Origin of the sequence: Kribbella sp. NPDC056951 (assembly GCF_042674205.1) — a bacterium.
Taxonomy (GTDB): Bacteria; Actinomycetota; Actinomycetes; order Propionibacteriales; family Kribbellaceae; genus Kribbella; species Kribbella yunnanensis.
The window spans coordinates 1-113,504 of the sequence record NZ_JBHUQZ010000003.1 but is presented as its reverse complement, the minus strand read 5'-3'; the positions used below and the strand labels follow the sequence as shown (position 1 = coordinate 113,504).

At 67.9% G+C, this 113,504-nt stretch carries 102 protein-coding genes (1 of these 102 running past the window's edge); 41 read left to right on the top strand and 61 right to left on the bottom strand.

Annotated features, from left to right (window positions below; all coding sequences use genetic code 11):
* Positions 1–145 carry the 3' portion of an ABC transporter permease gene (locus ACFTSF_RS13260; RefSeq protein WP_380154065.1) on the top strand. Its footprint begins 1,076 nt before the window's first position, so only the last 145 of its 1,221 coding nucleotides appear in the window; its start codon lies off the left edge, out of view; its stop codon occupies positions 143–145.
* Between the two features lie 118 nt (positions 146–263).
* Here ACFTSF_RS13260 and ACFTSF_RS13255 read toward each other — a convergent pair whose 3' ends face one another.
* Positions 264–1,211 carry a complex I subunit 1 family protein gene (locus ACFTSF_RS13255; protein WP_344144311.1) on the bottom strand — a complete coding sequence of 316 codons (948 nt, stop codon included), beginning with the start codon at positions 1,209–1,211 and terminating at the stop codon, positions 264–266.
* 62 nt (positions 1,212–1,273) lie between these two features.
* On the opposite strand from ACFTSF_RS13255, the gene ACFTSF_RS13250 reads away from it, so the two are divergent.
* On the top strand, positions 1,274–2,083 hold the full coding sequence (locus ACFTSF_RS13250; RefSeq protein ID WP_380154064.1) for an SDR family oxidoreductase: 810 nt from the start codon (positions 1,274–1,276) through the stop codon (positions 2,081–2,083).
* A gap of 567 nt (positions 2,084–2,650) precedes the next feature.
* On the opposite strand, the gene ACFTSF_RS13245 is transcribed toward ACFTSF_RS13250, so the two are convergent.
* The 3 genes from ACFTSF_RS13245 to ACFTSF_RS13235 are packed head-to-tail and all read right to left on the bottom strand — an operon-like array spanning position 2,651 to position 5,035.
* Positions 2,651–3,595 (bottom strand): NADH-quinone oxidoreductase subunit C, encoded by a 945-nt coding sequence (locus tag ACFTSF_RS13245; protein ID WP_380154063.1) that lies wholly within the window; start codon positions 3,593–3,595, stop codon positions 2,651–2,653.
* Entirely contained in the window at positions 3,592–4,152 is a 561-nt protein-coding gene (locus ACFTSF_RS13240; RefSeq protein WP_344144299.1) for an NADH-quinone oxidoreductase subunit B family protein, read from the bottom strand. The genes ACFTSF_RS13245 and ACFTSF_RS13240 overlap by 4 nt, the downstream gene beginning before the upstream one ends.
* Positions 4,153–4,156: 4 nt before the next feature.
* Entirely contained in the window at positions 4,157–5,035 is an 879-nt protein-coding gene (locus ACFTSF_RS13235) for an alpha/beta fold hydrolase (RefSeq protein WP_380154062.1), read from the bottom strand.
* A gap of 64 nt (positions 5,036–5,099) precedes the next feature.
* Between ACFTSF_RS13235 and ACFTSF_RS13230 the strand changes: the two genes are divergently transcribed.
* The 6 genes from ACFTSF_RS13230 to ACFTSF_RS13205 all read left to right on the top strand — a co-directional run bounded on the left by ACFTSF_RS13230 (position 5,100) and on the right by ACFTSF_RS13205 (position 10,941).
* Positions 5,100–6,548 carry a purine-cytosine permease family protein gene (locus ACFTSF_RS13230; RefSeq protein WP_380154061.1) on the top strand — a complete coding sequence of 483 codons (1,449 nt, stop codon included), beginning with the start codon at positions 5,100–5,102 and terminating at the stop codon, positions 6,546–6,548.
* Positions 6,548–7,240, top strand: a complete 693-nt coding sequence (locus ACFTSF_RS13225; protein ID WP_380154060.1) for a GntR family transcriptional regulator — start codon at positions 6,548–6,550, stop codon at positions 7,238–7,240. The genes ACFTSF_RS13230 and ACFTSF_RS13225 overlap by 1 nt, the downstream gene beginning before the upstream one ends.
* A gap of 59 nt (positions 7,241–7,299) precedes the next feature.
* Positions 7,300–7,458: a hypothetical protein gene (locus ACFTSF_RS13220; protein WP_344144287.1), complete on the top strand. Its 159-nt coding sequence runs from the start codon at positions 7,300–7,302 to the stop codon at positions 7,456–7,458.
* A 153-nt stretch (positions 7,459–7,611) separates the two neighbouring features.
* Positions 7,612–7,740, top strand: coding sequence for a hypothetical protein (locus tag ACFTSF_RS13215; RefSeq protein ID WP_380154059.1), 129 nt, complete (start codon positions 7,612–7,614; stop codon positions 7,738–7,740).
* 13 nt (positions 7,741–7,753) lie between these two features.
* Entirely contained in the window at positions 7,754–7,909 is a 156-nt protein-coding gene (locus ACFTSF_RS13210) for a hypothetical protein (RefSeq protein WP_344144284.1), read from the top strand.
* A 113-nt stretch (positions 7,910–8,022) separates the two neighbouring features.
* Positions 8,023–10,941 (top strand): AAA family ATPase, encoded by a 2,919-nt coding sequence (locus ACFTSF_RS13205; protein ID WP_380154058.1) that lies wholly within the window; start codon positions 8,023–8,025, stop codon positions 10,939–10,941.
* Positions 10,942–11,135: 194 nt separating this feature from the next.
* Here ACFTSF_RS13205 and ACFTSF_RS13200 read toward each other — a convergent pair whose 3' ends face one another.
* The 3 genes from ACFTSF_RS13200 to ACFTSF_RS13190 form a co-directional block, all read right to left on the bottom strand.
* Positions 11,136–11,342, bottom strand: a complete 207-nt coding sequence (locus ACFTSF_RS13200) for a hypothetical protein (RefSeq protein WP_380154057.1) — start codon at positions 11,340–11,342, stop codon at positions 11,136–11,138.
* 243 nt (positions 11,343–11,585) lie between these two features.
* Positions 11,586–11,942, bottom strand: coding sequence for an NADH-quinone oxidoreductase subunit A (locus tag ACFTSF_RS13195; RefSeq protein WP_344144278.1), 357 nt, complete (start codon positions 11,940–11,942; stop codon positions 11,586–11,588).
* Between the two features lie 10 nt (positions 11,943–11,952).
* Positions 11,953–12,792 carry a hypothetical protein gene (locus ACFTSF_RS13190; protein WP_380154056.1) on the bottom strand — a complete coding sequence of 280 codons (840 nt, stop codon included), beginning with the start codon at positions 12,790–12,792 and terminating at the stop codon, positions 11,953–11,955.
* Between the two features lie 239 nt (positions 12,793–13,031).
* On the opposite strand from ACFTSF_RS13190, the gene ACFTSF_RS13185 reads away from it, so the two are divergent.
* Positions 13,032–15,026 (top strand): 2-oxoacid:acceptor oxidoreductase subunit alpha, encoded by a 1,995-nt coding sequence (locus tag ACFTSF_RS13185; RefSeq protein WP_380154055.1) that lies wholly within the window; start codon positions 13,032–13,034, stop codon positions 15,024–15,026.
* Positions 15,023–16,102, top strand: coding sequence for a 2-oxoacid:ferredoxin oxidoreductase subunit beta (locus tag ACFTSF_RS13180; RefSeq protein ID WP_380154054.1), 1,080 nt, complete (start codon positions 15,023–15,025; stop codon positions 16,100–16,102). The genes ACFTSF_RS13185 and ACFTSF_RS13180 overlap by 4 nt, the downstream gene beginning before the upstream one ends.
* Positions 16,103–16,223: 121 nt before the next feature.
* Here ACFTSF_RS13180 and ACFTSF_RS13175 read toward each other — a convergent pair whose 3' ends face one another.
* Both ACFTSF_RS13175 and ACFTSF_RS13170 read right to left on the bottom strand, forming a co-directional pair.
* Complete coding sequence (locus ACFTSF_RS13175) at positions 16,224–16,898, bottom strand: HAD family hydrolase (RefSeq protein ID WP_380154053.1); 675 nt, start codon at positions 16,896–16,898, stop codon at positions 16,224–16,226.
* Positions 16,895–18,046 carry an alpha-hydroxy-acid oxidizing protein gene (locus tag ACFTSF_RS13170; RefSeq protein WP_380154052.1) on the bottom strand — a complete coding sequence of 384 codons (1,152 nt, stop codon included), beginning with the start codon at positions 18,044–18,046 and terminating at the stop codon, positions 16,895–16,897. Before ACFTSF_RS13170 ends, ACFTSF_RS13175 begins: the two co-directional genes overlap by 4 nt.
* 113 nt (positions 18,047–18,159) lie before the next feature.
* On the opposite strand from ACFTSF_RS13170, the gene ACFTSF_RS13165 reads away from it, so the two are divergent.
* The 3 genes from ACFTSF_RS13165 (at position 18,160) to ACFTSF_RS13155 (ending at position 21,979) form a co-directional block, all read left to right on the top strand.
* Entirely contained in the window at positions 18,160–19,209 is a 1,050-nt protein-coding gene (locus tag ACFTSF_RS13165) for a hypothetical protein (RefSeq protein ID WP_380154051.1), read from the top strand.
* A gap of 266 nt (positions 19,210–19,475) precedes the next feature.
* Positions 19,476–20,696 carry an MFS transporter gene (locus ACFTSF_RS13160; RefSeq protein ID WP_380154050.1) on the top strand — a complete coding sequence of 407 codons (1,221 nt, stop codon included), beginning with the start codon at positions 19,476–19,478 and terminating at the stop codon, positions 20,694–20,696.
* 35 nt (positions 20,697–20,731) lie between these two features.
* The gene (locus ACFTSF_RS13155) at positions 20,732–21,979 is read left to right on the top strand and encodes a DUF445 domain-containing protein (protein ID WP_344144260.1); all 1,248 of its coding nucleotides are present in this window, start codon (positions 20,732–20,734) and stop codon (positions 21,977–21,979) included.
* Between the two features lies 1 nt (position 21,980).
* On the opposite strand, the gene ACFTSF_RS13150 is transcribed toward ACFTSF_RS13155, so the two are convergent.
* On the bottom strand, positions 21,981–22,742 hold the full coding sequence (locus ACFTSF_RS13150; protein WP_380154049.1) for a D-Ala-D-Ala carboxypeptidase family metallohydrolase: 762 nt from the start codon (positions 22,740–22,742) through the stop codon (positions 21,981–21,983).
* Between the two features lie 188 nt (positions 22,743–22,930).
* Here ACFTSF_RS13150 and ACFTSF_RS13145 point away from each other — a divergent pair, with 188 nt between their 5' ends.
* Positions 22,931–23,434 carry a SigE family RNA polymerase sigma factor gene (locus ACFTSF_RS13145; RefSeq protein ID WP_344144256.1) on the top strand — a complete coding sequence of 168 codons (504 nt, stop codon included), beginning with the start codon at positions 22,931–22,933 and terminating at the stop codon, positions 23,432–23,434.
* Complete coding sequence (locus tag ACFTSF_RS13140; RefSeq protein WP_380154048.1) at positions 23,431–24,855, top strand: hypothetical protein; 1,425 nt, start codon at positions 23,431–23,433, stop codon at positions 24,853–24,855. Before ACFTSF_RS13145 ends, ACFTSF_RS13140 begins: the two co-directional genes overlap by 4 nt.
* On the opposite strand, the gene ACFTSF_RS13135 is transcribed toward ACFTSF_RS13140, so the two are convergent.
* Positions 24,852–25,604, bottom strand: coding sequence for a sugar phosphate isomerase/epimerase family protein (locus ACFTSF_RS13135; protein WP_380154047.1), 753 nt, complete (start codon positions 25,602–25,604; stop codon positions 24,852–24,854). The genes ACFTSF_RS13140 and ACFTSF_RS13135 overlap by 4 nt on opposite strands.
* Before the next feature lie 98 nt (positions 25,605–25,702).
* Between ACFTSF_RS13135 and rarD the strand changes: the two genes are divergently transcribed.
* The 5 genes from rarD (at position 25,703) to ACFTSF_RS13110 (ending at position 31,209) form a co-directional block, all read left to right on the top strand.
* The gene (gene rarD / locus ACFTSF_RS13130) at positions 25,703–26,620 is read left to right on the top strand and encodes an EamA family transporter RarD (RefSeq protein WP_380154046.1); all 918 of its coding nucleotides are present in this window, start codon (positions 25,703–25,705) and stop codon (positions 26,618–26,620) included.
* Between the two features lie 97 nt (positions 26,621–26,717).
* On the top strand, positions 26,718–28,784 hold the full coding sequence (locus tag ACFTSF_RS13125) for a PhoX family protein (protein WP_380154045.1): 2,067 nt from the start codon (positions 26,718–26,720) through the stop codon (positions 28,782–28,784).
* 38 nt (positions 28,785–28,822) lie between these two features.
* On the top strand, positions 28,823–29,305 hold the full coding sequence (locus ACFTSF_RS13120) for an RrF2 family transcriptional regulator (protein WP_380154044.1): 483 nt from the start codon (positions 28,823–28,825) through the stop codon (positions 29,303–29,305).
* Between the two features lie 45 nt (positions 29,306–29,350).
* On the top strand, positions 29,351–30,745 hold the full coding sequence (locus tag ACFTSF_RS13115) for an MFS transporter (RefSeq protein WP_380154043.1): 1,395 nt from the start codon (positions 29,351–29,353) through the stop codon (positions 30,743–30,745).
* 11 nt (positions 30,746–30,756) lie between these two features.
* The gene (locus ACFTSF_RS13110; RefSeq protein ID WP_380154042.1) at positions 30,757–31,209 is read left to right on the top strand and encodes a cupin domain-containing protein; all 453 of its coding nucleotides are present in this window, start codon (positions 30,757–30,759) and stop codon (positions 31,207–31,209) included.
* A gap of 3 nt (positions 31,210–31,212) precedes the next feature.
* Here the strand turns inward: ACFTSF_RS13110 and ACFTSF_RS13105 are convergent, their stop codons facing one another.
* The 17 genes from ACFTSF_RS13105 to ACFTSF_RS13025 form a co-directional block, all read right to left on the bottom strand.
* A complete protein-coding gene (locus ACFTSF_RS13105; RefSeq protein WP_380154041.1) occupies positions 31,213–32,235 on the bottom strand; it encodes a polyprenyl synthetase family protein in 1,023 nt (340 codons plus the stop codon).
* On the bottom strand, positions 32,232–33,752 hold the full coding sequence (nuoN, locus tag ACFTSF_RS13100; RefSeq protein WP_344145571.1) for an NADH-quinone oxidoreductase subunit NuoN: 1,521 nt from the start codon (positions 33,750–33,752) through the stop codon (positions 32,232–32,234). Before nuoN ends, ACFTSF_RS13105 begins: the two co-directional genes overlap by 4 nt.
* 65 nt (positions 33,753–33,817) lie before the next feature.
* Entirely contained in the window at positions 33,818–35,341 is a 1,524-nt protein-coding gene (locus tag ACFTSF_RS13095; RefSeq protein ID WP_380154040.1) for an NADH-quinone oxidoreductase subunit M, read from the bottom strand.
* On the bottom strand, positions 35,338–37,209 hold the full coding sequence (gene nuoL, locus ACFTSF_RS13090; RefSeq protein WP_380154039.1) for an NADH-quinone oxidoreductase subunit L: 1,872 nt from the start codon (positions 37,207–37,209) through the stop codon (positions 35,338–35,340). Before nuoL ends, ACFTSF_RS13095 begins: the two co-directional genes overlap by 4 nt.
* A gap of 12 nt (positions 37,210–37,221) precedes the next feature.
* On the bottom strand, positions 37,222–37,521 hold the full coding sequence (nuoK, locus tag ACFTSF_RS13085) for an NADH-quinone oxidoreductase subunit NuoK (RefSeq protein ID WP_132171174.1): 300 nt from the start codon (positions 37,519–37,521) through the stop codon (positions 37,222–37,224).
* Complete coding sequence (locus ACFTSF_RS13080; RefSeq protein ID WP_380154820.1) at positions 37,511–38,308, bottom strand: NADH-quinone oxidoreductase subunit J; 798 nt, start codon at positions 38,306–38,308, stop codon at positions 37,511–37,513. Before ACFTSF_RS13080 ends, nuoK begins: the two co-directional genes overlap by 11 nt.
* Positions 38,309–38,313: 5 nt before the next feature.
* Positions 38,314–38,868, bottom strand: coding sequence for an NADH-quinone oxidoreductase subunit NuoI (gene nuoI, locus ACFTSF_RS13075; RefSeq protein ID WP_380154038.1), 555 nt, complete (start codon positions 38,866–38,868; stop codon positions 38,314–38,316).
* Entirely contained in the window at positions 38,861–40,183 is a 1,323-nt protein-coding gene (nuoH, locus tag ACFTSF_RS13070; protein WP_380154037.1) for an NADH-quinone oxidoreductase subunit NuoH, read from the bottom strand. The genes nuoI and nuoH overlap by 8 nt, the downstream gene beginning before the upstream one ends.
* Positions 40,180–42,570, bottom strand: coding sequence for an NADH-quinone oxidoreductase subunit G (locus tag ACFTSF_RS13065; protein ID WP_380154036.1), 2,391 nt, complete (start codon positions 42,568–42,570; stop codon positions 40,180–40,182). The genes nuoH and ACFTSF_RS13065 overlap by 4 nt, the downstream gene beginning before the upstream one ends.
* Entirely contained in the window at positions 42,567–43,868 is a 1,302-nt protein-coding gene (gene nuoF, locus ACFTSF_RS13060; RefSeq protein WP_380154035.1) for an NADH-quinone oxidoreductase subunit NuoF, read from the bottom strand. Before nuoF ends, ACFTSF_RS13065 begins: the two co-directional genes overlap by 4 nt.
* 2 nt (positions 43,869–43,870) lie before the next feature.
* Positions 43,871–44,686, bottom strand: coding sequence for an NADH-quinone oxidoreductase subunit NuoE (gene nuoE, locus ACFTSF_RS13055; protein WP_380154034.1), 816 nt, complete (start codon positions 44,684–44,686; stop codon positions 43,871–43,873).
* Positions 44,687–46,030, bottom strand: a complete 1,344-nt coding sequence (locus ACFTSF_RS13050; RefSeq protein WP_344144217.1) for an NADH-quinone oxidoreductase subunit D — start codon at positions 46,028–46,030, stop codon at positions 44,687–44,689. It lies immediately after the preceding gene.
* Positions 46,030–46,737 carry an NADH-quinone oxidoreductase subunit C gene (locus ACFTSF_RS13045; RefSeq protein ID WP_380154033.1) on the bottom strand — a complete coding sequence of 236 codons (708 nt, stop codon included), beginning with the start codon at positions 46,735–46,737 and terminating at the stop codon, positions 46,030–46,032. Before ACFTSF_RS13045 ends, ACFTSF_RS13050 begins: the two co-directional genes overlap by 1 nt.
* Entirely contained in the window at positions 46,734–47,288 is a 555-nt protein-coding gene (locus ACFTSF_RS13040) for an NADH-quinone oxidoreductase subunit B family protein (RefSeq protein ID WP_344144213.1), read from the bottom strand. Before ACFTSF_RS13040 ends, ACFTSF_RS13045 begins: the two co-directional genes overlap by 4 nt.
* A 1-nt stretch (position 47,289) precedes the next feature.
* Positions 47,290–47,649, bottom strand: coding sequence for an NADH-quinone oxidoreductase subunit A (locus ACFTSF_RS13035; RefSeq protein WP_380154032.1), 360 nt, complete (start codon positions 47,647–47,649; stop codon positions 47,290–47,292).
* A gap of 107 nt (positions 47,650–47,756) precedes the next feature.
* Positions 47,757–49,070, bottom strand: a complete 1,314-nt coding sequence (locus tag ACFTSF_RS13030; RefSeq protein WP_344144210.1) for a geranylgeranyl reductase family protein — start codon at positions 49,068–49,070, stop codon at positions 47,757–47,759.
* A 164-nt stretch (positions 49,071–49,234) separates the two neighbouring features.
* Positions 49,235–49,933 carry a demethylmenaquinone methyltransferase gene (locus ACFTSF_RS13025; protein ID WP_380154031.1) on the bottom strand — a complete coding sequence of 233 codons (699 nt, stop codon included), beginning with the start codon at positions 49,931–49,933 and terminating at the stop codon, positions 49,235–49,237.
* A gap of 130 nt (positions 49,934–50,063) precedes the next feature.
* On the opposite strand from ACFTSF_RS13025, the gene ACFTSF_RS13020 reads away from it, so the two are divergent.
* Positions 50,064–51,335, top strand: coding sequence for an isochorismate synthase (locus ACFTSF_RS13020; protein ID WP_344144206.1), 1,272 nt, complete (start codon positions 50,064–50,066; stop codon positions 51,333–51,335).
* 392 nt (positions 51,336–51,727) lie between these two features.
* A complete protein-coding gene (locus ACFTSF_RS13015) occupies positions 51,728–52,345 on the top strand; it encodes an MBL fold metallo-hydrolase (protein ID WP_380154030.1) in 618 nt (205 codons plus the stop codon).
* A 102-nt stretch (positions 52,346–52,447) separates the two neighbouring features.
* On the opposite strand, the gene ACFTSF_RS13010 is transcribed toward ACFTSF_RS13015, so the two are convergent.
* The 3 genes from ACFTSF_RS13010 to ACFTSF_RS13000 are packed head-to-tail and all read right to left on the bottom strand — an operon-like array spanning position 52,448 to position 54,889.
* Positions 52,448–53,212: a GNAT family N-acetyltransferase gene (locus tag ACFTSF_RS13010; RefSeq protein ID WP_380154029.1), complete on the bottom strand. Its 765-nt coding sequence runs from the start codon at positions 53,210–53,212 to the stop codon at positions 52,448–52,450.
* Positions 53,199–54,035, bottom strand: a complete 837-nt coding sequence (locus ACFTSF_RS13005; RefSeq protein ID WP_380154028.1) for a GNAT family N-acetyltransferase — start codon at positions 54,033–54,035, stop codon at positions 53,199–53,201. Before ACFTSF_RS13005 ends, ACFTSF_RS13010 begins: the two co-directional genes overlap by 14 nt.
* A complete protein-coding gene (locus tag ACFTSF_RS13000) occupies positions 54,032–54,889 on the bottom strand; it encodes a GNAT family N-acetyltransferase (RefSeq protein WP_380154027.1) in 858 nt (285 codons plus the stop codon). Before ACFTSF_RS13000 ends, ACFTSF_RS13005 begins: the two co-directional genes overlap by 4 nt.
* 147 nt (positions 54,890–55,036) lie before the next feature.
* Between ACFTSF_RS13000 and ACFTSF_RS12995 the strand changes: the two genes are divergently transcribed.
* The 5 genes from ACFTSF_RS12995 (at position 55,037) to mptB (ending at position 60,751) form a co-directional block, all read left to right on the top strand.
* Positions 55,037–56,641, top strand: a complete 1,605-nt coding sequence (locus tag ACFTSF_RS12995) for a carboxylesterase/lipase family protein (protein WP_380154026.1) — start codon at positions 55,037–55,039, stop codon at positions 56,639–56,641.
* Between the two features lie 22 nt (positions 56,642–56,663).
* Positions 56,664–57,284 (top strand): PadR family transcriptional regulator, encoded by a 621-nt coding sequence (locus tag ACFTSF_RS12990; protein ID WP_344164664.1) that lies wholly within the window; start codon positions 56,664–56,666, stop codon positions 57,282–57,284.
* A 163-nt stretch (positions 57,285–57,447) separates the two neighbouring features.
* A complete protein-coding gene (locus ACFTSF_RS12985; RefSeq protein ID WP_380154025.1) occupies positions 57,448–58,464 on the top strand; it encodes an ATP-binding cassette domain-containing protein in 1,017 nt (338 codons plus the stop codon).
* Positions 58,461–59,258 carry an ABC transporter permease gene (locus ACFTSF_RS12980; protein ID WP_380154024.1) on the top strand — a complete coding sequence of 266 codons (798 nt, stop codon included), beginning with the start codon at positions 58,461–58,463 and terminating at the stop codon, positions 59,256–59,258. The genes ACFTSF_RS12985 and ACFTSF_RS12980 overlap by 4 nt, the downstream gene beginning before the upstream one ends.
* A gap of 44 nt (positions 59,259–59,302) precedes the next feature.
* The gene (mptB, locus tag ACFTSF_RS12975; RefSeq protein ID WP_380154023.1) at positions 59,303–60,751 is read left to right on the top strand and encodes a polyprenol phosphomannose-dependent alpha 1,6 mannosyltransferase MptB; all 1,449 of its coding nucleotides are present in this window, start codon (positions 59,303–59,305) and stop codon (positions 60,749–60,751) included.
* Here the strand turns inward: mptB and menD are convergent.
* From menD to menE, 3 genes are read right to left on the bottom strand one after another with little or no spacing between them, the layout of a single operon-like run.
* Positions 60,699–62,339 carry a 2-succinyl-5-enolpyruvyl-6-hydroxy-3-cyclohexene-1-carboxylic-acid synthase gene (gene menD, locus ACFTSF_RS12970; RefSeq protein ID WP_380154022.1) on the bottom strand — a complete coding sequence of 547 codons (1,641 nt, stop codon included), beginning with the start codon at positions 62,337–62,339 and terminating at the stop codon, positions 60,699–60,701. The two genes, mptB and menD, sit on opposite strands and share 53 nt — an antisense overlap.
* Complete coding sequence (locus ACFTSF_RS12965) at positions 62,336–63,262, bottom strand: o-succinylbenzoate synthase (protein ID WP_380154021.1); 927 nt, start codon at positions 63,260–63,262, stop codon at positions 62,336–62,338. Before ACFTSF_RS12965 ends, menD begins: the two co-directional genes overlap by 4 nt.
* Positions 63,259–64,338: an o-succinylbenzoate--CoA ligase gene (menE, locus tag ACFTSF_RS12960; RefSeq protein WP_380154020.1), complete on the bottom strand. Its 1,080-nt coding sequence runs from the start codon at positions 64,336–64,338 to the stop codon at positions 63,259–63,261. The genes ACFTSF_RS12965 and menE overlap by 4 nt, the downstream gene beginning before the upstream one ends.
* Before the next feature lie 36 nt (positions 64,339–64,374).
* On the opposite strand from menE, the gene ACFTSF_RS12955 reads away from it, so the two are divergent.
* Positions 64,375–65,247, top strand: a complete 873-nt coding sequence (locus ACFTSF_RS12955; RefSeq protein ID WP_380154019.1) for a 1,4-dihydroxy-2-naphthoate polyprenyltransferase — start codon at positions 64,375–64,377, stop codon at positions 65,245–65,247.
* A gap of 130 nt (positions 65,248–65,377) precedes the next feature.
* Here the strand turns inward: ACFTSF_RS12955 and ACFTSF_RS12950 are convergent, their stop codons facing one another.
* A complete protein-coding gene (locus ACFTSF_RS12950; protein ID WP_344164688.1) occupies positions 65,378–66,493 on the bottom strand; it encodes a PLP-dependent cysteine synthase family protein in 1,116 nt (371 codons plus the stop codon).
* Between the two features lie 70 nt (positions 66,494–66,563).
* On the bottom strand, positions 66,564–67,193 hold the full coding sequence (locus ACFTSF_RS12945; protein WP_380154018.1) for a M23 family metallopeptidase: 630 nt from the start codon (positions 67,191–67,193) through the stop codon (positions 66,564–66,566).
* Positions 67,194–67,334: 141 nt separating this feature from the next.
* On the opposite strand from ACFTSF_RS12945, the gene ACFTSF_RS12940 reads away from it, so the two are divergent.
* A complete protein-coding gene (locus ACFTSF_RS12940; RefSeq protein WP_344164697.1) occupies positions 67,335–68,354 on the top strand; it encodes a M48 family metallopeptidase in 1,020 nt (339 codons plus the stop codon).
* A 315-nt stretch (positions 68,355–68,669) separates the two neighbouring features.
* On the top strand, positions 68,670–69,152 hold the full coding sequence (locus tag ACFTSF_RS12935) for a GNAT family N-acetyltransferase (RefSeq protein WP_380154017.1): 483 nt from the start codon (positions 68,670–68,672) through the stop codon (positions 69,150–69,152).
* Positions 69,153–69,211: 59 nt separating this feature from the next.
* Here ACFTSF_RS12935 and ACFTSF_RS12930 read toward each other — a convergent pair whose 3' ends face one another.
* The 9 genes from ACFTSF_RS12930 to hemL form a co-directional block, all read right to left on the bottom strand.
* Positions 69,212–70,753 carry an MFS transporter gene (locus ACFTSF_RS12930; RefSeq protein WP_344164703.1) on the bottom strand — a complete coding sequence of 514 codons (1,542 nt, stop codon included), beginning with the start codon at positions 70,751–70,753 and terminating at the stop codon, positions 69,212–69,214.
* A 57-nt stretch (positions 70,754–70,810) separates the two neighbouring features.
* Complete coding sequence (locus ACFTSF_RS12925; RefSeq protein ID WP_380154016.1) at positions 70,811–71,413, bottom strand: TetR/AcrR family transcriptional regulator; 603 nt, start codon at positions 71,411–71,413, stop codon at positions 70,811–70,813.
* Positions 71,414–71,583: 170 nt separating this feature from the next.
* On the bottom strand, positions 71,584–71,835 hold the full coding sequence (locus ACFTSF_RS12920) for a DUF4229 domain-containing protein (protein ID WP_344164709.1): 252 nt from the start codon (positions 71,833–71,835) through the stop codon (positions 71,584–71,586).
* Between the two features lies 1 nt (position 71,836).
* Positions 71,837–72,823, bottom strand: coding sequence for a c-type cytochrome biogenesis protein CcsB (ccsB, locus tag ACFTSF_RS12915; protein ID WP_380154015.1), 987 nt, complete (start codon positions 72,821–72,823; stop codon positions 71,837–71,839).
* On the bottom strand, positions 72,820–74,403 hold the full coding sequence (locus ACFTSF_RS12910; RefSeq protein ID WP_380154014.1) for a cytochrome c biogenesis protein ResB: 1,584 nt from the start codon (positions 74,401–74,403) through the stop codon (positions 72,820–72,822). Before ACFTSF_RS12910 ends, ccsB begins: the two co-directional genes overlap by 4 nt.
* Before the next feature lies 1 nt (position 74,404).
* Positions 74,405–75,148, bottom strand: a complete 744-nt coding sequence (locus tag ACFTSF_RS12905; protein WP_380154013.1) for a cytochrome c biogenesis CcdA family protein — start codon at positions 75,146–75,148, stop codon at positions 74,405–74,407.
* A gap of 4 nt (positions 75,149–75,152) precedes the next feature.
* On the bottom strand, positions 75,153–75,719 hold the full coding sequence (locus ACFTSF_RS12900; RefSeq protein ID WP_380154819.1) for a redoxin domain-containing protein: 567 nt from the start codon (positions 75,717–75,719) through the stop codon (positions 75,153–75,155).
* Positions 75,719–76,342: a histidine phosphatase family protein gene (locus ACFTSF_RS12895; RefSeq protein ID WP_344164852.1), complete on the bottom strand. Its 624-nt coding sequence runs from the start codon at positions 76,340–76,342 to the stop codon at positions 75,719–75,721. The genes ACFTSF_RS12900 and ACFTSF_RS12895 overlap by 1 nt, the downstream gene beginning before the upstream one ends.
* A 37-nt stretch (positions 76,343–76,379) precedes the next feature.
* Positions 76,380–77,699 (bottom strand): glutamate-1-semialdehyde 2,1-aminomutase, encoded by a 1,320-nt coding sequence (hemL, locus tag ACFTSF_RS12890; RefSeq protein WP_380154012.1) that lies wholly within the window; start codon positions 77,697–77,699, stop codon positions 76,380–76,382.
* 245 nt (positions 77,700–77,944) lie between these two features.
* On the opposite strand from hemL, the gene ACFTSF_RS12885 reads away from it, so the two are divergent.
* The gene (locus tag ACFTSF_RS12885; protein ID WP_380154011.1) at positions 77,945–79,300 is read left to right on the top strand and encodes a lytic transglycosylase domain-containing protein; all 1,356 of its coding nucleotides are present in this window, start codon (positions 77,945–77,947) and stop codon (positions 79,298–79,300) included.
* A gap of 729 nt (positions 79,301–80,029) precedes the next feature.
* Here ACFTSF_RS12885 and ACFTSF_RS12880 read toward each other — a convergent pair.
* A complete protein-coding gene (locus tag ACFTSF_RS12880; RefSeq protein ID WP_380154010.1) occupies positions 80,030–80,992 on the bottom strand; it encodes an LLM class F420-dependent oxidoreductase in 963 nt (320 codons plus the stop codon).
* A 237-nt stretch (positions 80,993–81,229) separates the two neighbouring features.
* On the opposite strand from ACFTSF_RS12880, the gene ACFTSF_RS12875 reads away from it, so the two are divergent.
* The 5 genes from ACFTSF_RS12875 (at position 81,230) to ACFTSF_RS12855 (ending at position 86,727) form a co-directional block, all read left to right on the top strand.
* Positions 81,230–81,769, top strand: a complete 540-nt coding sequence (locus tag ACFTSF_RS12875; protein ID WP_380154009.1) for a hypothetical protein — start codon at positions 81,230–81,232, stop codon at positions 81,767–81,769.
* Positions 81,770–81,865: 96 nt separating this feature from the next.
* Positions 81,866–82,117 (top strand): hypothetical protein, encoded by a 252-nt coding sequence (locus ACFTSF_RS12870; RefSeq protein ID WP_344164733.1) that lies wholly within the window; start codon positions 81,866–81,868, stop codon positions 82,115–82,117.
* Positions 82,118–82,207: 90 nt separating this feature from the next.
* Complete coding sequence (locus ACFTSF_RS12865; RefSeq protein WP_380154008.1) at positions 82,208–85,213, top strand: BTAD domain-containing putative transcriptional regulator; 3,006 nt, start codon at positions 82,208–82,210, stop codon at positions 85,211–85,213.
* 18 nt (positions 85,214–85,231) lie between these two features.
* Positions 85,232–85,993 (top strand): SDR family NAD(P)-dependent oxidoreductase, encoded by a 762-nt coding sequence (locus ACFTSF_RS12860; protein ID WP_380154007.1) that lies wholly within the window; start codon positions 85,232–85,234, stop codon positions 85,991–85,993.
* Positions 85,994–85,995: 2 nt separating this feature from the next.
* The gene (locus tag ACFTSF_RS12855; protein ID WP_380154006.1) at positions 85,996–86,727 is read left to right on the top strand and encodes a PIG-L deacetylase family protein; all 732 of its coding nucleotides are present in this window, start codon (positions 85,996–85,998) and stop codon (positions 86,725–86,727) included.
* Between the two features lie 10 nt (positions 86,728–86,737).
* Here the strand turns inward: ACFTSF_RS12855 and ACFTSF_RS12850 are convergent, their stop codons facing one another.
* The 3 genes from ACFTSF_RS12850 to ACFTSF_RS12840 are packed head-to-tail and all read right to left on the bottom strand — an operon-like array spanning position 86,738 to position 93,402.
* Positions 86,738–87,880: a mandelate racemase/muconate lactonizing enzyme family protein gene (locus ACFTSF_RS12850; protein ID WP_380154005.1), complete on the bottom strand. Its 1,143-nt coding sequence runs from the start codon at positions 87,878–87,880 to the stop codon at positions 86,738–86,740.
* A complete protein-coding gene (locus ACFTSF_RS12845; RefSeq protein ID WP_380154004.1) occupies positions 87,877–90,660 on the bottom strand; it encodes a DUF4082 domain-containing protein in 2,784 nt (927 codons plus the stop codon). The genes ACFTSF_RS12850 and ACFTSF_RS12845 overlap by 4 nt, the downstream gene beginning before the upstream one ends.
* A 6-nt stretch (positions 90,661–90,666) precedes the next feature.
* The gene (locus tag ACFTSF_RS12840; protein WP_380154003.1) at positions 90,667–93,402 is read right to left on the bottom strand and encodes a DUF4082 domain-containing protein; all 2,736 of its coding nucleotides are present in this window, start codon (positions 93,400–93,402) and stop codon (positions 90,667–90,669) included.
* Positions 93,403–93,647: 245 nt separating this feature from the next.
* Here ACFTSF_RS12840 and ACFTSF_RS12835 point away from each other — a divergent pair, with 245 nt between their 5' ends.
* Entirely contained in the window at positions 93,648–96,821 is a 3,174-nt protein-coding gene (locus ACFTSF_RS12835; RefSeq protein ID WP_380154002.1) for a glycoside hydrolase family 3 N-terminal domain-containing protein, read from the top strand.
* Between the two features lie 1,377 nt (positions 96,822–98,198).
* On the opposite strand, the gene ACFTSF_RS12830 is transcribed toward ACFTSF_RS12835, so the two are convergent.
* A complete protein-coding gene (locus tag ACFTSF_RS12830; RefSeq protein WP_344164757.1) occupies positions 98,199–99,110 on the bottom strand; it encodes a DJ-1/PfpI family protein in 912 nt (303 codons plus the stop codon).
* Positions 99,111–99,114: 4 nt separating this feature from the next.
* Positions 99,115–99,714, bottom strand: a complete 600-nt coding sequence (locus ACFTSF_RS12825; protein ID WP_380154001.1) for an isochorismatase family protein — start codon at positions 99,712–99,714, stop codon at positions 99,115–99,117.
* 221 nt (positions 99,715–99,935) lie between these two features.
* Here ACFTSF_RS12825 and ACFTSF_RS12820 point away from each other — a divergent pair, with 221 nt between their 5' ends.
* On the top strand, positions 99,936–101,150 hold the full coding sequence (locus tag ACFTSF_RS12820; protein ID WP_380154000.1) for an aldose epimerase family protein: 1,215 nt from the start codon (positions 99,936–99,938) through the stop codon (positions 101,148–101,150).
* A gap of 4 nt (positions 101,151–101,154) precedes the next feature.
* Here ACFTSF_RS12820 and ACFTSF_RS12815 read toward each other — a convergent pair whose 3' ends face one another.
* The gene (locus ACFTSF_RS12815) at positions 101,155–101,937 is read right to left on the bottom strand and encodes an SDR family NAD(P)-dependent oxidoreductase (RefSeq protein WP_344164766.1); all 783 of its coding nucleotides are present in this window, start codon (positions 101,935–101,937) and stop codon (positions 101,155–101,157) included.
* A 105-nt stretch (positions 101,938–102,042) separates the two neighbouring features.
* Between ACFTSF_RS12815 and ACFTSF_RS12810 the strand changes: the two genes are divergently transcribed.
* The gene (locus ACFTSF_RS12810; RefSeq protein WP_380153999.1) at positions 102,043–102,630 is read left to right on the top strand and encodes a TetR/AcrR family transcriptional regulator; all 588 of its coding nucleotides are present in this window, start codon (positions 102,043–102,045) and stop codon (positions 102,628–102,630) included.
* On the opposite strand, the gene ACFTSF_RS12805 is transcribed toward ACFTSF_RS12810, so the two are convergent.
* The gene (locus ACFTSF_RS12805) at positions 102,627–103,214 is read right to left on the bottom strand and encodes a DJ-1/PfpI family protein (protein WP_380153998.1); all 588 of its coding nucleotides are present in this window, start codon (positions 103,212–103,214) and stop codon (positions 102,627–102,629) included. The genes ACFTSF_RS12810 and ACFTSF_RS12805 overlap by 4 nt on opposite strands.
* Before the next feature lie 71 nt (positions 103,215–103,285).
* Here ACFTSF_RS12805 and ACFTSF_RS12800 point away from each other — a divergent pair, with 71 nt between their 5' ends.
* Positions 103,286–104,305 (top strand): GlxA family transcriptional regulator, encoded by a 1,020-nt coding sequence (locus ACFTSF_RS12800; RefSeq protein ID WP_380153997.1) that lies wholly within the window; start codon positions 103,286–103,288, stop codon positions 104,303–104,305.
* On the opposite strand, the gene ACFTSF_RS12795 is transcribed toward ACFTSF_RS12800, so the two are convergent.
* From ACFTSF_RS12795 to ACFTSF_RS12765, 7 genes are all read right to left on the bottom strand, one after another.
* Positions 104,225–105,733 (bottom strand): DnaJ C-terminal domain-containing protein, encoded by a 1,509-nt coding sequence (locus ACFTSF_RS12795; RefSeq protein ID WP_380153996.1) that lies wholly within the window; start codon positions 105,731–105,733, stop codon positions 104,225–104,227. The two genes, ACFTSF_RS12800 and ACFTSF_RS12795, sit on opposite strands and share 81 nt — an antisense overlap.
* On the bottom strand, positions 105,717–106,115 hold the full coding sequence (locus ACFTSF_RS12790; RefSeq protein WP_380153995.1) for a hypothetical protein: 399 nt from the start codon (positions 106,113–106,115) through the stop codon (positions 105,717–105,719). The genes ACFTSF_RS12795 and ACFTSF_RS12790 overlap by 17 nt, the downstream gene beginning before the upstream one ends.
* 77 nt (positions 106,116–106,192) lie before the next feature.
* Positions 106,193–107,602: a hypothetical protein gene (locus tag ACFTSF_RS12785; RefSeq protein ID WP_344164783.1), complete on the bottom strand. Its 1,410-nt coding sequence runs from the start codon at positions 107,600–107,602 to the stop codon at positions 106,193–106,195.
* A 214-nt stretch (positions 107,603–107,816) separates the two neighbouring features.
* Positions 107,817–108,899, bottom strand: a complete 1,083-nt coding sequence (locus ACFTSF_RS12780) for a Gfo/Idh/MocA family protein (protein WP_380153994.1) — start codon at positions 108,897–108,899, stop codon at positions 107,817–107,819.
* Entirely contained in the window at positions 108,899–110,191 is a 1,293-nt protein-coding gene (locus ACFTSF_RS12775; protein ID WP_380153993.1) for an ABC transporter substrate-binding protein, read from the bottom strand. Before ACFTSF_RS12775 ends, ACFTSF_RS12780 begins: the two co-directional genes overlap by 1 nt.
* Before the next feature lie 34 nt (positions 110,192–110,225).
* Positions 110,226–111,062, bottom strand: coding sequence for a carbohydrate ABC transporter permease (locus ACFTSF_RS12770; protein WP_380153992.1), 837 nt, complete (start codon positions 111,060–111,062; stop codon positions 110,226–110,228).
* Positions 111,052–111,948: a carbohydrate ABC transporter permease gene (locus tag ACFTSF_RS12765; protein ID WP_380153991.1), complete on the bottom strand. Its 897-nt coding sequence runs from the start codon at positions 111,946–111,948 to the stop codon at positions 111,052–111,054. Before ACFTSF_RS12765 ends, ACFTSF_RS12770 begins: the two co-directional genes overlap by 11 nt.
* A 111-nt stretch (positions 111,949–112,059) precedes the next feature.
* Between ACFTSF_RS12765 and ACFTSF_RS12760 the strand changes: the two genes are divergently transcribed.
* A complete protein-coding gene (locus tag ACFTSF_RS12760) occupies positions 112,060–112,584 on the top strand; it encodes a dihydrofolate reductase family protein (RefSeq protein WP_344164797.1) in 525 nt (174 codons plus the stop codon).
* Here the strand turns inward: ACFTSF_RS12760 and ACFTSF_RS12755 are convergent.
* Positions 112,566–113,324 (bottom strand): methyltransferase domain-containing protein, encoded by a 759-nt coding sequence (locus ACFTSF_RS12755; protein WP_380153990.1) that lies wholly within the window; start codon positions 113,322–113,324, stop codon positions 112,566–112,568. The two genes, ACFTSF_RS12760 and ACFTSF_RS12755, sit on opposite strands and share 19 nt — an antisense overlap.
* Between the last annotated feature and the right edge of the window lie 180 nt (positions 113,325–113,504).

The following is a 113,504-nucleotide window of genomic DNA, read 5'->3' as shown; positions in this document are numbered from 1 at the left end:
GTACCAGAACTGGCTGACAGTCATCCCACCCTGGGCCCTAGCCGGCGGAGTAGCCGCCACCCTGGTCATCGGCGGCCTGGCCGGTCTCTACCCGGCGATCCGCGCAGCCCGCCTCTCCCCCACCGAAGCCCTCGCCACTCCCTGAGTGACGCTAAGAACAGGAGGTAGTCGTATACGTAGACAGCGGCGCCCGCGAGGCCGAGCCGCGCGAGCGCCGCCGCATACCCATACGTCCTGTCGCTAGCGCCACAGATGGTCGGGCGCTAGGTCAGGACTACGCCGATGCCGGTGATCGCGAGCTGGGCCAGCGCCACCGGTACCAGGACCTGCCAGGCGAGCTTCTGGAGTTGGTCGGCGCGCATGCGGGGGAACGAGACGCGGACCCAGATCACCACGAAGGCGACCACGGCGGTCTTCAGAATGGTCCAGATCCAGCCGATCGAATCGGGGCCGGGGCCGGACCAGCCGCCCAGGAACAGTACGGCGGTGAGGGCCGAGAGGATGACGATGCCGGCGTACTCGGCAAGCAGGAAGAGGGCGAACCGGAGGCCGGTGTACTCGGTGTACGGACCGAAGATGACCTCGGAGTCGGCGACCGGCATGTCGAAGGGCGGGCGCTGGAGCTCGGCCAGGCCGGCGATGAAGAAGACGACCATGCCGGGAAGCTGCCAGAGCAACCACCACGGGTTCCAGGCGTCGGCGATCCCGGTCAGACTCAGCGAACCGGCGGCGACGGCGACACTCGCCGCGGACAGCACGAACGGAAGCTCGTAGCTCATCAGCTGGGCCGCGACCCGCAGACCGCCGAGCAGGCTGTACTTGTTCCCGCTCGCCCACCCCGCCATCAGCGAACCGAGCACTCCGACACTCATCACCGCAAGCACGAAGAACAGCCCGGACTCCAGATCCGCGCCGACAATGCCCGGCGCGATCGGGATCGCCGCGAGCGCGGCCATGTACGGCAGGATCGCGACAAACGGCGCCCACTCGAACACCCGCCGATCCGCGGCCGCCGGAACCACGCTCTCCTTCTGGACGAACTTCACCCCGTCCGCCACCAACTGCGCCCAGCCGTGGAAAGCCCCGGCGTACATCGGCCCGAGCCGTGACTGCATGTGCGCCATCACCTTGTGCTCGGCCTGACCGACCACCAGCGGCGCCACCAGGAAGGCGACGATCACGCCGACCACCCGCACCACGAACTCCAGCATGCCCGCCACCCTATCGACTCCCGCTTGACCTGAACCACCGTTGAGGTCCGAAGGTGGGCGTCATGAGCACAGTTCTGGTCATCGGAGCCACCGGCCGTACCGGCCGCCACATCGTCACCGGCCTCCGCGCCGCAGGCGTCACAGTCCGCGCCTTGGTCCGTACGCCGGACCTCGCGGATCTACCCGCGGACGTCGAACTGGTGGCCGGTGATCTGCAAGACCCAGCCGCCGTACGACGGGCCGCAGTCGGGGCGGATGCCGCCTTCCTGCTGTGGCCGTGGTTCTCGTCGGAAGGTGCTGCGGCCGTTGTTGCGGAGCTGCCGCGGCGGGTCGTGTACCTGTCCACGCTGGGTGGGGGTGGGTTCTGGGGCGAAATCGAGGAGCTGCTGAAGGATCGGGACTGGACCTTCGTGCGGCCGAGCGGGTTCGCCGTGAACACGCTCGCGTGGGCCGAGCAGATCCGGGCCGGCGCCGTACAACTCCCGTATCCGAAGGCTGCGCGGTCGCTGATCCACGAGCGCGATATCGCGGCGGTCGCCGTACTGGCTTTGTTGGGTGAGCACCACATCGGGGAGATCTATGAGCTGACCGGGCCCGAAGCCATCACCCAGGAAGACCAGGTCGCCACGATCGCTGGTGTCATCGGCCGGCCGATCCGGGTCGAAGCGTTGACCGATTCTGCGGCTCGCGACGCGATGCTCGCCCAAGGCGCCGACCCTTTGCTGGCCGACAGCGCAGTCACCTACTGGGCATCACTCGTCTCCTCCCCTGAACCCGTCACCACAACAGTCGCCACGTTGACCGGCCGCCCCGCGTTGACCTTCGCCGCCTGGGCGCGCGAGCACGCCGCCGACTTTCCTGCCGATCGCTAGCCCGCCGCCTTCGGGGCACGCGCCCTCGGCGTAGCGGCGTTCCCGCCGAGCAGCCTTGGCGTCGGGAAGGACACGTAGAGGTGCGTGCCGGTCGGCGGGTGAGAGCGTTCGCACACGGGCGGATCCGCGGGCGGGGCGACTACTACGTGTTCTTAGCTACGCGGTCAGACAAGTTCTTAGGCGAGGGGAAGTTGGATCCAGCCGCCGATGTCGTGGCGGCCGGCGGCTCGCGCTGCGGTGCGTCCGCATCCACATCCGCAGGCGCTGCAGGTCCCGCGGGCGGAACCGCACCCCAAGCGCATCCGCCCCAGAGCAGCATCCGCATCCGTGGCCCCTCCGCATCCGACAACACATCCGCGGGCGGGGTGACGTCCTCGGCGGAAGCGCCTTCGCGGTTGGGGTCACATCCGTCGGCGAAGCACCATCCGCATCCGCGGCCTGCTCCGCAGGCGACACCACATCCACGGGCGGGGAGACACCGGTCGGCGGAACCGCGTTCACGGGTGGGGTCACATCCGTCGGCGGGAAGGCATCTGCAGGCGCAGGCGTATCCGCGGGCGACGCGTCCTACGCGGGCGGAACCGCGTCCCCAGGCGAAGCACCATCCGCATCCGCGTCCGAAGCGTTCTCCGCATCCGACACCGCGTCCACGGGTGGGGTGACGGCAGTCGGCGGAACCGCGTTCACGGGTGGGGTGACATCCGTCGGCGGAGCCGGGTTTGCGGGTGGGGTGACAGCCGGGGGCGGGACGGCATCTGCAGGCGTATCCGCGGGTGGGACGTCGGTCGCGGGCGACACCGCGTTTGCGGGTGGGGTGGGTTCTGCTGATTTGCGGGTTCGGCGGTCTGCGGCGGCTCGGCGGGGGCGGGCGGGGGTGGCGGCGGCTCGGGCGGGGGCTAGGGGGTCTGGGTCGGGGGTGCCGGGTGGGCGGGGGCCCCAGGAGTCGGGGTCGGGTACGCCGGGTGGGAGGGTGCGGCGGCGGGAGGGGGCGCCGGGGGTGGGGGCGTGGTCGGATTCGCCGGGTTCTTTGGCGCCGGGCCAGGGTTTGGCTACTCGGGCGGCGAGGATGAATTCTTTGCGGAGGGGGTTGCCTTCGAAGCCGTCGGGGAGGAGGAGGGGGACCAGGTTCGGGTGGCCGTCGAAGGTTATGCCGAACATCTCGTGGGTCTCGCGCTCGTGCCAGTTCGCGCCGGCGTACAGGTCGGAGAGGGTGGGGAGGCGCGGGTTGTCGCGTGGGATGAGGGTGCGGACCAGGACGTGGTCTACGTGTGCGCCGCCCCAGAAGTCGGCTAAGTGCGTGACGATGCGGAAGCCGTCGGTGAGTTCGTCGGAGGCGGACAGGAAGTCGAAGAAGGTGAAGCCGACTCCGTCCCGCAGCACCTCGTGCGCGGCGACCCAGGCGGCGGCCGGTACGTCGATGGTCGTGGGACCGAAGCTGTCTGCGGCGACCGCTTCGATGCCGGCGGTGGTGAGGGCGTTCAGGGCGTCGCTGACACCAGCGCCGGTGCTCATTGCGGCGGCACCAGGTCGCGGGTGAGCGCGGCGGCGGACGGTTCGTCGTACCGGTCGGTGAGTTTCTCGCCGGCGATTTTCTCCTGGAGTTTAAGGATGCCTTGTAGGAGTGCCTCGGGGCGCGGCGGGCAGCCGGGGACGTAGACGTCGACCGGGATGATCTGGTCTACGCCTTTGGTGACGCAGTAGGAGTCCCAGTAGGGGCCGCCGGAGTTGGAGCAGGAGCCGAACGAGATGACGTACTTCGGCTCCGGCATCTGGTCGTAGAGGCGCTTGATGGCCGGCGCCATCTTGTCGGTGACCGTGCCGGAGACGACCATCAGGTCGGCTTGCCGTGGTCCGGGGGCGAACGGGATGACGCCGAGCCGGATGAAGTCGTGCCGTCCCATCGACGCCGCGATGAACTCGATCGCGCAGCAGGCCAGGCCGAAGTTGAACACCCACAGGGAGTACTTCCGGCCCCAGTTCAGCAGGTACCGGACCGGGGTGGGCGCGAGCTTGGCGAGCGCACCCACGGCCGGGCGCACGGCCGGCAGCGGCAGGTCGGTCTGGGACATGGGGTCAGCCTAGTCCGGCGATCTCCTCGGCGAGGATTTCCGGGTACTCCAGCGGCGCGTAGTGTCCGACGCCGTCGACGGTCCGCAGCCGGACGTCGCTGAAGAAGTCGTCGAGCCGGTCCGACCAGGCACGCGGGAACAGGGGGTCGAACTCGGGCCACAGTACGACGGTTGGCACGTTGATCCGGTCGTACGACGCGGGTGCCGTCTCGGCTGCGGACATCGCGACCGCGCCGGAGCCGCCGCGGTACCAGTTCAGCGAGGCGGTGAACGCGCCTGGGACCGAGTACACCTCGACGAGGTGGTCGATCTCCGGTACGAATCCCGGGCCGGACCAGTGCTGCCAGAAGTGGTTCAGGTACGACCGGACGGCCTCGGGCTTGCCGTCGATCAGTTCCTCGATCAGCGGTAGGCGGTGGAACGACTGGTACCAGAACTCGCGCTGAGCCTGCTCGGAGAACACCCGCTTCCCAATCCCCGGCAACGGCGGCGCGATAACCAGTCCGTCGATCAACTCGGGGTGCGTGCGCGCAATCGCCTGCGCGACCCGACTGCCGACGTCGTACCCGGCGAGCACCGGACGATCCAGCCCGAGCTCCTCGATCAACCCGATCACACTCCGAGCCTGCCCAGCCGCACCGTACTGAGTGGGGTCGACAGCAGCAGGTGAGTCCAACCGCGTGGGATCGATACCGGCGACGTACGAGCCGCCGAAGCCGCGAAGGTCCGGTACGACGACCTCGAAGCCGCGGTCGGTCAGGAGTGGGGTTAGTAGGCGGTAGTCGGTTCGGTCGCCGGGCCAGCCGTGGAGGAGGACCACTGCTGGGCCTTCGCCGGATCGGTCGTAGTCGAGCTCGAATCCGTCCACCGCTGCGCTTCGCATGCGGCCCATTGTCGACTACCTTGATTGAACAGGACTGAACAGGTTCATTCCGGCTGGAGGCAACGTGTCTGAGCAGGTGGAGTCCCGCAGCTTTGGCGTGGAGAGCAACGGGCTGAACGTGATTGCGGACGCGGACCGGAAGGGGCGGCCGGGTCAGCTGTTCTGGCCGTGGTTCGGGGCCAACGTTTCGGTGCTTGGGCTTAGTTACGGGGCGTTCGCGCTGGGGTTCGGGATCTCGTTCTGGCAGGCGGTGGTGGCCGGGGCGGTCGGGATCGTGTTTTCGTTCCTGCTGTGTGGGCTGATCTCGTTGGCGGGCAAGCGGGGTTCGGCGCCGACGATGGTGTTGAGCCGGGCGGCCTTCGGGGTGCGGGGCAACAAACTGCCGTCGCTGGTGTCGTGGCTGCTGACGGTCGGGTGGGAGACCGTGCTGACCATCCTCGCCACGCTCGCCACGGCGACTGTGTTCGAGCGGCTCGGTTGGGGCGGCGGCACGGTGACGAAGGTGGTCGCGCTGCTCGTTGTCGGCGTACTGATCGTCGTCTGCGGTGTTCTCGGCTTCGACTTGATCATGCGAGCGCAAACGATCATCACCGTGGTCACCGGCGTCCTGACCGTGGTCTACATCGCCCTGGTTGCGGACAAGATTCACTGGAGCGCCGTCTCCGCACTGCCCAGCGGCTCGACGCAGCAGGTGATCGGGGCGCTCGTGTTCCTGATGACCGGCTTCGGACTCGGCTGGGTGAACGCGGCCGCCGACTACTCGCGCTACCTGCCGCGCAGCTCGTCGAGCAAAAGCGTGGTCGGCTGGACGACGTTCGGTGGTTCGGTCGCGCCGCTCGTGCTGCTCTTCTTCGGTCTCCTGCTGGCCGGTTCCTCCGAAGACCTCAGCAAGGCGATCAGCGCCGACCCGATCGGCGCGCTGGCCGCAGCACTGCCGACGTGGTTCCTGGTCCCGTTCGTGATCGTCGCCGTACTCGGTCTGGTCGGCGGCGCCGTGCTCGACATCTACTCGTCCGGCCTTGCGCTGCTGTCGATCGGCCTCCCAGCCCCGCGCTGGGCCGCCGCGCTGATCGACGGAGTGGTGATGATCGCCGGCACCATCTACGTGGTGTTCTTCGGCGACGAATTCCTCGGTGAGTTCCAAGGCTTCCTGATCACGCTCGGCGTCCCGATCGCGGCCTGGTGCGGCATCATGCTGGCCGATCTCTCGACCCGGCGCCGCGACTACGCCGAGCGTGATCTCTACGACCCGATCGGCCGGTACGGCGACATCCGCTGGCTGCCCGTGCTCACCATGCTCGTTGCCACCGGCATCGGTTGGGGCCTGGTCACGAACACTCTCGCCTCCTGGCTGACCTGGCAGGGCTATCTACTCAGCCCGTTCGGCCTCGGCGCCAAGGACGGCGACTGGGCCTACGCCAACCTCGGCGTCCTGGTCGCCCTCGCCCTCGGCTTCCTGGTCCAGCTCCTCGCAGGCGCCCGCTCCGTCCGCCGCCAGGAGGCCGTCGCTTAATGCCGGAGGGCCTCAAGCACGAGCGCGTCGCAGCCGTGCTCGCCCGGGAGATCAAAGCCGGGCTGGTACGGCGTGGCGCCCGCCTGCCCGGTGAGGTCGAGCTGGCGCGCCGGTTCGGGGTCAGCCGGAACACGGTCCGCGCGGCACTGTCGGAGCTGACCGAGGAAGGCCTGATCAGCACCCGCACCGGCAAAGGCTCGTTCGTGGTGTTCGACGGCCGCCCTCTCGACGGCCGCCTCGGCTGGACCCACTCCCCCGCGGACCGAGACCTCGACGTCGAGCTCCGCACCATCCGCATCGCCCACGAACACACCGCCCACCGATCAGACCGCACCGAGAAACTCATTGTGATCGAGCGGTTGCAGCTCACCGGCAACAAACCGATCGCCTGGGAGCGCAGCTGGATCCCAGCGCTGGACAACCTGCGCGAGCTGCCGAAACGCGGCCTGGTGAGTGACTCGATCGCCCTCACCCTGACCCGCGCCGGACTGCACCCGGACCACTGCCAGCAGCGGCTCCGCGGCCGTGCGCTCGACACTGCCGAGGCGAAGCTGCTCAAGCGTCGTACCGGCTCCTGGTTCCTGCACACCGAGCGGACGAGCTGGACCGCGGACGACCGCTTCGCCGAGTACGCAGAGTGCTTGCTCGACCCCTCTTACTTCGAGCTCAGCCTGGACTACGGAACCTCCTGAGCGCGGCATAGGGAGTTGTGCCAATGCGGCCCTCCCCCTCAGACGAGCACTGTCTGGGCATGTCCTTCTACACACCAGAATCGGTCCGGGCAGAGACCCGGTACCGCCAGGAGAAGCTGCGGCGCTCCTACCAGCGCCCGCTCTGGTTCCAGCGCAAGCCGAAGACGCAGCGGCCCGAGCCCTGCGCCCCCGAACTCCGCGCCCACCCCGTCATGTGAACACCCCTCCAGGCACCTCCTAGGTGCCGGTCCGGACTCCCTAGGACCCCCTAGGGAGCCGGGATAGGGAGGAGTTCCGATGTGCGGAGCTACCTCAGAAGAACAGAGTTACTGATGTCGGCAGGACGCCGGCACCACACCAAGGAGAACCCCATGTACACGAACGCATCGGTCAAGGCCGAGGTCGACTACCGCCGTGAGCGCCTCGCCCGTGACTTCCGGCAGCACCGTCACACCGGAGCCCGCCGGACCCTGACCCACCTGTTCGGCCGGAAAGCCTGAGGGGAGGTACACCATGTTCATCACACCGCAGACGATCAAGGCAGAGACTGCCTACCGCCAGGAGCGCACCAAGCGTGAGTTCCGCAAGCTGAGCCTCCGGCACCGCCCGGAGCAGGCCGCCAAGCCCGCTCCGCGGCACGCCCGCCGGTCCTTCACCAAAGCCGCATGAGCGCGCAGACCGCCGTCCCTGACCCGATAGTCCAGGTCAGGGACGGCGTTTTTGTTGCCGGAGGCGCTCTCCGGACGGGATGCCGTCGATTTGTGTCGGTGCCAGGGGCGAAGATGGACTCCGTGCCCTGGACCTCGACACCCCTCGTCGGCCGCTCGACCGAGATGGCTGCCCTCCTCAGTGCCGTTGACGACGCCAAAACGCGTCGCGCCGGCGCAGTTCTGCTGTCCGGTGACGCGGGCGTCGGCAAGACCCGCCTGCTGGACGAGGTGGCGACCGGCGCTCACGAGCGCGGTTTCGGCGTCCTGGTCGGGCACTGCACCGACTTCGGTGACGCCGGCCTGCCGTACCTGCCGTTCTCGGAGATCTTCGGCCGGCTGGCCGGTGACCGGCCGGATCTGGTCGAAAGCGTGCTCAAGAACTTCCCGGCGATCGGCCGGCTGCTGCCCACCCACCGCCTGATCGGCGCCCAGCCGGTGCCGCAGGACGGCCCGCTGGATCGCGCCGCGCTGTTCGACGCGGTCCTCGGCGCCTTCACCGCGTTGTCGACCAGCGAGCCGCTGCTGGTGATCGTCGAGGACGCGCACTGGGCCGACGACTCCACCCGGGACCTGATCGGTTTCCTGATCACCCGGCTGACCGCGCAGCGCCTCACGCTCGTGGTCTCGTACCGCAGCGACGACCTGCACCGGCGGCACCCGCTCCGTCGCCCGATCGCCGAGTGGTCGCGCAACCCGCGTGTCCGCCGGGTCAACCTGCTGCCGCTGGACGCCACCGAGTCGCGCTCACTGCTCGATTCCCTGCTCACCGAGCCGCTCCCGGAGAGCGACGTACGGCGGATCCTCGACCGCGCCGGCGGGAATGCGTTCTTCACCGAGGAACTGGTCGCCGCATCGTCGATGGGCGACAGCGCCGCCGTACCGCCTGATCTCGCTGATCTGCTGCTGGTTCGGCTCGATCCGCTGTCCGACGAGGCTCGTCAGGTCGCGCGGGTGATCGCGGTGGCCGGCCGCCGCGTTCCGCACACGCTGCTGACCACGGTCGCCGGGTTACCCGACAACCAGCTCGACCTCGCACTGCGCGAGCTCATCGACGCGCACATCATCGACGTACCGGGCAATGCCAGCTACTACTTCCGGCACGCGCTGCTGGCCGAGGCCGTGTACGACGATCTGCTGCCGGGCGAGCGTGTTCGCCAGCACGCGGCGTATGTGCAGGCGCTGAAGGATCAGACCGTCGCTGGTACGGCGGCTGAGCTGGCCGGCCATGCCACGCGCTCGCATGATCTGGCGACTGCGTTCGAGGCGCGGGTCCGGGCCGGTCAGGAGGCGATCTCGGTCGCTGCGCCGCAGGAGGCGCTCAAGCACTACGAGATGGCGCTGGAGCTGTTCCCGAACGCAGCCGAGGACAACACGATCGACAAGACCTGGCTGATCGCCGACACCGCGATGGCGGCCACGCTGTCGTCGCAGCACCTGCGTGCGCTCAAGCTGCTCCGCAAGGCGCTCGTGGAGCTGCCGGCGGACGCACCGAAGGTCCAGCGCGCCCAACTGCTGCTTCCGCTGGCTGACATCGCGCTGGTCATCGACCAGGACCAGGAGGCGAACGAAGCGGCCACCCAGGCGCTCAAGCTGGTCGCCGACGAGCCGTCCACCGTGTTCAAGGCCCAGGTCGCCACGCTGTACGCACGGGTGTCGGCCGGTCTGGGTCGGTCGATGGAGGCCGAGCGCTGGGCACACAAGGCACTCGAGATCGCCCGCGAGGCCGGCGTGGAGTCTGCCGCCGGGGACGCCGGGATCACGCTGGCCCAGTTGCGCCGCCGGGCCGGTGATCCGGCGACCGCGGCGCGACAGATGGAAGAGGCTGCAGTGCGGGCCGAGCTGGCCGGTGACGCGGCGGCCGAGGTGCGCAGCCGGTTCCTGCTCGGCTCGATCCAGTACGAAGAGGGCGATCTGCAGGCGGCCAAGGCGACCTTCGCCACCACCTGCAAGCGAGCCGGCGAGCTCGGGCGACAGTGGGCGGCGTACGGGTTCGACGCGCGGCGGATGCTGGCGCTGACGCAGTTCACGCTCGGCGAGTGGGACGCGGCGACGGAGACCACCCGGGTCGACTCCGGTACGCCGGCAGCGTCGGCGGCCGCTTTGCGGGGTATCGAGTTCAACGTTCGGGGCGGGCGCGGGGACACCGCGGTGGCCGAAGAACTGGAGACGCTGCGGAAGTGGTGGGAGCTGGATCTGCTGCTGCCGATCAACGGGCTCCAGCCAGCCGTCGACGCGTACCGCCAGCTCGATCGGCCGGCCGATGCGGAGAAGCTGATCGAGGACATCACGGCGCTGTCCGAGGACGTGTACCAGACCGAGTTGTTCACCGCCCGGATCCGGTTCTCGGCCATCGGGCTGCAGGTGCTCTGCCACCGCGCGGTCGGCGAGCCGTCTGCGGCGAAGGAGCTGGTCGCCCGCGGCGCCGAGCTGGTCGCGGGTGGTCAGACGACGGCCGAGAAGGGCATGCCACCCGGTCGGTTGCTGGGTGTCGAAGGGCTCGCCTGGTTGTCGCGGCTCGAGGCCGAGTGGGAGCGGCTGCGCTGGCTGACCGGTATCGACCCGCCGTTGCCCGAGGAACATGTCGCGGTGTGGCGGCGGACGACCGAGGCCTTCGGGTACGGATACGTCCACGAGCAGGCGTGGTCACGGGCGCGGCTGTCCGACGCGCTGCGCGCGGCCGGCAAGGTCTCCGAGGCGAACGAGCAGGCGCTTCTGGCCGCGGAGACGGCGAAGGCGCTGGGCGCAAAGCCGCTACTCGATGAGCTCGGCGGGACCGAAGGGCCTGGGCTGGGCGGCGGCGCACTAACCGCGCGCGAGACCGAGGTGCTCAAGCTGCTGGCAGAAGGGCGCACTAATCGGCAGCTCGCCCGCGAGCTCTACATCAGCGAGAAGACGGTCAGCGTGCACGTGTCGAACATCCTCGGCAAGCTCGGCGTCCGCTCCCGCACCGAAGCCGCCGCAGTCGCCCGGCGCGACGGCTTGCTGGACTGAACACAATCTGTTGCCTACAACAAGCGTCTGACCCAGCACGGACGGTGGCTTCAACGAACGACTGACCTACCACCCAGAGTGCACCGCTCACGATCGGCGCTGTGCGGCCACCGATCATGAGCGGTGCTGGGCGGGACCCGGTGTGGGGACCGGGCGCTCCCGAATTCGGCGGCCGAGACCGCCTGTGGGGTGGGTCAACCGTGCTTTCGGTGCCGGCCGGATTCGTGGGCGACGCGGCGGGCCCGGTGGTCGGCGAGCTCGTCGGCGGTGGCCGGAGGTGCTGGGCGCTCGACCTGGGTGATGTCGTCGAAGACGTGCTGTGCATGCCGCATCCGGGTCACCGCGAGCAGGAGCAGGACGGCCGCGACGATGCCGATCGCCACCCAGAGTTGCCAACTCATCGCCTCACCACCCTCGCACTGTGTGGTACCCCGGCGTAATCACGATAACCGCGATTCGACCTGTTGGCGACAGCCCGGACGCAATGCGTTATGAGCATGGCGATCACGATCACAATTGTTGCCGGGCGCAATTACAAGCGGTGATCAAGCAACGGTTTGAGTGGATCGGAAAGGTGACGATCCGTCACTTCCGGAGAATCGAGACTCATCGGACTACGAATACGCAGAGTGACGAAAATCGGCTCAGGTCCAGCGCAGAACGCCCTTGCGGTATGCGTAGAGCAAACCCACTGCGACAAAGGCGAGGAAGACGAACATCTCGATCAGCGTGGCGACCCCGAGGGTCGCGAAGACAGTCGCCCACGGGAACAGGTAGACCGCGTCGACGGCGAAGATGACGTACAGGTAGGCGAACAGGTAGTACCGGATGTGGACCTGCGCCCACCCCTCGCCGACCGGGTCGACACCCGACTCGTACGTCGTCAGCTTGCCCTCGGTCGGGTACCTGACGGTCAGCGCCTTGTTCAGCGCGAACGCACCGATCAGCCCGAGCAGACCGAGGACGACGATCGCCGCGACAACGCCATAGCTCTCCGACACAGGTCGCAGCTTAGTTCGTGCAGAGCAGGTAGGAGTCGACCGAGATGTAGGGGCCGTAGCCGGACTTCACGTCGGTGGCCTGCAGGCGGAGCCGGGTGACGCCGTCGATCTTGGCGTCGAAGTTGCCCTCACTCTCCTGCAACTGCCGGACCGAGGCGATCGCCTTCGCCCGCGGGCCGTTGTGGATCGACAGCCGCGCAGTGCCGTCGGTCAGGTTGCCGAGCCAGGACTTGAAGTGCCGGCAGCCGGTCGAGTCGACCTCGCCCCAGACATAACCACCCTTGTCCGCAAGCAGGTCCGCCTCCGAACGCCGCGGTCCTTCGCTCGGCGGGATGACAGTGAACTGCGGGTTCGCCTTGCCACCCGAAGCCAGCACACCCCGCTTGAACAACCCACGCCATACATAGTGCTTGAAGGTGATCGGCTTCGAAGTCGCGGCCAGGTACGGCGCCTGGGCGTACACGTTCAGGCGGTAGTCGCGGATCGACCCGGGCTGGGTGACCTTGATCGTCACCCCGGTTCCGACCGAGAAGCCGTGGCCGATCTCCTGCCATTTCTTCGTGGTCGGGATCCATTGGTGCAGCCGGATCCGGGTGCCCTTGGCCGGGGCCGGTGTGATCGTGCCGGTCACGGTGATGACCCCAGTGGTCGCGTTGGTCGTCTTGATCCCGGTGAGCTTCACACCGCGGGTCGCCGCCGCGGCAGACGCCGGCAGTACGGCGGACGCCGTACCGTCGGATTGGTCGGCTCCGGACAGGGCCAGTGCGCCGCTGGAGGGTGCCACCGGGGCCGCGCAGGCGGTCAGAGCGAGCAGCAGACAGGTGAGCGCAACCACGGGACGACGAACCATGGAGACACCCTGCCTCTTGGTGCTACGCCTCCGCAACCGAGCGGCTGCTCAGCGTGATACCGACCAGTTTCTGGGCCGCACAGATACCGGGCTTTTAACACCCCGTCCCAGGCTGTGGACCGGCAGGGCTTCCGCGTGGTTCCGTTCTAAGGGCGAACTAATATTGGGGTTACCGCCCTGCCCTGGGGGGACCGGTTCCGCTCACAAGGCGGTCCGCCGGCCCAAGTGCCGACTTGGAGATGAACAGAACAGTGACCATCGAGGTCAAGCAGCTCGACCGCGTGGTGATCCGCTTCGCCGGCGACTCCGGCGACGGGATGCAGCTCACGGGGGACAGGTTCACAGCGGAAACGGCATCGTTCGGCAATGATCTGTCGACGTTGCCCAACTTCCCCGCCGAGATCCGGGCACCAGCCGGGACTCTGCCGGGAGTGTCGTCGTTCCAGCTCCACTTCGCCGATCACGACATCCTGACGCCGGGTGATGCGCCCGACGTCCTGATCGCGATGAACCCGGCCGCCCTCAAGGCGAACCTCAAGGATGTCCCGCGCGGCTCGACGATCATCGTCGACACCGCGGACTTCACCGCCCGGAACCTGAAGCGGATCGGGTACGACGAGAACCCGCTGGAGAGCGGTGAGCTCGAGGCGTACCACGTGGTCGCGCTGAACCTGACCGGCATGACGGTGGAGTCGGTCAAGGAGTTCGGGCTGTCCCGCAAGGACGCGTCCCGGGCCAAGAACATGTACGCGCTCGGTCTCGTCTCCTGGCTGTTCCAGCGGCCGGTCGAGTCGACGATCACGTTCCTGGAGACCAAGTTTGCGGGCAAGCCCGATATCCGCGACGCGAACATCGCGGCCTTCCGGGCGGGCTACAACTTCGGTGAGACGGCCGAGGAGTTCTCGGTCCGCTACGAGGTGAAGCCGGCCGTGATGCCGACTGGCAACTACCGCAACATCTCCGGCAACCTCGCGCTGGCATACGGCCTGGTGGCGGGTGCCCAGCGGGCGGGGCTGGCGATGGTGCTCGGCGCGTATCCGATCACCCCGGCATCCGACGTACTGCACGAGCTGTCCAAGCTCAAGCGGTTCAACGTGACGACCATTCAGGCCGAGGACGAGATCGCTGGTGTCGGCGCCGCTCTCGGTGCGTCGTTCGGTGGCGCGCTCGGCGTAACGACCTCGTCGGGGCCAGGGATTTCGCTGAAGTCCGAGACGATCGGTCTCGGCGTGATGCTCGAGCTGCCACTGGTGGTTTGCGACATCCAGCGCGCGGGCCCGTCGACCGGGATGCCGACCAAGACCGAGCAGGCGGATCTGCTGCAGGTCATGTTCGGGCGGAACGGCGAGGCGCCGCTGCCGGTGCTCGCGGCGCAGTCCCCCGCGGACTGTTTCGCGATCGCGGTCGAGGCGACCCGGATCGCGGTCACCTACCGGACACCGGTGATCGTGCTGTCCGACGGTTACCTGGCCAACGGTTCGGAGCCGTGGCAGATCCCGGCGGTCGAGTCGCTGCCGACGATCGACCCCGACTTCACGGTTGCGCCCAACGCGACCGCGGCCGACGGCAAGCCGACGTACCTGCCGTATCTGCGTGACCCGGAGACGCTGGCACGCGCCTGGGCAATTCCCGGTACGGCGGGGCTGGATCACCGGATCGGTGGTCTGGAGAAGGAGGACAAGACCGGCAACATCTCCTACGACCCGGCCAACCACGACCTGATGATCCGCACCCGGCAGGCGAAGATCGACGGGATCGACGTCCCGCCGATCGCGGTCGACGACCCGGACGGTACGGCGAAGGTGCTGGTGCTCGGCTGGGGATCGACGTACGGACCGATCGGGGCCGCCGTGCGCCGCGTGCGCCGGGTCGGCGGGAAGATCGCGCAGGCGCATCTGCGGCACCTGAACCCGTTCCCGTCGAACCTCGGCGATCTGCTGAAGTCGTACGAGAAGGTCCTGGTTCCGGAGATGAACCTCGGCCAGCTGGCGATGCTGCTGCGGGCGAAGTACCTGGTCGATGTCGTTTCCTACGCGCAGGTCCGGGGGATGCCGCTCGGCGCCGCCGAGCTGGCCGAGGTGATCGGCAACCTGGTCGAGGAGACCGAAGGTATCGACGACGACGCGCGCCACATGGGTAGCGCCGCCGCCAGCCTGACCCACGGCGAAGCGCTGCGCGCCGAGCCCAACGGCCGGTCGAACGGCCAACTGCACGAGTCGGAGGGAGCACGATGAGCACCGTCGACCTCGGTCTGCCGGGTCTGCCCGGTGGCCTGCGCGGCGTTCCGGCGGCGACCGAGCCGCAGAACCGCAAGGAGTACGTCTCCGACCAGGAGGTTCGCTGGTGCCCGGGGTGCGGCGACTACGCCGTACTGGCTGCTTTTCAGGGGTTCCTGCCGGAGCTCGGGATCAAGCGCGAGAACGTCGCGATGGTCTCCGGGATCGGTTGCTCGTCACGGTTCCCGTACTACCTGTCGACGTACGGCATGCACTCGATCCACGGGCGCGCGCCGGCGATCGCGACCGGCCTCGCGACGGCGCGGCCCGACCTGAGCGTTTGGGTGGTGACCGGTGACGGCGACGCACTGTCGATCGGTGGCAACCACCTGATCCACACGCTCCGACGGAACGTGAACCTGAAGATCCTGCTCTTCAACAACCGGATCTACGGGTTGACGAAGGGTCAGTACTCCCCCACGTCGGAGCCCGGCAAGGTGACCAAGTCGACCCCGATGGGTTCGGTCGACACCCCGTTCAACCCGGTCTCCCTTGCCTTGGGCGCCGAGGCGACCTTCGTGGCTCGCACGGTCGACTCCGACCGCAAGCACCTCACGTCGGTACTGCGCGGAGCCGCCGAACACCGCGGCACGTCGTTCGTCGAGATCTACCAGAACTGCCCGATCTTCAACGACAACGCCTTCGACGCCTTCAAGAACCCCGAAACCCGCGACGACGCGATCATCCCGCTCGTCCACGGCGAACCCATCCGTTTCGGTGTGGACGGCCACCTCGGCGTAGTCCGCGACGGCTTCGCCTCCCTGGCCGTCCGCGAGGTCGCCGACCTCCCCGGAGGCGAGTCCGACCTGGTCGTCCACGACGCCCACACCGAAGACCCCGCCTACGCCTTCGCCCTCTCCCGCCTCACCGACGCCGGCGTCCTCCACCAGGCCCCCATCGGCATCTTCCGTCAGGTAGACCGCCCCGCGTACGACGACCTCGTCCGCCAGCAAATCACCACCGCCACCGAAGCCCAAGGCCCCGGCGACCTCCAACAACTAATCACCGGCACCGACACCTGGACCGTCGACTAACCCCGTCCGCCGAACGGGCGGACCGCCCCCACTCAGTAACCTCTCGGTGGGGGTGGTTGTGGGGCTCGCTCAGGCGTGGGGGCGGCGCCGAGGTGTGGGTTGGTGAGTGTTGGCGGTCCGGTCAGTTCTTGTGCCGGTCGGTGACAGCCTGGTCGACGAGGTCGGTGAGGCGGTCGCCGGCTGGGCGGTTCAGGTGGTGGGCGGTTAGGCCGGCTGCTTGGGGGGCTGCTACGTCTAGGTCGGGGTTGTCGCCGATCATGAGGGTTTCGGTGGGGTGGGTGCCTAGGAGGGCGCAGGTTTTTAGGTAGGACTCGGGGTTGGGTTTGCTGACGCCCAGGGACTCGCTGGTGCAGACGACGTGGATCAGGTCGGCCAGGCCGATGGCTTCTAGTTTGGCGTTCTGTTGCAGGGTGCTGCCGTTGGTGAGGACGCCGACGCGCCAGTTGTTGCTGTGGGCAACTTCTAGGGCGGGGCGGGCGTCGGGGTAGGCCGACCAGTTGGTGCGGTAGAGGTCGAGGAAGCGGGCGAAGAGGTCGTCCTGGGCGGACTCGGTGGGGGGAACGGGGTGACCGAGCAGTGGGAGGAAGTCGTGGAGGCGGGCTCGGCGTTGGCCTTGGTGGGTGAGTTCGCCGGTGAGCCAGCGGTTGAAGTTGCGGTCCTCGATGGCGAACCAATCGGCCAATAGAGCATCCGTCGGGGTGCCGCCTAGTTCGGGGATCCAGGCTCGTACGGCGGCGTCGGCGGAGCCGGTGTGGTCGAAGAGGGTGTTGTCGAGGTCGAAGATGACTGCTTTCACGCGCGGACTACCGAGTCGCGGTTGAGTTCGCGGTGGTTGGCGTAGCCGGAGAGGGCGAGGGTCAGGTCCAGTTCGGCGAGGAAGCAGCGGAGGACGTGTTCGACGCCGGCCTGGCCGGCCAGGGCTAGGCCGTAGAGCAAGGGGCGGCCGAGGAGGACTGCTTTGGCACCCAGGGCGAGTGCCTTGGCCGCGTCCGCACCCGTCCGTACGCCGGAGTCGAACAGGACGGTCAGTTGCTCACCGACCGCGTCCGCGATCGCGGGCAGCGCGTCCAGGGCGGCGATCGCGCCGTCGACCTGGCGGCCGCCGTGGTTCGAGACCACGATGCCGTCGGCCCCGTGTTCGTGCGCGAGTTTGGCGTCCTCGACGGCGGTGATGCCCTTGAGGACGATCGGGCCGTCCCAGTTGTCGCGGAGGAAACCGAGGTCGTCCCAGCTCAGGCCGACGTTCGGGAACATCTGCGCCCACTGCATCACCGCGGCCCCCGGGTCCTCCGAGATCGGCTTGGCGAGTTTGGACTGGAAGGCCGGGTCGCTGAAGTAGTTCGCGAGCCCCTCACCCTTCAGGAACGGGAGGAACCCGCGGTCCAGGTCCGCCGGACGCCAGCCGATCGTGCCGGTGTCCAGGGTGACCACCAGTACGCCGTACCCGCTGGCCTTGGCGCGTTGCAGCAGGCTGAGGCAGACGTCGCGGTCGGTCGGGTAGTACAGCTGGTACCACTTGCTCTTCGCTTCGATCTGCTCGATCGCGTGGCTCGCCTGCGTGGAGTGTGTGTAGGTGATGCCGAGGGTGTCGGCGGCGCGCGACACGGCCAGTTCGCCGTCCGGGTGCGCGAGCGTCTGGACACCGATCGGTGCGACCAGCACCGGCGCGGGCATCGCCGTACCGAGGATGGTGCAGCTCAGGTCGCGTTCGGTACTCCCGCGCAACATCCGCGGCACCAACCGCCACCGGTCGAAGGCCGCGAGGTTGGCTCGCGCGGTCGCGCCGTTCCCCGCGCTCGGCACGATGTAGCCCATCGCCTCCGCCGACAGCGTCCCGGCGGCCTGCGACTCCAGTCGAGCCAGGTCGGTGGTGATCTCCGGCGTGGTCCCTTGCAGCATCCCCTGCAGGTAGATCTGCAGCTGAAAATCACCGAAGTTGGCCATGCCGGATGCTCCCACAACATGACATCCGTCAGGAACTGTTCCAGCTGTCCGTCAGCGTCGGATCGGTACGGATCGCATCCGTATCCGCAGTCGTTCGCGCCGACAGTGGAGACATGCTGAAGCGAACCCTCCCCGCCCTCGGTCTCTTCTTCCTGGCACCCCTCGTGGCCGAGTTCGTCCTGGGCAATATCCCGATCACCGCCATCTTCGCGTGGTTCACACTGGCCCCGCTGTACGGCGGCGGTGCGATCCTGATCCGTGAACTCGTCCGACGGCGCGGCTGGGGTTATCCGAGCGTGGTCCTCCTGGGGCTCGCGTACGGCGTCCTCGAGGAGGGCATCACCACGATGTCCCTCTTCAACCCCAACTACGCCGACCAACGTCTGCTCGACCCGGGCTACATCCCCGCCCTCGGCATGGGCGCCCCCTGGACAGTCTTCGTCCTCGGCCTCCACACCGTGTGGAGCATCACCGTCCCCATCGTCCTGATGGAGTCCATCTCCCGCCGCCCCCGCGAACCATGGCTGGGCCGAGTCGGACTCACCCTGTACGGCGCTCTGTTCGTCGCCGGCCTCATCGCGACAACCGCCTTCTCCCTATCCGCCGACCCCTTCATCGCCAAGCCAGCGCAGTTCGCCGGGGTGGTCGTCGCGATCGTCGTGCTGATCGCACTCGCCGTACGGGTAGGCAACCGAAGCAAGCGCGAAGCGGCGCATGAACTGGTGGGCGGGGCAGGCGGCTCGGGGAGCGAGGCGGCAGGATCGGCGAAAGGGGTGCTTGGCGGCGTTCCCCCGGTGCGGCTTGCGGGGATGAGCGGGCTGGTGCTGAGCTCGGCGTGGATGCTCTCCAACGACGTCGTGCACTCGGCATGGATCGATGCAGGCGTGATGCTGGCGATCGACGTACTGGCTGCGGTGGTGCTGAGCACGTGGTCACGGCGCGCGGGGTGGACGCCGCGGCATTCGGTGGCGGTGGCTGGGGGTGCGTTGCTGACCTACGTGTGGCACGCGTTCCCGCAGTCGCCGATCTTCGCGGCCTCGCACACCGCCGACTTGATCGGCAACATCGTCTTCGGGGCGGCCGCACTGGGCGTTCTCGCACTCGCCCTGGACAGAGCCCACCCCACCCACCCCACCCAGCCCGTCGCTCCACCCGCCCACTGAAGCCACTGGCCACTCCCTCCCCCTCCTCCCGCGACCGAAGCCACCGTGCAAATTGGCCGCGAGTGTGGGGAGATTGTCGCCGGATATCGATTTCCGGCGACACGGTCCTCACACTCGGGTCAGGCGAACAGACTGGCTTCGGTCGCGGGCGGCCCCTCGCGAGTGGCTTCAGCGTGCGGCGCCAGTGAAGCCACCGTGCGGGCGGAAGCTGACAGATGAGTGGCAGGTTTGTGGGAGATGCGGGGCTGGGTTTGGGAGACTCAGGTGTGACTGATGCCGCGACTGCTGACGATCGGACGGTGCCGCGGCATACCGGGCTGGCGTTGTTTGCGTTGGCGACTGGTGGGTTTGCGATCGGGACTACCGAGTTCGTGACGATGGGGTTGTTGCCGCAGATCGCGGATGGGGTGGGGATCTCGATTCCGACCGCCGGGCACGTGATTTCGGCGTACGCGATCGGGGTGGTCGTCGGCGCTCCGGTGATCGCGGCGCTGGGGGCGCGGATCGGGCGGAAGCGGATGTTGCTGGGGTTGATGGCGATGTTTGTCGTCGGCAACGTGTTGTCGGCGGTGGCCAACAGCTACGAGTTGTTGATGGCGGCGCGATTCCTGACCGGGTTGCCGCATGGGGCGTTCTTCGGGATCGGGGCGGTGGTCGGGACCTCGATGGTCGCGGTGAACCGGCGGGCCTGGGCGGTCTCGATGATCATGGTCGGGTTGCCGGTGGCAAATATCGTGGGGGTCCCGGCCACGACGCTCCTCGGCCAGGAGTTCGGCTGGCAGGTGCCGTTCCTGGCGGTTGGGGTGCTCGGGCTGCTGACCTTGGTGGCCGTCTGGTTCTGGGTGACACCGCAGCCGGTGGGCACCGACACCAACGTGCGCAGCGAGTTGAGCGCACTCGCCCGCCCGCAGGTGTGGATGGCGTTGCTGGTCGGGATGGTCGGGTTCGGCGGCATGTTCGCGACCTATTCGTACATCACCCCGACGATGACGGAACTGGCCGGTTTCTCCGAAGCCGCAGTCACGATCGTGCTGGCGACGTACGGCGTCGGGATGACTTGCGGCACGCTGATCGGCGGCCGGCTGGCCGACCGCGCGCTGATGCCGAGCCTGTACGGCGGCCTGATCGCGGTGACCGTCGTACTCGGCGTGTTCGGGTGGATGGCGCACACCAAGCCGACCGCGCTGATCGCGGTATTCCTGATGGGCTGTAGTGCGAGCATCCTGATCCCCGCACTGCAGACCCGCCTGATGGATGTCGCCCACGAGGGCCAATCACTGGCCGCGTCGCTGAATCACTCCACGCTGAACATCGCCAACGCCCTCGGCGCCTGGCTCGGCAGCCTCGTGCTGTCGGCCGGCTACGGCTACGAATGGCCGAGTCGCGTCGGCGCCGCGCTGGCCGTGGCCGGGCTCCTATTCGCCGTGATCTCGGGCCAGATGGACCGCCGTACGGCGAAATCAGGGGCGAACCAGGTCAACGCCTGACCGGATCGCTGGGTATCACCTGGTTGGATCGGGGTATGGCGACAGTGACGTTGGGCGCCGCCGACCTGGTCCGGCGGCGGGGACTGCGGCAGATGCGACTGGTCGCGCTGTCGTTGCTGGTGCTGGCTGCGGTGATCTACGTGATCACGCTGCACCGCGAGGGCGCGTGGGGCTATGTGAACGCAGCGGCCGAGGCGGCGATGGTCGGTGCGCTGGCGGACTGGTTCGCGGTGACTGCGCTGTTCCGGCGGCCGCTCGGGTTGCCGATTCCGCATACCGCGATCGTGCCGACCCGCAAGGACAGTCTGGCCGAGAGCCTCGAGCAGTTCGTCACGGAGAACTTCCTCTCCGCGGAGGTCGTGGCGGAGAAGATGAAGTCGGCGGACGTGAGCCGCCGGGCCGGTGAGTGGCTGGCCGCCGGCAACCACGCCGAGCGAATCGTCGCGGAAGGCGCCCGGACGATCGGGGCCGCGCTGCCGAAGCTCGGGGACGACGATGTGACGGCGTTCGTCCGGGGATCGCTGCTGCCGCGGTTCGTCCAGGAGCCGCTGAGCCCGATCGCCGGCCACTTCCTGGAATCGGTCGTCGACGACGGGGCTCATCACGCGCTCTTCGACCTGCTGATGATCGAGGCCCACGACTGGCTGAGCGACAATCGCGAACTGCTCGCCGACGTGGTCGGACCGCGCGCACCGCGGTGGTCGCCGATGTGGGTCGACCGGCTCGTGGTGGACCGGATTCATCGCGAGGCGCTCGCCTGGCTGGCCGACGTACGGGACAACCAGGACCACGCCGCCCGGAAGGCGATCGACCGGCTGCTGCAGAAGCTCGCGGTCGACCTGCAGAACGACCCCGAGACAATGGAACGCTTCGAGGCCTTCAAGGCCCGGATGCTCACCCACCCCGACATGGGGTCCAGCCTCACAGCGGTCTGGGATTCGTTGCGCACGGCACTCATCGACTCGATCCAGGACCCCGCGAGCACGCTGCGGGTCCGCGGGGTGAAGGTCATCCAAGATCTGGGTCAGCGCTTGCAGGACGACGACGTACTGCGCGAGAAGGTCGACGCCCGCGCCACCGAGGCCGTCAGCTACGTCATTCGCACGTACGGCAACGAGATCGTCTCAGTCATCTCCGACACGATCGCCCGCTGGGACGGCCGCGAGGCGTCGGCCCGGATCGAACTGCACGTCGGTCGCGACCTGCAGTTCATCCGGATCAACGGCACCGTCGTCGGCGCCCTCGTCGGCCTCGTCATCCACACGGTCAGCCAACTGCTGTAGCTCAGATGCCGCAGGTCGGGGCGTCCCAGACGTTGGTGGAGCGGATGTCGACGTGGGTGTGGTCGTTGTGGCCCGGGTAGCCGGGGCCGAAGATGCCGCCGAAGCCGTGGTTGCGGGCTTGCTTGGCCAGCGTGCACAGGGATTGCGAACCGACCAGGTCGGCGGCGCGACCGTACAGGTGCTGGCTGTTGCTGGCACCGCCTACCGAGTTGTTGCACGGCGTACTGCGGAAGCCGCTGGTGACGTTCATCGGCTGGTCGCCGAGAGCGTGCCGCATGGCCTCGAGCTGCCACATGGTCTGGAGTGCGTTGGCCTTCGTGGCCGCCTCGCCGAGCGGACCGCCGTCGTACCCGGAGCCGCCGCACCCGTCGTCGAGCTCGGCATAGGTGAAGTGGATCGGCGTGCAGTCGTCGTCCTGTAGTGCGTAGATCTTGTTGAACGTCGCGTCGCCGGCCACGCCGTCCGACACCAGCCCGTACGCCGTTTGGAATCGCTGTACGGCGGCCTTCGTGGCGGGCCCGAATTCGCCGTCGGTGGCGAGGTGAGCGCCGTACCCGGGGTATCCGGCGACGCGGATCTGCAGCTGCTTCACGTCGGCGCCGGTCATGCCCTGACTGAGGGCACGGCTCCACGTGTAGCAACCGTCGGCGTGAGCCTCGGTGGCGGTGACGAATTGGGTGGTGACGGTCGCGGTCAGCATCGCCGCGAACAGCAGGAGCAGGGAGACCAACCGTGGCAACGGCCGGCCGATGAGCTGGGACATGACAACCTCCGGGGCGGTGAAAGTGACTTGTCTGCCGACAGCATTGCGGCAAGATCCACCGGTTGACCAGGGTTCATTGGGAACTTTGTGCCGAACAGGCAACCAAATCCCGGGGACACCTGGTCAGGCAAGATGTGACCATCAAGGACAGCGCGCTCACGCTGCGTGCCGGAGAAACGGGGCCGCCGGTGACATCCAGCGAGGGATTCGACGCCTTCGTCGCCGCCCGCTCCGGTCGATTGCTGCGGACGGCGTACCTGCTCACCCACGACCACGCGCTGGCCGAGGATCTCGTCCAGACCGCCCTCGCCAAGGCATGGTTCGCCTGGTCCCGGATCGAACGCGACAACCCCGAGCCGTACGTCCGCAAGATCATGGTGAACACCTACGCCTCCTGGTGGCGCCGCCGCTGGAACCACGAGATCCCCAGCGATGAACTCCCCGAGACGGATTCCACCGCCGGCCCCGAGTACGAGGGTGATCTCTGGGCAGCGCTGCAACGGCTCCCCCGCCGCCAGCGCGCCGTGATCGTCCTGCGCTACTACGAGGACCTGACCGAGGCCGAGACCGCCCGCCTCCTCGGTACCAGCGTCGGCACCGTCAAAAGCCAAGCCAGCAAGGCAGTAGCGAAACTCCGCCTGGACCCCGCCCTCCTGTCCGGCGCCCCTGCCACCCAGGAGACCCCCCGATGAACCTCCAAGACCTCCGCCGCGAACTGGACACCCGCGCCGAAGAATCCGCCGCCCGCCAGCCCGACCTCCTGCCCGGCATCCACAACAAGATCCGCCGTACCAAACAACGCCGTACGGCGACCGCCCTCGCCTCCGTGGCAGCAATCGCAGCCCTGGCCGTCGCTGTCGTTCCCGGCGTCCTCAACACCTCGACGCCGGACCCGGCCGAGATTCCGATGGACTACACCAGGGACGGCCAGACGATCCCCGGCATGGTCAACGGCGACAAGTTGCTCAAGGCCTGGATCGGCGACCAGAACCAGAACAAGGTCTCCTTCGCCTGGACCCCGACCACGAACAAGATCGCGGTCTACGCATCCTGCGATTCCGCCGGCTACGCGGTCCCCAAAGAGGTCCGGGTCTGGATCGGCACCTGGTACCTCGGAAGTATGGCGTGCCGTGACGGCAGCACCGAGACCGAGGCTGCCCCGCTCGGGATCTTCCGGCCCGATTCGGCGCTCTGGCTGAGCGCTCCCCCCGGGAAGGCCGCGACGGTCAGGGCAGAGGTCGTCGGCACCGACAGCGCACGGCCGGAGAGCTCGGAACGGGTCCGGATCGGCATCTACAGCACCACCGGCGGCTCACGGGTCGGGGCCCCGGCCCCGGGGCCCGGGGACTTCCAGCAGGACGGCGTCGTCTATCGGAAGAATGTCGGCGGAGACACGCTGCTGGGCGCCGGCGTCGCTCCAGCCGGAGCGACCGAAGTGCGGTTCAAGTTCACTCCGACCGGCGCGCCGCTGGCACTGCATCCTTTCTGCACCGCAGGTCAAGGCCCGGGGACAGCCCTCCCGCCGTACGAGGTCGAGATCACCCTCGGCGGCAAGCCGGCGACGACGATCACCTGTTTCAGCTCTTCCGTCGATGCCGGGGCATCGAACGTGAGTTCCGGAGACTCGCAGGCGCCCGCGGGCCAGGAGATCGAGGCCGTGGCGCGACTGGTTCCGGTGAACAAGCTCACCACGGAACTGCCGAGCGACGCCCACCTGGCGCTCGGCATCTACGCCCAGGGCCCGAGGCGCGACGTGGGCGGCGTCAGACTCGCCGAACGGATCGAGGTCGACGGCATCACCTACCAACTCGGCCCCATCACGTCGGCACCAGGCCCGGAGAAGCGGGTGGAGATCCGCACTCCGGCGGATCAGAAGTTCGTCCTGGCGTACGGCGGCGCCCGGCTCGGCACCAAGGACTCACTCCAGGTCAGGGCGCAGGTCGGCGACTCGGTGGCCAGCGGGAAGAGGGTCGACGCCGCAGGCGGAGACGGCGACCTCGGCGTCGGGTCCGAGGCGTACCCGGCCGGTCCGGCCCAGGTGGCCCACATGGAGCTCACTCAAGGCGAACCGACCGGCGGCACTCTGGTGCTCGCGATCTACCTGCCCGTCTAGAGCCAGGCGTGCAGGTTGGCGGCGTCCTTGACGAGTTGTTCCGGGTCGTTGTCGGGGACGAACTCCAGGAGGGCGTTCAGCTCGCGCGGGTCGGCCGCCAGCTTCGCCAGGACCTGGCGCCACAGGGACTCGCGGGTGGCCAGGGGGCGGCGGGTGCCGTCGGGGTCCCAGGAGAAGACGTGGACTGTGGTTAGCCAGGGTAGGAGGGCGTCCAGTTGCTGGAGGCACTCTTCGTCGGGCATGCCGACCGGGGGCTGCCAGTACGTCGTGAGGTTCGGGGCGCCGACGTCCATCAGCAGGGTGATGGTGGAGTCGACCTCGTCGGTCAGGGTGTTGCGGTGGAACTCGAGGGCGATCTCGATTCCGGAGCCGGCGGCCACGTCTGCCAGTTCGGCGAGGCCGCGGGTGACCGCCATTCGGTCGCCGACCCCGGCTTCCGCCGTACCGACTGTGCCGGCCCAGACTCGAATGCGGGAGGCGCCGAGGGCTTCGGCGGTGGCGACGGTGGCGCGCATCTGTTCGCGGTCGGCGGCGCCGGCGCGGAGGTAGGAGCCGTAGGCGACGGTTTGGAGGCCGTGCAGCTCGGTCAGGTTCTTCACGCGGCGGGCGGCGACCAGGTCGCCGAGGGGGACGTGGACGTCGCCACCCCACTCGATTGCCTTCAGGCCGGCCTGCGCCGCGACCTCCACCACCTCGTCGGCCGGCAACTGACGGAACGTCACCGAGACCAGTCCGGTCCTCACACCCACGCGTGCCTCCTCAGGTTCACCCTTCTATCCAACCGCATCGTCTCAAGTCATGAGCAAAGTAGTTGGATGCAAATGACGATCGATCTAGAGTGCGAAAGGTGCCGGAGCAGCGAAAAGGGTTCATCTACGGGTTCACCGCCTACCTGATGTGGGGCCTGTTCCCGCTGTACTGGCGGCTCCTCGATCGGTCCGGCGCGATCGAGTTGCTGGCTCATCGGGTGGTCTGGTCGCTGCTCACGATCGTCGGCCTGGTCGCCGTACTGCGGAAGTTCGGCCAGGTGAAGGCGTTGCTCCGGCAACCGCGGAAGCGGTGGGCGTTGATGGGCGCCGCGCTGCTGATCTCGGTCAACTGGGGGACCTACATCTTCGGCGTGATCAACGGTCACGTGGTCGAGACCTCGCTCGGCTACTTCATCACCCCGTTGTTCGCCGTCTTCCTCGGCGTGGTCGTCCTGAAGGAGCGGTTGCAGCCGTTGCAGTGGGTCGCACTGACGATCGCGTTCATCGCGGTTCTCGGGCTGGCGATCGAGAACGGCCGTCCGCCGTGGATCGCGATCATCCTGACGTTCTCGTGGGGTTTCTACGGGCTCGTCAAGAAGAAGGCCGACGCCGGTGCGATCGAGGGGATGGCGATCGAGTCGGCCACCGTCGTACCGCTGGCGATCGCGGCGATCGTCGTACTGGGTGTGCAGGGTCAGTCGACCGTCACTCAGGACGGGACCGGGTACTTCGTGCTGGTGCTGCTGACCGGCCCGCTGACCGCCGTACCGCTGCTGTTCTTCGGTGCCGCCGCGACGAGGTCCTCGCTGACGACGCTGGGTCTGCTGAACTACATCGCGCCGATCCTGCAGTTCATCTGCGGTGTCACGCTCTTCCATGAACATATGTCGCCGATGCGCTGGGCCGGATTCGGCCTGGTTTGGCTGGCGTTGATGATCTTCACCTTCGACGGGATGCGGCGGCGCCGGAAGACGCTCGCGCTGGCGCGCGCCGCGCTCGCCACTTCCGCAGCGTAAGCATTCGACTTCCCGTTGCTACTAAGGGAAGCCTAAGCCGTCCGGCGTTCATCTGACCTTCACCCAGCGACTGTCTGCGCTCCCTAGGGTCCCCGACGTGACCAAGTTTCTGCCGCTGCTCAGTCAGCTCGGTACTCGCCATGGATCCCGCTCGTTCCGCACCTGTGAACTCAAGTGCGCCAACCAGTGCGACCACGCCCAGCCGAACACGTCCGGCAACGAGCACATCCAGTCCGTGGTGCGCTCCGCCTTCACCCGCCGCAACATGCTGAAGGCCGGTGCCGCCGGCGCCGCGGCCGCCGGCGTCGCGACCCTGGCCACCAACCTCCCGGCCACCGCGGACCAGCAGGTGTACGGCGGTTTCCCGAAGGGCAACGGTGACTTCCCCGGGTTCGGCGGTGGTCACGGCAAGCTGACCCACGCCGCCGTACCGCCGAACCGCAAGGACGACATCGTCATCCCGCGCGGTTACGAGCAGGGCGTGATCATCGCCTGGGGCGACCCGGTCGAGTACGGCGCCGCGAAGTTCGACGCGCACAAGCAGTCGGCGGCGGCGCAGGCCAAGCAGTTCGGCTACAACAACGACTACACGATGATCGTGCCGCTGCGCGACGAGCGGAAGTCGTTGCTGGTCTGCAACCACGAGTACACCGACGAGTACCTGATGTTCCCGACCGGCAAGTACGACCTGGCCACCCAGGCCAAGATCGGCATCGCCGCCCACGGCATGTCGGTCGTCCAGATCGAGCGCGTCGGCCACACCGGCCAGTGGCGCCGCGACAAGCACCTGTCCCGCTACAACCGCCGGATCACCGCCGCCACCAAGTTCGACGTGACCGGCCCGGCGGCCGAGGACAAGCGCGTCGGAAAGGTTGCCTACGGCACCTTCGGCAACTGCTCCGGCGGTGTTACCCCGTGGGGAACCGTGCTGTCCGGCGAGGAGAACTTCAACGGGTACTACGACGTGTCGGGCACGACCCCGGCGGAGTACGCGGCGTCGTACAAGCGGTACGGCGTTCCGACCACCGTCACCAAGTCGGCGCGGCAGTGGAGTCTCGTCGACCCGCGCTTCGATCTGACCAAGACCCCGACCGAGGTCTTCCGCTCCGGCTGGGTGGTCGAGGTCGACCCGTACGACCCGCGTTCGGCGCCGAAGAAGCGGACCATGCTCGGCCGCCTCAAGCACGAGGGTGCGACCACCACGATCACCGCCGACGGCCGGATCGCGGTCTACACCGGAGACGACGAGAAGGGTGAGTACATCTACAAGTTCGTCTCCGAAGGCAAGTACGACCCGGACAACCGGAAGAAGAACTTCGGCCTGCTCGACGCCGGCACCCTGTACGTCGCCAAGTTCACCGGCGACGGCAACGACGACGGCCTGCACGACGGCACCGGCCAGTGGATCGCGCTGACCAGCCACACCACGTCGTACGTCGAGGGGATGTCGGTCGCCGACGTACTGATCGACACCCGACTGGCCGCGGACAAGGTCTCGCCGACCCGGATGGACCGCCCCGAGGACGTCGAGCGCAACCCGGTCAACGGCCGCATCTACGCCGCGCTGACCAACAACGACAAGCGCGGCGGCGCGTTCCCGGCCGACGAGGCCAACCCGATCACCGTCTCGCACGTCCGCGAGAAGTTCGAGGGCCCGCTGATCGAGAAGGCCGGTAACCGCAACGGCTACATCCTCGAGATCACCGAGGAGGGCGACGACGCGGCCAAGACCGGCTTCTTCTGGACCCTGTTCCTGGTCTGCGGTGACCCGACCGCGCAGGAGACCTACTTCGGCGGCTACGACAAGTCCAAGGTGAGCCCGATCTCCTGCCCGGACAACGTCAGCTTCGACGGTTCCGGCAACCTGTGGATCTCCACCGACGGCAACGTCCTCGGTTCGAACGACGGCATCTTCACCGTCCCGGTGGCCGGACCGAACCGCGGTCAGGTCAAGCAGTTCCTCTCGGTGCCGTTCGCATCCGAGGCCTGTGGACCGCTGGTCTCCGAGGACGACAAGACCGCCTTCGTCGCCGTCCAGCACCCGGGCGAGACCGACGACGCCACGTTCGAGAAGCCCACCTCCACCTGGCCGCACACCGACAAGTTCCCGCGCCCCGCGATCGCCTGCGTCTGGCGCCGCGACGGCGGTCGGGTCGGTTCGTAGCTTGACCTCGCCTAACCTGGACATCTAATATCCAGGTTATGAAGATGAACGAGGGCGTCGAGTGGGCGATGCACAGCTGCGTGAACCTCAGCTGGCTGCCCGGCCAGGCGGTCACCGCCAAGCACCTCGCCGCCTTCTACGACCTCCCGACGGCGTACCTGAACAAGCAGCTCCAGGCGCTGACGCGAGCTGGGATCCTCTCTTCGGTCTCCGGACCGAAGGGCGGCTTCCAGCTCGCCCGGGACCCTCGGAAGATCAGCTTGCTCGACATCGTGGTCGCCATCGACGGGCCGGACGACGCGTTCCGCTGCACCGAGATCCTCAAGGACGGCCCCGGCGGTAACCCGCAGGCCGACTACGTCAAGACCTGTCACATCTCCCGCGCCATGCGCGCAGCCGAGCTGACCTACCGGCGCGAGCTCGCCGGGCGGACCATCGCCGAGATCGCCGAAGGCGTGGTCGAGGAGTTCCCGGAGGCGCCGGCCAACGCCCGCACCCGGTTCAGCAACCTCAAGTCCTGAAATCCCGCAGTCCCACTTGATCCTTGACCCAGGAGTTGATTCTGGATGTTTGATGTCCGAAATAAACCGTTGATCCTTGCCTTACTGGCGTTCGCGCAGCTGATCATCGCGATCGACTACACGATCGTCTTCGTCGCCGTCCCCGACATCGGGCGCGAGCTCGGGTTCGCGCCACACAACCTGCAGTGGGTGGTGAGCGCGTACGCCGTACCGTTCGGCGGCCTGCTCCTGCTCGGCGGCCGGATGTCCGACCTGCTCGGCCGCCGCCGGATGTTCATCACCGGTCTCACCCTGTACGGCGTTGCCTCGCTGGCCGGTGGATTCGCCACCGAGCCGTGGTTGCTGGTGGCCGCTCGGGCCGTCCAGGGCTTCGGCGGCGCGATCCTCGCCCCGGCGACGTTGTCGCTGATCGGGACATTGTTTGCCGAGGGCAAGGAACGCAATCGCGCGTTCTCCATCTGGGGCGCGGCCGGCGGTTCCGGAATGGCGCTCGGATCGCTGCTCGGCGGCGTACTGACACAGGCCTTCGGCTGGCCCGCGGTGTTCTACGTCAACGTCCCGCTCGCCGCGATCGGCGTACTCGCCGCCGTCCGACTGCTCCCCCGGCTCGGGACAACGCAGACTCGCCGACGGTTCGACGTACCAGGTGCAGCGACCGGTACGGCGGGGATCACGGCGATCGTGTTCGCGCTCGTGCAGGGTCCGGCAACCGGGTGGAGCATCGCCAGCCTGATCGCCCTGGTGGCGGGGATTGTCCTGCTGGTGGCGTTCGTGCGGATCGAGCAGCGATCGGCGGATCCCCTGCTCCCACTGGAATTGCTGGGTCAGCGCAACCTGCGGATCGGCGTTGCTGTCATCGCGTTGTTCGCCGCGACGCTCGGCCCGCTGCTGTACTTCGAGACCGTCTATTTCCAGGACATCCACGGCTACACCGCCCTGCAGACGGGCCTCGCCTACCTCGTCCCGACGATCGCCATCTTCGTCGGCGCCAACCTCGGCGGCCGGATCGCCACCCGGTTCGGCCTGCACCGCACTCTCGCCGCAAGCCTGGCCCTGGCCGCGGTTGGCGTTGCCTTGCTCGGACTCGTCCTGTCCGCCCACGCGTCGTACGCGGTCCTGGTCCCTGTCTTCCTGATTCTCGGCCTCGGCCAGGGCAGCGCCTTCACCACCATGTACGCCGCCTCGTCGGCCGGCGTCGCCGCCGAACACCAGGGCATCGGCTCCGGCCTGGCCTCCACTGGCCAGCAGGTTGGCAACGCCATCGGTCTAGCCGTCCTGGTCGCCATCGCCAACCACGACACCGCAGGCCGCACCGGCGAAACCCTCCGCCTCGCAGCCACCGACGGCATCCGCCTCGCCGTCTTCCTCACCGCAGTCGGCGTGATCGTCACTGCCGCAGTCGCGCTGACCGCCCACCGCCGTACAACCGTCTCTGTCTAAGGAGCTTCACCATGACGATCCACATCACCCCCGCCACCGCCGAGACCCTCACCGCGACCGGCATCACGCTGCTGGCCGACGTGGCCGACACCAACGGTCACCTCACCACCCACCGCTCAATCTTCAAGCCCGGCACCGAAGGCGCTCCCCCACACCTCCACCAGCAAGCCGGCGAACTCTTCTACGTCCTCTCCGGCACCCTCCGCGTCCTCACCAACGACACCCTCACCACCCTCGCCCCCGGCGACACCCTCTTCGTCCCGCCCAACACCCCACACGCCTTCGAAGCCCTCGACGCCCCCACCGAAGTCCTCTTCGTCCTCACCAACGCCAAACCCCGCTTCGACTACTACCGCCTCCTCGAACAGGCCTACCAAGGCAACGCCGAATGGTCAGCCGTAGCCGCCACCAGCAACCTCTACGACAACCACTACGTAGAAAGCCCCACCTGGCAAACCCGCTGAAGCTCAGACGGAGCGGGTTACTACCAGGTCGCAGAGGGAGTCGAGGGCTTGGCGGGCGGGGCCTTCGGGGAGGGGGGAGAGGAGTCGGCGGGCGTCGGAGGCGCGGCGGCGGACGTCGTCTTCGGCTTGGGTGAAGGCTGGGTGGGCGCGAAGCAGGTCGAGGGTCTCGGTGAGGCGGGCGTCGTCCGAGAGGTCCGAGTCGAGGAGCTCGAGGAGCCTCGCGTCGTCGGGGTTGGTGGGGTCGGCCTGGGCGCGGAAGATGAGCACCGGGAGGGTGGGGACGCCTTCGCGGAGGTCGGTGCCGGGGGTTTTGCCGGACTGGCCGGAGTCGCCGGCGATGTCGAGGATGTCGTCGGCGAGCTGGAAGGCGACGCCGATCTCCTCACCGAAGGCGCGCAGGGACTCCTGGATCTCTTCGGAGGCACCGGCGAAGCGGGCTCCGAACAGAGCCGAGGTGGCGATCAGGGAGCCGGTCTTGTCGGCGATGACGGACAGGTAGTGCTTGAGCGGGTCCTGGCCTTCGGTGACGCCGAGGGTCTCGCGGATCTGGCCTTCGACCAGGCGGCCGAAGGTGCGGGCCTGGATGCGGACAGCGTCGGGGCCGAGGTCGGCGACCAGGTCGGAGGCGCGGGCGAAGAGCCAGTCGCCGGACAGGATCGCGACCGAGTTGTCCCAGCGGGCGTTCGCGGTGGCCGAGCCGCGGCGGAGCGCGGCCTCGTCCATCACGTCGTCGTGGTGCAGGGTGGCGACGTGGGTCAGCTCGACCACGACCGCGGACTTCACGACCTCAGGAGCTGCCGGTGCCGAGCCGAACTCGGCGCCGATCAGCACCAGCAGCGGCCGGAACCGCTTGCCGCCGGCAACCATGACGTGCTGGGCGGCGGCAGTGACGAACGGCGCCTCGGACTCGGTGGAGTCGCGCAGCGCCTGTTCCACGGCCTCCAGCCCAGCGCGGACCCGGGCTTCGAGCGCCTCATCGGCGAACGCGAAGCCCAGGCTCTCGGCCGGCAGCGGGGTCGGACTCAACGGATGAACTCACCCGCGCGGGCCGCCAGTTCGAGGACCGGTCCGGGGACCAGGCCGAGAATCACTGTGGCGGCGAGACCGAGGGCGACCGCGGTCGTGGTCTGCCAGCCCGGCAGCGCCACGTCGGGCGCGTCGGCCGGCAGGTCGGAGAAGAACATCAGCACGATCACGCGGACGTAGAAGAACGCGGCGACCAGCGACGACAGGACGGCGACGACCACCAACGGCCACGCCCCACCCGTCCAAGCCGCACTGAAGACCGCCCACTTGCCGGTGAAGCCCGCGGTCAGCGGGATACCGGCGAAGGACAGCAGGAAGAACGCGAAGATCCCGGCCAGCAGTGGCGACTTCTTGCCGAGCCCGGCCCAGCGGGACAGGTGGGTGGCCTCGCCGCCCGCGTCGCGAACCAGCGTGACGACCGCGAAGGCACCGATCGTCGAGAAGCCGTAGGCGACCAGGTAGAAGAGCACCGCCTGGGTCGAGGTGACCCCGGTGTGCACGCCGCTCCCGGCCTGGGCCAGGCCGACGAACGCGGTCAGCAGGAAGCCTGCGTGCGCGATCGACGAGTAGGCCAGCATCCGCTTCACGTCGGTCTGGGTGATCGCGACGATCGAACCGACCACCATGGTGAGGATCGCGACGACCCACATCATCGGCGCCCAGTCCCAGCGCGAACCGCCGAGGGCGACGTAGAAGACCCGCATCAGCCCGATGAACGCGGCGATCTTGGTGCAGGCGGCCATGAACCCGGTGACCGGCGTCGGCGCACCCTGGTACACGTCCGGCGTCCAGGAGTGGAACGGTACGGCGCCGACCTTGAACAGCAGGCCGACCGCGATCAGCGCGGTACCGGCCAGCAGGATCGACTCCGCGCCGGTGTCCTGCGCGAGCGCGTCGGCGATCCCGCCGAGCGACATCGTTCCGGCGTACCCGTAGAGCAGCGCGATCCCGAACAGCAGGAACGCGGAGGCGAACGCACCGAGCAGGAAGTACTTCATCGCGGCTTCCTGCGAGATCAGCCGGCGACGACGCGCCAGCCCGCACAGCAGGTACAGCGGCAGCGAGAAGACCTCGAGCGCGACGAACAGCAGCAGCAGGTCGTTGGCCGACGCGAACAGCATCATGCCGCCGACCGCGAACAGCGTCAGCGGGAAGATCTCGGTGTGCTCGATCCGAGCCGCCGTACCCTCCCGCTCGGCCTCGGACCCCGGTACGGCGGCCGCCTGGCTCGCGAACGCGGACAGCCCACCGTCGAGCGAGCGCTCGGCGAACAGCAGCACGCTGATCAGCGTCAGCGCGAGCAGGATCAGCCAGGTGAACAGCGCCGGGCCGTCGACCGAGATCGCGCCCTGGGCCGCGATCAGTTCCTTGTTCTCGTTGATCAGCATCGCGGTCCACACGCCGGCGGCGAGGATCGCCACGACGGTGATCGCGACCTGCGCCAGGTGCCGCAACGCGCGCGGCAGGAACGCCTCGGCGATGACGCCGACACAGGCCGCACCGAACACCACGAGCATCGGTGCGAGCTCGTTGTACTCGATCTTCGGCGCGACGAAGTCCGCCGCCGGCAGGATCAGGCCGATCACTTCTGTCCCTCCGTCACGGGGATCTCCGGCGCCTTGTCGGTCACACCGACGCGCTGCATGGTCGATTCGACCGCGGGTTTGATGATGTCGACCACCGGCTTCGGGAAGATGCCGAGGCCGATGATCAGGACCACCAGCGGGGCGATCGCGAGGATCTCCCGCGCGTTCAGGTCCTTGAGCTTCTCGATACCGTCACGCACCGGCCCGGTCATCGTGCGTTGGTACATCAGCAGGATGTAGAGCGCCGCCAGCACGATGCCCAGCACCGCGATCACCGCGATCACCTTGTGCTTGCTGAACGTCCCGGCCAGCACCATGAACTCGGAGATGAACGGCGACAGACCGGGCAGCGCCAGGCTGGACAGACCCGCGAACAGGAACGTGCCGGCCAGCACCGGGGCGACCTTCTCGACTCCGCCGTAGTCGGCGATCCGGGCCGATCCGCGCCGGGAGATCAGATACCCGGCGACCAGGAACAGCGCGGCGGTCGAGAGACCGTGGTTGAACATGTACAGCGTCGATCCGGTCAGGCCCTGGGACGTCAGCGCGAAGATGCCCATCACGATGAAGCCGAAGTGCGAGATCGACGTGTACGCGATCAACCGCTTGATGTCGGTCTGGCCGATCGCCACCAGGGCGCCGTACAGGACCGAGATCAGGGCGAGCACCAGGACCACCGGGGTGGCCCACTCGGACGCGTTCGGGAACAGGCCCAGGCAGAACCGGATCATCCCGAAGGTGCCGATCTTGTCCAGGATGCCGACCAGCAGCACCGAGGTGCCCGGGGTCGCCTCACCGGCGGCGTCCGGCAGCCAGGTGTGGAACGGCACCATCGGCGCCTTCACCGCGAAGGCGAAGAAGAAGCCGAGGAACAGCCACCGCTCGGTGTTCTGGCTGATGTCGAGCTTGATCAGGTCACTCAGCAGGTACGACGGGTCGCCGGCGCGCGCCGACAGTACGTACAGGCCGACCACGGAGGCCAGCATCAGCAGTCCACCGAGCAGCGAGTAGAGCAGGAACTTCACCGCGGCGTACGAGCGCTGCGGACCGCCGAAGCCGCCGATCAGGAAGTACATCGGGATCAGCGTGGCCTCGAACAGCACGTAGAAGAGGAACACGTCGGTCGCCGAGAAGACACCGATCGACAAGGCCTCCAGCGCCAGGATCCAGGCGAAGAAGGACTTCGAGGACCAGCGTCCGTTGTCCGCGTCGTTCCACGAGGCGATGATCACGATCGGCGTCAGCAGTGCGGTGAGCACCACCAGGACGATGCCGACACCGTCCAGACCGAGCGCGTAGTTCGCGCCGAACGCCTTGATCCAGGTGTGCGTCTCGTTGTACTTCTCGGCGCCGTTCTGGTGGTAGCCGACGGCAACGATCGCCGTCAGCACCAGCGTCACGAGCGAGAAGCCGAGTGCGACCTGCTTGGACAGCAGCGCCTTCGCCTTGGGCACCAGCATGGTGGCCAAGGCGCCCACGAAGGGCAGCAGCAGTAAGAGGGTCAGCCAACCGATTTTCACGACAACCTCACCGCGAGGAGGGCGACGACCACGAATGCGGCGCCGAAGACCATGCTGAGTGCGTAGGAACGGACGAAGCCCGTCTGGAACCGGCGGAGCCGGCCGGACAATCCACCGAACAGTGCGGCCAGCCCGTTCACCAGGCCGTCCACGCCGCGGTTGTCGAGCCAGACCAGCGTCCGGGTGAGGTACTGGCCCGGGCGCATCAGGACCGCCTCGTTCAGAGCGTCGCCGTACAGGTCACGCCGGGCGAGGACCGTGAGCGGCGAACCGGCCGGGGCCTCACGCGGGATGTCCCGCCGGTACTTGGCCACTGCGATCACGACGCCGACGGCGACCACCGCGAGGGTGATCAGCGTCATCACGATCGCCGGCAGCGGCAGGTGGTGCTCCTCGTGCGCGCCGACGACCGGCTCCAACCAGTGCTCGATCCAGTGCCCGGCGAAGTAGAGCGCGCCACCGCCCAGCGACAGTGCCGCCAGGATGATCAGCGGGACGGTCATCACCTTGGGCGACTCGTGCGGGTGCGCTTCCTTGTCCCAGCGCTTCTCGCCGAAGAACGTCATCAGCATCACGCGCGTCATGTAGAACGCGGTGATCCCGGCGCCGAGCAGCGCGCACAGACCGATCACGATGTTGTCCGCGAAGGCGGCCTCGATGATCTTGTCCTTGGAGAAGAAGCCGGCGAACGGCGGGATGCCGAGGATCGCCAGGTAGCCGAACGCGAAGGTGACGAAGGTGACCTTCATCGGCGTCCGCAGGGCACCGTAGTGGCGCATGTTCACGTCGTCGTTCATCCCGTGCATGACGGAACCGGCGCCGAGGAACATGTTGGCCTTGAAGAAGCCGTGCGTGATCAGGTGGAAGATCGCGAACACGTACCCGGCCGGGCCGAGACCGGCGGCCAGCATCATGTAGCCGATCTGGCTCATCGTCGAACCGGCGAGCGCCTTCTTGATGTCGTCCTTGGCGGTACCGATGATCGCACCGGCCAGCGCGGTGACCGTACCCACGATGACGACGGCGGTCGAGGCGGCCTCGGACATCTCGAAGATCGCGTGCGAGCGGACCACCAGGTAGACGCCCGCGGTGACCATGGTCGCCGCGTGGATGAGGGCCGACACCGGGGTCGGGCCCTCCATCGCGTCCAGCAGCCAGGACTGCAGCGGCACCTGTGCAGACTTACCGCACGCGGCCAGCAGCAGCATCAGGCCGAGCAGAGTCGCCCAGGTGCTGCTCAGGTGCTCGGCACCGGAGTTCACCGTGGTGAAGGCCGACGAGCCGAACAGCGCCCACATGCTCATCACCGCGAGCGAGAGGCCGATGTCACCGACCCGGTTCACCACGAACGCCTTCTTGGCGGCGACCGCGGCCGAGTCCTTGTGCTGCCAGAACCCGATCAGCAGGTACGACGCCAGACCGACGCCCTCCCAGCCGACGAACACCAGCAGGTAGTCGGCCGCGAGCACCAGCAGCAGCATCGCCGCGATGAACAGGTTCAGGTACGCGAAGAACCGGCGCCGCCGGACGTCGTGCTCCATGTAGCCGATCGAGTAGATGTGGATCAGCGAACCCACACCGGTGATCAGCAGCACGAACAGGATCGACAGCGGGTCGATCAGCAGCGTGAAGTCGACCTTCACACTCCCGACCGAGAACCACTCGAACAGGCGAACCGTCTCGGACCGCTCCTCGCCGTGCAGCCCCTGCATCTGGAAGAACAGCACGACACCGAAGGCGAACGAGGCCAGCGGCGCCAGCGTGCCCAGCAGGTGACCCCACGCGTTGGTGGCCTTGCCACCGAGCAGCAGGATCGCCGCGGACAGCGCCGGTACCGCGACCAGCAGCCAGGTCAGCTCATGACTCATCGGTTTCAGACCTCAGTACTTGAGCAGGTTGGCGTCGTCGACCGAGGCCGAACGACGGGTGCGGAAGATGGCCATGATGATCGCCAGGCCGATCACGACCTCGGCCGCGGCCACCACCATCACGAAGAAGGCGGCGATCTGGCCGTCGAGGTTGCCGTGCTGGCGGGCGAAGCTGACGAACGCCAGGTTGGCCGCGTTCAGCATCAGCTCGACGCACATGAACACGACGATCGCGTTCCGGCGCACCAGTACGCCGAGCGCACCGATACTGAACAGGATCGCGGCGAGCACGATGTACGGCTCAGTCGTCACTGTTCTTCTCCTTCACGCTGTCTTCACCCTCGGTAATCTCGCGGACGGCTTCGACGTCCGCGCGCTCCTCGGCCTCGGGGAACACCGTGCCACGAGCCTGCAGGACGCGCGAAACCGAGGTCGGTGCGATCGACCCGTCGGGCAGCAGCGCCGGCGTGTCGACGGCGTTGTGCCGAGCCAGTACGCCGGGAGTCGGCAGCGGACCGGGGTGGATCCCCTGCTCGGCGTACTTGCGGATCCGCTCCTCGGCGTGGTCGCGCTGGGTGCGCTTCTTGGTCAGCCGCTCGCGGTGCGCCAGCATCATCGCGCCGAGCGCGGCGGTGATCAGCAGCGCCGAGGTGACCTCGAAGGCGAAGACGTACTTGCCGAACAGCAGTTGCGCGATGCCCTTGGGGTTACCGTCCGGCTGCGCGTCGGCCAGGCCGATCGGGTTGCCGTAGATGCCGTTGCCGACCGCAAAGACGATCAGCAGGCCGAAGCCGAGGAAGGCGAGACCGGCGAGCAGCCGCTGTCCGCGAATCGTCTCCACCAGGGAGTCGGACGCGTCGACACCGACCAGCATCAGCACGAACAGGAACAGCATCAGGATCGCGCCGGTGTAGACGATGATCTGCACGGCGAACAGGAACGGTGCGTCCTGAGCGGCGTACTGGACGGCCAGGCAGATCATCACCGTCGCCAGCAGCAGCGCGGAGTGCACCGCCTTGCGGACCAGCACCATCGCGATCGCGGCCAGCACCATCACCGGTGCGAGCAGCCAGAACGCGACCTGGGAACCGACGACCATCGGGATCACTTGGCGTCACCACCATCGGTGCCGGCCGCGCCGGTCAGGCCGCGGTAGTAGTCCTTCTCGGTCGCGCCCAGCTGCATCGCGTGCGGCGGCTCCTGCATGCCCGGAAGCATCGGGGCCAGCAGGTCCTTCTTCTCGTAGATCAGCGAGGCGCGGCTGGTGTCGGCCAGCTCGTACTCGTTGGTCATCGTGAGCGCCCGGGTCGGGCACGCCTCGATGCACAGTCCACAGAGGATGCAGCGCAGGTAGTTGATCTGGTAGACGCGGCCGTACCGCTCACCGGGCGAGTACCGCTCGGAGTTCTCGCCGTCGACGTTCGAGGCACCCTCGACGTAGATGGCGTCCGCGGGGCAGGCCCAGGCGCACAGCTCGCAGCCGATGCACTTCTCCAGCCCGTCCGGCCAGCGGTTCAGCTGGTGCCGGCCGTGGAAGCGCGGTGCGGTCGGCTTCTTCTCGAACGGGTACTCCTCGGTGAACACCTTGCGGAACATCGTCCGGAAGGTGACCCCGAACCCGGCTACCGGGTCCCAGAGGGACTCTTTGACACTAGCCACGACTGCCTTCCTTGCTGCGACTGTCAGTCTGTGTATCCACGATCGGTGGTGGCACCGGGAACCCGCCGGCGAACGCGTCGAAGTCCTTGCCGTCGGCAACCTCAGGCGTCTTGTCGTCCTTCGGCTTGCCCGGGAGCAGCATGCTGAGCAGTGCCAGCACCACCACGACCCCGGCCGCGACCAGCAGCGTGGTCCGGCTGAAGGTGGTCTCCCGGCCGACCGCGCGGACGGTGGCGACCAGCAGGATCCAGCCCAGGGACACCGGGATCAGGATCTTCCAGCCCAGCTTCATGAACTGGTCGTAGCGCAGTCGCGGCAGCGTTCCGCGCAACCAGATGTAGAAGAAGATGAAGGCCATCAGCTTGCCGAAGAACCACAGCACCGGCCAGTAGCCGGAGTTCGCGCCGTCCCACAGCGAGATCGGCCACGGTGCCTGCCAGCCGCCCAGGAACAGCGTGGTGGCCAGCGCCGACACCGTCGCCATGTTGATGTACTCGGCGAGGAAGAACATCGCGTACTTGATCGAGGAGTACTCGGTCAGGAAGCCCGCGACCAGCTCACCCTCGGCCTCCGGCAGGTCGAACGGCGCCCGGTTCGTCTCACCGATCATCGAGACCACGTAGATCACGAACGACGGGAACAACAGGAACGCGTACCAACCGGGGATCGGGATGTCCACGCCGAACAGGTTCACCGTCTGGTGCGTGCTCTGCGCCGCGACGATCTCCGAGGTGGACATCGAGCCGGCGAACAGGAACACCGTCACCAGCGCCAGGCCCATGCCGACCTCGTAGGAGATCATCTGGGCGCTGGAGCGCAGACCACCGAGCAGCGAGTACGTCGAGTTGGACGACCAGCCGCCGAGCACGATGCCGTAGATACCGATCGAGGCGATCGCCATCACGTACAGCACCGAGACCGGCAGGTCGGTGAGCTGCAACCGGGTGTAGGTCTCGGTGAAGGGGATTTTCACGGTCGGCCCGAACGGGATCACCGCGAAGGTCAGGAAGGCCGGTACGGCGACGATCACCGGCGCCAGCACGTAGACGAACCGGTCCACGCCCTTCGGCATCAGGTCTTCCTTGAGCATCAGCTTCACACCGTCGGCCAGCGACTGCAGCAGACCGAAGGGTCCGTGCACGTTCGGTCCGACCCGGTGCTGCATCCGCGCCACCACCCGGCGTTCCCACCAGATGTTGAACAGCGTCAGCACGACCAGCAGCACGAAGATGATCAGCACCTTGAGGCCGATCACCCACCACGGGTCATGGCCGACCCCCGCATCCGGCGGGGCAGCCAGCGGGATCATCGTCATGCGTTTCCTCCGGCGATCGTCACGATCGATCCGTGATCGGCGTGCAGCGAACGACGTACGTGCGAGTCGGCCGAGTTGGTCGGCAGCCACACCACGTTGTCGGTCATCGGGGTGATCGCGACCGGCAGCCGGATCGAGCCGGCGTCGGTGCTGATCACCAGCTCGTCACCGTCGGCGAGGCCGACGCGGTGCGCCGTGGTCACCGAGAGCCGGGCGACCGGCTTGCGCGCGGTCGCCGTCAGGTGCGGCTCGCCGTCGCAGGCGCGGCTGTCGTCGATCAGCATCCGCCAGGTCGCCAGGCGAGTGGAGTCGAAGGCGCCGAGCGCCGGACCGGCCGGGTACGTCGGCTCCTGCGAGCGGTCTCCGTCCCAGCGACCGAGCTCGTCGTACTCGCGCTTGGCGCCGGCCGGGGTGGTGAACCCGAGCGTGAGGTCCATCTCCTGGGCCAGTGCGGCCAGGGCGCGGACATCCGGCATCGCGGCCGGCACCTTGAGAACCACCGGGAACGGCCGCTCGCGACCCTCCCAGTTCACGAAGGTGCCGTCCTTCTCCGCCGGCGGAACCACCGGGAAGACGACGTCGGCGTGCTCGGTCACCTGCGAGTTGCGAACCTCGAAGCTGACCACGAACGGCGCTGCGGCCAGTGCGGCCAGCGCAGCGGCCGGGTCGGGCAGGTCGTCGACCTCGACGCCCGCCACGACCAGTGCGTCCAGCGACGCAGCCGATGCGAGGATCTCAGTCAGGTCCTTACCCGGCGTGGCCGGAAGGCTGTCGACACCCCACGCGGCCTGCAGGTCAACGCGCGCCTGCGCGTCGGAGACCAGGCGGCCACCGGGGAGCAGGCCCGGCAGACAACCGGCCTCGAGCGCACCGCGGTCACCAGCGCGACGCGGGATCCAGGCCAGCTGCGCACCCGTGTCGAGCGCCAGCCGCAGCGCGGCCGAGTACCCACCCGGGACGCTGGCCAGCCGCTCGCCGACGATGATGATCGAGTCCGCACCGAGCGCGGCCTTGGCCTCACCGCTCAGGTCGGACAGTACGGCGGCCTCCGTGCCCGGCGCGGCCGGTACGACGACGCCGTTCAGCTTCTCGACTCCGCGCGAGGCGAAGGCAGCGACCGTGAACACCTTGGTGCCGTGGGCCTTGACCGCCTTGCGCAGCCGCAGGAACACCGACGGCGCTTCCTCTTCCGGCTCGAACCCGGCGAACAGCACGGATCCGGCCTTCTCGAGATCGGCGAACGTCGTACCGAGGCCGCTACCGGCCACCGCGGCGGCCAGGAAGTCGGCCTCCTCGGCGGAGTGCGGACGGGCCCGGAAGTCGATGTTGTTGCTGCCGAGGGCGACCCGCGCGAACTTCGAGTACGCGTAGGCGTCCTCGAGGGTCAGCCGGCCACCGGTCAGGACGGCCGCGTTGCCCCGGGCCGCGGTCAGCTTCTCCGCGGTGAAGGACAACGCCTCCGGCCACGAAGCCGGCCGCAGTACGCCGTCCTCGCGGATCATCGGGTGGGTCAGCCGGTCGCCGGTGCTCGCGTAGTTGAACGCGAACCGGTCCTTGTCCGAGATCCACTCCTCGTTGACCTGCGGGTCGTCACCGGACAGCCGGCGCATCACCTTGCCGCGCCGGTAGTCGACGCGGATCGCGGCACCGGACGCGTCGTGCTCGGCCACCGACGGCACCGAGACCAGGTCGAACGGCCGCGACCGGAACCGGTACGCCGCGCTGGTCAGCGCACCGACCGGGCAGATCTGGATGGTGTTACCGGAGAAGTAGCTCTCGAAGGGCTCCTTCTCGTAGATGCCGACCTGCTGCAGCGCACCCCGCTCGATCAGCGCGATGAACGGGTCACCGGCGATCTGCTCGGAGAAGCGGGTGCAGCGCGCGCAGAGGATGCAGCGCTCGCGGTCCAGCAGCACCTCGGCCGAGATGTTGATCGGCTTCGGGTAGGTCCGCTTGATCTCGTGGAAGCGGGTCTCGCCGCGGCCGTTCGTCATCGCCTGGTTCTGCAGCGGGCACTCGCCGCCCTTGTCGCAGACCGGGCAGTCCAGCGGGTGGTTGATCAGCAGGAATTCCATCTGACCGTGCTGGGCCTTGTCGGCGACCGGTGAGCTCACCTGGGTGCGAACCACCATGCCGTCGGCGACGGTGATCGTGCAGGAGGCCTGCGGCTTCGGCATCCCGCGGCCGTTGCCGGCGTCGGTGATCTCGACCAGGCACTGCCGGCAGGCGCCGACCGGGTCGAGCAGCGGGTGGTCGCAGAACCGCGGGATCTGGATCCCGATCTGCTCCGCGGCCCGGATCAGCAGGGTGTTCTTCGGAACCTTGACCTCGATGTCGTCGATGGTGACGGTGATCAGGTCGGTCCGCTCCACTTCAGCGGTCGTCATGCGTTAGCTCCAGCAGTCGCGAAGACGGTGCTTGCCATCGGGTCCAACGGGCAGCCGCCGTGGGTGAAGTGCGCCAGGTACTCGTCCTTCAAGTGCGCGATCGAGCTGGTGATCGGCGCGGTCGCACCGTCGGCCAGCGCGCAGAACGAGCGGCCGGTGATGTTCTCGCTCAGGTCGAGCAGGGTCTCCAGGTCCGCTTCGGACCCCTGGCCCTTCTCGAGCCGCTCGAGGATCTGCACCAGCCACCAGGTGCCCTCACGGCACGGGGTGCACTTGCCACAGGACTCGTGCTTGTAGAACTCGGTCCAGCGCAGTACGGCGCGGACCACGCACACGGTCTCGTCGAAGATCTGCAGGGCCTTGGTACCCAGCATCGAGCCGACCGCGCCGACACCCTCGTAGTCCAGCGGGACATCGAGGTGCTCGGCGGTCAGCAGCGGTGTCGACGAACCGCCCGGCGTCCAGAACTTCAGCTCGTGGCCCTCGCGGATACCGCCGGCCAGGTCGATCAGCTGGCGCAGCGTGATGCCCATCGGCGCCTCGTACTGGCCCGGGCGGGTGACGTGCCCGGACAGCGAGTACAGCGTCATGCCCTTGGACTTCTCGGTGCCCATCGAGGAGAACCAGTCCGCGCCGTTCTTGATCACGGCGGGAACAGAAGCGATCGACTCGACGTTGTTGATCACTGTGGGGCATCCGTACAGACCGGCGACCGCCGGGAACGGGGGACGCAGCCGAGGTTGACCACGACGCCCTTCCAGCGAGTCGAGCAGCGCCGTCTCCTCGCCACAGATGTAGGCGCCGGCGCCGGCGTGCACGACGACGTCCAGGTCGTAGCCGGTGCCGAGGATGTTGGTGCCGATGAAGCCGGCGTCCTTGGCCTCCTGGACCGCCTGCTGCAGCCGGCGGATCACGTGCAGGACCTCACCGCGGACGTAGATGAAGGCGACACTCGCGCGGATCGCGTACGACGAGATGATGACGCCCTCGACCAGGGTGTGCGGCGAGGCCATCATCAGCGGGATGTCCTTGCAGGTGCCCGGCTCGGACTCGTCGGCGTTCACCACCAGGTACTTCGGCTTCGGGTTGTCCTGCGGGATGAACGACCACTTCATCCCGGTCGGGAAGCCCGCGCCGCCACGACCGCGCAGACCGGAGTCCTTGACGGCGGTGACCACGTCGGCCGGCTGCATCGCCAGCGCCGTACGGAGGGCGTCGTACCCGCCCGTGCGCTGGTACGACGAGAGCTGCCAGGCGTTGATCTGGTCCCAGTTGTCGGACAGTACCGGGGTCAGCATGGTCAGTTCTCCTTCCGCGAATCGTCGCCGTTGACCGCTTGGGATTCCTTGCCCGGCTGGTCTTCCGGACGCGGACCCGGTACGGCGTCCAGCGGGGCCGGCGCGCTGCCGTTGCTGCTGCTGCCGTTCGGGGCGGTCCAGTTGCGCTCGCGGGCCAGGCGGAGGCCGGCCAGCGAGGCCTTGCCACCGGTCGGGCCCTCGTCGGCGCGGCCGTCGGGGAAGCCGGCCAGCACCCGCTCGGCCTCGCGCCAGGAGCAGATGGTGGCGCCCCGCGGCGACTTCACCTCGGTGCCCTCGCGCAGGTCGTCGACCAGCTGGGTGGCCGACTCCGGCGTCATGTCGTCGAAGAACTCCCAGTTCACCGTCATCACCGGCGCGTAGTCGCAGGCGGCGTTGCACTCGATGTGCTCGAGGGTGATCTTGCCGTCCTCGGTGGTCTCGTCGTTCCCGACGTCGAGGTGACTCTTCAGCCGCTCGAAGATCAGGTCGCCGCCCATCACCGCGCAGAGCGTGTTGGTGCAGACCCCGACGTGGTACTCGCCGACCGGGCGGCGCTTGTACATCGTGTAGAAGGTCGCCACCGCGGAAACCTCGGCGCCGGTCAGCCCGAGCACGTCGGCGCAGGCCTCGATGCCCTCCGGGGTGACCCGGCCCTCGACCGACTGCACCAGGTGCAGCATCGGCAGCAGGGCCGAGCGGCCGACCGGGTACCGGGCGGCCAGCTCGCGCATCTCCGCGATCGTGGTCTCGGTGATGTTCGAGTCACCGGTGCTGTAAGGGACCGGGACGTTGGTCGCAGTCGCGTGATCGTTGGCCATCTATCGGTCCACTCCACCCATTACCGGGTCAAGGCTGGCAACGGCGACGATCACGTCGGCCACCTGTGAGCCCTCACACATGATCGGCATCGCCTGCAGGTTTGCGAAGGACGGGTCCCGGAAGTGCACCCGGTACGGCTTGGTGCCGCCGTCGGAGACGACGTGACAGCCCATCTCGCCGCGCGGCGACTCGATCGCCACGTAGGCCTGACCGGCCGGCACCCGGAACCCTTCGGTGACGAGCTTGAAGTGATGGATCAGGGCTTCCATCGACTCGCCCATGATGTGCTTGATGTGGTCGAGCGAGTTGCCCATCCCGTCGCTGCCGACCGCCAGCTGGCTCGGCCAGCCGATCTTCTTGTCGGCCACCATCACCGGGTCGCCGTCCATCTTCTCCAGCCGGTCGGCGCACTGCTCGATGATCTTCAGCGACTCCCACATCTCCTGCAGCCGGACCCGGAAGCGGCCGTACGAGTCCGAGCTGTCCCAGGTCGGGACGTCGAAGTCGTAGGTCTCGTAGCCGCAGTACGGCTGGGTCTTGCGCAGGTCCAGCGCGTAGCCGGTCGACCGCACCGTCGGTCCGGAGATGCCCAGCGCCATACAGCCGGCCAGGTCCAGGTAGCCGACGTCCTTCAGCCGCGCCTTGAAGATCGGGTTGGCGTTGCAGAGTTCGGCGTACTCCGGGAGGTGCTTGTTCATCCAGGTGATGTACTCGCGGATCTTGTCCAGGGCGCCCGGGGGCAGGTCCTGGGCGACCCCGCCGGGCCGGATGAACGCGTGGTTCATCCGCAGGCCGGTGATCAGCTCGAACAGGTCCAGCGTCATCTCGCGCTCGCGGAACCCGATCGTCATCACGGTCAGCGCGCCGATCTCCATACCGCCGGTGGCGATACAGACCAGGTGGCTGCTGATCCGGTTGAGCTCCATCAGGAGCACCCGGAGCACGTTGGCCTTCTCGGGGATCTGGTCCTCGATACCGAGCAGCTTCTCGACCGCCAGGCAGTACGCCGTCTCGTTGTAGAACGGCGAGAGGTAGTCCATCCGGGTCACGAAGGTGACGCCCTGGGTCCAGGAGCGGAACTCCATGTTCTTCTCGATACCGGTGTGCAGGTAGCCGATGCCGCAGCGGGCCTCGGTCACCGTCTCACCGTCGAGCTCGAGAATCAGCCGGAGCACACCGTGCGTCGACGGGTGCTGCGGCCCCATGTTGACCACGACCCGCTCTTCGGGCTCCTCGCCGAGGCCGGCCACCACCGAGTCCCAGTCCTGACCGGTGACGGTGAAGACCTTGCCTTCGGTGGTGTCGCGCGTCGTCGCGTAGGGGTCTGCGTGTGTTTCGGTCATCAGTTGTACGACCTCCGCGTGTCGGGCGGCGGGATGACGGCGCCCTTGTACTCGACGTCGATGCCGCCGAGCGGGTAGTCCTTGCGCTGCGGGTGCCCCGGCCAGTCGTCGGGCATCTGGATCCGGGTCAGTGCCGGGTGCCCGTCGAAGATGATGCCGAAGAAGTCCCAGGTCTCGCGCTCGTGCCAGTCGTTGGCCGGGTACACCGAGACGATCGACGGGATGTGCGGGTCGGCGTCCGGGCAGGACACCTCGAGCCGGATCCGCCGGTTGTGGGTGATCGAGAACAGGTGGTAGACCGCGTGCAGCTCGCGACCGGTCTCGTGCGGGTAGTGCACACCGCTGACACCGGAGCAGAACTCGAAGCGCAGCGCCTCGTCGTCCCGCAGCTGCTGGCAGACCGCGACCAGTTGCTCGCGGGCCACGTGCAGGGTCAGCTCGTTGCGGTCGACGACGACCTTCTCGAGCGCGTCACCACCGACCAGACCCTCGAGCCGGTCGACGGCTCCGTCGAACCACGAGCCGTACGGCTTCGGCGTACCGCCGGGAAGTGCGACCTGGCGGCGCAGGCCGCCGAAGCCGGAGGTGTCGCCGGTCCCGCGGACACCGAACATGCCTTCGCGCTGGTCGATGACCTCGGCTCCAGGCGTCTGAGCGTCGCCGGCCTCCGAGGTCGCCGGAAGGTTCTCCGGCTGGTGCTCACTCATCGAAGGAGACCCTTCATCTCAAGCGTCGGAGCGGCCGTCAGTGCGGCGGCCTCCTGCTCGGCCTGCAGCGCCTTCTTGTGCGCGCCGAGCTTGCTGTGCTGGATCTGGTCGTGGATCTTCAGGAACGCGTCCAGCAGCATCTCCGGCCGCGGCGGGCAGCCGGGCAGGTACATGTCGACCGGGACCACGTGGTCCACGCCCTGGACGACGGCGTAGTTGTTGAACATGCCGCCGGACGAGGCGCAGACACCCATCGCGAGCACCCACTTCGGGCCCGCCATCTGGTCGTAGATCTGGCGCAGTACCGGGGCCATCTTCTGACTGACCCGGCCGGCCACGATCATCAGGTCGGCCTGCCGCGGCGACGCCCGGAAGACCTCCATGCCGAACCGGGCCGCGTCGTACCGCGGTGCGCCGGTGGTCATCATCTCGATCGCGCAGCAGGCCAGACCGAAGGTCGCCGGCCACAGCGACGCCTTCCGCATGTAGCCGAGCAGACCTTCGACGGTGCCCAGCAGTACGCCGGCCGGAAGCTGTTCTTCTAGACCCATATCAGTCCCACTCCAGTCCACCGCGACGCCACACATAGGAGTACGCGATGAAGACGGTGACGATGAAGATGACCATCTCGACCAACCCGAACAGCGCCATCTGGTCGAAGGCCACCGCCCACGGGTAGAGGAAGACGATCTCGATGTCGAACACGATGAAGAGCATCGCGGTGATGTAGTACTTCACCGGGAAGCGGCCACCGCCGACCGGCTGCGGGGTCGGCTCGATCCCGCACTCGTACGAGTCGAGCTTGGCCCGGTTGTAACGCTTCGGGCCGACCAGCGCGCTCACGGTGATGCTGCCCAGCACGAAGAGCGCCGCGAGTACACCGAGAGCGAGGATCGGGACGTAGGGGTGCATCGCTCTGGGCTCCTTCCTTACAGCCGGTGGTCGGTGTCTTTTTCAGTTCGTTTCAGCCAGCACTGTGTTATCAGTACCGGAGTGACTCAGCTCACTCGCCCCGCCGATCAGGCGGCCGGTGCGACCTTCGTGAGCCCGTTGATGATCTTGTCCATCACGTCCCCGTCACGCGGGTCGGTGAGGTTGGCCAGCAACTTCAGGGTGAACTTCATCAAGGTGGTGCGCGGCAGACCGTACTTCGTGCAGAGCCGCATCACCTCCGGATTTCCGATCAGCTTCACGAAGACCCGGCCCAGCGAGTAGTAGCCGCCCCACTCCTGCTTCAGCGCCTTCGGGTACGCCGACAGCGCGCGCTCGCGCTGGTTCGGCTGCCGGTGCAGGGCCTGGGCGGCGACCTCGGCGGCGAACATCCCGGACTCCATCGCGTACGGGATGCCCTCGCCGTTGAACGGGTTGACCATGCCGCCGGCGTCGCCGAGCAGCATCAGCCCGCGGGTGTAGTGCGGCTGCCGGTTGAAGCCCATCGGCAGCGCCGCCCCGCGGATCGGGATGGTCTGGAACTCGTCGCGGAACTGCCACTCCTCCGGCGTGTTCTTCAGCCACGCCTTCAGCAGGTCGGCGTAGTCGACCTTGCCGAAGGCATCGGAGGTGTTCAGGATGCCGAGGCCGACGTTCACGGTGCCGTCGCCCATCCCGAAGATCCAGCCGTAGCCGGGCAGCAGCAGCTTCTGGCCGGTCTGCTTGGGGTCGTCGGCCCACAGCTCGAGCCAGGACTCCAGGTAGTCGTCGTCGTGCCGCGGGCTGGTGAAATACGTCCGTACGGCGACGCCCATCGGCCGGTCGTCGCGCTTGTGCAGGCCCATCCCGATGCTCAGTCGCGACGAGTTGCCGTCGGCCGCCATCACCAGTGGCGCCCGGAACTCGATGTCGGCGCCGTCCCGGCGGCCGTTGTCGTCGACCGGCTTCGCGGTGACACCGACGATGTGACCCTTGTCGTCGAGGATCGGGCCAGTGACGTTGGTCCGCTCGCGCAACTGCGCGCCGGCCTTGACCGCCTGCCGCGCGAGCAGGTCGTCGAAGTCCATCCGGTTCCGGGTCAGGCCGTAGTTCGGGTGGCTGGCCAGATCCGGCCAGTCGAGCTGGAGGACATGTCCGGCGCCCTGGATCCGCAGCCCGTAGTTGCGGATCCAGCCGGCCTCTTCGGAGATGTCGATGCCCATGTTGATGAGCTGCTTGGTCCCGCGCGGGGTGAGCCCGTCACCGCAGACCTTCTCCCGCGGGAACGCGGTCTTCTCCAGCAGCAGGACGTCGAGGCCGGCGTTGGCCAGGTGGTACGCCGCGGAGGAACCTGCGGGTCCGGCGCCGACGACGATCACATCGGCTGACTCCGACTGCTGCCCGCTCGGCACGCTCTCGCTCATCTCATCCCGACCTGGAAGTTGGGGGCTCTATAGGCTGGCTCAGGGCTCGTGAAGGGATTCACTAAGCCTGGTCATCCGACAGTCTAGGACTGCCTGACGCGGACACGAAACTCGCCCCAACCCCCTTGCCAGCAAGCAAATTACGCGCCGTTTTCGTTGCGTAATTAAGCCGGTTTCACCGCCCGGTGGATGGCGACCAGACCACCGGTCAGATTGGCCCAGTGCACTCGCGTCCACCCGGCCGCCTCGATCGTCCGGGCCAACGGCTCCTGCGGCAGCCAGGCCCGCGTCGACTCCGCCAGGTACTCGTACGCCTCGGGGTTGCTCGACACCACCTTCGCCACCGCCGGTACGGCGCGCATCATGTACTCGAGGTAGACCACCCGGAACGGCTTCCAGGTCGGATGCGACTGCTCGAGGATCACGAGCCGGCCGCCCGGCCGGGTCACCCGGAGCATCTCCTGCAGTGCGACGGTGACGTCGTTCACGTTCCGCAGGGCCCACGAGATCGTCACCACGTCGAACGTGTCGTCGGCGAACGGCAGCCGCAGCGCGTCCCCCGCGATCAGGTCCAGCTCGGGGTGGTTCCGCTTCCCGACCCGCAGCATCCCGACCGAGAAGTCGCACGACACCACCTCGGCCCCGGCCTCGCGCAACTTGATACTCGACGCGCCGGTCCCGGCCGCCAGATCGAGGATCTTCATCCCCTTCCGCGGCGCGATCTCGGCCAGCGTCGCCGGCCGCCAGACCAGCTTCTCCAGCCCCATCGTGGCGACCGCGTTCGTCCGGTCGTACCCCTCCGCCACGTTGTCGAACATGGCGGCCACAGCGTGCGGATCTTTGCTCAAGTCGGCGCGGGTCACTTGTCTAGTTCATCACGGCCGCGACAGGCGCTGAAATTCGCTGGACATCGGACGGTCGTACGCTTGCCTCTCGTGGGTGCATTAGCGGCCGTCGTGATCCGGGGCCTGAGCGCTAGCGAGGAGTGGATGCGTGAGTCTGTCTGAGCCGGTCCGATCCGGTCATCAGTCCGCACCGCAGTTGGTGGTTCGGAGCCAGCCGGTGCGCGGGGTCGCAGCGCAGTTGATCGATCACCTGCCGGCTGAGGGTGGGCTGAGCTGGGTACGACGTGGCGACGGTCACATCGGCTGGGGAGTCGCGGCGCGACTCGACGTTGCCGGTGGCAACCGCTTTCGGGACGCCGTGCTGTGGTGGCAGGAGCTGGTCGGATCCGCCGTCGTACGGGACGAGATCGGCGTACCAGGCTCTGGACTGGTCTGCTTCGGATCGTTCGGTTTCACCGACGAGGATCCGGGTGAGCTGGTGGTCCCCGAGGTGATCGTCGGCCGGCGTGGCGGTACCACCTGGGTGACGACGATCTCACCCGCGAGCTCACTCGCCGCACCTCCCGATCTGGTCACACACGAGGCCTCCCCCGTGTACGACGTCACGTTCGCCGACGGAGCGCGGTCCGGGACGGACTGGTCGAGCATCGTGGCCGACGCGATCAAGCGGATCACCTCCGGTGAGCTCGACAAGGTGGTGCTGGCCCGCGACCTGATCGCGATCGCCGAACAGCCGATCGACCTGCGGTGGCCGCTTCGGCGGTTGGCGACGGCGTACCCGAACTGCTGGACCTTCTCGGTTGACGGGTTGATCGGGGCAACGCCCGAGCTGCTGGTACGCCGGGAGAAGGGCCTGATCACGTCCCGCGTGCTGGCCGGGACAATTCGCCGTACCGGGGACGACGCGCACGACTTGGCTTTGGCGGCGTCGCTGGCGCGGTCGTCGAAGGACCTGGAGGAGCACGAGTTCGCCGTACGGTCGGTGGCTGATGCTTTGAAGCCGCACTGCAAGTCGATGAACGTGCCGGAGACCCCGTTCGTCCTACACCTGCCGAACGTGATGCACCTCGCCACCGACGTCGCCGGCGTCGCCAACAACGGCGCCTCCGCCCTAGGCCTCGCCGCCGCCCTCCACCCGTCAGCAGCAGTCTGCGGTACGCCGACCCCGGTGGCACGCGACCTCATCGGCGAGATCGAAGGCATGCAACGCGGCCGCTTCAGCGGCCCGGTCGGCTGGATGGACGCCGCCGGCGACGGCGAGTGGTGCATAGCCCTCCGCTGCGGCCAAGCCGACCCCGAAGACCCCCGCCGCATGCGCCTCTTCGCCGGCGCCGGCATAGTCGCCGGCTCCGACCCCACAGCCGAACTAGCCGAAACCAACGCCAAACTAGTCCCCATGCGAGACGCCCTCGGCGACTAGTTGATTCCCCCACCCGGGCACGCCTGTCGGGGCGCTCGGTGTGTTGCCCACCCCAGCATGAGCCTGGCTGGCCGCGGCGGGTTGCTCACCCGCCGCGGAAGTTGGATGCCGCGCCCAGCGCAACCACCTTGAGCACGGCTCAGTCACGTGCGCACGCGAGACGTGGTCGATGGGCGCCCAAAGTGATCCGTCGCCGGGACCTTGAGCACGGCTCGATCACTCGCGTCAGCGAAACGTGGTCGGTGCGCGCACAAAGTGATCCGTCGCCGGGACCTTGAGCACGGATCAGCCGCGCGTGCGGGCGGGATGTGGTTGGTGGGTGCTCAAGGTGGCGCACGCTCGGTCCGCGGCGGGCTGGAATTGCGCGGGACGGTCACTAGGCTGGGGTTGTGATGAAGCTGACGAAGTTTGCGCATGCTTGTGTTCGGCTCGAGAAGGATGGGAAGACGCTGCTCGTCGACCCGGGTTCATTCAGCGAGGACGCGGTGTTCGAGCGAGCTGACGCCGTACTGGTCACGCATGAGCACCAGGACCATCTCGACATCGAGCGCGTGAAGGCTTTGAACGTGCCGGTCTACACGAACGCCGGTGTTGCCGCGCAACTGGCCGAGCTCGGCGATCGCGTGCATGTCGTCGAAGGTGGTCAGTCGTTTGACGCGGCTGGGTTCGCGGTCAGCGCGTATGGCAAGGACCACGCGGTGATCCTGCCCGAATGGGGCGTGCCGTGCGAGAACGTCGGGTTCCTGATCGACGACGCGGTCTACCACCCCGGCGACTCCTTCACCCAGCCCGACCGCGCCGTACACACGAACCTGGTCCCCATCTCCGGCCCGTGGTTCGCCCTCCCGCCGGCCGTCGACTACGCGCGCACGGTGAAGGCCGAGCAGCTGGTAGGCATCCACGACGCCCTCCTGTCGGAGATCGGCCTCGGCATGATGCCCCGCTTCCTCAACTCCAACGAGCGCCCCTACCGCAAACTCGCCCAGGGCGACTCCCTCACCATCGCCTAACCCCGCGCCTCCTCCACGCGCATTTCAACGGATATCCCCGCAATGTGCTGGTTCTCCCCTCAAGTTTTGAGGGGAGAAGGGGCGACCTGAACGGAGATCCGTTCAAATGGGAGCGGAGGGGTGGTGCGGTGGGTCGGCGGTGAAGCGGCGGAGGTCGGTTACGGGGGTGAAGCCGAGGCGTTGGTAGACGCGATGGGAGTCGGGGTTGCCGAGGTCTGTGCGTAGGCAGACCTGGGTTTGCGGGTGGAAGAGCTGGGCCAGGTGGGCGGTCATGGCGGTGCCGTAGCCGTGGCGGCGGTGGGTGGCGGGCGTGTAGATCGGGCCTAGGCGTACGACGCCGCGCAGCGCCGGGCGGTGTGCGCCGAGGGTCACGGGCTCACCGTCGACCTCGAGGAGCCAGAGGCGGTGAGCCTCGATCAGCTTGTGGACGGCCGCCGCAAGGTCAGCCGCTCGGTCGCCGGGGACCCAACCTCGGCGCTCGTCCTCGGCACGACCCATTTCGTCCAGCCACTCCGCACACGCCGGTACGTCGGCCGCTTCGGCCAGGCGAGGTGTGCCGACGGCTCGCGGTGGACGCAGCTCGGTCAGGCGGTAGAGTCGAACACCGCCTACCTCGCGGAATTGCTTGCCCGTGGCAACCGACCACGCCTCGGCAAATCGTCCAGCGGGTTCACCTGCGCCTTCGATACCGGTCGAATGCGGCGCCACCTTGAGAAGCGCGGCAACCAGGGCGGAAGACGGATCCGGTACGTCGCCCAACCGGATCCCCCGCGGTTCGCGCGCGACCGCGAACCCGCCGGCGACCTCGACCAGGGTCCCGCCCTGGTCCAGTTCCTCCAGCAGGGCAAGGTGTTCAGGTGAACGCATACCCGACGAAGTCCTGCACCGGGCGGTAGCCGATCGCAGCGTAGATCTTGTTCGACGTCGGGTTCGCGAGATCGGTCATCAGGCAGACCTGATCGCCCGCCTCGCGAAGTTGCCGAGTCACATGCGCGGTCAGCGCACTGGCGTACCCACGACCACGGTGCTCCACCGGCGTGTAAACCGGCCCGACCCGAACCGCACCGAAGACCGGGCTCTGGTGACCGACCATCGTCACGATCGCCTCGTCCTCCCAGACCCAGAGGCGCTGCCTGTCCACGCGCTGCTGCAGCCAGTCACGGTCAGCATCAATGCCCTCCGCAGAATGACCGACCTCCAAGCGGTAAGCGCCGAACATCGGCGTCAACGTGTCTAGGTCACCATCGACAGCGAGTCGCGGCGCCCCCTCGGCCTTCTGCTCGACGAACTCACCCAGCACGTGCAGCCGGGACCGGTCAACGACAGCAAACGCCCGCCCGACGCGAGCGCCGTACAGCTCGGCAAACAACCGCGCCGAATCCTCCGCCCCGTGCACAGTCCGAGCCCCGGGCTTCACCACAGCCAGTACGTCGACCACCGGCGGCACCAGTTCGACCGGCAGACCGCCGAGGCCGATCCCACGCAACGCCGTCCAGATGGCCGCCCCGATCACCTCGTCGGTGCCGGAGTGCACGGAGACGAAGACCGGCGGTTCCGGATCGTTCATGATCCCTCGAACGCGGTCAGCGACATTCGTCAGCAGCGAGGTGTTCAGCACCGGATCGCGTTGCAGATAAGGGAAAACCAGCTCCTGAAAGGCCGCGGCGTCGTACGTCGCCCGCGCGATCACGAGGTGAACTCCAGGACCACGAAGTCGGCGACCGGACGATACCCCGCCTCGTGGTAGATCTTGTTCGAGGTCGGGTTGTCCAGGTCCGTGTAAAGACACGCCTCGTTGCCGCCAGCAAGGATCTCCGCGGTCACGTAGCTGGTCAGCGCACCAGCATACCCATGGCGCCGGTGCTCCGGTGGCGTGTAGACCGGACCGACCCGGCAGACGCCGAAGATCGGCCGGTGGTAGCCGACCATGCTCACCGCCTCGCCGTCGACCTCCCAGATCCACATCGTGTTCTCGGCCAGCTTGTGCTCAGCCCAGTCGCGGGTGTCGTCACCCAGTTCCGGGAAGCCGTCCCGCCCCCACGCCGCGACCAGGTCGATGTCCTCGGACTGCATCAGTCGCGCGACTCCGGCCTCGGCGGTCAGCTGCGCCGGAGTGATCAGCTTGTGCAGCCGGGTCCGCATCGCCTCCGCCACCTGACCGCCACGTCGCTCACACCAGCGCTCCGCGAACCGGTGCGCCGCGGCCGCGTCACCGGCGACTCCGCCCGGCACCACTTCGTCGTACACACCCTCGGAGACCACACCGTCGTACAGCTCGAGATACCGATCGGTCACCAGGTCCACGAGGTCCGCGCGCAGCGACCCCAGGTAGACACCGCGCCCGGCCGTGCGCATCGCAACCCCGACCACGTCGTCGTCATGGACAGAGACGAAGTACGGCGGGATGTCGTCGGCCGGCCGGATGCCGACGGCCCGTTCGTGCACGTTGCTGAGGATGACCGTGTTCAGCACCGGATCCTGTTGCAGGAAAGGGAAGACGAGTTCCGAGAAGTCAGCCGGGTCACTGGTCACCTGGACGCGCATGGTCGGGAGACTACGCCTCCCTGAGTGCCACCGGCGAACCCATTTGGGTAGGGGAAAGTCCACCTGGGTCCGGGGGTGACGACCATCGAGTGCGCACCGGATTACCGGGAGTGTTGGGGCAAGCCACTCCAACGGAAGAAGACCGTGATGATCAAGATGGGTTCAGTACTCGCCATGGCCGTCGGCACGCTGCTCGCGGCCGGTCCGGTCGCGACCGCGGCCGCTGCCGACGGGCCGGTGGTCGTGACGGACAAGGGCGCCGTCCGCGGCAAGCTGATCCACGGCGTACGGGAGTTCCAAGGCATTCCGTACGCCGCTCCGCCGGTCGGTGCGGACCGCTGGGGCTCGCCCCGCCCGGCCGCGGCCTGGCGCACTGTGCGCGACGCGACCAGCCCGGGCGCCGCATGTGCGCAGAACGCCGGCATTTTCGGCGAGAAGGCCAGCACCAGCGAGGACTGTCTGTTCGTCAACGTGACCAGCCCGCGGCAGGCCCGCAAGCTGCCGGTCATGGTGTGGATCCACGGCAGCGGCTACCGGAACGGGTCGGGTGCGATCTACCGGCCGTACGACCTGGTGAAGCGCGGCGACGTAGTGGTCGTGACTATCAACTACCGGCTGGGCATCTTCGGCTTTCTCGACCACCCGGCTCTCGACGGTACGACGGCGCGGAACCGCTCCGGCAACTTCGGGCTGGAGGACCAGCAGGCCGCATTGCGCTGGGTCCAGCGGAACGCTGCGGCGTTCGGCGGTGATGCGCGCAACGTGACGGTCTTCGGTGAGTCGGCGGGAGGCATGAGCACCTGCGCCCAGCTGGCGTCGCCGGCCGCGGCCGGACTGTTCCAGCGAGCGATCGTGCAGAGCGGCCCGTGCACGGTCAACAACTGGACCGAATGGGACGGCACGCCCAGCTGGAGCACCAGCTGGTTGCCGCGGCCGCGTGCGATGGCTGAGACGCAGGGTGTGTCGGTAGCAACCGACCTCGGCTGTGCCGACACCGCTACCGCAGCGGCCTGCTTGCGCGGTCTGTCGACCGAGCAGCTGCTGACCAAGTCGGAGTACGGGTTCGCACCGGTGTACGGCGGTGGCGGGGTGCTCCCGCTCGCCCCGGTCGACGCACTGACCAGCGGACGGTTCAACAAGGTCCCGGTGATGCAGGGGATGACTCGCGACGAGTACCGCACGTTCGAGGCGGCACAGCAGCAGTACGGCGTCCCTCCGATGAAGGACGAGGCCGAGTACGCCGCCCGTGTCACCGCCTATGTCGGTACGGCGAAGGCGGCGCAGGTGCTGGCGCACTATCCGGCCGCGAACTATGGCTCGCTGAGTGAGGCCTGGTCGGCTGTCGTCACCGACGCCAACTTCGCGCGGTCTGTGAGCGATGTCAGCCGGGCCCTGCGCCGACAGGTGCCGACGTACGCCTACGAGTTCGCCGACGCGAACGCCCCCTGGGTGGCGAACAGCCCGCAGCCCACCTTCCCGACCGGTGCGTTCCACGCCGCTGAGCTGCAGTACCAGTTCGATACCGATTACTTCGCCGGTCGGCAGCTCACACAGTCGCAGCAGCAGCTCGCCGACCAGATGACTCGCTACTGGACCCAGTTCGCCCGGACTGGTACGCCGAACGGTCCCGGCTCGCCGCACTGGTCCCCCACTGACGGCAACACCGCCCAGAGCCTGGCCCCCGGTCGCGTGCAGCCGATCAACTTCGCCGCCGATCACCAGTACGCGTTCTGGCAGGCCATCTACCGCTAAGGCACGGAATTACACTGCGGACATGTCCACCACGCGTTTGCTGCTGCTCGGGATCGTCCGGATCTTCCAGCCGGCCTACGGGTACCAGCTGCGCCGCGAGCTGCTCACCTGGAACGTGCAGGACTGGGCCAACATCAATCCGGGGTCGATCTACACAGGACTGCGGACGCTGGCCAAGCACGGGTACCTGGCCGAGCTCGAGGAAGGTCCAGGGCACCGGCCCGGGCGGACGTCGTACAAGCTCACAGTGGACGGCGAGACCGAGTTCTTCTCGCTGCTGCGACACCACCTGTGGGCGGTGGACGGTTTCCACCCGGACCGGATGCAGGCCGCGCTCAGCTTCCTGTGGACCCTCCAGCGCGACGAGGTGCTGACCGCACTGGAGGCGCGGATCGCCCAGATCGAGGCCCGGCTGAAGGCGGCCCCGTTCAACGAGCGGCAGATCCAGACCGACCCCGGGACGCCGAACCAGGTCGTCGAGATGCTCCGCATCGCCGCCGCCCGCGACCGCGGCGAGCTCGACTGGACCCGCGAATTCCGCGACCGGGTCGCCGCCGGCGACTACTCGTTCGCCGGCGAACCACCCGACTGGAACCCGGACCCCGCCCTCATCGCCGAATGGCGCGACCGCCCCACCCCCTAGCCCCTCCCACCCCGTCTGGTGGGTACACCCATCGGGTGGTGGGTTGGCCCACCGGATTCGCGTTGGCCAACCCACCGCCGGATGGGTCTACCCATGAGGGGGGAACCATTGACGGCGGATATTCAACTTTGACTATTCAAGGTTGATTGAGCAGACTGTCTACATGATGATCGAAGCTCGCGGACTCGTCCGCACGTTCAAGACCCGGCGGGGGCCGGTGCAGGCGGTTCAGGGGGTGGACCTGGCGGTCGCCGACGGCGAGATCGTGGGTTTCCTCGGGCCCAACGGGGCCGGTAAGACGACGACGATGCGGATGCTGGCGACCCTGATCCAGCCGACCAGCGGTACCGCGACAGTGGCCGGGTGCGACCTGGCCAAGGACCCGGTGGGCGTCCGCCGCCGGATCGGCTATGTCCCGCAGAGCGGGTCGACACTGCCCGAGGCGATCGCCGGTGACGAGGTCGTCGACCACGCCCGGTTGTACGGCGTACCGAAGGCCGAGGCGGCCGCGCGCGGCCAGCGGCTGTTCGAGGAGCTGGATCTGCAGGGACTGTGGCGTCGGCAGTGCAAGACGCTGTCCGGTGGGCAGCGGCGGCGGCTCGACATCGTGATGGGGCTCATCCACGACCCCAAGCTGATCTTCCTGGACGAGCCGACCACCGGCCTCGACCCGCAGGCCCGGGCGAACCTGTGGGAGCACATCCGCGGGCTGCGGGCGCGTGGCGCGACGATCTTCATCACCACGCACTACCTGGACGAGGCGGACGCGCTCTGCGACCGGATCCTGGTCATCGACCACGGCAAGATCGTCGGCTCCGGCAGTCCGGAGGAGCTCAAGCAGCAGGTCTCCGGCGACGGCGTCCGGCTGGAGCTCGCCGACGCCGCGCAGGCGCCTGCGGTGAGCAAGATCGTGCGTGAGCTGGACGGTGCCGTAGAGGTCGAGGCCGACGGTGACTCGGTCGGCTTCCGGATCCCCCGTGGTGGTGCGGTGCTGCCGAGCCTGCTGCGGTCGATCGATGCCCAGGGCATCGAGTTGGAGGGGGTCGAGGTGCATCGACCAACGCTGGACGACGTGTTCCTGACGATGACCGGGCGGTCGCTGCGAGACGAGGACGCGCCTGGCGCGGATGCGCCGCAGGACGCGGCCGGCTCGGCCGCTGGGAAGGGGGCGGCGGCATGAGCGCCGACACCATGAGCGTGGCCCGCGGCAGCAACGTGTTGCGGGAGACGTGGATCGTGTTCAACCGGGCGATGCGGTTGTCGCTACGGAACCCGATGTGGTCGATCCTGATGCTCAGCCAGCCGCTGATGTACCTGTTCCTATTCGGTCCGCTGCTGAAGCCGATCACCGCGCAGATCAGCGAGGGCGCGACCACAAACGCGTACCAGGTGTTCATCCCCGGTCTGATCGTCCAGCTCGGCATGTTCGGCGCGATGTTCGTCGGCTTCGGGCTGATCGCCGAGTACCGGGCCGGCGTGATCGAGGCCGACCGGGTGACCCCGGCATCCCGCATCGCGCTGATGGCAGGCCGAGTACTGCGGGATGTCGTCGTACTGGTCGCGCAGTCGGTGCTGCTGCTCTTGGCGGCGCTGCCACTCGGGCTGCGTGCGCCATGGAAGGGCGTGCTGCTGTCACTGGTGATTGTGGCGCTGCTCGGCGCGACGTTCGCGTCACTGTCCTACTCGGTGGCGCTCATCACCAAGAGCGAGGACGCACTGGCCCCGCTGCTCAACGGGATCGCCATGCCGTTGCTGCTGCTGTCCGGCATCCTGCTGCCGATGCAGATCGGTCCCACGTGGTTGCAGCGGCTGTCTGACATCAGTCCGCTCAAACACGTGGTCAACGGCGTCCGGGCGATGTTCCGGGGTGAGGTCGCCAGCAGTGCGGCGCTCTGGGGGCTGTTCTGGGTCGTACTGCTCACTGTCGTCGGCCTGGCCGTCGGAGCTCGTACCTTCCGGAAAGAATCCGCTTAGCTTCTGTTCATCAGTAGGTCGCACGGCCGGAGTAACGTCCGGCCGTGCGCTCACCTTTGATCCGTGGACTGGTGGGCTCTGTCGTCGTCGCCATAACCAGTCTGGTGACCTCGGTGGTGCCTCCTTCGTCATGGGTGGCGACGTTCCCGGTCACCGGCGATCTGCGCACCACACTGGCCGGCCGGATGATCGCACTGGCGTTCATGGTCGCCGGGCTCGGGCTGATGGCGTGGGCGTGGCTGGAGGTCGGCCGCAACGTCATGGCCGGGCAGAAACCGCGGCTCGTGCGCATGGCGACGTACTGGAGTCTGCCGCTGCTACTGATCCCGCCACTGTTCAGCCGGGACGCGTGGAGCTACGCGGCCCAGGGGGCGTTGGTGGCCGAGGGTTTCGACCCCTATGCGGTCGGTCCGGCCGCACTGTCCGGCCCCATCGTCGAGGCGGTCGACCCACGGTGGATGGAGACACCAGCGCCGTATGGGCCGTTGCCGCTCGCGTACGGCGGTCTGGTGGCTCGCCTGACCATGGATCCGTACGTGCTGATGCTGGCGCATCGCCTGCTCGCCGTCATCGGCATCGTGCTGATCGCCTGGACCGTGCCGCGGCTGGCGAGGGCCTGTCGGGTCGATCCGGTATTCGCGACCTGGCTGGTGGTCGCCAACCCGATGCTGCTCATGCACGGGATCGGCGCTGCCCATAACGACATCCTCATGCTCGGTCTGGCCTGCAGCGCCTTCGCACTGGCCCTCACAGGCCACTGGGGTACGGCGGCGGTCGTGGCCGGGATCTCTGCCGCTGTGAAGCTCCCTGGTGGGCTGGTGGTGATCGCTATTGCCGCAGTGATGAGTCCTCTGGCCGGACGGCTGTCGCGGTTCGCCAGTCTGGCTCTGGCCGGCGTGGTGTCCGTTCTGTCGCTGGTGACGATCGGTGCGTTCACCGGTGTCGGTTCGGGCTGGCTGAACGCGCTCGACGTACCAGGGCTGGTTCGGTCACCGTTCTCGATCGCCAACCTGGTCGGGGACGCAGCCCACGGCGTACTGGCTCTGTTCGGCCAGGACACTGCGGCGGAGCAGTCTCTGGAAGTTGTGAAGCTGGCCGGAATGCTTCTGGCGATCACATTGATCGCCGTACTGAGTCTGCGGTCGTCGATCCACCATGCGGCGCGTGCTGTCGGCATAGCGCTGCTGGCGATCGTGCTGCTCGGTCCGACAGCGCATGACTGGTACTTCCTGTGGTGTCTGCCGTTCCTGGCCGTCGCCCGGCCGGGGCGGCGGCTGGTGACCACCATCGCTGCGGTCAGCCTCATCTTCACGATCGCTGCGCCGCTGAACTCGTCACTGCGCGGTGCGACCATTCCGATCCTCACCACGACCGCACTGGTGATTGCGGTCGTCGCACCGCTGCTCAACCGGCTGCGCAAGCTGCACCCGGCACGTGTGGTCAGACGGACCGAACTGCCGCAACCAGCTCCGCAGCCAACGGTCGATGCGTAGTCCGCGGCACGCGGGCCTCGATCACGTCCACACCGGCCACCGTGGCCGCCAGTGCGGCCTGTAGGTCCGCAGCGTTCTCCACCAGCTGGTACGGCGTTCCAGTCGCCGCGCAGAGTGCGCCCAGGTCGGTGTTGTGCGGCGTACCGAAGACGCGCTCGAAGTGCGACGCGTGCGTCGGGTCGCCTTGCTCGAGGGTGGAGAAGATCCCGCCCCCGTTGTCGTTGACCACGACGATCCGCAGGTCTGGGCGGGCCTCGTCCGGGCCGATGATGAGGCCGTTCGAGTCGTGCAGGAAGGCGAGGTCGCCGATCAGCGCGTACGTCGGCCCTGCGTTCGCGAGGGCGGCACCGATCGCGGTCGAGATGGTGCCGTCGATCCCGGCCAGACCGCGGTTGGCGATGGTCCGGATCGGGACGACCGGAGCCAGGTCGAGGTCGCGGACCGCGTTCGAGGACGCGACCACGAGCATGCCGTCGGCTCCGGCGGCAGCGCCGACGATCGCGGCGATCCCCGGTCCGGTGAGGTCGTCGGCGAGCAGTTTGTCGATCGCCGGGCGGGCGATTTGGTCGGCCTGCTGCCAGCGTTCCAACCAGTTGGTTACATCCGGTCCGGCCACCTCGAGCCCGGTGACCACGGCCGCGGCACGGCGAGCAGGGTCGGGCCAGAGCCCGGTCGGCGCGACCACGATCACCTCGACGTCGGCGCGCGCCAGCAGCTTGGAGATCGGCCGGGACAACGTCGGGTGCCCGAACACCAGCACCCGCTCGATTTCATTCGTGAGATCGCTTGCCTGCAGCAACAACCTGTAGGCCGAGATGACCGCGGGCCCGGTCCTGGACCGGCTGGACGGTTCGGCGAACAGCGGCCAGCGACCACCCTCGGCCGCCAACCGCGCCGCCTGCGAGGCCCCGTCGCCGGCAACGACCACGGTCTTCGGTCCAGGCGCCACAGTCGACGGCTGACCAGCTGCTGCGTGCACTGCGGTCCACGGCCCAGTACTGCGACCATCCAGCGGCTCGGGCCAGTCTTCACCTGCAGTTGGCACTAGCGGTTCGGCGAGCGGGCAGTTGAGCTGCACCGGCCCTGGGTCGGCGTTGCGAGCACCTGTGGCATTGGCCACGGCCCGTGCGACCTGTGAGCGCCAGTACGCGACCTGGCCGAATTCTCGGACCGGAGTGCCCATCTCGTGGAACAGTCGCACAGATGAGCCGAAGACCTTGAGCTGATCGGTCGTCTGGTTCGCTCCGGCACCACGGAGTGCGGGCGGCCGGTCCGCGCTCAGCACGATCAAAGGCAGTCCGCTGTGCGACGCCTCCAGGACAGCCGGGTGCAGGTTCGCGACCGCCGTACCGGACGTCGTCACCACTGGCACCGGCAGACCGGTACCGCGGATCAGACCAATGGCCAGGAAACCCGCCGTACGCTCATCGATCCGGACGTGCAGCCGCAGCCGGCCGGTGCGGTCCGCTTCGGCCAGAGCGAGGGCTAGGGGGGCGCTGCGGGAGCCTGGCGAGACCACAGCCTCCCGGACACCACAGCGGATCAGCTCGTCGACCACCACGGTGGCGAACGCAGTGGACGGGTTCATCGGGCACTCCTCTGTTGCACTCGGGTCAGGCGGTCTTCCCACGCCGCAGTCCGCTCCGGGTCGGCCCGGTTGGCTTCGAGCTGGTCCGGCTGCACCCGCTTGACCGGCAAGAAGCCGTCCACCGGCAGCAGCGGGTCGCTGACCACTTCGCTGGTGAACATGGAGACCGTGGCGAGGCCGCAGGCGTACGGGAGCTCCGGCAGAGCAGCTGCGAGGGCAATCCCGGCAGCGATACCTACTGAGGTCTCCAGGGCGGACGAGACGACGACCGGGAGACCGATCTGTTCCGCGATCTCCAGGCAGGCGCGGACGCCGCCGATCGGTTGCACCTTGAGCACCGCGATATCGGCCGCGTCGAGCTTCTTGACCAGCAAGGGATCCTCGGCCCGGCGGATCGACTCGTCCGCGGCCACGAGCACGTCGGTCCGCCGCCGTACCGCGGCCAGGTCCTCGACCGCGGCACACGGCTGCTCGACGTACTCGAGATCGAAACGGGACAGCTCGGTCAATGCGTGCAGAGCCTGATCGACCGACCAGAGGCCGTTGGCGTCGATGCGCACTTGACCATTACCGATCGCATCCCGCACGGCTTCGACGCGCTCGAGATCGTCTTTGAGCGTTTGACCAGGCTCGGCAACCTTCACCTTGGCGGTACGGCAACCGGATGATCGAACGATCGCTGCGGCCTTCTCGGGGCCGACTGCGGGGACAGTGCAGTTGACCGGTACGACGTCGCGCAGTGGGGCCGGCCAACCGTCGTACGCGGCCTCATGTGCGGCGCGCAACCAGGAGACGGAGGTGGCGTCGTCGTAGTCCAGGAACGGGCTCCACTCCGCCCAGCCGGCCGGGCCCTCGAAGAGCATGCCTTCGCGGACGGTGATGCCACGGAACTTGTTCTTCAGGCCGATCGAGTACGTGATCACAGCAGTGCCTGCCGATCTACCTTGCCGGAGGCAAGCATCGGGAGTGCGTCCAGGTGATGCACTTCGCGTGGGGCCCACGTTCGGGGCAGTACTTCGGCGACAAAGTCCCGCAGCTCGGCCAGGCCCGGTTCACCTACGACATACGCGACCACTCGGGTCCCCCACTCCACATCGGGTACTCCCAGGACCACAGCGTCCTTCACATCTGGATGTTCGAGCAGTCGCGCCTGCACGGTCGGCAGGGTGACGTTGACTCCCCCGGAGATCACTACGTCGTCGATGCGACCGATGACTTTTAGTTGGCCGTCGACGAGCTCACCCCGGTCCTGGGTGCGGAACCAGCCGTCCTGCAACACCTCTGCGGTCAGCTCAGGCTGCAGGCGGTAGCCGGAGAACAGCGTGCTGCCCTTGATCAGGATCCGGCCGTCATCGAGGTCGATAGACGTCCCAGTGAGCGGCTGACCGGCGTACACGCACCCACTACCTGTCTCGGTCATTCCGTACGCCGGGATCGCGGTGACGCCGGCTTCGGCCGCACGGGTCTTCAGCGCAGCCGGAGTGGCCGCGCCACCGATGATGATCGCGTCGAAGCTGCGTAACGCGTCCAGGTCGGTGTCGAGGTACCGGGCCAGCTGAGTCGGCACCATCGCGGTGTAGCGACGGGAGCCAGTCATGGTGGCTGCTGCCTCGCTGAAGCTGTCCTGGAGTAGTACCGGCGACTGACCGGCCACCACGGATCTGGTGAGGATCTGCAGACCGCCGACAAAATATGGCTTCATCGGCAGCAGCCACTGCCCCGGTCCCCCGAGCCGCTCATGCGTAGCCTCGGCCGACGCCACCAGCGCGTCCCGGGACAGCAGCACTCCCTTGGGCTCACCGGATGACCCCGAAGTGGTCAGCACGACCGCACAGTCGTCCTCCAACGGCCGGTCCGGCGCCGCAGCCCGCCGTACCCGCTCCGCAGCCGCCAAATCCGCCGGTACCGGGGCAAACGGCGGGCCGCTGCCATCCAGTACGCCGGTCAGCGCGCGGAGCACGGCGTCCGGCGTACCGGGGACCAGATGGAGGGTAGACATGTCAGTCCGAGCGTACGGCTGAAAGAATCTCTGTCCATGGCCACCCCTGCGCAGTGGATCGAAGGCGCGCGACCCCGCACACTCCCCGCCGCCGTAGCTCCCGTCCTCGTCGGAACCGGAGCCGCGGCGTACCTGGACGCCTTCGCCTGGTGGAAGGCCCTGCTCGCTCTGGGCGTCGCCCTGGCCCTACAGATCGGCGTCAACTACGCCAACGACTACAGCGACGGCATCCGCGGCACCGACGAGGTCCGAGTCGGCCCACTGCGCCTGGTGGGCTCCAAGGTCGCCACGCCGGGACAGGTGAAAACCGCAGCGTTCACCTGCTTCGGTGTCGGCGCCGCACTAGGCATCATCCTCTGCGCCACCTCCAGCTGGTGGCTCCTGGTAGCCGGCGCCGCCTCCCTCATCGGTGCCTGGTTCTACACCGGCGGCAAGCGCCCCTACGGCTACCGCGCACTAGGCGAGGTCAGCGTCTTCCTCTTCTTCGGACTGGTCGCCGTACTAGGCACCACCTTCGTCCAAGCCGAAAAACTGAGCTGGGTCGCAGTAGCCGGTGCTGTGTCAGTCGGCGCAATCGCCTGCGCCCTCCTGGTCGCCAACAACCTCCGCGACATCCCCACCGACACCGTCACCGGCAAGCGCACCCTGGCCGTCGTACTAGGCGCAGCCCGCTCCCGAAAGCTCTACGCCGCCCTAGTAGCCCTAGCCTTCCTCCTGGCCATAGCCTCCGCCTTCGCCACCCCCTGGGCCCTACTAGCCTTCATCGCGGTCCCGCTAGCCATCAAGGCCATCCGCACAGTCCTCAGCGACGCCGTAGGCCCCGCCCTGATCCCCGTCCTCCAAGCCACCGGCCTAACCGAACTCCTCTACGCCATAGGCCTAACCGCCGGCCTCTTCATCGCCTCGTAGCCCGGACCTCATTACCGCGGCGGAGGGCACCAAGAGTCGGGGCCGTGAACAGGTTGTGGTGGGCGTAGACAAGGCGTTACCTGTTCAGACCCATCGCCAGGTCTCCACACCCCCGGGTGCTGGCGAGCGACTACTGGGGTTCAGCCCACTCGCCGGTGGTGGCGAAGGTGTCGAGGGTGGCTAGGTACGGGGTGATGTCGATTCCGCTGGTGCGGAGCCAGGCTTCGTCGTAGTAGGTGTTGCCGTAGCGTTCGCCGCTGTCGCACAGGAGGGTGACGATGCTGCCTCGGGTTCCGGTACGGCGCATTTCGGCGGCCAACCGCAGCGAGCCCCAGAGGTTGGTTCCCGTGGAGCCGCCGACCAGTCGGCCGGTGACTCGGGAGCAGAACTGCATGGCGGCGATGGAGGCGGCGTCGGGGACGGCGATCATGCGGTCGACGACGCCGAGGACGAAGGAGGGTTCGACGCGGGGGCGGCCGATGCCTTCGATGCGGGAGGGGCGGCCGGTGGCGAAGTCGTTGTCACCGGATTCGAAGGCGGGGAAGAAGGCGGAGTTCTCGGGGTCGACGACGGCGACCGAGGTGTCGTGGCGCTGGTAGCGGACGTAGCGGCCGATGGTGGCGGAGGTGCCGCCGGTGCCGGCGCCGACGACGATCCAGGTCGGGACCGGGTGCTGTTCGAGCGAGAGCTGGTCGAAGATCGACTCGGCGATGTTGTTGTTGCCGCGCCAGTCGGTGGCGCGTTCGGCATACGTGAACTGGTCCATGTAGTGCCCGCCGGTCTCTTCGGCCAGGCGCTTGGCCTCGCCGTAGATCTGGCCGGAGCGCTCGACGAAGTGGCAGCGGCCGCCGTAGAACTCGATCAGCTCGATCTTCTCCGGGCTGGTCGAGGCCGGCATCACCGCGACGAACGGCAGCCCGAGCAGCCGGGCGAAGTACGCCTCACTGACCGCGGTCGACCCGCTGGACGCCTCGATCACCGGCGTACCCTCGCTGATCCACCCGTTGCACAGTGCGTACAGGAACAGCGACCGCGCCAGCCGGTGCTTGAGCGACCCGGTCGGGTGCACCGACTCGTCCTTCAGATACAGGTCCACACCGGTAACAGCCGGCATCGGGAACACGTGCAGATGCGTGTCCGCACTCCGGTTCGCATCCGCCTCGACGATCCGAACCGCCTCCGACACCCAGGCGCGCGCCTTGTCGTCCCGACGGTCCACCTCACGACACACCCCGCTGTCACTCATGCGCAGCAGGCTAGGTGCTCCGTCAAGATTTAGGTATTCCGAGCGCGCCTGGGGGCCGAAGCGAACCGATTCAGCAGTCGCGGATGCGGCTGTAGCCGGCCGGGCCCGGGTACTCGACCCAGGTGCTGGTGCCGAAGAGGGCGGCTACTACGACGCCGTCCTTGATCTGTTCGTAGTGGAGGTGGGGGCCGGTGACGTTGCCGGTTTCGCCGACGCGGCCGATCTGGGTGCTGTCGGTGACGGTGGCGCCGACGCCTACTGCGCGGCTCTGCAGGTGGGCGTAGAGGGTGTGCCAACCGTCGCCGTGGGCGATCTCGATGTAGTTGCCGTAGCCGCCGGCGTCGTACGCCGAGCGCACCACGGTGCCTGCAGCGCTGGTCTTGACCGGCTTGCCCAGGTCGTCGCGGCCGGCGCCCCAGTTGAGGTCGACCGACCAGTACGACGGGCTGTGGCCGGAGCGGCTCGCACCGGACCAGGTCTCGTTGCAGCGGAACGGCACTCGGAGTAGCGGACGCGCGAGCGGCGCCATGTCTACCTGGGCGCGGACCGCAGCGGCTTTGGCAGCCGGTACGGCGGCTCGCTGGGCCATGTAGCTCGTCGGGGCCGGTGCAGGGTCGCCGGTACCACCGGCGCCGGCGGGGAGTGCCGGTGTGAGTGTCAGGGCAGCCAAGGCGACTGCACTGAGGACAGGGCGGATCATGTCGTCCTCCAGGGGCGGTTGGAGAGTTTGTCCTCACTAGCGTGACAGTCCGCGTTTGCAGTTACCCGCAATCCGGCCAAAGTCGGTCAGACCCCCGGAGCGAGCTACCTTGGGACGCACACGACGACCTGTGGGGGAATGATGACCAACAACGAGGACCGGCCGACCAGGAGCAGGGTCACGCTGACGGACATCAGTTCGCGCGCGTGGGAGCACCCGGCGGACCGGGGCGCTCTGGTGGCGCTGCGGCAGCTCAAGGGGTTCGACTTCGTGCTGCGGAAGATCTCCGGGCTGATCGACGAGCGCGCCGTGCGGCTGCAGTTCCTCGGATCGGCGATCCGGGTCGACGAGCGCCAGTTCCCGCGAGTGCACCGGCTCTACACCGAGGCGGGCAGCACCCTCGACGTACGGCAACTGCCGGAGCTCTACATCACCAACAGCCCGATCTGGAACGCGTTCACCATCGGTCTGGACAAGCCGATCATCGTCGTCAACAGCGCCCTGCTGCAGGGGCTCGACGAGGAGGAGCTGCGGTTCATCCTCGGTCACGAGCTCGGGCACGCGCAGAGCGGTCACGCGCTGTACCAGTCGCTGCTTTTCTGGCTGATGCGTCTGACCGGTGCGATGAACTGGATGCCGATCGGCGCACTGGGCATCCGGGCGATCATCGCCGCGCTGCACGAGTGGTCGCGCAAGGCCGAGCTGTCCGGCGACCGCGCCGGGCTCCTCGCCGTACAGGACCCGGCTGTCGCGCTCCGCGTGCAGATGAAGCTGGCCAGCGGCGGTCAGCTCGCCGAGCTCGACACCACCACCTTCCTGGCGCAGGGCACGGAGTACGAGAGCTCCGGCGACCTGCGGGACAGCGTGCTGAAGCTGCTGCTCCTCGAGGCGCAGTCGCACCCGCTGGCCGTCATCCGCGCGCACGAGCTGCGCCGCTGGGTCGACGAGGGCGAGTACACGACGATCGTCTCCGGCGACTACCCCAAGCGCCAGGACGACGCCACCGCCTCGATGTCGCAGGAGGCGAAGAACGCCGCCAAGTCGTACGGCGACGCTTTCGCCCGCTCGCAGGATCCGCTCGCCAAGCTGCTGCGCGATCTCGGCGACGGCCTCGGCGGCGTCCGCGACTGGGTCTCCGACAAACTCCGCCCCCCGCGCTAACCACCCGCTCCCCCCACCAACCCCGCACCCCTCAGGCGCGGGGTCTCCCCTTCCTGCCCCACCCACCCCACCCCGCTCATTCACCACAACCCCCCAACTCGATGGATATCCCCTCACCTGGGGGGTTGCCCACTGAGAATCTGAGCAGGCAACCCCCCACCTCCGTGGATATCCCCTCAGCTGAGGGGTTGCCCGTCGAAATCGGGGGTTGCCCCGCGAGATGGGGGGTTGCCTATCGGGATGGGGGTGTGGAGCGGGGTGGGGTGGTGGGAAATGTGGGTGCGGGGTTGAGGGTGGTGGGGGATGCTGGGCGGCATGGTTGAGGTTCGGGAGTTGGGGTCCGGCGACTGGGAGGTTTGGCGCGAGCTCAGGCTGGCGGCGCTGGCCGACGCGCCGTACGCGTTCGGCTCGAAGCTGGCGGAGTGGGTGGATGCACCCGAAGAGAAGTGGCGGGCCCGGCTGGAGCTCGCTGGGTCCCGTAACGCGGTCGCCTACCTCGACGGTACGCCGGTCGGCATGGCCAGCGGCGTTCCCGGGGACGCGGACGGCGTGGTCGGGCTGATCTCGATGTTCGTCGCGCCGGCCGGGCGTGGGAAGGGCGTCGGCGAGCTGCTGATGGGTTGGGTCGAGGACGGCGCGCGGACCGGCGGTGCCCACACCCTCGAGCTGATGGTTGCTGAGGGCAACGAGAAGGCGATCGGGCTCTACGAACGCAGCGGGTACGTCGTGACCGGCAGCCAGGAAGAGGTCGACGGCGACCGCGTCCTGCGGGAACTGATCATGCAGAAACGCCTGTAGACAGAGAAAGACCCGCTTCCCCCCTCCCGGGAAGCGGGCCTTTCAGCAGGCGGGGCCGGTCAGCCCATGTGCACCGGGGTCTTGCCGTCGCCGGCGAGGTCCTTGTGCTTGACCGACAGACCGATCAGGGTAATGATCGCCGATCCGAGGGCCAGGAAGGTCGACCAGAGGAACGCCCGGGTGAATCCGTGCGTGGTGGCCACGGCCTCGAACTGCTTCTGCAGTACGCCGATCTGCTCCGGCGACTGCCCGGCCTCGGCGGCCTTCTGCAGGCCCGGGGCCAGCTCGGTGAACTTGTCCTTGATCGCGTTGGTGGAGACCGTGCCGAGCAGCGCCAGGCCGATCGCACCACCGATCTGCTGGACCGTGTTCAGTACGGCGGAACCCACACCCGAGTCCTCGTCCGCGACACCGCTGACCGCGGTCAGCGTGAGCGGCACGAAGATCAGGCCCATGCCGAAGGACAGCAGCAGGATGAACGGCAGCAGGGCGGTCACGTACGACGAGTCGACCTCGAGCCGGCTGAATCCGAACATACCGGCCGCGACGAACAGTCCACCGGCACCGGAGATCCAGCGCGGGTCCATCTTCGCCACCAGGACCGAGGCGAGCTGCGCCGCGATCACGATGCCGACACTGAAGGGCAGGAAGGCGAGACCGGTCACGATCGCGCTGTAGCCCATGATCGCCTGCACGAAGATGCCCAGGAAGTAGAACATCGAGAACATCGCCGCACCGACGATCAGCATCACGAAGAAGCTGACCCCACGGGTCCGGTTCGCGAGGATCCGGAACGGCATCAGCGCGTGCCGCGAGCGGGCCTCGATCAGCAGGAACACCGCGATCAGCGCCACCCCGGCGATGATGAAGGCCAGCGTCCAGGTGTCACCCCAGCCCTTGGATCCCGCGCGGGTCAGACCGTAGACCAGCGAGGTCAGACCGACGGTGCCGGTGATCGCACCCGGCAGGTCGAACTTGCCCTTCTGGCGTGCCGACTCCCCCAGGTACCGGAAGGCCAGTACGGCGACGATGATGCCGATCGGCGTGTTGATGAAGAAGGTCCAGCGCCACGACACCTCGGTCAGCGCGCCACCGAGGATCAGTCCGACGGCCGCACCGGCCCCGGACATCGCGGCGTACACGGCCATCGCGCGGTTGCGCTCTTTGCCGGCCGGGAAGGTGGTGGTGATCAGGGCCAGCGCGTTCGGCGAGGCAGCAGCCGCTGCGACGCCCTGCAGGATCCGGCTGGCGAGCAGCACGCTCTCGCTCTGCGCGATACCGCCGACGAACGATGCCACCCCGAACAGGACGACACCGAAGATGAACACCTTGCGGCGGCCGAGGATGTCACCGATGCGGCCGCCGAGCAGCAGCAGGCCGCCGAAGGCCAGCGCGTAGGCGTTGACCACCCAGGTGAGCGTGGCGTCGGTGAAGCCCAGGGCGTCCTTGATGTGCGGCAGGGCGATGTTGACGACGGTGCCGTCCAGCACCACCATCAGCTGCGCCATGCTGATCAACGCCAGCGCGATACCTAGGTTGCGGTGACCGTGTTCGGTCACCGTGTCGGTCGGGCGATCGCCCTTCACGACGTCTTCGGACATGGAAAATTTCCCCTCTTGCGCAGTGCCTCACGGATGCGCCGACCAGCCCCTCGCCGGTCAGCTTGCCTGCGACCCCCGCGCCGCAGGCAGGATGATGTGGTCGATCACTCGGAGGATCAGTTCCTCGGTCGGCTGTTCGCCGAGGATGTAGGCCTGGTGCACGATCACGGCCGGCAGTGTCACCGAGAGCATCTCGATGTCGACATCCGGCGCGATCTCACCGCGGGCGACCGCCCGGGTGTACACCCCCGCACTGATCGACTGCCGCGGTGCCAGGAACCGCTCCCGGAACGCCTTCTGCAGATCGGCGTCGCGGTGCAACGCCGTCACCAGCCCGGCGATCACCGACATCGGCAGTTCGTCGGTGAACCCGCCCTCGCCGCACGACATCGCGATCAGGTCGCCCCGCAGGCTGCCGGTGTCGACATCCTCCGGGAGCGGGCAGCCCTTGGTCCGGCTGATCGCGTCCACGACCAGATCGGCCTTGGTCGACCAGCGCCGGTACAGCGTCGCCTTGCTGGCCTTCGCCAGCGTGGCGACCGAGTCCATGGTCAGCCGGTCGTAGCCCAGCTCGGCCAGCACCGTGACGGTCGCCTCGAGGATCTCTTCCTCGCGACCACCCTCGACCCGCGGCCGCTGCCGTGCAGTTTCGATCATCATCACCCTGAGTAAGCGTCCGATTGCAGATAGAACGAAACCGTTTCGTTCTATCCACCACGTTACGCCTCATGTGAACGAATGCACAAAAGATTTTCGGGGAGCAGAAAAGTGGCGTGCGTCACTGTCCGTACCACTCGATGCAGTGGTACGGCGTCAGCAGCGGGGCACCGCTACTGGTCGTCCTCGGCGGTCCGGGCCTGCTCGATCCGCTGCGACATCTTGCCGGCGCGGTGCTCGATCTTCCCGGCCAACCGGTCCCGGGCGGCCCGGAGGACGAAGATCGACAGGATCGAGGAGATGATCAGCGCCACCAGCAACAGCGGGAAGACGCTCAACTGGTTCCGCAGCGGGAAGTAGAGCACCGCGAAACAGATCGCGAACAGCCCGGCCCGCAGGCCGGTGTAGATGGCGAATTCCTTCACGTCACACCCCGGCGTACGAGTGCAGGCCGGACACGAGCAGGTTCACGCCGACGAAGTTGAAGATGAAGACGAACCAGCCGATGATCGCGATCGTCGCGGCCCGGCGGCCCCGCCAGCCCGCGGTCGCGCGAGCGTGCAGGTAGGCGGCGTACACGACCCAGGTGACCAGCGACCAGACCTCCTTGGGGTCCCAGCCCCAGTACCGGCCCCAGGCGTACTCGGCCCAGATCGGTCCGGCGACCAGTACGCCGAAGGTCCACAGCGGGAAGGCGAACGCGAGCACCTTGTACGCCGTACCGTCCATCGCCTCGGCACTCGGCAGCCGGCGCAGCGCGGCCGACATCGAGCCGCCGTCCAGCGCTTTGCGCTCGGCGCGGGCCTTGATCAGGTAGAGCACGGACACCAGGCCGCCGACGGTGAACGCGCCACCGGAGATCGCGGCCGCGGACACGTGGATGACCAGCCAGTACGAGTGCAGCGCCGGAACCAGCGGACCGGCCGGCGTGTAGAGCGCAAGCGTCGCAAGCCCCAGTACGGCGGCCACTACCAGCGTGACCGGGAGTCCCAGCCACTGCAGCCGGTACCGCTGCACGAACGCGAGGTACACCACCGCGACCGCCAGGGACGCGGTGATGGAGAACTCGTACATGTTGCCCCACGGCACCCGGCCCGCGGCAAGCCCACGGGTCAGCACACCGGTGAGGTGCAGGCCGAAGGCCAGGCAGGTCAGCAGCACGCCGATGCGGCTGGCCGCAGCCATCCGCGCGGACGGCGCGTTGTGGTCGACCGGGCCGACCGCGGCCGCCGTCGTACCGCCCGAGGCCGGCTGTCCATCGGAGGTCACCAGGACCTGCGCTTCAGACTCCACCTTCACAACAGCGCGGCCCATCGCCCACTCGGACGCGTGCGAGACCATCGCGATCGCGTAGATGACGGTGGCCGTCGGAATCAGCAGGTTGGAGACCTGTGCGTAGCTCTCCGGACTCATGGCTTCTCCTGCGCGTCAGGTTGGGGTTTCAGAGCGTTGCTGATGGCCTGCAGTTCGTCGCCGAGCCCGCGTTCGGGACCCCGGTCCAGGCCCGCGACCTCGACCACGGTACGCCCGTCCTCCTCGCGGACCCGCACCCAGGTACGGCGCGGGTGGATGAACAGCGAACCCATCAGGCCGAGGATCATCAGCACGACGCCGCCGAGCGCGAGACCGGTCCCGGGGGTGTGGCTGACCTGCAGCTTCACCCAGCGGGAGTACCCGTCGAAGGTGATCGAGCCGGCCTTGTCGGGCAGCGTGAGGCTGTCACCGGGCTTGAGCTGGAAGCGCAGTTTGTCGCCGTCCTTCTCGAACTGGGTCAGCTTGTTCTTGTCCAGTTGGTACACCGACTCCGGCTTCCCGGTCTCCGGCTGCGGACGGCCGTAGAAGCCCGTCATCACCAGCGCCGGGTTCAGATCGTCGGGGAAGACCGAGCGCGGGCCGAGGTCGTCGATGACCGCGGTCGGCAGGAAGAAGCCTTCGAAGCCCAGCGTGACGGGTCGCGCGTCCGGAGCCTTGATCACACCGAACGACGAGAAGTTGCCGTCCTGCGGGAGGAACGGCGCCGGTCCGGAGAACGCGACCTGTCCGGTGCCGTCCTTGACCGTCACCTTCGGCGCGTAGCCGTGGCCGAGCAGGTAGACGCTGCTGCCGTCGAGCTTCAGCGGGTGGTTGACCCGCAGGTCGTACGACTTCTCCGGCCCGTCCGGCGTCTCCTGGTAGGTGACGTCCGCGTTGAACTCGCGCGCGGCGCCCTTCTGCGGACCGCTCTCCTGGAACTTCGCCTCGAAGTCCTTGACGGTCAGCGCGAACGGCGGCAGGTCGTTCTCGGAGTCGAACGCCGAGCCTGACGTGAAGTCGTCGTACTGGGCCAGCGAGTTGGCGAAGCCGTTGCCTACGACAACCAACACGGTGCCGCGGTAACCGAACAGCGAACCCCAGGCGACGCCGATCAGCGCAAGGATCAGGGAGAAGTGGAAGAGCAGGTTGCCGGCCTCGCGGAGATAACCGCGTTCGGCGCCGATCGCGCCGTCGTACGACTCGACCCGGAAGCGGCGCCGACGCAGCTCGCGCGTCGCAGCGTCCAGGACACCGTCGGCGGACTCGACCGTGAAGCTCTCGTAGCCGGCCAGGCGGTTCAGGTTGCGCGGCGGCTTCGGCGGGCGGGAGCGGACGGCCTTCAGGTAGACGCCGAGGCGCGGGACCACACAGCCGATCAGCGAGATGAACAGCAGCAGGTAGATCGCCGAGAACCAGGCCGACTTGTAGACGTCGAAGAGGCCGAGCTTGTCGTAGAACGGCCCGAGCTTCGGGTGCATCTCGAGGAAGTCGGCGACCTTGATCGGGTCGACCCCGGTCTGCGGGATCAGCGAACCCGGGACCGCGCCGAGCGCGAGCAGGAACAGCAGCACCAGCGCGGTCTTCATCGACGTCAGCTGTCGCCACGTCCAGCGCAGCCAGCCCTTGAGCCCCATCGCCGGCAGGTCCGGCCGCCCGTCCGGGCTCGAGCCGGCCGCGATCCGATCCTCGACCTCGGTCATCTCACACCGCCGACCCGAAGTTGGCCACCCATTGCCGCAGGTCCGCGGTCATCACATCCCACACTCCTGTCAGCAACAGCACGCCGACGCTGATCATCAGTACGCCGCCGATCCGGATCACCAGCACCTGGTGTTTGCGCACCCACGCGACCGCGCCGAGCATGCGCCGGAACGCCAGCGCAGCAACGATGAACGGGATGCCGAGCCCGAGGCTGAACACGCCGGCCAGCAGTGCTCCGCGGCCGACACTTCCCTCGGTCGTGGCCAGCGTCATCACGGTTCCGAGCGTCGGCCCGATACAAGGCGTCCAGCCGAAGCCGAACAGGATGCCGAGCAAGGGTGCGGCCGCGATCCCGACCGCCGGAACCCGGTGCACCCGCAGATCCTTCTGCAGGAAGCCCACTCCACCGAGAAAGACCAGGCCGAGTACGACGGTCGCGCCGCCGAGCACCTTGGTGATCAGGCCTTGATGGTCGATGAGCAGGTCACCGGCCTTGCCGAACACCACTCCGGTCAGGATGAACACGGCCGAGAACCCGGCCACGAACAACGCCGTACCGGCGAGCATCCGGCCGCGCTGCTTCGAGCCAAGCTCGGCCGCCGACAGCCCGGTCACGTAGGACAGGTAGCCGGGGAGCAGTGGCACGACGCACGGTGAGAAGAACGAGATCGTGCCGGCCAGCACCGCGATCGGCAGTGCCACCAGCATCGAGCCCGTCATGGCGTCGGCGAACCACTGACCCATCAGCTCAACCAGCGTCCTTGACCATGCCGAGCAATGTGTCCTTGGTGATCGGCGCGATCGCGCGGGCCGCGACCTTGCCTTCCTTGTCGATCACGAGCGTGGTCGGGATCGCCTTCGGCGAGATCTGACCACGGAACCGCAGCACGGCCTTGCCGGACGGATCGTAGATGCTCGGGTAGGGAACCTTGAACTCCTGCTGGAACCTGCGCGCCGGGGCCGGATCGAGGTCGCGGGTGTTCAGTCCGACGAACTGCACCGACGTCCCGAGCTCCTCCGCGGCCTTCACGAAGTCCGGGGCCTCCTGGCGGCACGGTGGGCACCAGGAACCCCAGACGTTCAGTACGACGACCTTGCCGAGCTGGTCGGACAGCGTCCACTTCTTGCCGTCGAGGGTGTCGCCGCTGAGCGTCGGGGCGGGCTTGCGGTCGCCCTTGGCGAAGACCGACACGTTGCCGTTGCCGCTGACGAAACCGGACTGACCCTCCCGGTTCTGCGCCGACTGCTGGCCGGTCGTGCACCCGGTGACCAGCAGCACGCCTGCGATCAAGAACGCCGTACGACGGGACTTCATCACGCGCCGCCGACGAACTTCTTCGGGTTCTTCACCGGCAGCAGGTCCTTGGCCGGTTCGGAGTAGCCGACCGAGACGATCGACTCACCGTGGAAGGTGAACGAGGTCACGCTGGCCAAGCTGCACTGCCGCTTGCGCGGGTCGTGCCACAACCGGCGGCCCTCGATCGCGGACCGGACGATCCAGATCGGCAGCTGGTGCGACACGATCAGGGCCTCGTGCCCGGCGGACTTCTGCCGGGCGGTCTCGATCGCGTCCCGCATCCGGCGGACGATCTGCTGGTACGGCTCACCCCAGGACGGCTTCACCGGGTTGCGCAGCAACCACCAGGCGCTCGGGTTCTTCAGGGCGCCGTCGCCGACGCCGAACTTCTTGCCCTCGAACAGGTTCGCCGCCTCGATCACCCGCTCGTCGATGTCCGGGGTGAGACCGAAGGTCTTGGCGATCGGCTCCATCGTCTCCTGGGCCCGCTCCAGCGGCGAGCTGACCAGGTGCACGATGTCGCGGTTCTTGACGTGCTCGGCCACCCGGTCGGCCATCTGGCGACCGAGATCGGACAGGTGGAAATCGGGGATCCGGCCGTAGAGCACGCCGGTCGGGTTGTGCACCTCGCCATGACGCATCACGTGCACGACCGTGGTTTCGGTCACTGCTTGCCTTTCAGTTCTGTACGGCGGCCGCTGCCGCGGCTGCCGGTGCGAGGGCGGACTCGATCTCGGCGAGCCCGTCGTCGTCGATCGCGCTGCTGACGAACCAGGCCTCGAACGCGCTCGGCGGCAGGTACACCCCGCCGTCCAGCATCGCATGGAAGAACGCACCGAACCTCGGCAGCACCTGAGCGCCCGCATCACCGAAGTTCTTGATGACGGCATTCTCCTCAGACTCCACGAAGAAGACGCTGAAGAGGTTCCCGGCCGCCTGAATGACGTGCGGCACACCTTCCTTGTCCAGCGCGGTCCTCACGAGCTCCTGGATGGTGAGCGCCGTCTGGTCGAGTTTTGCGTAGACCTCATCGGTCGCGAGCCGCAGCGTGGTCAGACCAGCAGTGGTGGCGATCGGGTTCCCGGACAGCGTCCCGGCCTGGTAGACCGAGCCCTCCGGAGCCAAGTGGGCCATCACGTCGGCGCGACCGCCGAACGCCGCGGCCGGGAAGCCGCCGCCCATCACCTTGCCGAACGTCATCAGGTCGGGCCGAACGCCGTCGACGCCGTACCAGCCGGACTTGGTGATCCGGAAGCCGGTCATCACCTCGTCGGAGATGAACAGCGCGCCGTTGTCCGTGCAGGTCTTGGCGAGGAACGCGTTGAAGTTGTCGCGCGGCGGAACGACACCCATGTTGCCTGGTGAGGCCTCCGTGATCACGGCCGCGATCTGGTCGCCGTACTCGGCGAAGGCGGCGGTGACGGCGGCCTGGTCGTTGTACGGCAACACGATCGTGTCGGCGGTGGTCGCTTCGGTGACCCCCGGCGTACCGGGGATACCGAGCGTGATCACGCCGGAGCCGGCCTGGGCCAGCAGCGCATCGACATGACCGTGGTAGCAACCGGCGAACTTCACGATCTTCGCGCGCCCGGTGAACCCGCGGGCCAGCCGGAGCGCCGACATCGTCGCCTCGGTCCCGGACGAGACCAGCCGCACCTTGTCGACCGGCGTACGCGCGACGATCTCCTCGCCGAGCAGCACCTCCGGCTCGGTCGGAGTCCCGTACGACGTCCCACGGGCGACCGCGGCCTGCACGGCGGCCGTCACCTCGGGGTGCGCGTGGCCGAGCAGCATCGGGCCCCAGGAGCAGACCAGGTCGAGGTAGCGGTTACCGTCGACATCGGTGATGTGACTTCCGTCACCGTGAGTCATGAAGCGCGGCACGCCGCCGACGGCGCGGAACGCCCGGACGGGAGAGTTGACTCCACCCGGGGTGACAGCGGAGGCCCTGTCGAAGAGCGCGGCGGACTGTTCTGTGTGGTCGGGCACGACGGCCATTGTTCTCTACAGACCAGTGCATCCGGTGGGCGGGCGGCAGGATTGGCGCTGCCAGGGGGTTCACAGGGGCGTTGTTACGGGCCAGTATGGGTACCCGGTGACTGCACGTACACGGTCGAGGTCCGGCGCGTAACCCACGCAACGGGGCGGACGTTGTACCTATTGCGACGGTTGACCGGCAACGACGAAGGACCTGTTCGCAGCGTGGGGCTGAGCAGGTCGATGAGTCACGGAGGGGATCATCGATGGCGAAGGGCAAGCGCCGCGCCACGGGAAACGGCTGGCGCTCGGTTGCGCCGCTCATTCCGCTGGCGCTGTTCGCGAGCGCGTTCACCGTCAGCGCAACCGACGATCCGGCGGTCGCCACGGCGTCGCTGGAACAAGGACTGTCAGGTAAGGACTCGGTCGTCGTACCGAACACCCCGATCGCCGAACCGGCCAACGTGCCGGTGCCGGGCGTGGTGGGTCACGGTGTCGAACCGGGTGAGCCGGCCAACCAGGTGGTGTCCGGCTTGTCCCGCAACGGCATTCCGAAGGCGGCACTGAAGGCGTACTCGCGGACCCAGCAGTTGCTGGGGCAGGCCGATCCGACCTGCCATCTGCCGTGGACACTCGTCGCCGCGATCGGCCGCGTCGAGTCGAACCACGGCCGCTTCGGCGGAAGCATGCTGAACAGCAAGGGAGTCGCCGTACCAGGGATCTTCGGGCCTCGGTTGGACGGCACGAAGACGGCCAAGATCAACGACTCCGACGCGGGTGCTTTCGACGGCGACACGGCCTTCGACCGTGCGGTCGGGCCGATGCAGTTCATCCCCGGCACCTGGCGTTCGATGGGTGTCGACGGTGACGGCGACGGTGTCCGGAACCCGCAGGACATCGACGACGCGGCGATGTCGACCGGCGTCTATCTGTGCTCCGGCAACACCGACATGGCCAAGGCGAGCGACCTGACCAAGGCCCTGCTGCGCTACAACCACTCCACCGACTACGCCAACCTGGTGATGAACATCGCCAAGGCGTACGCCACCGGCAGCTGGATCGCCGTCGGCAACGGCACCGAGGACGGCAACCAGGGCGTCGACCGAGCCGGCGACCAGATCGCCAACCCGAACATCGACGCCCCCGCGGACCACAACCTCCCGCAGGCGACCGACCAGCAGACCTACCCGCCGGTCGTGCCGACCACGGGTCCGGTGGAGCAGCCGGGCAAGCCGGGTACCAACCCGACCAAGACCCCGCCGACCACAACCAAGCCGCCGACCAGCAAACCGACGGCCAGCAAACCCCCGACCTCCAAGCCGACCGAACCCGGCACGCCGTCCCCGAAGCCCCCGACGACGTCGCCGAAGCCCCCGCCGCCCGGCGTGGCCACCCTGCAAACCGCCGTCGGCCTGATCGTCGGCACGGTCGGAAGCACAGTCACCGAGTTGTCGAAGGCAACGACGTACTGCCAGTCGGAGATGACGAAGGCCCACATCACCAAGCCGACCCAGTCCCAACTGCAGAAGTGCGTCACCGCCTACCAAACCGGCGGCACCAAGGCCGTCGAAGGCGTCATCCGCAACCTGCTCTCCCTCCTCGGCCTCCTCCTCGGCGGCTGATCCCCCAGACGGCGCGCCTGCCCCCACCCCTCCCTAGGCGCGCCTGGCGACGCCACAGAGCTACTCCCCCCCAGCTCCGTGGCGTCGCCCTTTACTACCCTCTCGCGGCCTGACTACGCCCGCTCCTCAGTCGGGTGCTACGCAGTCCACCCCACCCGCCCCTTTGCGCGCTCGCAGCGCTCGCTGGCTTGCTCGCTACCGCTCGCGCTGACCACGGGCCGCGTGCGCTGCAGGCAGGCGCAGGTGCTGCACGCCTGGGGGGACGACCCGGACGGTTGTGTTCGAGCCAGCGCGCGTTGCTGCGGACACACGGCACTCCACAATTGCGGATTGCATAGTGCGGTCAGGCGTGGCGGTCGCCGCCAGGTGCATTTGTGGAGTGCCTGCGGTCCGCCACCCGTGGGCGTGCGCGGACCGCAAGCACCCAGTAACCGCGCTCGGGACGCCTTCGCGACACCGACCTGAGCGTGAACTCCGCGGCCAAGCCGCGCTTACACGGTGGTGACCGTCCGCTCTCCGCGCCGGATTCGCAGGAGCCGACGACTCTTCCTCTGCGTCGGGTAGGGGGCGACGCATCGCCGCTGCACCGACCTGCGCCACGCGCGACCTGTGGTCAGGGCGAGCGGTAGCGAGGAGGTCAGCGAGCGTGCGAGCGTCGGAGGGGGTGGGTGGGGTGGACTGCGTAGCACGCGACGTAGGAGCGCGCGTAGTCAGTTCACGTGGGGGAGATCAGCTGAAGCGCTTGGCTACCTGCTCGACGCGGTCTACCAGGTTGAGGTCGTAGGCGACGCCGGGGATGTAGAAGATGACGTAGTCGGCGCCGGCTTCGAGGGCCGCCTCAACGCGGTTGGCGAGTTCGTCTTCGGTTTCGATGTTGTTGTCGTTGGAGAAGCGGTCCCAGTCGATCGGGCCGCGGGCCTTGTCGGTGGCGAGTTTGGGGTCGTCGCCCTTGTCGATGGGGAAGACGTTGATGCCGGTGGACTTGATGATCGAGTCGTAGTCCCGGTCGAGTTTGTTGCAGTGGTCCTTGAGGACGGCGACCTTCTCGCGGATGACCTCGGGGTTGCCGCCGCCGATGTTGGCGGCGTCGCCGTACTGGGCGACGAGTTTGAGGGTGACCTGGGGGCCGCCGCCGCCGATCCAGAGGCTGGGCTTCTTGCCGCCGGCGCCCTTGGGGAGGTTGATCGGGCCGTCGATCGAGTGGTACTTGCCGTTCACGACCGGGCGGTCCTCGGTCCACATCCGGTGGATGATCTCGGTGGCCTCGCGGAAGGCGGCCATCCGCGGCTTCACGTCGGGCCACTCGTAGCCGTAGGCCTTCCACTCGTGCTCGTACCAGCCGGCGCCGATCCCGGCGTACAGGCGGCCGTGGCTGGCGACGTCGACGGTGGAGGCGATCTTCGCGTACAGCGCGGGGTTGCGGTAACCGTTGCAGCCGACCATCTGGCCGATGTTCACCCGCTCGGTGTCGCGGGCCAGCGCGGCCGTCGCGGTCCAGCACTCGAACGTTGTGTTGTCACTCGGCTCCGGGACCGTGTGGAAGTGGTCGAACAGCCAGATCGAATCCCAGGACTGCTCGTCGGCCCGCTTCGCCACCGCCGTCATTGCTTCCCACTGCTCCACCGGATCCGCGATCTGCGCCAGATCCATCTTCCAGCCCTGCGGCACGAACAAACCGAAACGTGTAGTCATGGTCTCCATCCTTTCCATCCGCAGGGCCGCCGGTCCATCGATCCGAGTACTGAATTCGTTCTCAATCAGAGCACCAGAACTTCTGAATCACTCCCGGCGTCGTATCCCCGGCACGCGATCCGAGGAGGAACCATCACCAAGTTCGACGAGCTCTTCGCCCACGCCGTACCGCTGATCGCGGGCGGCACCCATGTACGGGACGAACCGCCGGTCGAGGGTGGGCGGTGGCCGCTGTCGGTGATGCTGCCGGCTGACGATCCGCGGCTGGACGCGTTGACCGCGGAGGCGGCGGAGATCGCCGGGGCGTGGCATTGGCAGACGGGACAGCTCGGGTCGGCGCACTTCACGGTGCGGGCGCTGGAGGGATATCGGAGCGAGGTCCCGGTTGGGGATCCGGCATGTGGTCGGTATCTGCGGGCGATGGCCCGTACGGCGGGTGGTCCGTTCCGAATGCGGGTCACCGGGCTGACGCTGACGCCGGGGTCAGTGATGGCGTGTGCCGAACCGGTAGACCCGGCAGCTGATGCGTTCATGGACGATCTTGCGGTGGAGCTCGGAGCGGATGCGTGGTTCGAGCAACCCCACGGACGACGGGACATCTGGTACGTGAACCTGCTGCACTTCACGGGCGAGATCGTTGACCCCGGCAAGCTGATCGATTGGGTCGCGGAGCGTCGTACGGCGGCGGTCGGGGAGCTGTCGATTCCGGCGGCGGCGCTGGTGCGGTTCCAGCTGGTCGGCGGGGAGCGGCCGCATATGCGGCCGGTGGGGTTGTGAGCGGACGGTTAGGCGATGGTGAGCGGGCTCCGCGAGCCTGTGCGCGTCATCCCGTTCTGGTCCGTCACCCCCGGCGGGCCTGAGGAAGGAGCCACGATGTCCACATTCCGTAAGTCTGCTGCGCTGACCGGTGCACTCGCCGCCGGGGTCCTGGCGGTGTCCCTCGCCACTACCGGCACCGCGTCGGCCGCCACGGTGAGCGGCGGCTGGTACAGCACCAGCGGCGCCTGCAACCAGTCCGGCAAGAACATCACCAGCAACCCGTCCAGCCCGTACGAGGGCTGGTCCTGGAACTGCAAATACGTCAGCACGCACAACCCCCACTGGCACCTCCTCCTCACCAGCTGAGCAGCACCTGCCGGCTCCCACGCTCCTGACCGCTCGCGGTGGTCAGGGGGCGTGGGTATACGTGCACCCGATCCTGACCGAGAATGTGGCGTGTACTTTCGCCTGCTCGGACCGGTCGAGGTGGTCGCCGAGCCGGTCGCTCTCGGCGGCCGGGAGCGGCTCGTGCTGGCGATGCTGCTCATCAACGCCGACCGGGTCACGCCGTCCGACCGGCTGATCGACACGGTCTGGTCGCGCCCGCCGCGGTCCGCCCGGCAGCAACTGCACAACCTCATCGCCCGGCTGCGCCGCAAGCTGGACGCGGCCGGGGACCTCATCGTGACCCGTCCACTGGGTTATCAGCTCGCTCTGGCCGCCCACGAACTCGACCTGCACAGCTTCCGGCTGTCCGTCCTCCGCGGGCGGGAGCAACTGCAGTCCGAGCAGTACGACGACGCCCGGGTCGAGTTGGGCACTGCGTTGTCACTGTGGCGCGGGGACGCCCTCGCCGACCTGTCCGGTGACTGGGCCGCGGCGACCCGCGAGTCGCTCCACCGCGAGCGGGTTGCGGCCGGCGAAGCACTCGCCCAGGCGCAGCTCGCCACGCACGATCACACCGGCGTTCTCGAGACCGTACAGATGCTGCTGGCCACCGATCCACTGCACGAAGGTCTGCACGACCTTCGATTGCGCGCCCTGGCCCGGAGCGGCCGGCGTACCGAGGCTCTCAGCGCCTACCAAGATCTGCGCCGCCGGCTCGTCGACGAGTTCGGTGTCGAGCCCGGGCCGGATCTCCAGGAGACCCACTGCAGCCTTCTGCGGGAGGTCGACCCGCCGCTGGCCTCTCCTCGGCACGTGCCCCGTCAGCTGCCCCGTCCGATCGCACTGGTCGGACGGGACGAGCTCCTCGGCCGACTGACCGCTGTCCTGCGGACGCCGGAACCACGTCCGGGCACGGTGCTTCTCGTGGGAGCGGGCGGCATCGGCAAGACATCGCTCGCCGTCGTCCTCGCCGACCGCGTCCAGGACGAGTACCCCGACGGCACCCTGTACGCCGAGCTCGACGGCACCTCGCGTGACCCACGGGACCCCGACGAGATCATCGACCGGTTTCTCCGCGCGCTCGGCACCACTGCTCCCGCCCCTCACGCCGGACGGGCGGAACGGCTGGCGCTCTATCGCAGTGCGATCGCGAACCGCCGCGTACTGGTGGTGCTGGACGACGCCCTCGACGAACGACAGGTCCGCGACCTGCTCCCGCCGTCGCCGCGTTCGGCCGCAATCGTCACCTCACGGCACCGGCTCGCCGGCCTCGACGACGTACTCCGCCGCAACGTACCGACCCTGTCGACCGAGGTCGCCGTCGAACTGCTGCAGGCAGGTCGGGACATCACCGATCCGGCACCTGAACTCGCCCGGTCTGCCGTGCAACTGTGCGGGCACCTACCCCTCGCGCTGATGGTCGTCGCGGCCCGGCTGGCGTCCGGTGTCGTCGATCTGGCCCAGGTGGTCGAGCATCTCAGCGAGGAGCACATCCGTCTGGACGAGCTCGCGATCGGGGACGCCGACGTCCGGGCAAGCATCGCGCTTTCGTACGACGGACACCTGTCCGCACCCGCTCAGCGACTGCTACGGCGGGTCGCCGCCGTGTCCGTGACGACTTGGCCGGCGTGGTTCGCCGGCGTGGTGCTGGACGACGACGTACTTCTGGGCTCACGGGCGCTGGACGAACTTGTCGACGTCCATCTCGTCGAGCCGTGCGGTCGTGATGCCGCGGGTCAGCTCCGGTTCACCCTGCATCCCCTGGTGGCGGCGTTCGCCGGCGAGCGCGCTGCCCGCGAGGATGACGCGAGTGCGGTCGCGGGCTGTCGTCGTACCGCCGCCATGGCCTGGCTGGGACTGGCCTCGCAGGCCGACGACGCTTTCGGTCACGGACTGCGCCCGGTGATCGGTCCGGACGGCGCCACGATCCCGGCGGGTCTCCCGCCTCATCGCGTCTCCGTCGCGGCGGAGCAGCCCGCGGCGTGGTTCGACGCGGAGATCGACAGTATCCGCGACCTCGTCCACGCGCTGAGCCGCGCCGGTGAGCTCGATCTAGCAGCTGCCCTCGCACTGCGCTCGGACGGTTACCTCGTGGTCCGCGGCGAGACGCACGTCCGTGCTGGCCTGCTGCGGCGGGTCGTCGACTGTTCGGACCTGGTACTGCGCTGGGGCGTCCTGCGGTCGCTGTTCCACACCGCTGCCGAGGCCGGACGGTTCTCCGAACTGGCTGATCTGGCCCAGGCGCAGCTCGACGTCGCTCGCAAGCTCGATGCCGGGGCGATGGAGCAGAACGCCCTGGTGCAGCTCGGCTGTGCACTGCGCGAGCTGGGTCGTTTCGAGGAGGCGACGGCGAGGTTCGAAGACGCCTCGTCCGGCGCGCTGGCACGAGACGACACCATGATGGCCGCCCTGGCACGCGGGCACCTCGGCGTCCTGCTGGCTCGCACCGGACACCCGGTCCGAGGCGCGGCGCTGGTCGCCGAGAACCTGCAGGCCGAACGGCTGCGCGGGCCGTCGCGGCGACTGAGCGTCTGGCTGGTCACGTACGCCGACTGCCTCGCGCTGACCGGTGACGCAGCGGCGGCCGAGCGGGCGTTGGACGAGGCCGAACAGCTCGCCACCAGCTTGGCGGACCGCAACGTCCTGCTCGACGTCGCCCAGACCCGAGCGGCGATCGCGCTGCGCGCCGATGACATCGATCGCGCCGAACGCATCCTCGGCGACAGCTCGGCGTACGGCGAATCGAGCACACCGGAGTCGGAGCCGACCGACGGGGAGTTGCGCCTGCGCGCCGACATCCTGCTCGCTCGTGGGCGAGCAGCTGACGCGGCCCCGTTGCTCGAGCGGGCCGTCGGCCGGCATCGGCGTGAGGGCGTCCGGTTCGAACTCGCCCACGAGCTGGCCCGGCTCACTGCGGTCCACGCGGCCCTGGGCGAGCAGGATCGAGCCGGCCGACAGCACGCGGAACTTGTCGTCCTGCTGCGAGAGCTCGGGATCGGTCTCGACGATCTCCAGCTTCCCCCGGTCGTCGCGCGGATCGGAGGGTACGATTTGCTGGAGATTTCTTCGGAATAGCGAAACATGGAGGTCGGCATGCTGGCTGTCGTGGTGGGCGCCGGAGGGGGAATCGGCGGAGCGTGCGCGCGACAGCTCGCTGAGCAGTACGACACGGTGCTCTGTGTTGATCGCGACCTAGCCGCGGCCGAACGCACAGTCGCGGAGATCGCGAGTCCGAGCGCGCAGGGTGCGGACGGTGTAGGCCCACGAGCGGTTGCGCTGGCGGCGGATGCGGCTGATGCGAACTTTGGGGTGCGGGTGGGCGCGGCTGCTGCTGAGTACGGAGCCGTGGGGTGCGCGGTGTACGCGGTGGCTTATGAAGAGCACACTCCGGCTGTCGAGCTGAGCCGTGAGTCGCTACTCAGGAGTCTGACGGTTGGGCCGGTGGGGGCGTTCGAGTTCTTCCGCGGACTGACGCCGGCCGAAGGAGCGTCGTACATTGCGATCGGGTCGCTGCACGAGACGCAGCCGTTCGCGAAATGCCTTGGCTACAACGCAGCACACGGCGCACTCGGGCAGGTCGTGCGGACGCTCGCCCACGAGTGGGCTGACCGCGGGATCCGGGTGAACGCCGTCGTACCGGGCTGGATCGCGACTCCCGGCGAAGAGGTGTTCCACGGCGCCGAGGCGCTCAAGGCGGCGGGCGAACTCCTCCCATTCGGGCGGCACGGTCGGCCGGAGGAGATCGCGGCCGCCGTTGGCTTCCTGGCCTCGGAGGCGGCCGGGTACATCTCTGGATCGTTCCTGACCGTCGATGGCGCGCTGTCCACTTCGCTCGCCCGGCTGCGAGGACTCTGACGATGAAATACGTCTGCGTGTTCGCCCACCCCGATGACGAGATGCGCTGCCTGGGCACACTGTTGCGGCTACGCGACGCCGGGCACGAGTTCGCGTTCGTGACGATCACCACCGGCGACAAAGGGCTGCCGTATCACCCGCCGGAGGAACAACAGCGAGCCGCCGAGATCCGGACCGTCGAGATGCAGGAGGTCGCGGCGTACTTCGACGCCGAGTACGTCAGCCTCGCCCGCGAAGACGGTTTCGTCATCGAGGACGCCGAACTGCGAGCCGATCTGATCCGCACGCTCCGCCGCGTCGGTGCCGAAATCGTCTTCACCCATTGGACAACCGACTACAACCCCGACCACGTCCTCACCGCGAAACTCGTCACCGACAGCGCCCTGCTCGCGCCGCTCTCGTCGTTCGCCCCCAGTCCCGGCGTCCTCGCCCACGCGCCACGGATCTGGTACGTCGATCCCGGCCCCGGCCACGGTTTCGAGGCCACCCACTTCGTTGCCTTCGGCCCCGAACACGCACAGCGCAAGGCCGAACTGATCCGCAGCCACCGCAGCCAAATGGACGTCATGCGCGAACTCAGCGGCGGCGAGGACTACGCCGACCAGATGGCCGAGCAGGACCGTTTCACCGGCCGCCGCCTCCTCGTCGACCACGCCGAGTCCTTCCGCCCCTGCCTCACCGAACGCCGAATCCCCTGGCCCTCCGACCTCCCCGCCCACCCCGGACTCGTTTGATGGGAACGGGTCAGGCGACGCGATACCTCGCCACGACTTCCGGGTTGACCTGTACGCCGACGCCTGGGGTGACGGGGACTTGGACGTGACCGTCTATCAAGGACAGGCCGTTGGCCAGGTCTCGGCTGATGGGGGCCGAGGAGACGTTGTACTCGACCATGACGGGGTCGGGGAGCCAGGCGGCGGCTTGGACTGTGGCGGCGGTGAGCAGTGGGGAGGTCCAGGCGTGCGGCACGATGCGACGGCCTTCCCGCGCGACCGCGACGGCCAACCCCTGCAACGCCGTGAATCCGCCGCACCGCGACAGGTCCGGCTGGATGACGGTGACACCGGGCTCGGCCAGCAGTTCGTCGAACTCGTCGCCGCCGAGTTGCTCACCGGATGCGATGGTGAGACCGGTCTCCCGACCAAGCCGCGCCAGATCGCGCGGTCGGTCGGCCCGGAACGGCTCCTCGACCCAGTACGGATCCAGGTCCTCGAGACTGCTGACAAATCGCCGTACGGCGTTGAAGTCGCCCGGCAGGTACCCGTCCACCATCAGCCGTACGTCGGGCCCCGCCTCCGCACGAGCGGCGGCCAGCAATGAGCGGGACCCCTCGGATCCCCACGGCCCCCAACCGAACTTGATCGCCCGAAACCCGCGGTCCAGATAGGACCGAGTCGCCGCCCGCATCTCGTCTGGCGTCTCCCGGAACAGCGTGCTCGCATAGGCCAGCACTCGGTCCCGACGCCGACCGCCAAGCAACGAAGCCACCGACTGACCCGACAGCTGCCCGCAGATGTCCCACACAGCCAGGTCGATCCCACTCAGAGCATGCAGCGCCGGTCCGCGCCGGCCGTGGTACCAGGAGTGCTGGTAGAGCCGGTCCCACAGCGCAGTCCGGTCCCACACACTCTGGCCGACTGCTGCGTCACGCAGACCGGCACAGAACGCCGGAATGTGCGACACCGCCTCCACGATCGCCTTGACCACCCACGGGTGCGAGTCCACGTCGCCGTACCCGATGACGCCGGCATCGGTCGTCACCTTGATCAGGCACGTATGCCGGGGCCCGGCCCGCTCGTCGTCGCCGAGCCGGGTCCCGTACTCGATCCCGTTGTCGAGGATGAGCACCTCGACATCGGTGATCTTCACGTCAGTCAGTGTCGTCACCCTTCCGAGAACACCACATCGGCGAAGTAGTTGCGGTTCTGGTAGGACAGTGTCGGGAAGTCGCCCGCCTTCAGCGCATACAACCCAGGCCCGCTGGTCGACAGCGCACCGTTCTGCCGCACGGTTGCCAGCCCGTTCTCCGTCGCGCTGTAACCACCGGCCGAGCTGTACGAGATCACGTACGACGTGAACGCGTCGATCGTGACCGCCTGTGCGAACCGCACCTCCTGCCACCCGGACGCCGACTCACCCACGAAGGTCGCACTGGTCAGCTTCTGACCGGATGCGGTCCACAGCGACCCGACATGCGTCCCGGTGTTGTGCGTCCCCTTGAAGAACCGCACCCCGTGCACCTTGCCGCCCGCCGTACTGCTGAACTTCACGCCCATCTCCAGCGACGTCTGCTCCGTCGCCCCGAACACAGGTGCATCGCTGACGTTCCACAGCGCGTAGGTGTCCGGCTGGAAGATCACATCGGCCCAGTAGTTCGTGTTCAGGTAGGACTGGTTCGGGTATGACGTCGGTCCGTAGGAGAAGTAGCCGGCGCCGGTCGGGGTGTGCACGACTCCGTTGTCCTGCGTGCGTCCGTCGAAGAAGTTGTGGTTGTACCCAAAGGTCCCGTTCGGCGAGTGGTACGAAGCCGTGTAGTTGCCGCCAGCATCAATACGCACCGGCTGCTCGAACCGCACCTCCTGCCAACCCGCAGCACTCTCACCCGCGAAGGTGGCGGTCGCCAGCTTCGCCCCCGAAGGCGACCACAGACTTCCCGTGTGTACGGCGCCATCCCCCGGAGCCTTGTAGAACTTCACCCCCAGTACGACGCCCGGCCGGTCGACGCGGAACCGCACGCCCAACTCGGTCTCCCGCGAATCGGAGTAGTACTCGACCGCCGGACCCTCCTCGTCGTTCCACAGCGACCGCGGGTAGGCGACGCTCGGCCGTTTCGCGACCTTGAACGTCCATTGCCCAGTGATCCACTGCCCGGAGGTGTCCCGCGCCTGGAAGCTCATCCCGCAGGTCTGCTCGTACCGCCACGGCGCACTCGGGGTGAACGTCGCCGTCCGAGTCTCCGGGTCGAATGTCGTCCGCCCCGGCGTACCGGCCTCGATGCCGCCCTCGCGGAGCGAGACGGTCGCCGGATCGATGTCGTCGTAGAACACCACCTGCGGAGTCCGGTGCGGCCAGACAGAGGTAGCGCCGTCAACCGGCGAGATCTTGCGACGCCCCACCGGGTACTGCGGCGGCCGGCCGACGCGGTTGACCCGCCCCGGGAACCCGTCGGCGTACTGCGGGTACGGGAACGGCGAGCCCCACAGCACCTGCGCCAGCGACCGGAATGGCAGCCGCAGATTGTTCGACTGGATCTCCTCGGCCTCCGTCGCCGGGAGGGTCCACAGGTGCAACTTGGCGCCGCGCAGACCTGGGTGGTTCTTGTCGACAACCTCCAAGTCGGCGTCCGGGCGCGGGCGTGGGAAGACGCCCGGGTGGAACCGGTTGTAGATCGCCTCCGCATTCGGGATGCGCCCGTTGTGCGCCGGCGGGGCGGGCGGGTCGTAGTACAGGAACTCGCCGTTCGAGTTGGAGACCTGGTACCCCGCTTCGAGCAACTGGGTCGGCGTCAGCCGGTTGGGCCAGGTGATCCAGTGCTCGAGGATGATGTTCTCGTTCAGCTTCGCGCGCTTGATGCTGTTGAGCAGACCGTCGCTCCAGACCCGCAACTGCTTGTTGTGCGCCCGTACCGTCTCATTCATCTGGTTCAGGAACCCGGTGAAGATATCCACCGGGTTCGCATCCGCGCCGTACCGCTGCTTGGCGCTCTGCCCGAGCTGCGGATACCGGGCGTACTCCACGGTGAAGTTCGGGTCGCCGTCGAGGATCGTCAGGTATTCATCGGCCCCGAGATGCCAGTACGGCGTATCGAACTCGTCCAGGTACTTCTCGAACAACCCGCGCGCGAACGGATAGACCTCGTCCTTGCTGAGGTCGAGATCGCCTCGATCCGGCAACCCCATCCCGGGCTCGAGCAGGCGCTCCATGTGACCCGGCATGTTGACCTGCGGAACCAGCGCGATGTTGTACTTCTTCGCGTACGCCGCGATCTCCTTCAACTGCGCCAGCGAGGTCGTCGACTCGTACCCGACGTACACCCAGAGCAGGTTCATCTTGAGGAAGGCGAGTTCGTTGATCTGCCCCTTCCACCACTCCATCGTGTAGTGACGGGCCGAGTTCGCGACCAGGAAACCGCGATCCTTGTACGTCGGCCAGTCGCGGACCAGCCCGGCCGGCACAGTCGTTGCCTGGCGCAACCACTGGATCACGGTCTGGGCGCCGTGGATGACACCGGCGGCGGTACCGCGCAACCGCAGCGCCGCGCCGACCTCGATCTCGTAGCCCTCGAGGTTCTGGTGCGGGGGTGCGCCCAGGCTGAGCACGAGGTCACCGGCCGCAGGCGCGGGGTTGTCCTGCGTCTCCACCGTGATCGTGCGTTTCAGCACCTTCCCGAGGTCCTCCTGCAGGATGACCTTCGCGCGCGCCAGCTGAGCGGCGTCGCCCGCACGGACGATGATCCGGAACGGCGCCCCGGCCGCCGGTACGACGTACTGGGCACCAGAGCCTGGTGTCCACTCCTGGAGGTTCGGGATCGTCTCCGGCGGATCGGCGAGCGCCCGCTGGCTTGCCGCCGAAGCGGGCAAGGTGGTGGCGGTCGTGGTGAGCCCCGTGGCGAGGGCGGCGCCGCCGGCAAGGGAGAGGAAGTGACGCCTGGGCAGATGTGCAGTCATGGATCCTTATCCTTCGGAGAAGACCGGGTCGACGAAGTAGTTGCGCGCTTGGTACGAGAGCGTCGGGAAGGTGCCGGCCGACAGGGCGTAGATCCCGGCCGCCGGGTTGGTGCGCGTGAAGAGCACACCGTTCGTCCGGGCGGTCGCGAGGCCCTGGTCGGTGGCGCTGAAGCCGCCCGCCGAGCTGTACGAGACGACGTAATCGGCACTGGCATCGATGGCGACCGGTTGCGCGAACCGGACCTCCTGCCAGCCTCCGGCGCTCTCGTTGGTGAAGGTCGCACTGGTGAGCTTCTGACCGGCTGCGGTCCACAGCGAGCCGACGTGCGTGCCGGTGTTGTGCGTGCCCTTGAAGAACCGCACGCCGTGCACCTTGCCGCCGTTCGCGCTGCTGAACCGCAGACCGAGCTCCAGCGAGGTCGGCTCGGTCGTGCCGAAGACCGGCGCATCGCCGACGTTCCACAGCGTGTACGTATCGGGCTGGAAGATCACGTCGGCCCAGTAGTTCGTGTTCCGGTAGGTCTCGGTCGGATACCAAGTCGGCCCGTGCGAGAAGAAGCCGTTCCCGGCAGGTGCGTGCAGTACGCCGTTGTCCTGGCTGCGCCCATCGAAGAAGTAGTGGTTGTAACCGAACGACCCGGCCGGCGAATGGTACGAGACCATGTAGTTGCCGCCAGCATCGATTCGGACCGGCTCGGCGAACCGCACCTCCTGCCAACCACCGGAGGTCTCGTTGGTGAACGTTGCCGTGGCCAACTTCTGTCCTGACGGCGACCACAGACTCCCCGTGTGTACGGCGACATCTCGTGGTGCCTTGTAGAACTTCACGCCCAGTACGACGCCCGGCCGATCGACGCGGAACCGTACCCCAACCTCGGTCTCGCGGTTGTCGGAGTACCACTCGACCGCCGGACCGTCCTCGTCGTTGAACAGCGACCGCGGATAGGCGATGCTCGGCGGCTTCGCGACCGTGAGCGGCCATTCACCGAAGATCTGTTGCCCAGCTGTGGTTCGGGCGACGAAACTCATCGACAGCTTCTTGCTGTACGGCAGCGCCGCGCTCGGGGTGAAAGTCGCCGTCCGCGACACCGCGTCGTACGACGTCTGTCCCGGCGTACCGGTTTCGCTTCCGCCCTCGCGGACCTGGACCGAGCTCGGCACGATGTCGTCGTAGAAGGTGACCTGCAACTTGCGTTGCGGCCAGACGCTGGTTGCGCCAGGCAACGGAGCGGTCGTGAACCGGCCGACCGGGAATAGCGGCGGTCGTCCGACCGTGCGGATGAGATCTCCGAAGCCGCCGTCATAGGTCGTGAACGGCCTTGGCGAAGCCCACAGCACTTGCGAGAGCGAGCGGAACGGCTCGGTGAGCAGGTAGGACTGCAGCTCCTCGTGCTCACTGAACGGCATCGTCCACAGGTGCAGCTTGGCGCCACGCAGACCTAGCGTGTCCGGGCTGACCGTCCTGTCGGTGAACCGGCCGGGGTGGAACTCGTTGTAGAGCCGCTTCGGATCCGGCACCCGCCGCGGGTTCTCGGTGGTCGCCGGGTCGTAGTACAGGTAGTCGCCGTTGGAGTTGTGGACCTGGTAGCCCTCGTTCAGCAACTGTTCCGAGGTCTTCCGGCCGGCCCAGTTCACCCAGTGCTCGATGATGATGTTCTTGTCCAGCGGGACCGTGATGTTGTTCAGCAATCCGTCGTTCCAGATCCGCGCCTGCTTGTTGGTCGCCCGCACCGTCTGGTTCATGTCGTTCAGGAACCCGGTGAACACGTCGACCGGCTGCGCGTTGTCGCCGAACCGCTGCCTGGCTTTGGCGTGCAGCTGCGGCCACAGGTCGTACCGGACCAGCGCGTTCTGGCTGAAGTCCGTGATGTACTCATCCGCGCCGAGATGCCAGTACGGCGTACTGAACTCCCGCAGGTTCGGCGCGAGCACCTCGTCCCGGCAGAAGTCGTAGGCGGCGTCCTTGCTGAGATCCAGATGCGAACCCCAGTTCGGCAGGGCCAGGTCCGGCCGGTCCGCGAGCAGCTTGTTCATGTGCCCGGGCATGCCGGTGAGCGGGACCAGGCCGATGTTGTACTTCGCGGCGTACGCCTCGATCTCCTTCGCCTGGGCCAGCGGCGCGGTGTCGTAGCCGATGTTCACCCACAGCATGTTCAGCTTCAGGTAGGCCATCTCGTCGAGCTGCCCCTTCCACCAGGCGGTGGTGTAGAACCGGGCCGCGTTGGCCACCAGGAAGCCGCGCTCCGGGTACTTCGGCCAGTCCCGGGCCACGCCACCGGGCACAGTCGTCGCCTGCTTCAGCCACTGCACGACGGTCTGCACCCCATGGAACACCCCGGCGCGCTGGCCGCTGATCTCGAGCGCGGCGCCGACCTTGATCTCGTACCCCTCGCTGTTCACGACCGCGGCGGCCAGGCTCAGCACGATGTCACCGGCTTCCGGCGCAGGCGTGTCCTGAATCTGAACCTGTGCAGACCTGTTCAAAGCCTTCGCCAGCGCGGCCGCGAGCGTCTCAGCGGCCGGACGCAACGCGGCGGCGTCGGCACCCCGAACGATGATCCGAATACTGGAAGGAACGACGTACTGGCCGCTGCCTGCGGTCCACGACTGCAGCGCGGGGATGGTCGGCGGCGGTACGGCGGTCGTCCGCGCCGCGGCCGGGGTCGCGGGGCCGGCGACCAGCCCGGCGAGCGCGGCACCACCGGACAACGCGAGGAACTGGCGACGGGGCAGGTTCGGCATCGGACGCTCCTGTGGGCGATGGAAGGTCTTAAGCTTCGAAATATCGAAAATGCATCTCCATATGGGAGCTTAAAAGCCGCTTCCGGAGAGCACAAGAAACCCGGCCTGCCTTTACACGGACGTCGAAACGTGATCTATGAGAGCGCTCTAGTTCCGGAACCGCCGACCCCTTGATCTGGGCGGCCGCAGCACCCAGAGTCGGGCGCGACGCGGGCGCGCGCCCGCGCTGAGCTCAGGAGTCGCCCATGCCCAGGTGGCCAGTTGCACGCCCATCCAGACGCCCGGCCAGACCGCGCACGGCGGTGGTCGCAGCGGTCGCGCTGCTGGCCGGCACGCTCGTGGCCGGTCCCGCCGTCGCCGCCGATCCGACGCCGCTCACGCTGGCCGCCTTCGAGGGGGCCGAGCCGTTCGCGTCACCGCCGAACCCCGGCATCTTCGGCTGGGGCAGTGACGCCGACGACCCGCCGACGATGGAGCTCCAGACCCGCGCCGACGCCCCGGCAGGCGGCTCAGTCCTGCACGGTACGTACAACATCAGCGGGTGGGGTGGCTTCAGCCACGACATCACGTTCGACCAGAACCCCGGGAACTGGTCGGCCTTCAAGGGCATCCGGTTCTGGTGGTACGGCCAGAACCCTGCGCAGACCGAGCCCGGTACCGGGAAGCGGATCTTCTTCGAAATCAAGGACGGCGGCGCGAACGCCGAGGCCTCGGAGCTGTGGAACACCAGCTTCACCGACGACTGGCAGGGCTGGCATCAGGTCGAGATCCCGTTCAGCGAGTTCGTCTACCGCGGTGACTACCAACCGGTTGGTGGTATCGACCACATCCTGGGTCTCACCCAGATGTGGGGCTACGCGTTCACCATGCCGGGTGGTGCGCCCGGGCAGTTCCAGATCGACCAGATCGAGACCTACGGCAAGGCCGACCCGGCCCTCAAGGCGAGCATCAGCACGGACGCCGAGGTCTACCCCGTCAAGGAGGGCGGCAGCGCCCAGGTGAAGGTCGCGGTCACGACGACCGGCGGCACGCCGCTGGAGGACCCGGTCACCGTCGCCTACACGGCTGGCAGTGGGACCGCCAGTGTTGACGACTACACACCGGTTTCCGGCACGCTCACCTTCCCGGTTGGTACGGCGTCCGGTTCGACGCAGACCGTGACTGTGGCGACCCGGAAGGACGGCAGCGCGGAAGTCGCCGAGACGATTCCGCTGGAACTGACCGTCACCGGCGCCAAGCCGCCCGCGACTCAACCGGTCGTGGTGATCGACGCACACGACCTGCCGTACCTGAACCCGAAGCTGTCGGTGAAGAAGCGGGTCGACGACTTGCTGTCGCGGATGACGCTCGCCGAGAAGGTCGGCCAGATGACCCAGGCCGAGCGGAACGCACTCAAGTCCCGCGGCGACATCGCGACGTACGCGCTCGGTTCGTTGCTGTCCGGTGGCGGCTCGGTGCCGTCGCCGAATACTGCGGCTTCTTGGGCGGCGATGGTCGACACGTTCCAGCGGAGCGCGCAGGCGACCCGGTTGCAGATCCCGCTGATCTACGGGGTCGACGCGGTCCACGGACACAACAACGTGGTCGGCGCGACGATCCTGCCGCACAACATCGGTCTCGGCGCGACTCGTGATCCGGACCTGGCTCGCCGTACCGGTGAGGTGACGGCGACCGAGGTTCGCGCAACGGGTATCCCGTGGGACTTCGCGCCGTGTTTGTGCGTGGTCCGCGACGACCGCTGGGGGCGTGCCTACGAGGGGTACGGCGAGGACCCGGCGCTCGTGGATGCGATGTCCACGGTACTCACCGGCATGCAGGGTAAGGCTGACGGCAGTCAGTTGAAGAACAAGGACCGGGTGCTCGCGTCGGCGAAGCACTACGCCGGCGATGGCGGTACGACGTACGGGTCGTCGACGACCGGTGGTTACAAGATCGACCAGGGCATCACGCAGGTGAGCCGTGCAGACCTGGAGCGGTTGCACCTGGCACCGTTCAAGAAGGCGGTCGACCTCGGTGTCGGCACGGTGATGCCGTCGTTCTCGAGTGTCTCGATCGACGGCGGGCCGGCGGTGAAGATGCACGGGAACGACGAGCTGATCAACGGTGTTCTGAAGGACCGAATGGGCTTCAAGGGCTTCGTGATCAGCGACTGGGCGGCGATCGACCAACTGCCGGGCGACTACGTGAGTGACATCCGGACTTCGATCAATGCTGGTCTGGACATGATCATGGTGCCGGCGCGGTACCAGGAGTTCACGTCAGGCCTGACCGCCGAGGTCGGCGCCGGACGGGTGCCGCTGAGCCGGGTCGACGACGCGGTGCGCCGGATCCTCGGTGAGAAGTTCAAGCTCGGTTTGTTCGAGAAGCCGTACTCGGATTCGTCGCTGCTCTCGTCGGTCGGTTCGGCCGCGCACCGGGCAGTCGGTCGCGAGGCTGCGGCGAAGTCCCAGGTATTGCTGAAGAACGAGGGCAATCTGTTGCCGCTGGCACCGACCTCGAAGGTCTACGTTGCCGGTAGCAACGCCGATGACCTGGGCAACCAGCTCGGCGGCTGGAGCATCACCTGGCAGGGCAAGTCCGGCGCGACCACCACCGGTACGACGATCCTCGCCGGAATCAAGGAAGTGGTGCCGTCGGCAACCTTCAGCACCGACGCTTCGGCACCTCTGACCGGTCATGACGTCGGCGTGGTCGTCGTCGGCGAACGCCCGTACGCCGAAGGCGTCGGCGACGTAGGCAACGGTCACGACCAGTCGCTGTCAGACGCCGACAAGGCCACCGTGGACAAGGTCTGCGCCGCAATGAAGTGCGTCGTACTCACCATCTCCGGCCGGCCGCAGGTCGTCTCCGATCAGCTAGGCAAGATCAACGCCCTAGTGGCCTCGTGGTTGCCAGGCACCGAGGGTGCCGGTGTAGCCGACGTCCTCTTCGGCAAGAAGCCGTTCACTGGCCGCCTCCCGGTCAGCTGGCCACGAACCGAAGCCCAGCAACCCCTGAACGTCGGCGACGCAACCTACGACCCGCAATACCCCTACGGCTGGGGCCTAACCACCCAAGCCGCCGCCCGCCAAAAGCTAACCGAAGCCCGCAACACCTTGCTCCGCAAGCACGATCCGTACGCACTAGCGGCCGGCGTAGCAGCATCCATCGCCCTACAGGTGAAGGACTGGTCCGGGCCCCAGGCAACCATCGCCCTGGCCGCCCTAGAACAGTCCGCCAAATACCTGGACCGCACCAAGGCAGACACCTTCGCCGAGGGCGACGCCGTAGTATCCGCCGCCCGCTGGATCACCCAAACCAAGCTCGGCCAAAACCTCACCGAGCCCACCTCCAAACTAACCGCAGACGCCGAACACGAAGCCCTAACCGGCCACCTATCCACCGCCGTCACCAAACTAACCACCGCCTACAACCACTAACCACCCGCCGGGCGGGACCCCGTCCCGCCCGGCCCCAGTACGACGTCGGGCACCAATCAACCATCTGCGCGATCGGATGGTGGTCGACGGGCGCTCAAGGTGACCGCCGACCCGCGATCTCGTGCCCCCGGGGATATCTGGCGCGTTGATCGGAACGAAATCGGCGCCTGGACCCGAAAATCCTCCGACTAACGCAAGACCTCGAGCATCACGCACCTCAGCCACAGCCCGTCAGCCCCAGACAACGCGCAGCCGCGGTAGCCGACCTCGCCAACCAGCCCAGCCACCCGCGCGGCGCACCCTCTTGCTTTGTCGGCCGCCTTTGGCGGTCGAGTCGGGGCACAGGCCCGAAAGGACTCGGCCGGGGACGTCCGCTCTGGCTGATCGCCGCCTCCGGCCGACCAAAAAGAAAGCGTGGCCGGGCGCCGCGGTGGCTGAGGCGGATGGCGAGGCCCGGCGACCGCGGCTCCACGCCGCCTGAGGTTGCCGGGCTGTGGTTGCCGGGCTGTGGTTGCCGTGCGGGGAGAGAGGCCTGCTGGCAGCTGACCCACCCCGCACCTCACCAAACCGCGCCGCGCCAAACCGCCCCGGCCCCGCCTCGCCAACCGCGCCGCGCCGCGCCGCGCCCCACCTCACCACCCCGGACCTCTCCAAACCGCGCCGCACCACCACGCGCCTCATCAACCGCGCCGCGCCTCACCACCCCGCACTTCACCAAACCGCGCCGCACCACCACGCGCCTCATCAACCGCGCCGCGCCTCACCACCCCGCACCTCACCAAACCGCGCCGCGCCTCACCACCCCGCACCTCACCAAACCGCGCCGCACCTCACCACCCGCGCCGCGCCAAACCGCGCCGGGCCTCACAAACCACCCCGCACCTCACCACCCCGCACCTCATCAACCGCGCCGCGCCTCACCACCCGCGCCTCACCACCCGCGCCGGGCCAAACCGCGCCGGGCCTCACCAAACCGCACCGCGCCAAACCACCTCGCGCCTCACCAGATCGCGCCGGGCCTCGTCGTGTGGGCAGGGCGGCGATGCGTTGGGCGGTACTTTTTTCGCGTATACCCCAAAGTTGCCGACGAACGCGACCTCCGCGGTCTAACGTCCGACGATGCGGAGACCACGCCTGCGGGTTCTTCGGACGCTAACCGGGAGCGGTTATCAACGTCCGGCGATCCGGAGACCACGCCTGCGGGTTGTTCGGACGTTGTGGGAGCGGGGACGCGTTGACCGCGATCCGCCAACCCCCGGCGGGCGGTTGCCGCGGCGTTTGCTCGGGGGTGGATTGTTGCGAGCGCGCCGGAGGCGCCAAGGTGGAGCCGCCGCGGAGCGGGGTCCTTTAGTGCGCAGCCGCCGCGGGGCGGTGTGTTTATGTGCGGGAGCGGAGGCGGCGGAGCATTCGGGCGTCTTCGAAGCCTACTGCTCGGGCTGCGGACTCGATGGTGCTGCCGTGGCCTATTAGGTGTTCGGCTCGTTCTAGGCGGAGGAGTTGTTGGTAGCGGAGGGGGGTTAGGCCGGTGGCGGTGGTGAACATGCGGGTGAGGGTGCGTTCGCTGACCGAGACCTGGTCGGCTAGGTCGGCGAGCGGTAGGCGTTCGGCGTAGCGGGCGTCGATGACGTCTTGGACTCGGTGGGCGAGATCGCTTAGGTGACCGCGGTGGCGGAGCATCACGCTTTCTTGTAGTTCGTCGCCGTTGCGGCGGGCGTAGACGACCATTTCGCGCGCGACTCGGGCTGCTGCCTCGGCGCCGTGGGCGCCGGCGATCAGGTGTAGGGCTAGGTCGATGCCGCTGGCGATTCCGGCGGAGGTGATGACGCGGTCGTCGACGACGTACAGGACGTCGCGCACGATGGTCGCCCGGGGGTAGCGGGCGGCCATCATGTCGGTCAGGTCGTGGTGGGTGGTGTAGCGGCGGCCGTCTAGCAACCCGGCGGCGCCGAGTGCGTCGGCGCCGGAGCAGACGCTCGCCACGGATCCCCCGGCCGCGTGGTGATCGCGAAGGCGTTGCTGGAACGAGGCGCCGATCGGTGGCACCGGGAGGAGTCGCGGCGACCGCCAGCCCGGTACGACGACCAGGTCGTCCGGGCCGAGTTCCGGCCACTCGGGCTGGGTCTTCAGGGGCACGCCTTGCGCGGTCATCACCTCGTCGGCCTCGGCTACATAGGTCAGTTCGTAGCCATAGCCGAGGGTTTCGGCGGTCGAGAAGGCCTGCGCGGGCCCGGCCAGGTCCAACAGGTGCAGCTTCGGCACCAGGACGAAGACGACCCGGATACTCCCCATTCGGTCAGGATGACACGGGTACGGCGGCCAGGTCGTCGATCGTCCGGATGGTGGCGAACCGTCCCGCGAGGGCGTATTCGGTACGTTCGGTGACGGCCTCGGCCGACAGGGTCCGAGGATCGGCGAGAATCTCCTCCACCGACGCATCCGCCGGTAGCGTCCAGTGCGGCAGCGGCATCGTCGCAGTGGCCTCGGTGACGAACACGACGTCGTACCCGAGGTCGGAGGCGACGCGGGCGGTGGTCTCGCAGCACTGCTCGGTGCGGATGCCGCTGACGACCACCGAGGTCACACCGTGCTGGGTGAAGATCTGCTGCAGATTCGTGGTGGTGAAGGCGTTGTGCGCGGTCTTGGTGATCACCGGCTCACCCTCGACCGGTTCGAGACCCTCGATCAGGCGGACATGGCCGGAGGCCGGATCGAACGCCGTACCGGTGCCTGGTTCGGTGTGCAGGACCCAGACGACCAGGTCGCCGGCGGCGCGGGCAGCGGTGACGAGTCGGCCGACGCGGTCGGCGATGTCGGGGTGGTTGACGACCTGCCAGCTTGGGCGGACCCGGAAGGATTCCTGGACGTCGACGACGAGGAGTGCGGTTCGGCTCATGACACCAGCATGAGCGGATCGTCACCGCGCCGAGTAGGCCCGATCGCGGCGCACAGCGGACCGATCCGGTCAGCGCCCGGCGGAGAATTTCCCATCGTTGGAGAGGTTGGACGAATTCACACCGTTCCGAACTATTCCAAACACTGTGCCGGAGTGCTTACAGTGCGCGAGGCGGCGTGGAAGCGCTCCCGCCGCCCAGACGACTCAGTGAGGGGAATGCGATGCCCGATCACCTGCCTCGCCGTCAGGTACTCCGGACGGCCGGCGCCCTGGGCCTGGGCGCTGCCGCCGCAGGGGCCCTGACCAGTACTGCGGAGGCCGCCTCAGGTGCGCCGGATAGGTTGAGCAGCATGGGTGCACACCACGGCAAGCTGGAGATCCGCAAGGACCCGTTCGGCACCACGCCGGACGGGAAGAAGGTGGATGTCTACACCTTCGGCAACGGCCGGGTCACCATCTCGATGCTGACCTGGGGTGCCACCATCCAGCGGGTCGAGACGCCGGACCGGCGCGGCCGGGTGGCGAACATCAGCCTCGGCTTCGACAACCTGCCCGACTACGCCGCGCTCAGTCCGTACTTCGGCGCCACCATCGGCCGCTACGGCAACCGGATCGCGAAAGGCAAGTTCTCGATCGACGGTACGTCGTACCAGATCCCGGTCAACAACGGCGAGAACGCGCTGCACGGCGGCCCGCTCGGCTTCGACAAGAAGGTCTGGTCGGCCAAGACCGTGCAGACGTCCAAGGCGGTCGGTGTTGCGTTCACCTACGTCAGCCCGGACGGCGAGATGGGCTTCCCTGGTGAGCTGACCACGACCGTCACGTACACCCTCGACCGCGAGGACAACCTGCGGATCGACTACCACGCGACGGTCAAGGGCAAGCCGACGATCGTCAACCTGACCAACCACGTCTACCTCAATCTGGCCGGTGAGGGCAGCGGCCCGATCGACGACCAGGTGTTGCAGCTGAACGCGCCGAAGTACACGCCGGTCGACGCCGGCCTGATCCCGACCGGCGAGATCGCCCCCGTCGCCGGGACCCCGTTCGACTTCACCAAGCCGACCCCGATCGGCGCCCGCCTGCGCGGTGACCACCCGCAACTCGTCGTCGGCCGCGGCTACGACCACAACTTCGTCCTCAGCACCAAGACCGATCCGGACGGCCTGCGCCTCGCGGCCCGCGCCTGGGACCCCGAGCACGGCCGCACGGTCACCGTGCGCACCGACGAGCCCGGAGTCCAGTTCTACAGCGGCAACTTCCTCGACGGCACCTTCCTCGGGATCGGCAACAAGGCCTATCGCCAAGGCGACGCCTTCTGCCTCGAGACCCAGCACTTCCCGGACTCGCCCAACCAGCCGAACTTCCCGTCGACGGTCCTGCGCCCCGGCCAGACCTACAAGTCGACGACCGTCTACACCTTCGGCACCAAGTAAGTTCTCAGGCAGTCTTAGAGCTACCGGCGTCGATGAGGTAGTCGGCGCCGGTAATGCTCGCGGTCAACGGCGAGCACAGCTGCACCACGAGAACCGCCACTTCACTCGGCTCGATCAACCGGCCGGTGATCATCCCGCCCTGCTGCGGCAACCCCGCCAGCAACTCCTCCTGCGAGATCCCGAGATGGCCGGCCAACTGACCGCCGTACCCCTCGGGCGACGTCCACAGCGCCGTCCGCACGGCCGCCGGTGAGACCGTGTTGATCCGGACCCCTTGCGGGCCGAACTCCTCGGCCAGCGCCTTCCCGAACGCGGTCAGCGCCGCCTTGGCGGTCGTGTACGGCACGGGACCACCGGACGGCACCTTCGCCCCGACGGACGAGACGTTGACGATCGCGCCACCCTGCCGGACCAGACTCGGGATCGCGGCCCGGGTCACCCGGACGGTGGCGAAGTAGTTCAGCTCGAAGATCGTCTGCCAGGTGGCATCGTCGTAGTCGAGGAAGCCGGCCCCGAGCTCACCCTCGCCACCGCCGACGTTGTTCACCAGCAGGTCCAACTCGCCGACCTCGGCGAGCGCTGCCGCAACCGCCTGCTCGGGACCGCCCGCTGCGGCGAGATCAGCCTGTACGACGAACGCCCCGGTCGCGCGCAGTTCCGGCGTACTGGTCCGGGCGACCGCGACCACGCGAACCCCTTCCGCGGTGAGCTGCTCGACCACAGCCAGGCCGATCCCGCGACTGGCGCCGGTGACGAGTGCCGTCTTGTCCTTCAACTGCAGATCCATGAGATGTCCTTAAGTCGCATCTTCGCTGACCCATCGAAGGTACTACTTGCATCACAGATGATGCAAGTAGTCGCCGAATCGCATCCTCGGGGTAGTCTGGAGGACATGAGCGAGACCAGGTTGCGCGCGGACAGCGCCCGCACGGTGCTGACCATCCTGGAAGCGGCCGAGCGCACCCTGAACCGCAAACCGAACGCCACCATGGAGGAGATCGCGGCCGCCGCCGGCGTCGCGCGTACGACCGTGCACCGGCGGTTCGCCACCCGCGAGGCCCTGATCGCCGCCCTCGCCACCTGGGCCGCCCAGCAGCTGACCGACGCGGTCGACGCCGCCCGCCCGGAGACCACGCCGCCACTGATCGCCCTCTACCAGGCGACCGCGAACGTGCTGGCCGTCAAGCTCTCCTGGGGGTTCGCCACCAATGCGACGCTTGCCCCCGGCAACGAAGCCACCCGGATCCAGGCCGGCATCGTCGAGCGCTGCGATCAGCTCTTCGCCCGCCTCGCTGACACCGGCGTCCTCCGCCCCGGCGTCACCCCGCTCTGGGCCCGCCGCGTCTACTACGCCCTCATCCATGAGGTCTGCCAAGACGCTGCCGCCCACCCCGACGACCCCATCGACACCGACGCCGCGGCCACCCAACTCGTCGAAACCCTCCTCCACGGCATCGCCACCCCAGGCACCAAGCTCTAGCGCCGCCAGACCGTCCCCTGGCGGTCGCGGCCGATCCACTGCTCCATAGCGACCACCTCGGCCGCGGCGCCCAACTCGCGCTCGAGCAGCCAGCAGGCGAGGTCCACCCCCGCGAACCAACCGCTGCCACACGTCACCAGATCGCCGTCGTCGACGATCCGGGCGTCGATGACCTCGGCCCATGGCTTCAGCAGGTCGTAGCCCGGGCGATGCGTCGTCGCCGGACGTCCGCCGATCAGTCCGGCCGCGCCCAACAGGATTGAGCCGGAGTCAATCCCGGCCAGGATCAGTCCGGCACCACCGACGCGCTTGGCGTCGGCCAACTGCTGCGGAATGACCCCGCGCTCGATCTCTTCCTCGATCCACCCGCCCGACACCGCGAGCACGCGAGCGGTCTCCGGCGACCACAGCTCCAGTTCGCCGAACGTCGTTCCGTAGCAGCCTTTCACCGTGGTCACACCGTCGGCCGTGACGAGGCGCGCATCCACGTCGAGCCCCCGCCTCTTCGCATGGGCGAACACGGCGTACACCGCCAACGCGTCCACCTCGGCCACCCCGTCGTACATCAGCACATCGATTCGCATCCACCCACCCTGCCGCCGTACGACGTCTGCTGGAGAGTGGCGAGAAAGACATGATCCAGTAGATTCGCGCCATGCGGACCGTGGCCGTGCTTGTCCTCGACGGCAGTATCGGCGTGGAGCTGGCCGGCGCCTGCCAGGTGTTCGCGACCGCCGCCGATCCACGCACCGGCGCCGACCTGTACGACGTCCGTGTCTGCGGCTCCCCCAGTACGACGATTGCGGCGCATCGCCGGGCGATCTTTCGGGCTGACCCGCCGTACCCGCTGCGAGCGGCGAAACAGGCCCACACGCTGATCGTCCCGGCCGCCTTCGAGGCCGAACCCGAGGCCGTCGAGGTCGTCCGCGAGGCCCATCGACGCGGCGTCCGAGTGGCCTCGATCTGCACCGGGGCATTCGTACTCGCCGAGGCCGGCCTGCTCGACGGCCGCCGGGCGACCACGCACTGGGCCCACGCGGCCGAGCTGGCCCGGCGCTACCCGGCAGTCGAGGTGGTCCCCGATGCGCTCTACGTGGACGACGGCGACGTCCTGACCTCGGCCGGAGTGACCGCTGGCCTGGACCTGTGCCTACACCTAGTACGCCGCGACCACGGCGCCGCCGTCGCGGCGACCGTTGCCCGGCAGCTGGTGATGGCACCACACCGCGCCGGCAGCCAAGCCCAGTTCGTCACCAAACCCGTTGTCCACGGCAACCATTCGCTGGAACCGGTCCTGCACTGGATCCGCGACCACCTCGCCGAACCACTGACGCTCGGCACAATCGCGACGTACGCCTCCATGAGTCCGCGAACGCTGAGCCGGCAGTTCCGCGCGCAGACCGGCACGACCCCACTACGCTGGCTGATCCGCCAGCGCCTGGCACGAACTCAAGAGCTGCTCGAGACCACGAACCTCACGGTCGACCAGATCGCCACCGCAACCGGCTTCGGCACCGCCGACCTGCTCCGCCAGCACTTCACCAAGACCTTCGCCATCACCCCAACCGCGTACCGCCGTACCTTCAGCGATGCGTCAGAGGCTGCGGTGGGTGACCTCGATCGTGACGATGAGGTCGCCGCGGCCTTCGGCGCGGAGGTGCGGGATTCCCAGTGAGGGCACGCGGAGGCGTTGGCCGGTGGCGGTTCCGGCCGGGACCCGGACGCGTTTGACGCCTTCGAAGGTGGTGACGTCGATGATGCCGCCCTGCGCCGCCACCGCGGCCGGAACCTGGACCGTGCAGGTCAGGTCGTCGCCGTCCCGGCCGAAGACCGGATCCTTGCCTTCGGCAACTTCCAGGAAGAGGTCGCCGGCCGGGCCACCACCCGGTCCGACCTCGCCCTGCCCGGACAGCCGGATCCGGGCCCCCTCGTACAGGCCCTTCGGCACGCTGACCGTCAGGGTGCGGGTCGTCGCGACCCGGCCGTCGCCGTCGCATTCGGCACAGGGGTTCTCGATCTGGGTGCCGAACCCGGCGCAGTCCGGACATCCGCGGGCCGCCGGCGCCGATGCATCCTTCGGGCCGAAGAACTCCTCCATCAACTCATTGGTGCGCTGCTCGGGGAGGTCCCCATAGCCCGAGCACTTGCCACACCTGGTCACGACCGACCTGAGCGAGGTGCCGACGCCTTTGCAGGTCTTGCAGGTCACCGGGCCTTCGACCGTCAACCGCCGCTGACTGCCGAGCACCAACTCACGGATCGGTACGTCGAATCGCAGCAGCATGTCCTGGCCACGCCGCGCTCTCCGCTGCGGCCAGATCGGGGTTTCGTCCGGCGTGCTGACCGCAGGCTCCGGCATCCGGATCCGTTTGCTGCTCGCCAGGAGCACCCGGTACTCGAGCTTCGCGAAGAGGCCTGGCGTCTGTTTGGCGCCCGACCTGCGCAGGCGTTCGAACACGTGGCCGTAGAGCTCGTCGACACCGATCTGTCCGTCGTGATCCCGGTCGGCCTCACCGGTCGCCAGACCGTGGATGATCGCCTCGGTGAACAGCGACGGTTCCGGGGCCAGCTCGACCACACCGTTGCTCTCCCACGCATACTCGGTCCGCTTCGATGCGGTCATGATCGCGCGGCCGCTGCCCTGCATCTGGTCATCGGAGTCGACCCCGATCGAACCCTTGGCCCCAGGCAGCATGGCACCGCTGTAGCAACAGTCGAGCATCACCACGATCGACCGCGCCAGGCACCGATCCATCTGTTCCTTGAGGAACGTCGCGGGGACCGCGGTGGAGGCGAGCAGGGTCGGGTCAGTGTCCGTGGCAGCGAAGTACAGGTTGCCGCGATCGTCCTTGATGCCGTGGCAGGACAGGTGCAGGACCAGTAGGTCGTCGAGACTCCTGTGCAGGAAGAAGCGCTCGATCGCCCGCAGGATCTGACCGGCCGATGCGTCGAGCACCTTCTGGACCTGGAACCAGCCGATCTCCGGATCCTCCAGGACCGCGCCCAGCCGATCCGCATCGGCGGCGGGCGACCGAAGTCCGGTGAGTACGTCGTTCTGGTAGGTGCCGGTCGCGATCAGCAGCGCGTCACGGATGCCGGCCATCGTCACCTTCGGCCGGCAGTTCGGGGAACAGCTGCCGAACCAGCCGCTCGTCCTCCTTGGCCGAACCGCCCTTCAGCTCCACTCGCTCACCGCCGCGCTCGATGATCACGACGCGTCCGGCGCGGCGCTCGACGAACGCGCGCAGTACTCGCAGGGAACCGGACACGAAGGCCGTCGCCGCGCCCGTACCGGCCAGACTAATGATCAGCGTGCCGACCGTCACCGGATCGCCCTTGCCGCCCACCGGCACCTGACCAGACCTGTCCAGGCGCACGTCACCGATATCGGTGTCCAGCAACTCGCGCCGGACCAACTGAGTACGATCCTCCAGCAGTTCATCGTCGATCCCCGGTTCGGCGATGAACAGCTTCAGTTCCGTCATGCAGCCCCCTCCAGCACAACCGATGGAAGAGTCACGATAGCGAGTGGCGGGAGGGCGCGAACACCTCCCGCCGATGCTCAGTTCGGCGAGGTGGTGGCCAGGCCGTGTTCGACGTCGTACTGCTGGATGAAGCGGGCGGCCATCGGCTCGCTGGAGGCGATGGCGGCGGCGAGTGCCTGTGCGGTGCGCTCGCGGTCCTCGGGCCAGTCGGCCAGCAGGGCCCAGGCGCGGGCACGCAGCTTCTCGAGGGCGGTCGGCTCCGGCTCGTCGTCACCCTTGGGGGAATCGTCCGCCGGCTTCGGCTTGGGCTTGGACTCGGGGGCGGTGGTGATGAGGGCCGGCGGCTCGGAGTCGGTGGGGCCGGCGAAGGGGGACGGCGCGGCCGGCTTCTGCACGACCGGCTCGACCTTTTCCTTCGGGGCGGTCGGCTTGAGCTTGCCGTTGACCTTCGCGCCGTTCTTGACGACGTGCTCACCGTCCTCGACCACGACTGCTTCGGCGACCGACTCGTCGGTGCTGCGGTCGTAGGGCAGGTAGTCGACGGCCATCAGCTCGCCGGTCATCGCCTCACCCCAGGCGCCCTCGTCGCGCAGTGAGACGCCGGTGTCGGCGGCGCGGAGCTGGCGTGCCCGCGGGGCCTCTCCCTCGACGACCCAGACGGCTGCGCGCAGGTCGGGGTCAGGAGTCTCCTCCGGCTCCGGAGGCGGCGAGATCGCCTTGGTGAGCTTGTTGGTGATGACCTCGTAGTTGATCCGGTCCTCGAGCATGCCGGCCAAGCGGTCCGGGTCGTACGTCGTCTCGGCGATCTTCGCGAGGCGCTCGTCCTGGTGCTCGGAGCGGATGTACTCCGCGACCGTGCTCGCGATCGCGTCGCGGCGGGTCTTGTTGCGGATCTGGTGCCGGGCCGCGTGCAGGCTCTCGTAGAGGCTGTAGCCGTGCTCGATCGCCAGCGACCGCGCCTGCCACGTCACCTTGGGCTCGCGCGCCCACTGCACCACGCCGTACACGGGAGAGGTCGTCATCATCTGCCCGGCGCGACGCAGGGCATCGCGGCGGCGGGCCGAGCTGTGGATCAGCCACAGCACATAGGCGAACGCGGACAGGCCGCCGAAGCCGAAGGCCAGGAAGCGCTCCTCCGGCCGCCAGTGCCCGACCACGTTGAAGACGACCGCGATCACGGCCGCGAACAACGACATCGCGCGGTACGCGTAGGCCGTCTCACCCTTGCGGCGGCGCAGGTCGGCCAGCGCGGCGGTGGCGACACCACCGAGCTCGAGGACCGCCACCGCCGGAGTGACGAGGACGATCTTGAGGAACGTCGAGAAGCCGGCGTCGGGCCACGGGATGTGCGTGACACCCGCCCACACCTGGCCGACGAGGGCGGCCGCGGCCGCCGTGGCGTAGAAGGCGTAGGCGACCTTGTCCGCCCCGGTGAGGGGTACGTTCGCCAGTTCGCCAGTACTGGTGTTGCTGGTGTTCTCCTGCAAGACGTGGTCTCCTGACCGGTTTGGGCACTCCGGCAGTTCCGTCGCGGACGGCGGGGCTGACTGGTACGGCGGCACGAGGCTACCGGTTCCCGGCCCCGGAAGGGGAGGCGAATCCGGAAACGTCTCGTACCGTCCCCGCGAACCCCTCAGGGCATGCGCAGGAAAACCCGCATCCTGGCACGAACCTGGTGTACGGAACAACTCGTCCCAGTACTCAGACGACCCAGGGCACCCCGAGTTCTTTGAAGAGTGCCAATTCGTCGGAGGCCCGGTCGATCCACTGCTCGACATCGCGGACAATCGGATGCCGCTCGGCGCCTTCGCCTTCCCAGACGACGTTGGCATCCGGGATGACAGCCGGCTCGTCGGCCAACCGGATCGCTTCGACCACGCGCGTGAAACCACCGGTCGCCGCGAACGAACAGTAGAGAGGTACGGCGGGGTCCGCGCGATGCTCGATCAGATTCTGCAGCAGGTCGGCCCGCCCGAGAGTCTGCACGCCATCGGGCAGTTCGAGAGTGTCCGTCGTGTAGTGCAGTACGGCGCGACCTCGAGAGCCGTGGACTATCACCGCGGGGTCGACGTGCTCGGCCGCGCACAATGTCACCGCGATCAAAATCGACGTACCGCGGGTGGTGGTGATGCGAACCGTGGAGGTGTCATCGGACTCGATGTCGTTGGCCCGGTACAGGTCGGTCTCAACCGAACGAATGTCGTCCACGCCGGTCGAACCGTCGAGCAGCAAGGCCGCAGCGGTCGAGTGGGCCAAGGGATTCGTCACTGCACCGTCGACCACCGCGATGCCGTTCAGCGTCCGTCGGCCGGCCCATGGCGCGCGGTCGAAGTAGCCGGCCTTCCGCAACCACTTGCCGGTGGCACTGATCCCGCGGATCCCGCCGAGCCCGCCGTCGGCCATCAAGTGCGCGAGCTGCAGAGTCGCCGCCGATGCCTGCGCCTGGAAGCCGACCTGGCACACGCGACCGGTCTCCTCGATCACCTTCGACAGGTATTCGAACTCGGCCAGCGACGCGGTCGGCGGCTTCTCCAGCAGCACGTCGGCACCCGATCGCATCGCCAGCTCGGCCAGCGGCACGTGCGTCTGGATCGGCGTGCTGATGATCACGACATCGACTTCGGTTGCCGCCAGCAACTCGTCGAGCGACGGATACACCGGTACGTCGACATCGTCCGGCGGCCGCGGATCCGCGATCGCCACCAGGTCGCCGTACAAGCCGGCGTTGCGGACGTGCGTTGCGCCGTGGCCGTGTACACCGGCCACGGCGATGCGGGTGGTCACTACTTGAGCTCTCCGTTCACCTCGTCGAGGAACTGCTGTGCTGCCTTGTCCGGAGCGAGTCGTCCGAACAGCACCTCGGTGGTGTAGCGCTGGATGATCTTCTCCACCTGACCACCTCCGACCGGCGGTGCCGGTGACGGCTCGCCGAGCTCCTTGCCGATGTCCTCGATGAACTTCGCCGAGGCCGCGTCGGCCGGCTGCAGCTTCGGGGTGACGGCAGCGCGGATCTCGGTGTTCGGCGGTACGCCGCGCTCGGCCAGCAGGATGTTGCCGGCCACCGCGTTGTTGGCCAGGAAGTCGACGAACTGCGCGGCCGCCTCCCGGTTCTTCGAACGCGACGAGACCGACCAGAACATCGAACCCTTGTAGTAGGAACCGTTCTTCGCCGACTGTCCGGTCGAGCTCGGGATCCGGAGCAGTTTCAGCTCCTGGCCGGAGGCCTTGCTGAAGGCGTTCAGTTGGTTGCTCCAGCCGAAGGCCATCGCGACCTTCCCGGTGGCCAGGGCGGTCTGGTCGAGGGATGCGGTCATGTCCTGCGCGACCGACTCCGCGGGCGGAATCGCCTTACTGTCGCGCAATTTCACGACGTACTCGAAGAACTTGGTGGTCTGCCCGGCCGAGACACCGACCTTGCCGTCGGGCGTCCACAGCGACTCACCGTTCTGGCGGGCCCACAGGTTCAGTCCGGCCTCGTTGGACCCGATGACACCGGTCCCCCAGCCCTTGCCGCTGAGCTTGGTCGTCGCCTCGGCAGCGATCCGGTTGAACTCGTCCCAGGTCCAGGTCGTGTCGTTCGGCAGCGCGACTCCGGCAGCCTTGAACACAGCCGGGTTCGCGAGTACGGCGAACGAGTTGATCCCAGCGTTGAGTCCGTACAGCCCGCCGTCGAACTCGCCGGCCCCGAGAGTGTCCGGCGCGAACTTGTCGGTCTTCAGGTCACCGGCCTTCTTCAGATCGAGCAGCGCGCCGCGATCGGCGTACTCGCGCAGGTACTTCTCGTCCATCTGGATGACGTCCGGGGCATCGTTCGCGGCGACCGTGGTGGCGAGCTTGTCCCAGTACCCGGCCCATTCGCCGTACTCGCCCTTGATCTTGATGTTCGGGTGTTCCTTCTGGAACGCGTCGATCACCGACTGGGTGAGTTTGGTGCGGGTGTCACTGCCCCACCAGGAGAAGCGCAGTGTCACCTCGCCGTTCTTCGCGGCCGGTCCGCCGGAGTCCCCACCGCACGCGCTCACGACGAGCAGGGCGGAGACGAGCGCGACGGCGGCCAGTGCCTTGAGACGTGTCATGGCAGGCTCCTTACTTGATACCGGTGGTGGCGATTTACTTGATGCCGGTGGTGGCGATGCCCTTGACCAGGAAGCGCTGGCCGAGCAGGAAGGCGAGGAAGACCGGGACCAGCGAGACGACCGACATCGCGAACATCGAGCCCCAGGACGAGCTCGAGGTCGCGTCGACGAACGACCGCAGGGCGACCGGCACGGTGTACATGTGCGGGTCGGTCAGGTAGATCAGCTGGCCGAAGAAGTCGTTCCAGGTCCAGATGAACGTGAAGATCGTCGTGGTCGCCAGCGCCGGCACCATCAGCGGCAGGATCACCCGCAGGAAGATCCCGGCCCGGCCGCAGCCGTCGATCGTGGCGGCCTCGTCGAGCTCGCGCGGGATGCCGCGGATGAACTGCACCATCAGGAAGACGAAGAACGCGTCGGTGGCCAGCAGCTTCGGCACGATCAGCGGCAGGAACGTGTTGATCCAGCCGGCGTGCGAGAACAGGATGTACTGCGGCACGATCACCACGTGGATCGGCAACATGATGCTGAGCAGCATGATCGCGAACCAGATCTTCTTGCCGGCGAACTCCAAGCGGGCAAAGGCGTACGCCGCCATCGAGCACGAGACCAGGTTGCCGAGGATCGAGCCCAGTACGACGACCGCGGAGTTCAGCAGGTAGCGGGTGAACGGCTCGGTCAGCGCGTTCCAGCCGGCCCGGTAGTTCTCGATCCGCAGGTCCTTCACCAGCAGACCGGGATCGCGGAAGATCTCGTTGCCCGGACGCAACGAACTCACGATCATCCAGATCAGCGGGTACAGCATCACCAGCGCGGTGGCGATCAGCGCCAGGTGGATCAGCAGCGTGCGGGGGCGGAGGTCAGTTCTCATAGAACACCCAGTACTTGGAGACGAGGAAGTTGACCCCGGTGAAGATCGCGATGACCACCAGCAGGAACCAGGCCATCGCCGAGGCGTAGCCCATGTCGAAGTTCCCGAAGCCGCGGTCGTACAGGTAGAGCGTGAAGAACATCGTCGAGTCCGACGGTCCGCCGCTGCCGCCGGAGACGACGAACGCCTGCGTGAACGACTGGAACGCGTGGATGATCTGCAGCACCAGGTTGAAGAAGATGATCGGCGTCAGCAGTGGCAGCGTGATCGAGAAGAACCTTCGCAGCGCACTGGCCCCGTCGACGGCGGCCGCCTCGTAGTACATCGACGGGATCTGCCGAAGGCCGGCCAGGAAGATCACCATCGGCGAACCGAACGTCCACACGTTGAGCACCACGAGCGTGCCCAGCGCCGTACTGGGATCGGAGATCCAGCCCTTGCCTTCGACCCCGATCAGGGCGAGCACCTGGTTGAGCAGGCCCTCGGTACCGAACACCTGCCGCCACAGGATCGCGATCGCGACACTCGAGCCGAGCAGCGACGGCAGGTAGAAGACCGAGCGGTAGAAGGCCATTCCGCGGACGCCGCGATCCAGTACGACGGCCAGCAGCAGGGCGATCGCGAGTTGCAGCGGGACCGAGACGAACACATAGGTGAACGTCACCCGCAACGAGTTGTGCAGCCGCTCGTCGGACAGCATCCGGGTGAAGTTCTCGAAACCGATCCACTCCGGCGCCTGGATCAGGTTGTAGTCGGTGAACGCCAGGTAGAGCGAGGCGATCATCGGCCCGATGGTGATCAGGAAGAGTCCGAGCAACCACGGCGACAGGAACAGGTAGGCCGTCAGGTTGTCCCGACGCTTCATCGACCCTCCTCCGGGAAGCATTCTGGAAAGCGCTTGCCTTGTCGCCGGACAGCATGCCGGGAAAGCGGTACCGGAACAAGAGGTCGAAGCGATTCGACTTGGCCGGTTCCGGACACCTGCAAAACTGTCTGTGTGACTTTCCATGCGGCGGTCTTCATCGCCACCAGCCTCGACGGGTACATCGCACGACCGGACGGATCGATCGACTGGTTGACCGAGCGCGGAGAGCAGGCAGGTGACACCGGGTACGACGAGTTCATGGCCTCGATCGACACTGTCGTGATGGGCCGCAACACCTTCGAGAAGGTGCTCACCTTCGGCTTCTGGCCGTACGAGGGCAAACACGTCGAGGTGCTCAGTACGACGCTCGATCCCGACGCCGACGAGCGGGTCATCGTGCACCGCACGGTCGACGGCCTGGTCGAGACGCTCGCGGATCGCGGCGCCCAGCGGATCTACGCCGACGGCGGTGCGGTCATCCAGACCTTCCTGCGGGCCGGTCTACTCAACGAGCTGACCATCACCACCGCACCGGTCCTGATCGGATCCGGCCTGCCGCTGTTCGGTGCCCTGGACAACGATGTGACGTTGGTCCACAACGCGACCCGGACATTGAAGGCGGGATTCGTCCAGTCCGACTACACCGTGGTCCGGTAGCCGGCCGCGGTAAAGCACACCCCACCGGAGCAGAGCCAGCCCTCGCGTTCGCCCTGCTCCAACTCTTCCCAGAACGCAGCCGCACGCGCCTCGCCGGCCAACGCGCTCACCCGGTTCCCGAACAGGAATCGCAGGAACGCAACGGTGTTCTGCAGCACGGTCGTCTCCAGCCGTACGTCGGTCAATCCCGCCGCCAGCAACATCCGCTGCAACCGCCGCCCCGCGTCCGGTGTCGGCAGATCGTCGGCGAATCCCCGCTCGACCGCCTGGACCAACTCGCGGTCCGAGCTGTTCACGAAGACCGTCGCCGCATCCACCTCGGACAGCACAACCACCCCACCAGGCCGCACCACCCGGGCCATCTCCCGTACGGCGGCCTCCGGATCGGCCAGCGCCATCAGCACGCGCTCCGCCCGCACCCGGTCGAAGCAGGCGTCGGCGAAGTCCAGCCGCGTCGCGTCCCCCACGACAAACTCGGCCGGCACCCCCTTCGCCGTACGCCGCCTCGCCTCGGCCACCATCGCCGTACTGACATCCACCCCAACGGCCCGGCCACCGATCCCCACCACACCAGCAATGCCCAGCAGGTCGTCCCCAGTCCCCGACCCCACATCCAGCACCGCCATCCCCGCTCGAGCATCCAGGAGCTCAGTGATCACCCCCTTGACCACCTGCTCCGCAGGCACCCCCTTCCGGGCGTCCAGAAACCGCACGAAGTAGTCCCCAGGTGCAGTGTCCACCGCCCGAAACCCCGCCGGATCCTCCATACCCCCAGATTCCCCCACCCACGTGTCACCGGCATTTCACCGCCGTTTGGTGGGTATGCCCCAATGCCGCTTAGTTAGGGCTGTGGGGTGGTTGTCAACTGTCGAGGATGTGGATGGTGTGGGTGGTTTTGTAGGTGTTGCGGTCGGTGGTGG

Excerpts from the sequence above, each read along its gene's own strand:
- ACFTSF_RS13255 (WP_344144311.1), bottom strand. The coding sequence starts at position 1,211 with ATGCTGGAGTTCGTGGTGCGGGTGGTCGGCGTGATCGTCGCCTTCCTG.
- ACFTSF_RS13250 (WP_380154064.1), top strand. The coding sequence starts at position 1,274 with ATGAGCACAGTTCTGGTCATCGGAGCCACCGGCCGTACCGGCCGCCAC.
- ACFTSF_RS13245 (WP_380154063.1), bottom strand. The coding sequence starts at position 3,595 with ATGAGCACCGGCGCTGGTGTCAGCGACGCCCTGAACGCCCTCACCACC.
- ACFTSF_RS13240 (WP_344144299.1), bottom strand. The coding sequence starts at position 4,152 with ATGTCCCAGACCGACCTGCCGCTGCCGGCCGTGCGCCCGGCCGTGGGT.
- ACFTSF_RS13235 (WP_380154062.1), bottom strand. The coding sequence starts at position 5,035 with ATGCGAAGCGCAGCGGTGGACGGATTCGAGCTCGACTACGACCGATCC.
- ACFTSF_RS13225 (WP_380154060.1), top strand. The coding sequence starts at position 6,548 with ATGCCGGAGGGCCTCAAGCACGAGCGCGTCGCAGCCGTGCTCGCCCGG.
- ACFTSF_RS13220 (WP_344144287.1), top strand. The coding sequence starts at position 7,300 with ATGTCCTTCTACACACCAGAATCGGTCCGGGCAGAGACCCGGTACCGC.
- ACFTSF_RS13215 (WP_380154059.1), top strand. The coding sequence starts at position 7,612 with ATGTACACGAACGCATCGGTCAAGGCCGAGGTCGACTACCGCCGTGAG.
- ACFTSF_RS13210 (WP_344144284.1), top strand. The coding sequence starts at position 7,754 with ATGTTCATCACACCGCAGACGATCAAGGCAGAGACTGCCTACCGCCAG.
- ACFTSF_RS13205 (WP_380154058.1), top strand. The coding sequence starts at position 8,023 with ATGGACTCCGTGCCCTGGACCTCGACACCCCTCGTCGGCCGCTCGACC.
- ACFTSF_RS13200 (WP_380154057.1), bottom strand. The coding sequence starts at position 11,342 with ATGAGTTGGCAACTCTGGGTGGCGATCGGCATCGTCGCGGCCGTCCTG.
- ACFTSF_RS13190 (WP_380154056.1), bottom strand. The coding sequence starts at position 12,792 with ATGGTTCGTCGTCCCGTGGTTGCGCTCACCTGTCTGCTGCTCGCTCTG.
- ACFTSF_RS13185 (WP_380154055.1), top strand. The coding sequence starts at position 13,032 with ATGAACAGAACAGTGACCATCGAGGTCAAGCAGCTCGACCGCGTGGTG.
- ACFTSF_RS13180 (WP_380154054.1), top strand. The coding sequence starts at position 15,023 with ATGAGCACCGTCGACCTCGGTCTGCCGGGTCTGCCCGGTGGCCTGCGC.
- ACFTSF_RS13170 (WP_380154052.1), bottom strand. The coding sequence starts at position 18,046 with ATGGCCAACTTCGGTGATTTTCAGCTGCAGATCTACCTGCAGGGGATG.
- ACFTSF_RS13165 (WP_380154051.1), top strand. The coding sequence starts at position 18,160 with ATGCTGAAGCGAACCCTCCCCGCCCTCGGTCTCTTCTTCCTGGCACCC.
- ACFTSF_RS13155 (WP_344144260.1), top strand. The coding sequence starts at position 20,732 with ATGGCGACAGTGACGTTGGGCGCCGCCGACCTGGTCCGGCGGCGGGGA.
- ACFTSF_RS13150 (WP_380154049.1), bottom strand. The coding sequence starts at position 22,742 with ATGTCCCAGCTCATCGGCCGGCCGTTGCCACGGTTGGTCTCCCTGCTC.
- ACFTSF_RS13140 (WP_380154048.1), top strand. The coding sequence starts at position 23,431 with ATGAACCTCCAAGACCTCCGCCGCGAACTGGACACCCGCGCCGAAGAA.
- ACFTSF_RS13120 (WP_380154044.1), top strand. The coding sequence starts at position 28,823 with ATGAAGATGAACGAGGGCGTCGAGTGGGCGATGCACAGCTGCGTGAAC.
- ACFTSF_RS13115 (WP_380154043.1), top strand. The coding sequence starts at position 29,351 with ATGTTTGATGTCCGAAATAAACCGTTGATCCTTGCCTTACTGGCGTTC.
- ACFTSF_RS13110 (WP_380154042.1), top strand. The coding sequence starts at position 30,757 with ATGACGATCCACATCACCCCCGCCACCGCCGAGACCCTCACCGCGACC.
- nuoN (WP_344145571.1), bottom strand. The coding sequence starts at position 33,752 with ATGCTCGTGGTGTTCGGTGCGGCCTGTGTCGGCGTCATCGCCGAGGCG.
- nuoL (WP_380154039.1), bottom strand. The coding sequence starts at position 37,209 with ATGAGTCATGAGCTGACCTGGCTGCTGGTCGCGGTACCGGCGCTGTCC.
- ACFTSF_RS13080 (WP_380154820.1), bottom strand. The coding sequence starts at position 38,308 with ATGGTCGTCGGTTCCCAGGTCGCGTTCTGGCTGCTCGCACCGGTGATG.
- nuoH (WP_380154037.1), bottom strand. The coding sequence starts at position 40,183 with ATGACGATGATCCCGCTGGCTGCCCCGCCGGATGCGGGGGTCGGCCAT.
- ACFTSF_RS13065 (WP_380154036.1), bottom strand. The coding sequence starts at position 42,570 with ATGACGACCGCTGAAGTGGAGCGGACCGACCTGATCACCGTCACCATC.
- nuoF (WP_380154035.1), bottom strand. The coding sequence starts at position 43,868 with ATGCTGACCCCGGTACTGTCCGACAACTGGGACCAGATCAACGCCTGG.
- nuoE (WP_380154034.1), bottom strand. The coding sequence starts at position 44,686 with ATGGCCAACGATCACGCGACTGCGACCAACGTCCCGGTCCCTTACAGC.
- ACFTSF_RS13050 (WP_344144217.1), bottom strand. The coding sequence starts at position 46,030 with ATGACCGAAACACACGCAGACCCCTACGCGACGACGCGCGACACCACC.
- ACFTSF_RS13045 (WP_380154033.1), bottom strand. The coding sequence starts at position 46,737 with ATGAGTGAGCACCAGCCGGAGAACCTTCCGGCGACCTCGGAGGCCGGC.
- ACFTSF_RS13040 (WP_344144213.1), bottom strand. The coding sequence starts at position 47,288 with ATGGGTCTAGAAGAACAGCTTCCGGCCGGCGTACTGCTGGGCACCGTC.
- ACFTSF_RS13035 (WP_380154032.1), bottom strand. The coding sequence starts at position 47,649 with ATGCACCCCTACGTCCCGATCCTCGCTCTCGGTGTACTCGCGGCGCTC.
- ACFTSF_RS13030 (WP_344144210.1), bottom strand. The coding sequence starts at position 49,070 with ATGAGCGAGAGCGTGCCGAGCGGGCAGCAGTCGGAGTCAGCCGATGTG.
- ACFTSF_RS13015 (WP_380154030.1), top strand. The coding sequence starts at position 51,728 with ATGAAGCTGACGAAGTTTGCGCATGCTTGTGTTCGGCTCGAGAAGGAT.
- ACFTSF_RS13010 (WP_380154029.1), bottom strand. The coding sequence starts at position 53,212 with ATGCGTTCACCTGAACACCTTGCCCTGCTGGAGGAACTGGACCAGGGC.
- ACFTSF_RS13000 (WP_380154027.1), bottom strand. The coding sequence starts at position 54,889 with ATGCGCGTCCAGGTGACCAGTGACCCGGCTGACTTCTCGGAACTCGTC.
- ACFTSF_RS12995 (WP_380154026.1), top strand. The coding sequence starts at position 55,037 with ATGATCAAGATGGGTTCAGTACTCGCCATGGCCGTCGGCACGCTGCTC.
- ACFTSF_RS12990 (WP_344164664.1), top strand. The coding sequence starts at position 56,664 with ATGTCCACCACGCGTTTGCTGCTGCTCGGGATCGTCCGGATCTTCCAG.
- ACFTSF_RS12985 (WP_380154025.1), top strand. The coding sequence starts at position 57,448 with ATGATGATCGAAGCTCGCGGACTCGTCCGCACGTTCAAGACCCGGCGG.
- ACFTSF_RS12980 (WP_380154024.1), top strand. The coding sequence starts at position 58,461 with ATGAGCGCCGACACCATGAGCGTGGCCCGCGGCAGCAACGTGTTGCGG.
- menD (WP_380154022.1), bottom strand. The coding sequence starts at position 62,339 with ATGAACCCGTCCACTGCGTTCGCCACCGTGGTGGTCGACGAGCTGATC.
- menE (WP_380154020.1), bottom strand. The coding sequence starts at position 64,338 with ATGTCTACCCTCCATCTGGTCCCCGGTACGCCGGACGCCGTGCTCCGC.
- ACFTSF_RS12955 (WP_380154019.1), top strand. The coding sequence starts at position 64,375 with ATGGCCACCCCTGCGCAGTGGATCGAAGGCGCGCGACCCCGCACACTC.
- ACFTSF_RS12950 (WP_344164688.1), bottom strand. The coding sequence starts at position 66,493 with ATGAGTGACAGCGGGGTGTGTCGTGAGGTGGACCGTCGGGACGACAAG.
- ACFTSF_RS12945 (WP_380154018.1), bottom strand. The coding sequence starts at position 67,193 with ATGATCCGCCCTGTCCTCAGTGCAGTCGCCTTGGCTGCCCTGACACTC.
- ACFTSF_RS12940 (WP_344164697.1), top strand. The coding sequence starts at position 67,335 with ATGACCAACAACGAGGACCGGCCGACCAGGAGCAGGGTCACGCTGACG.
- ACFTSF_RS12935 (WP_380154017.1), top strand. The coding sequence starts at position 68,670 with ATGGTTGAGGTTCGGGAGTTGGGGTCCGGCGACTGGGAGGTTTGGCGC.
- ACFTSF_RS12930 (WP_344164703.1), bottom strand. The coding sequence starts at position 70,753 with ATGTCCGAAGACGTCGTGAAGGGCGATCGCCCGACCGACACGGTGACC.
- ACFTSF_RS12925 (WP_380154016.1), bottom strand. The coding sequence starts at position 71,413 with ATGATGATCGAAACTGCACGGCAGCGGCCGCGGGTCGAGGGTGGTCGC.
- ccsB (WP_380154015.1), bottom strand. The coding sequence starts at position 72,823 with ATGAGTCCGGAGAGCTACGCACAGGTCTCCAACCTGCTGATTCCGACG.
- ACFTSF_RS12910 (WP_380154014.1), bottom strand. The coding sequence starts at position 74,403 with ATGACCGAGGTCGAGGATCGGATCGCGGCCGGCTCGAGCCCGGACGGG.
- ACFTSF_RS12905 (WP_380154013.1), bottom strand. The coding sequence starts at position 75,148 with ATGGGTCAGTGGTTCGCCGACGCCATGACGGGCTCGATGCTGGTGGCA.
- ACFTSF_RS12900 (WP_380154819.1), bottom strand. The coding sequence starts at position 75,719 with ATGAAGTCCCGTCGTACGGCGTTCTTGATCGCAGGCGTGCTGCTGGTC.
- ACFTSF_RS12895 (WP_344164852.1), bottom strand. The coding sequence starts at position 76,342 with ATGCGTCATGGCGAGGTGCACAACCCGACCGGCGTGCTCTACGGCCGG.
- hemL (WP_380154012.1), bottom strand. The coding sequence starts at position 77,699 with ATGGCCGTCGTGCCCGACCACACAGAACAGTCCGCCGCGCTCTTCGAC.
- ACFTSF_RS12885 (WP_380154011.1), top strand. The coding sequence starts at position 77,945 with ATGGCGAAGGGCAAGCGCCGCGCCACGGGAAACGGCTGGCGCTCGGTT.
- ACFTSF_RS12880 (WP_380154010.1), bottom strand. The coding sequence starts at position 80,992 with ATGACTACACGTTTCGGTTTGTTCGTGCCGCAGGGCTGGAAGATGGAT.
- ACFTSF_RS12870 (WP_344164733.1), top strand. The coding sequence starts at position 81,866 with ATGTCCACATTCCGTAAGTCTGCTGCGCTGACCGGTGCACTCGCCGCC.
- ACFTSF_RS12860 (WP_380154007.1), top strand. The coding sequence starts at position 85,232 with ATGCTGGCTGTCGTGGTGGGCGCCGGAGGGGGAATCGGCGGAGCGTGC.
- ACFTSF_RS12855 (WP_380154006.1), top strand. The coding sequence starts at position 85,996 with ATGAAATACGTCTGCGTGTTCGCCCACCCCGATGACGAGATGCGCTGC.
- ACFTSF_RS12845 (WP_380154004.1), bottom strand. The coding sequence starts at position 90,660 with ATGACTGCACATCTGCCCAGGCGTCACTTCCTCTCCCTTGCCGGCGGC.
- ACFTSF_RS12840 (WP_380154003.1), bottom strand. The coding sequence starts at position 93,402 with ATGCCGAACCTGCCCCGTCGCCAGTTCCTCGCGTTGTCCGGTGGTGCC.
- ACFTSF_RS12835 (WP_380154002.1), top strand. The coding sequence starts at position 93,648 with ATGCCCAGGTGGCCAGTTGCACGCCCATCCAGACGCCCGGCCAGACCG.
- ACFTSF_RS12830 (WP_344164757.1), bottom strand. The coding sequence starts at position 99,110 with ATGGGGAGTATCCGGGTCGTCTTCGTCCTGGTGCCGAAGCTGCACCTG.
- ACFTSF_RS12825 (WP_380154001.1), bottom strand. The coding sequence starts at position 99,714 with ATGAGCCGAACCGCACTCCTCGTCGTCGACGTCCAGGAATCCTTCCGG.
- ACFTSF_RS12820 (WP_380154000.1), top strand. The coding sequence starts at position 99,936 with ATGCCCGATCACCTGCCTCGCCGTCAGGTACTCCGGACGGCCGGCGCC.
- ACFTSF_RS12815 (WP_344164766.1), bottom strand. The coding sequence starts at position 101,937 with ATGGATCTGCAGTTGAAGGACAAGACGGCACTCGTCACCGGCGCCAGT.
- ACFTSF_RS12810 (WP_380153999.1), top strand. The coding sequence starts at position 102,043 with ATGAGCGAGACCAGGTTGCGCGCGGACAGCGCCCGCACGGTGCTGACC.
- ACFTSF_RS12805 (WP_380153998.1), bottom strand. The coding sequence starts at position 103,214 with ATGCGAATCGATGTGCTGATGTACGACGGGGTGGCCGAGGTGGACGCG.
- ACFTSF_RS12800 (WP_380153997.1), top strand. The coding sequence starts at position 103,286 with ATGCGGACCGTGGCCGTGCTTGTCCTCGACGGCAGTATCGGCGTGGAG.
- ACFTSF_RS12795 (WP_380153996.1), bottom strand. The coding sequence starts at position 105,733 with ATGGCCGGCATCCGTGACGCGCTGCTGATCGCGACCGGCACCTACCAG.
- ACFTSF_RS12790 (WP_380153995.1), bottom strand. The coding sequence starts at position 106,115 with ATGACGGAACTGAAGCTGTTCATCGCCGAACCGGGGATCGACGATGAA.
- ACFTSF_RS12775 (WP_380153993.1), bottom strand. The coding sequence starts at position 110,191 with ATGACACGTCTCAAGGCACTGGCCGCCGTCGCGCTCGTCTCCGCCCTG.
- ACFTSF_RS12770 (WP_380153992.1), bottom strand. The coding sequence starts at position 111,062 with ATGAGAACTGACCTCCGCCCCCGCACGCTGCTGATCCACCTGGCGCTG.
- ACFTSF_RS12765 (WP_380153991.1), bottom strand. The coding sequence starts at position 111,948 with ATGCTTCCCGGAGGAGGGTCGATGAAGCGTCGGGACAACCTGACGGCC.